Here is a 115,343-nt window from a genome sequence, read left to right as displayed (position 1 = left end):
CGGCGGCTGGGTGGCGCTGCCCGTCGAAGGGGTCGCGGAGTACGGATTCGTCATCGGGCACGGCTACGGCGGCCGCGAGGCGCCGGGCCCCGATGTGCCGCTGCCGCTGCCCCGGGCCGCGGCGATCCTGCCGTGCGTACGGGGGATGGGGACGCGCGGCCTGCACCCGGGCATCCCGGACGTGTCCGGTGCCCATGTGCTGCACGGCATCGAATCGCGCGACACGTATGTCATCGGCGACTGTGTGGCGGACCTGTGGTGCGCGGCCTCGGCGCTGCACGAGCTGGTGCCCGAGCTGGCAGCGGGGGAGGGCGGCCCCGGGCTGGGCTACCTCGGGGAGAGCTTCGGCGGCGGGCTGGGCGCGCTGGCGCTGCCCTGGGACGACCGTTTCGGGGCCGCGCAGCTCACGGTGCCGACCTTCGGCAACCATCCCCTGCGGCTCACCCTGCAGTGCATCGGCAGCGGCGAGTCGGTGCGGGCCCACCACCGGGACCACCCCGAGGTCACCGAGGTGCTGCCGTACTTCGACGCCGCCACGGCCGCGACGCGGCTGGAGACGCCCACGCTGGTGGCCGCGGCGCTCTTCGACCCCTCGGTGCCGCCGCCGGGGCAGTTCGCCGTGCACAACGCGCTGGCCGGCGAGCACGAGCTGCACGTGCTGGACGCGGGACACTTCGAGTACGAGGGCACGGCGGCCGAGGTGGCGGAGCTCCGGGCGGCCCGGCAGCGGTTCTTCGGGGAGCGGCTGGGGCGGTGACGGTTCCTCGGGGAGGGCTGGGGCGGTGACGGCTCTTCGGGGAGCGGCTGGGGCGGGCCCGGCGGTCGGTACGGGGCCGGGCCCGGGCGGGCCGGTTCCCGTCAGCCGCAGCCGCAGCTGGCGCGGCGGATCAGGGACACCGGGAGCAGCAGCGACACCGGCTCGCTGCTGCTGTCGCCCAGCCGCTTGACCAGCAACTCCACCGCCTGCTCGCCGAGTTGACGGATCGGCTGGCGTACGGTCGTCAGCGGCGGCCGGACGATCCGGCTCAGTGGAATGCCGTCGAAGCCGGTCACCGCGATGTCCTCGGGCACCCGCACCCCGCGCCGCTCCAACGCGCGCAGCGCGCCCACCGCCATCTGGTCGTTGGCGAAGAGCACCCCCTGCGGCCGTTCGCCGTCCCGGTCGAGCAGTGCCTCCGCGGCCCGCGCGCCCTCGGCCTGCGTCATCATCTCGGCCCGCAGATCGGGCGCGTCCGGCACCGGGAGCCCGGCGTCGCCGCACGCCTGCTGGAAACCGAGGAACCGCGCCTCGGCGTCCGGCGACTCCGCCTCGCCGCCGACGAAGGCGAGCCTGCGCAGCCCGTGGTCCTCGATCAGGTGGCGGGCCAGTTCGCGCTCGCCGTCGGCGTTCGCGACGACGATGTGGTCGAGGTGGTCGATCTCGCGGGGGCCGGCGATCATCACCACCGGAAGCCGGCGCGATATCACTTCGAGGTCCTCGGTCGGCACGGTCTGCGCCAGCACGGCGAAACCGTCGACCCGTCCCGCGACCTTCGCGACGAGGCTCTCCGGGCCGCCCTCCAGCGAGGCGGCGATCAGCAGCGCGTAACCGTGCCGCCGCGCCGCCCGCTCCATGCCGCGGATGATCTGGTCGGAGTAGAGCATCACCGCGTCGTCGGCGTCGCTGTCCGCCTCCGCGTCGGCCTCGGCGTCGGGGTCGGCGTAGTCGGGGAAGCAGAGGCCCAGCACCCCGGTGGTCCGGCTGGCCAGACCGCGGGCGTTCCCGCTGGGTACGTAACCGAGCTGGCGGGCGGCTTCGAGGACCCGCTCACGGGTCTGGGCGCGCACCGAATCGGGGGTGCGGTAGACCCGCGAGACCGTGGCAATGGAGACGCCCGACCGCTCGGCGACGTCGTACACCGTGGGGGCGCTCACTCGACCGACCGTCCGCTTCTTGTTCCGTACCGAAGCACCTGCTGTTGCATGTACCGACCCTCTTCTGAAAGCGCATTCACCCTAGATCGCGGGCCGCGTGACGGGCAAGACCACCCAAAACAAAGACAGGCAACCTTGCAAGGTGCTCTGTACACCTTTTACCTTGGGGGCATGCCGGAACCCACTGGAACCACCCCCTCGGGCCGTCGCGCCGCGTCGTCCGCCGAGCCGACCGCCGAGGAGCTGGCGATCCAGCTCACGGCCGTGGTCGGCCGGCTGCTGCGGCGGCTGCGCAGTACGTCGTCGGGCGGCCTGCTCACACCGACGCAGCGTTCGGTGCTGGCCCGGCTGGACCGCGAGGGACCGGCCACCACGGCCGCGCTGGCCCGCGCGGAGTACGTACGCCCGCAGTCCATGCGGCTGACCCTCGGCGCGCTGGAGGGCCAGGGGCTCGTCGAGCGCGCGCCGGATCCGGCCGACGGCCGCAAGGCGGTGATGTCGCTGACGGCGGCCGGGACCGCCGCGCTCGCCGAGGTCCGGGCAGCGAAGCACGACTGGCTGGCCGAGGCCATCGCGGCCGGGCTCGACGGGGCCGAGCGACGCACCGTGGCCGAGGCCACCGAGCTGATCGACCGGCTGACCGGGAAGTGACGTCCCAGGCCCAGGCCCCGGCCCCGACTTCGGCCCAGGCCCCGGCCCCGACTTCGGCCCAGGCCCCGGCCCCGACTTCGGCCCAGGCCCCGGCCCCGACTTCGGCCCAGGCCCCGGCGCAGGCCCGGACTTCTGCCCCGGGCGTACCGGGCTGCCGCCCGCGCCGACCCCGTGCCTGAATCGTCACCGGGCTGCCGCCCGCGCCGACCCGTACGTGAGCCCCCGCCGGGCTGCCGCCCGCGCCCGTGGCCCGCAGCGCCGCCCCGTACCTGAATCCCCACCCTTCACCCACCGCACAGGAGCCTCACCATGACCGCCACCGCCCTGGACCCGAGGACCGCCCTGGTCGTCATCGACCTCCAGAGGGGCATCGTCGGCCGGGAGACCGCCCACCCCGCCGCCGGTATCGTCGCCAACTCCGTCGCCCTCGCCGACGCCTTCCGCGCCAAGGGCCTCCCGGTCGTCCTGGTCCATGTCGTCGACGGCGCCCCCGGCCGCAACGAGACCCCGATGGGGGGCGGCCGGCCGCCCGCCGACTGGGCGGACATCGTGCCCGAGCTCGGCCCGCGCGACGGCGACATCGTGGTCACCAAGCGCACCTGGGGCGCCTTCCACGGCACCGACCTGGACCTCCGGCTGCGCCGCGGCGGGGTCACCCAGATCGTCCTGGCCGGCATCGCGACCAGCATCGGCGTCGAGTCCACCGCACGCGCGGCGCACGAGCACGGCTACAACGTCACGATCGCCACGGACGCGGTCACCGACATGGACGCCGACGCGCACCGCAACAGCGTCGAGAAGATCTTCCCGCGCCTGGGCGAGACGGACACGACGGAGGCGATCGTCGCGCTGCTCGGCTGATCACCGCGGCAGCCGGGGCGCTCCGCCGCACGGGTGAGCTTCGGCGCCGTCGCGCCGTGTCTGCGCCCCCGCCCGCGCGGGGGCGCCTTCAGTGGACGGAAGGAATCAGTGTGATCAACTGCATATGCCACCAGAAACGCACAATTCGGCACACCCGTGGACGGGTGGGTCGGGCCGTCCCCGGAGGTATCAGCCATGTCCCACGTCGGCGTCCCGCGCGGGACGGCCCGAAAGCGCCGCTCCCTCGCGCTCCTCACGACGGGCGTGCTGACGCTCCCCGTGCTGGCCGGCTGCAGCTCCGACGACGGCGCGACCGGTGCGACGGCCCCCCAGGACGTCGCGGTCGCCGGCCGTAATCTGGTCGCCGAGGGCGGCACGGTCAACTGGGCCGTCGATGCCCTGCCCACCACCCTCAACGCCTTCCAGGCGGATGCCGACGCCACGACCACCCGGATCACCGGAGCCCTGCTCCCGACGCTCTTCCCGCTGGACGCCAAGGGCCGGCCGCAGCTCAACCCGGACTATCTGGAGTCCGCGAAGGTGGTCGAGAGCGAGCCCCGGCAGGTGGTGCTCTACCGGCTCAACCAGCAGGCGGTGTGGAGCGACGGCCGGGAGATGGGGGCGTCCGACTTCGTCGCCCAGTGGCGGGCGCTGAGTGGCAATGACTCGGCGTTCTGGACCGCCCGCAACGCCGGCTACGAGCGCATCGAGAAGATCGAGCGCGGCGCCGACGACCTTGAGGTACGGGTCACCTTCGCCAAGCCGTACGCGGACTGGCGCTCGCTGTTCTCGCCGCTCTACCCGAAGGACGTGACCGGCTCCCCGGACGCCTTCAACGACGGGGCCCGGACCACCCTGAAGGCCACCTCGGGACCGTTCCGGCTGCGCGGTGTGGACAAGGCGAAGGGCGAGGTCACACTGGTCCGCAACCCGCGCTGGTGGGGGAACCCGGCCAAACTCGACTCGCTGGTCTTCCGGGCCGTCGCCACCGAGGACCGGACCGGGGCCCTGGCCGCGGGCCGGATCGACGTGGCCGACGTGGACGCCGCCTCGGCCCACCGGATCGCGCAGGCGGCCGGCGGCGAGGGCGCCGACGGGCAGCCGCTCGCCCAGGGACCCGGCGCGGGGGAGGGCCCGGCCGCGGCCCTGCGCTCCTGGGCGGTGGCGCACGGCTCGAACGCCAAGAAGGCGGGAGCCGCGCGGGCCGCCAGGGAGAAGACCCGGGCCGCCGCCGACGCGTACGCCGCCGAGCAGGCCGGTCTGCGCGCCTATGTGGTGCGCAAGTCGCTGGAGCCCGCCTACACCCAGCTCGCGCTGAACGGCGAGTCCGGTCCGCTCGCCGACGACCGGGTGCGCCGGGCGGTCGCCCGCGCCCTGAACCGCCAGGAGCTCGTCGACACCGTGCTGCGGCCGCTCGGGCTGCCCGCGCGGCCGCTCGGCAGCCATCTGGCGCTGGCCGGGCAGCCCGCGTACAAGGACAGCAGCGACGCGCTCGGCGGCCAGGACACCGAAGTGGCGCAGGCGCTGCTGGCCGACGCGGGCTGGACGCCGGAGGGCGCGGTCGAGAAGCCGGACGGCACCAAGGCGGGCAGTGAGGCCGGCAAGAAGGACGCGGAGAAGGAGGCCGGTAAGGACTCGAAGAAGGACGCGGCGGAGAAGGACGCGAAGAAGGACGCGGCGGAGAAGGACGCGGAGAAGAAGGGGACGGGCCCGGCCGTCGGGAAGGCGGGCAGCGCCGACGGCAAGACCGGCGACGGCGCGGACCGGCGCGAGCCCGCCCCCGACGACGGCCTGTACATCGTCGGCGACGACAAGCCCGGCGACGGCGACCCGGTGGGCGGCGCCACCCACGTACTGGCCCCCGCCTCCGCCGCCGCGTTCCACAGCTCCGTGCTGCTGCGCCAGGCCGGGTACCTCTCCGAGTCCGGCATCTCGGAGGACGTCCCCTCCAGGGTCACCGCCCAGGACAAGCGGCCGGGCGGCGCCGCCGGCGCGTACGCCCCCGCGGGCACCGCGGCCCCCGCACAGGCGGCCGACGGGCGCCGCGGTCCGCTCGGCAAGGACGGCAAGCCGCTGACCCTGCGCTTCGTCCTGCCGTCCGGTCCCGGTTCGGAGCCGCTGCGCAGCGTCGCGGACAAGATCTCGGCGATGCTCGAATCGGTCGGTATCCGTACGGAGATCACCAAGGTCTCCGACGAGAGCTACTTCCAGGACCACATCGCCTCCGGCGACTACGACCTGGCCCTGTACTCCTGGCCCGCGACCGCCTACCCGGCCACCGACGACCGTCCGATCTTCGCCAAGCCGGTGCCCGCCACCGACGGCTCGCTGCTGGTCGAGCAGAACTACACCCGGGTCGGCACCGACCACATCGACCAGCTCTTCGACCAGGCGGTCTCGGAGCTGGACGAGGACGCCGCCCGGGACCTGATGAAGCAGGCCGACGCCCGGATCTGGGCCGCCGCCGGTTCGATTCCGCTCTACCAGCGCCCGCAGCTCGTGGCGGCGAACAGGAAACTGGCGAACGTCGGCGCCTTCGGCTTCGGGGCACCCCACTACCAGGACATCGGTTTCAAGAAGCCGCAGGCCGCCGGAGCCCCGGCGAACAAGAAGAAGTAGCAGGTCAGAAGAGGGCCGGAAGCTCAGAACTGGCTCAAATCCCTTGCCCGCCGGCTTGCCCGGCGGGCAAGGTCGTCGCTACCCGTTGACCCGGGTGGCCGCTCGATCCCCCCACCTCTGAGACCCCCACTCCGGAGCCCCGGCTCCGGCCTCTCGGAGATTCCGCTTCGGAGCCCCACCTCCGAAGCCGTGCAAGTCCCGTGTCCGCCTCCGCCGTCCCCGTCCCCGCCTCCTCCTTCTCCGTCCGCGGGGCCGCGGTCGTGACGACCGGTGAAATCCTCCGGAAGAACCGGCCGCGGAGGCGGAAACAGGAGGCGGACACGGGCTTTCACCTCCCGTGCGGCACTCGTCCGCACGCTGCGCGTCCGGTCGTCCGCGCAGGCCCGGCGGACCGCCCGGAGAACCGTCCGGAGGCCCGTCCGGAGGCCGGCAGGACTTGCCCGGGAAGCCGCGGCGGCGCCAGCCCCGTACCATTGGACGAGCCGTGGCGTGTCCGCCCGGCGGGCGTACGAGGACTTGAGACCGACTTAGACGCCTGATCCCACGATCCGAGAGAAGCGCAAGCCACCCATGCCCACGCGCCACGACATCCGTAACGTAGCCATCGTCGCCCACGTCGACCACGGCAAGACCACGCTGGTCGACGCCATGCTCAGGCAGGCCGGCGCCTTCGCCGCGCACGCCGCCGAGAACCTCGACGAACGCATGATGGACTCGAACGACCTGGAGCGTGAGAAGGGCATCACGATCCTCGCCAAGAACACGGCGGTGAAGTATCACCCCAAGGACGGCGGGGACCCGATCACGATCAACATCATCGACACCCCCGGCCACGCCGACTTCGGTGGTGAGGTCGAGCGCGGCCTGTCGATGGTGGACGCGGTCGTGCTGCTGGTCGACGCCTCCGAGGGCCCGCTCCCGCAGACCCGCTTCGTGCTGCGCAAGGCGCTCTCCGCGAAGATGCCGGTCATCCTCTGCATCAACAAGACCGACCGCCCCGACTCCCGGATCGCCGAGGTCGTCGACGAGACGTACGACCTGTTCCTGGACCTGGACGCGGACGAGGAGCAGATCGAGTTCCCGATCGTCTACGCCTGCGCCCGTGACGGCGTCGCCTCGCTGACCAAGCCGGAGGACGGCACCGTCCCGGCCGACAGCGACAACCTGGAGCCGTTCTTCTCCACGATCCTGGCGCACGTCCCGGCCCCCGAGTACGACGAGGCCGCCCCGCTCCAGGCCCACGTCACCAACCTGGACGCCGACAACTTCCTCGGCCGTATCGCGCTCTGCCGCGTCGAGCAGGGCGAGCTGCGCAAGGGCCAGACCGTCGCCTGGATCAAGCGCGACGGCACGATGTCCAACGTCCGCATCACCGAGCTGATGATGACCGAGGCGCTCACCCGCAAGGCCGCCGAGAAGGCGGGCCCGGGCGACATCTGCGCCATCGCCGGTATCCCGGACATCATGATCGGCGAGACCCTGGCCGACCCCGAGAACCCGATCGCGCTGCCGCTGATCACGGTCGACGAGCCGGCCATCTCGATGACCATCGGCACCAACACCTCGCCGCTGGTCGGCAAGGGCGGCAAGGGCCACAAGGTCACCGCCCGCCAGGTGAAGGACCGCCTGGACCGCGAGCTGATCGGTAACGTCTCGCTCCGCGTCCTGGACACCGAGCGCCCCGACGCCTGGGAGGTCCAGGGCCGCGGTGAGCTCGCGCTGGCCATCCTCGTCGAGCAGATGCGCCGTGAGGGCTTCGAGCTCACGGTCGGCAAGCCGGAGGTCGTCACCAAGCAGGTCGACGGCAAGACCCACGAGCCGATCGAGCGCATGACGATCGACTCCCCCGAGGAGCACCTCGGCGCGATCACCCAGCTGATGGCGACCCGCAAGGGCCGCATGGAGACGATGACGAACCACGGTTCGGGCTGGGTCCGCATGGAGTGGATCGTCCCGTCCCGCGGCCTCATCGGCTTCCGTACGGAGTTCCTGACGCAGACCCGCGGCACGGGCATCGCGCACTCCATCTTCGAGGGCCACGAGCCGTGGTTCGGCGAGCTGCGCACCCGTCACAACGGCTCGCTGGTCGCCGACCGCTCGGGCTCCGTGACGCCGTTCGCCATGGTCAACCTCCAGGAGCGCGGTGTCATCTTCACCGAGGCCGGCACCGAGGTCTACGAGGGCATGATCGTCGGCGAGAACTCCCGCGCCGACGACATGGACGTGAACATCACCAAGGAGAAGAAGCTCACCAACATGCGTGCGGCTTCCGCCGACACCACGGAGAACGTGGTGCCTGCCCGCAAGCTCTCGCTGGAGCAGTCCCTGGAGTTCTGCCGCGAGGACGAGTGCATCGAGGTGACCCCGGAGACGGTCCGTATCCGCAAGGTCGTCCTCGACCAGAAGGAGCGCGGCCGCGCCGCGTCGCGCGCCAAGCGCTGATCCGACAACGGGCGTTCGGCGCCCACGCGTATCAACGGGGCCCGGCCTTCCGTCAGTTGACGGGGGGCCGGGCCCCGCTGTGCGTCGGGCCGGGGGCTCGTCGGAGCGCATCGGTGTGCATCAGCAACGGGATGGACGCGGAGGAGCGCCGTCCGGCAGGCTCATCACGCCGTTGTCCAGTGGTTTTCTCCGGCCATCCGTCCGCATATCGATCGTCGCTCTCCGAAAGCTGCGTTAACGGTCCGTTTCGAGCGTGTCTGTCTGGGATCACTTTGTCCGGATTTTGGGCAATCGCGATTCCTTGATGTTGTCAAAACGAGACCCCTTAAGTGTGGTTTACGGCCCGGTCGTACTTAATAGTTGGCTCCATTGAGCTCGGGTCAATGGGTCACGCACTGTGGGGAGTGCCGACTCACGAGCACACTAGGGGCACTGAAACGATCACCGTCAGGGGTGTCGGTGTATCGACTCCAGTGCCCTTCTTGTAGTCAAAAGTGGACTCATGAGGAGGAAACCCATGCGTGGTGCCAAGAGCGCCAAGTGGGTCGCGGGAGCGGCCATCATCGCCCTGGCCGCGACTGCCTGTGGTGGGAACGACAAGGACAGCGACAGCGGCATGAACTCCGGGAAGGCGGACCCGAACGGGATCCTGACCGCCCAGCTCGGAGAGCCGCAGAACCCGCTGCAGCCGGCGAACGCCAAGGAGAGCCAGGGCAGCCGTGTCCTGCGCACCATCTTCGCCGGCCTGGTCGACTACGAGCCCGGCACCGGCAAGCTCACGTACGTCAACGCCGAGTCCGTGACGCCCAACGCCGACTCGTCCGTGTGGACGGTCAAGCTCAAGCCGGGCTGGAAGTTCCACGACGGCACCACGGTCACCTCCAAGTCCTTCGTGGACTCCTGGAACTGGTCGGCCAACGTCAAGAACAACCAGACCAACTCCAGCTGGTTCCAGGACATCAAGGGCTACACGGACGTCCACCCGGAGAAGGGTGCGCCGAAGGCCGACAAGATGTCCGGTCTGAAGATCGTCGACGAGAACACCTTCACGATCAGCCTGACCGGCTCGGTCTCGTACTTCGCGTACAAGCTGGGTTACGACGTCTGGGCGCCGCTGCCCGAGTCCTTCTTCAAGGACCCGGCCGCCGCCGGCCAGAAGCCGATCGGCAACGGCCCCTACAAGTTCGACTCGTGGCAGCACAAGAAGCTGATCAAGGTTCGCAAGTTCGACGGTTACCAGGGCCCGAACAAGGCCAAGAACGGTGGCATCGACTTCAAGAACTACACCACCGCCGACGCCGCCTACTCGGACCTGCGGTCGAACAACCTCGACTGGATCGAGCAGATCCCGACGACGTCGCTCACCAGCTACAAGCAGGACCTCGGCGACCGCGCCATCGACGCCGAGTACTCCGCGGTGCAGTCGATCGTCCCGGCGTTCTACACCAAGCAGTTCAAGGGCATCGACCCCAAGGTCATCCAGGGTCTGTCCATGGCGATCGACCGTGACACGATCACCAAGACCGTGCTGCACGGCACCCGTACCCCGGCCGACTCGTACGTCGCCCGCGGTGTGCTCGGCTACAAGCCCGGCGCGCTCGGCGACATCGTGAAGTACAACCCGGCCGAGGCGAAGAAGCTCATCAAGGACGGTGGCGGCGTCCCGGGCAACAAGATCTCGATCCAGTTCAACGCCGACCAGTCCCACAAGCCGTGGGTCGACGCGGTCTGCAACAGCATCCGCAAGGCGACTGGCGTCGAGTGCGTGGGCGACTCCAAGCCGGACTTCCAGGCCGACCTGAACGCCCGTGACAACAAGCAGGTCAAGTCCATGTACCGCGGTGGCTGGGTGCTCGACTACCCGGTCAACTCGAACTTCATGCGCGACCTGTACGGCACCACCGCCGCGGGCAACACCTCGGGCTACTCCAACAAGGAGTTCGACGCCCTCGCCGCGAAGGCCGACAAGGCGAAGACGCTCGACGAGACCGTCAAGATGTACCAGGACGCCGAGCAGCTCCTGAAGAACGACATGCCGGCCATCCCGCTGTGGTTCTACAAGAACAACTCGGGCCAGTCCGAGAACGTGTTCGGCAAGATCGTGTACGGCCAGGACGGCGACCCGATCTTCACCGACGTCCAGGTCAAGGCCAAGAAGTAAGCATCGGGACCCGAAGGCCGGTTTCGCCGCTCCTCTTCAGGGGCGGCGGAACCGGCCCGTAGGCGATGCCCCGGGGCTCTCCCCCCACACCCCGCGGCGGAGACAACTCTGAGAAGGCCATCGCCGACCCCTCACGGCATGGAGGCATGATGGGGCGTTACGTCGCAAGGCGACTGCTCCAGATGATCCCGGTATTCATCGGGACCACTCTGATTATTTTCCTCATGGTCCACATCCTTCCCGGTGACCCAATCCGGGCGATGTGGGGAGACAAGGCGGCAGACCCCGCACAGGTCGCGTCGCTCCGCCATGAGTTCGGGCTCGACCAGCCCCTGTGGAAGCAGTACATCGACTACATGGGCAATCTCTTCCAGGGTGACTTCGGCAAGACCTTCGGTGGTCGAGAAGTCATCGACGAGATGTCCGAGTCCTTCCCGGTGACGCTGCGACTGACCGCGGTGGCGATGCTCATCGAGATCATCGTCGGCATCGGGCTCGGCGCCTGGGCGGGCCTGCGGGCCGGCAAGGCCGCCGACACCGGCGTACTGATCTTCACCCTGATCGTCATCTCGATCCCGGTGTTCGTGCTCGGCTTCCTCGCCCGCTTCGTCCTCGCGGACCAGCTCGGCTGGGTGGCACCGAACGTCCAGGACTCGACGGACTACGCACAGTTGTTCCTGCCGGGCTTCGTGCTCGCCATGCTCTCCATGGCGTACGTGGCACGGCTGACCCGCACCACCTTCGCGGAGAACCTGCGCGCCGACTACATGCGTACCGCGATGGCCAAGGGCCTGCCGCGGCGCCGCATCATCGGCGTGCACCTGCTGCGCAACTCGCTGATCCCGGTGGTCACCTTCCTGGGTACGGACGTCGGCGGCTTCATCGGCGGCGCGGTCGTCACCGAGGGCATCTTCAATGTCCAGGGTGTCGGAAACCTGCTCTTCAAGGCGCTGCAGCAGCGTGAAGGTTCGACGATCGTCGGCGTCGTCACGGTCTTCGTCCTCGTCATCCTTGTGATCAACCTGCTCGTCGACCTGCTGTACGCGGTCCTGGACCCGAGGATCCGGTATGCCTGACGTCACCGAGACCAAGACCGAAGCGGCGGTGGACGCCACTGCCGCACCGTCGGCCGCCGACGGCCACAAGGAGCAGGGCAAGCCGCGCAGCCTCTGGGGTGACGCCTGGTTCGACCTGCGTCACCGCCCGATGTTCTGGATCTCCTCGATCCTCCTGCTGGTCCTGCTGGTCATAGCCGCCTTCCCGGGGCTGTTCACCGGCGCCGACCCGCGCGACGGCGACCTGACCAACCACTTCCTGACCAAGCCGGACCTGGGGCACTTCTTCCAGGCCGACTGGTTCGGCTACGACGGCCAGGGACGTTCGATCTACGCGCGTGTCATCTACGGCACCCGCGCCTCGATCATGGTCGGCGTCGGCGTCACCGCCGCGGTCACCCTGGTCGGCGGCCTGCTGGGCATGCTCGCCGGATACTTCGGCGGCTGGCTCGACTCCGTCATCTCCCGGGTCACCGACATCTTCTTCGGCATCCCCTTCCTGCTCGGTGCGATGGTCGTCCTGAACGCCTTCACCGACCGCAAGGTGTACGTGGTGATCCTGGCCCTGGCCTTCCTGGGCTGGACCTCGATCTGCCGTGTCATGCGTGCCTCGGTGATTACCGCGAAGCAGGCGGACTACGTGACGGCGGCCCGCGCGCTCGGCGCCAGCACCCCGCGGATCCTCTTCCGGCACGTCCTTCCCAACGCGCTCGCCCCGACCATCGTCGTGGCCACCATCGCGCTCGGCGGGTACATCTCGGCCGAGGCGACGCTCTCGTTCCTCGGGCTCGGGCTCGCGGACCCGACGATCTCGTGGGGCATCGACATCGCCGAGGGCAGCCAGGCCATCCGCGACAACCCGCATGCGCTGCTGTTCCCGGCAGGAATGCTCAGCCTCACGGTCTTCGCGTTCATCATGCTGGGCGACGCGGTGCGCGACGCCCTCGACCCGAAGCTGCGCTGAGGAGGGCGTAAGACGTGACCATCATGGACAAGACAGCAGACATCCCGGCGCCCCGCTCCGGGGGGCCGGACGACGCCCGACTCCTCGAAGTGCGCGACCTGCACGTGGAGTTCCACACCCGGGACGGGGTCGCCAAGGCCGTCAACGGTGTGAACTACAGCGTGGACTCGGGCGAGACCCTGGCCGTGCTCGGTGAGTCCGGTTCCGGCAAGTCCGTGACCGCCCAGGCGATCATGGGCATTCTCGACATGCCGCCCGGCAAGATCCCGCAGGGCCAGATCCTGTACCGCGGTCAGGACATGCTCACCATGAGCAACGAGGAACGGCGGAAGATCCGCGGCCAGAAGATCGCGATGATCTTCCAGGACGCGCTCTCCTCGCTCAACCCCGTGCTCTCGGTCGGCTACCAGCTCGGCGAGATGTTCCGGGTCCACCAGGGACTCTCCCGCAAGCAGGCCAAGCTCAAGGCCGTCGAGCTGATGGAGCGGGTCAAGATCCCCGCCGCCAAGCAGCGGGTCGGCGACTATCCCCACCAGTTCTCCGGCGGTATGCGCCAGCGCATCATGATCGCCATGGCACTGGCGCTGGAGCCGGACCTGATCATCGCGGACGAGCCGACCACGGCGCTCGACGTGACGGTCCAGGCCCAGGTCATGGACCTGCTCAAGGAGCTCCAGACCGAGTTCAACATGGGTCTGATCCTGATCACCCACGACCTCGGCGTCGTCGCCGACGTCGCGGACAAGATCGCGGTCATGTACGCGGGCCGGATCGTCGAGACGGCACCGGTGCACGAGCTGTACAAGCGGCCGGCGCACCCGTACACCCGCGGTCTGCTCGACTCGATCCCGCGGCTCGACCAGAAGGGCCAGGAGCTCTACGCGATCAAGGGGCTGCCGCCCAACCTGCTCAAGATCCCGTCCGGCTGCGCCTTCAACCCGCGCTGCCCCAAGGCGGAGGACATCTGCCGCACGGACATTCCGGCTCTGGTCCCGGTGTCCGAGCAGGACGGCGGCGAGCTGCCCGGCCGCGGCAGCGCCTGCCACTTCTGGAAGGAGACGATCCATGGCTGAGCTCGACAAGACGGACGGTTCCATGGACGCCACCCCGAACGTCACCGACGTCGTGGCGGTCGCCGCCGCCACCGAGACGGCGGCGGTCGCGGCCATCGAAGCCCCGGTGGAGCGCGGTGAGCCGATCCTCCAGGTGCGCAATCTGGTCAAGCACTTCCCGCTGAGCCAGGGCATCCTGTTCAAGCGCCAGGTCGGTGCGGTCAAGGCCGTGGACGGGGTCTCCTTCGACCTCTACCAGGGCGAGACGCTCGGCATCGTCGGCGAGTCGGGCTGTGGCAAGTCCACGGTCGCCCGGCTGCTGATGGCGCTGGATACGGCCACGTCCGGCGAGGTCTTCTACAAGGGCCAGGACATCACCCGGCTGTCCGGCCGCGCGCTGAAGGCGGTCCGCCGGAACATCCAGATGGTGTTCCAGGACCCGTACACCTCGCTGAACCCGCGTATGACGGTCGGCGACATCATCGGCGAGCCCTTCGACATCCACCCCGAGGTGGCCCCCAAGGGCGACCGGCGGGCCAGGGTCCAGGAGCTGCTGGACGTCGTCGGTCTCAACCCGGAGTACATCAACCGCTATCCGCACCAGTTCTCCGGCGGTCAGCGCCAGCGCATCGGCATCGCCCGCGGCCTCGCGCTCAACCCGGAGATCATCATCTGCGACGAGCCGGTCTCCGCGCTCGACGTGTCGGTGCAGGCCCAGGTCATCAACCTGATGGAGAAGCTCCAGGACGAGTTCAACCTCTCCTACGTCTTCATCGCGCACGACCTGTCGATCGTCCGGCACATCTCCGACCGGGTCGGTGTGATGTACCTCGGCAAGATGGCCGAGATCGGTACGGACGCGGAGATCTACGACCACCCGACGCACCCCTACACCCAGGCGCTGCTGTCGGCGGTCCCGGTCCCGGACCCCGAGGCCCGTGAGCGCGGCGAGCGGATCATCCTCACCGGTGACGTCCCGTCGCCGGCGAACCCGCCGTCGGGCTGCCGCTTCCGCACCCGGTGCTGGAAGGCCCAGGACAAGTGCTCCACGGAACTGCCGCTGCTGGCCGTCCCCGAGCGCTTCAAGGGCTCGGACAGCCCCGCGGCGCACGAGTCGGCCTGCCACTTCGCCGAGGAGAAGGACGTCGTCGGCGCGGCCTCGTAGGCAGCAGTACGTCGCGCGTGACACGTCATGCATGACGCGTCCCGTATGACACGTCACGCATGACACATCACGCATGACGCGGAAGCGCCCGGAACCGATCGGTTCCGGGCGCTTCTTCCTTTTCCCGGAACCGGGCGCGCAGGTGGCTCGGGTCAATGGGCTCACGTGCTCGGTTCCGCGGGACCGGGGAGCCCCACGTGCCGGGACCGGTCGGGTCCCTGTCCGCGGGGTTCCCCGGGGGCCGGGGCAGGGGTGTCAGGCCCCGGCCTTGGGGTCTTCGGTGGTCTTCTGCTTGCCGGGCTTCGGCGCGGACGAGGCGTCACGGGCCTTGGGGACGGCCCCGACGGACCGGGCGTCCTCCGGGTAGTGGCAGGCCGTCAGATGGCCTTCCCGGCTGCCCTCGACCCGCACCAGTGGCGGGGCCTCGCTCGCGCACTTGTCCGTCGCCTTCCAGCAACGGGTACGGAAGCGGCAGCCCGACGGCGGGTTGACCGGGGAGGGGACGTCACCGGTGAGGAGGATGCGCTCACGGGCCGGCGTCTCGTCGGCGGTCGCCTCGGGCACCGCCGAGAGCAGCGCCCGGGTGTACGGGTGGCGCGGGTTGCCGTACAGGTCCTCGCGGTCGGCGATCTCCACGATCCGGCCGAGGTACATGACCGCGACGCGCTGCGAGAAGTGGCGCACGACGGCCAGGTCGTGGGCGATGAACAGGAACGCGATGCCGAGTTCCTGCTGCAGCTTCTGCAGCAGGTTCACCACCTGGGCCTGGATCGATACGTCCAGCGCCGAGACCGGCTCGTCGGCCACGATCAGCTTCGGCTCCAGGGCGAGCGCGCGGGCCACCCCGATGCGCTGGCGCTGGCCGCCGGAGAACTCGTGCGGGAAGCGGTTGTAGTGCTCCGGGTTGAGCCCGACGGTCTCCAGCAGCTCCCGCACGCGCGCCTCGCGGCCGCCCGCCGGGTCGATGCCGTTGATCTCCATCGGCGCGGTGATGATCTTGCCGACGGTCTGCCGCGGGTTCAGCGAGGCGTACGGGTCCTGGAAGATCATCTGGATCTCGGAGCGGACCGGGGCCAGCTCCTTGCGCGAGGCGTGGGTGATGTCCTGCCCGCGGTAGGAGATCCGGCCGGCCGTCGGCTCCAGGAGCCGGGTGATCAGCCGGCCCGTGGTCGACTTGCCGCAGCCGGACTCGCCGACCAGGCCCAGGCTCTCGCCCTGGGCCACGGAGAAGTCCAGCCCGTCCACGGCCTGCACCGCGCCGATCGTCCGCCGGATCGGGAAGCCGCCCTTGATCGGGAAGTGCTTGGTGAGTCCGGAGACGTCCAGGAGGGGATCTGTGCTGCTCATGGTGGGGAAGTCCCGTCTCTTGTACGTCAGTTGGGCCGGGTGCCGGCGAAGTCTGCGAAGAACTCGGCGCGCTGCTCCACGGTGAGGTGGCAGGCGGCGCCGCGCCCGGCGGTGATCTCCAGCGGCGGCTGCTCGCTCGCGCAACGCCCGCCGCCCACCTGCTCGGTGAAGGTGCACCGGGGGTGGAAACGGCAGCCGCTCGGCGGGTTGAGGAGGCTCGGCGGCGAACCGGGGATCGGCGACAGCGGTACGTCGACCGGCCCTTCGAGGCTCGGCATGGACCCCAGCAGGCCCCAGGTGTACGGGTGCTGGGGCGCCCGCAGTACTTCCTTCTTCGTACCGCGCTCGACACAGCGACCGCCGTACATCACCAGCACGTCGTCCGCGATGTCGGCGATGACCCCGAGGTCGTGGGTGATGAAGACGATCGAGGTGCCGGTCTCCTGCTGGAGGTCCTTGAGCAGGTCCATGATCTGGGCCTGCACGGTGACGTCCAGCGCGGTGGTCGGCTCGTCCGCGATCAGCAGCTCCGGGTCGCAGACCAGGGCCATGGCGATCATCGCGCGCTGGCGCATACCGCCGGAGAACTGGTGCGGGTAGTCGTCCACCCGCAGATCGGGCTGCGGGATGCCCACCTTGGTGAGCATCTCGACGGCCCGCGCCCGGGCCTCCTTCTTGGAGGCGCCGGTGTGCTTGCGGTACGTCTCGCTGATCTGCTTGCCGATGGTGTGGTACGGCGACAGCGAGGCCAGGGCGTCCTGGAAGATCATCGCCATCTTGTTGCCGCGCAGCCGCTCCAGCTCCCGCTCCGACGCGGTCAGCAGGTCCCGTCCGTCGAGGAGGATCTCGCCCTCGATCTCGGTGTGGTCGGGGTGGTGCAGACCGAGGATGGTCAGGTTGGTGACGGACTTGCCGGAGCCGGACTCGCCGACGATGCCGAGTGTCCTGCCCTTCTCGACGTCGAAGGACAGCCCGTCGACGGCCTTGACCATGCCGTCTTCGGTGGAGAAGTGCACGCGCAGATCGCGTACGGAGAGGAAGGGGGTGCTCACTGGATCTCTCCCTAGGCGAGGCGGACGCGCGGGTCGATGAGGGCGTAGACCGCGTCGACGATGATGTTGAAGATGACGATCGCCGCCGCCGCGACCAGGACCACACCGAGGATCAGCGGCAGGTCGTTGTCGCCGACGGCCTTGACCGAGAGGGCGCCGATGCCGTGCAGACCGAAGGTCTTCTCGGTGATGATCGCACCGCCCAGGAGGAGGCCGATGTCGAGGCCGAAGATGGTGACGATCGGGCCCATGGCACCGCGCCAGGCGAACCGGAAGAACACCGTCCGTCGGGACAGGCCCTTGGCGCGCGCGGTGCGCACATAGTCCTCGTTCAGCGTCTCGACGAGCTGGGAGCGGGCCATGCGGGTGTAGTTGGCGGTGAAGATCAGCGCCAGCACCAGCCAGGGCAGCAGCAGCCCGGAGAACCAGCCGGACACGCTCTCGGTGAAGGGGACGTCCTTGGGACGGCTCAGGATGTGCCACTGGTCCGCGAGGTAGTACATGGCGACTACGCCGACGATGTAGATCTGCATCGAGGACCCGATCAGCGACGCCGAGGACGCCACCTTGTCCAGCGCCTTGCCCTGCTTGACCGCGGCGAGCATGCCGGTGCCGACACCGAAGACCACGAAGACGACCGCGCTGCCGATCGAGAGGGAGAGCGTCGTGGGGAGGCGGTCCAGGATGGTGCCGAGGACCGGCTCACGGTTGTGGAACGAGTAACCCAGGCACGGGGCGGGGCAGTGCCCGAAGGAGCTGTAGTCCCGGCCGACGAACACGGCCTGGAGCCAGTGCCAGTACTGCACGGGCAGCGGGTCGGCTATGCCGAGGTTGCGTTTGACCAGCGCCAGCGTCTCGGGTGTGCACACCTTGCCGCAGGCCACACGCGCTGGGTCGCGGGGCGCGACGTAGAAGAGGACGAAAGTGATGGCACTGATGATCAGCAGGATGACCAGTGCGCCGATTGCCCGGCGGATGAGGAAGCGGAACATGGCGATGGATTTCCCTGGCAGACGCCGACGAGGGGGAGTGGAGCGGGCGGGGCGCCGCACGGGCGCCCCGCCTCAGGAGTGTCGGCGTCAGGCCTTCACGAACAGCTTGTAGAAGATGGCCGAGGAGAACTGCGGGTGGAACATCGCCCCGCCGACCTTCTTGCCGTAGAGGTAGAAGCGGCGCTGGAACGTCTCGGGGATGATCGGCGCCTCCTCCGTCATGATCCGCTTGTCCAGCGCGGCCCAGGCCTTGCCGGCCTCCGTGGGGTCGGCGATGAGGTTGTTCTTCTTGATTCCTTCGTTGACCCAGTCGACGTTCAGCTGCGAGATGTTGTTCGCGCCGTTGGCGATCGTGCTGCCGTCGAAGAGCGGCTGGATCAGGGTGTAGCCGGTCGGCCAGTCCGGGGACCAGCCGAACCACATCACGTCGAACTTGTTGTCGATCTGCTGGATCTGGTCGTAGTAGCTGGTGGAGTCCAGCTGCTTGATGACCGGGTCGAAGCCGGCCGCCTTGAGGGCGTTCTCGATGACGACCTTGGTCTTGTCGTAGGTGTTGCTCTGCGGGAAGGCGTAGACGACCTTCTGGCCTTCCTTGCCGGCCTCCTTCAGCAGCTTCTTCGCCGCCTCCGGGTCGCCCTGCGGCTTCTTCAGCTTGCCGTAGACGTCGTCCTTGGCGTAGCCCAGGATGTCGGGGCTCAGGATGGAGGTCGCGTAGTCACCGGCCGACGGGCCACCGTAGATCTTGCGGATCTGCTCCAGCGGCCAGGCGTGGATGAGGGCCTGACGCACCTTCAGGTCCGTGATCCGCTTGGTGTTGATCCCGTAGTAGTAGATGCCGGTCAGCAGGCCGTTGAAGGTCCGCTTCTTCAGCTCGGGGTCGGTGAGGACCTTCTGGATGCGCTCGGCCGGGACGCCGCTGTACGCCATGACCGCGTACTGGTCGTCGCCGTCGTCGGCGATCATCCGGTCGGTGGACTGGAGGGACTCGGGGCCGAACTCGTAGACGAAGCTGTCCGGGTAGGCGTTGCGGATCGCGTCCGTGTTGGGGTCCCAGTGCGGGTTGCGCACCAGCGTCATCGACTTGTCGATGGCGTGGGCCTTGATGCGGTACGGACCGCAGCTCATCGGGTCCTTGTCGTACTTCTCCTTGGTGTCGCCCTTGACCGGGACGGCCGCGTAGGAGTTCATCGCCAGGGTGAAGTTGAGGTCCAGGCGGGGCTCGGCCAGCTTGAAGGTGATCGTCTTCGCCTTGGCGTCGGTGACGACCGCGTCGAGGTGCTTGCCGCCGTACGGACCCTTGTACTTCGAGCGGAAGTCGCCCGGACCGACCAGCGCGTTCTGGACGTAGCCCGCACCCTCGGTGGTGAAGCTGGCGAAGCCGCGCTCGATGCCGTGGCGGACGTCCTCGATGGTGAGTTCCTTGCCGTCCTCCCACTTCAGACCGTCCTTCAGGGTGAAGGTCCAGGTCTTGCCGTTGTCGGACATGGTGCCCGCGTCGGTGGCGAGGTCGCCGACCAGCTTCATCGAGCCGTCAGCCGCGATCTTGTAGCCGGTCAGGCCACGGATGAAGAGGTCGCCGACCGCGGAGTTCCACGAGAAGTAGATGCGCTGCGGGTCCAGGTGCGAGAAGTCGTCCGGGGCGATCCCGCGGATCGTGCCGCCCTTCTTCGCGCCCGGTATCTCGGCGGCCGGACCGGTGGAGTCGGCCTTCGTGCCGACCACGACCGCGCCGGTGTACTTGTCGGCACCGCCGTGTCCGGCGCTGCCGCCCTTCTTGGTCGTGCTGCCGCTGCTGCACGCGGAGAGGACCATCGAACCGCCGGCCGCGACCGACGTGGCGATGACGAAGTTTCTGCGGGAAAGGGACATGGTTTCCTGCTCTGGTCGATGGAGAGAAACGATCTTTCCGGTGGGCCCCGTCGCCCGGCCGGAGGAAGTGCGGTTCAGCGCTTGGTCTTCGGGTCCAGTGCGTCACGCACCGAGTCGCCCAGCAGGTTGAAGGCGATGACGAAGATCACCATCGAGACGCCGGGGAAGAGCATGAACGTGATGTCGCTCTGGTAGACGTCCGATCCGCGCTGGATCATCACGCCCCAGTCGGGGGTCGGGGAAGTGAGCCCGACGCCGAGGAAGGCGAGGCCCGCCTCCGCGGTGACGTACGCGGGCAGCGCGAGCGTGGCCTGGATCAGGATCGGCGTCCAGAGGTTGGGCAGCAGTTCCTTGAAGATGATCCTCGCCGGGGAGGCGCCGGTCACCCTGGCGGCCTCGACGAACTCGCGCTCGCGCAGGGCGAGTACCTCGCCGCGCAGCAGACGCGCGATGGAGGCCCAGCCGAAGGCCGTCATGACCGAGATGAGGCTGACGACGGTCAGCCAGACCGGGGTGTTCTCCTCCGGGGAGACCAGGATCGAGATCAGCACCGGCCAGAAGGCGATGAAGAAGAGCGTGGAGGGGAAGGCCAGCAGGATGTCGATGACCCGGCCCACGAGGTAGTCGGTCTTCCCGCCCAGATAGCCCGCCGTGATGCCGATGGCGATGCCGATCACCGTCACCAGCAGGGTGGTTACCGCGGCGATGAGCAGGGAGTTGCGGATGCCGTAGAGCAGGAAGGTGAAGACGTCCCGGCCGAGGCCCGGCTCGATGCCGAACCAGAAGTCGCCGCTGATCCCGCCGTTGGGCAGTACCGGCGAACCGAAGTCGTCCAGCAGGCTCGTGTCGTTCTGCCCGTACGTCGTGTACGGGTCCTTGCCGTACAGCTTCGCGATCAGCGGTGCGCAGATGGCGATCACGAAGAAGAAAATGACCACATAGGCCGAAATCACGCCGGTCCGGTCGCGCTTGAAGCGCAGCCAGGCCATCCTGCCCGGTGAGCGGCCGTCACCGCCCTTGGTCGCGGACGGTCCCGCTGTCGACTGCGGCTTCGCGTCCTCCACCTCAAGGGGGGTGGTGGCTTGCGGGGTTGGAATCGTCATGGTGCTCCTGGCCCGGAGGGTCGAAGGACTCCGCAGGGCAACACCTACGGGCTACCCGGACTTTTTCAACGCAATTCATGCAGGGTCAATGAATGTCCGACGCCCTTGGCATGCTCTTTGGAAATTTGACCAATCCATGACCTTTTAAAGGGCGTGGCTTTGCTTCCGTTTGGCTTTTTCGAAGGAGTGTTCGCGACTTAACGGGTGAAGTCCGGCAATGAGTCCGATATGCGGGCGGGGTTGTCTCGGAATTCGTACGGTCGGTCGGCTGGACTCGCGGTCGATGCGCATTCGATGCGCGGCCGTTACCGCTCCGGTGTCTGCCGGAGGCCGCGCCCACGGCTCCTCCGGCCGCGAAGTGCCACTCGGGCGGACTCCGACGCGCCCGAATGGGTGGAGTAAATGTGCGTGATGTCCGTGATGCGGTGATATTTGACCGTACGTAAGACGGAGCACTACGAGGAGGCACTCCATGCGCGGAGCCACACAGGCCAGGTGGGCCGCATGTGCGGTGGTCGTCGCCCTGGCGGCGACGGCATGTGGCGGCGGGGGCGGCAGCGGTGGCGGCGGTGGGGCGAACGGCATCGTGAGCTCTTCGTGGGGCGACCCGCAGAACCCGCTCGAACCCGCGAACACCAACGAGGTGCAGGGCGGCAAGGTCCTCGACATGATCTTCCGGGGGCTCAAGCGGTACGACCCGAAGACCGGCGCGGCCACCGACATGCTCGCCGAGAAGATCGAGACCAAGGACAACCAGAACTTCACGGTCACCGTGAAGGACGGCTGGACCTTCAGCAACGGCGAGAAGATCACCGCCAAGTCCTTCGTGGACGCCTGGAACTACGGCGCCCAGCTGAAGAACAATCAGAAGAACGCCTACTTCTTCGGTTACATCGACGGATACAGCAAGGTCCACCCCGACTCCGGCACCGCCTCGGCCGCCACGCTCTCCGGCCTCAAGGTGGTCAACGACAAGACGTTCACCGTCAAGCTGTCGCAGAAGTTCTCCCTGTGGCCCGACACCCTCGGCTATCCGGCATTCGCCCCGCTGCCCAAGGCGTTCTTCACCGACCACGCCGCCTGGGTGGCCAAGCCGATCGGCAACGGGCCGTACACCGTCGACAAGTACACCAAGGGCTCGTCGATGAACCTGCGCAAGTGGGACAAGTACCCCGGCGAGGACAAGGCGCAGAACGGCGGCATCGACCTCAAGGTCTACACCGACAACAACACCGCCTACACGGACCTGACGGCCGGCAACCTCGACCTCGTCGACGACGTGCCCGCCTCGCAGCTGAAGAACGTCAAGGCGGACCTCGGCGACCGCTACATCAACACCCCGGCCGGCATCATCCAGACCCTCGCCTTCCCCTTCTACGACAAGAAGTGGGACACCCCCGGCGGCACCAAGGTCCGCCAGGGCCTGTCGATGGCGATCAACCGGCAGCAGATCACCGATCAGATCTTCCAGAAGACCCGCACCCCCGCCTCCGACTGGACCTCCCCGGTCCTCGGCGAGGAGGGCGGCTTCAAGAAGGGGCTGTGCGGCGCGCCCTGCGAGTACAACGCGGCGAACGCCAAGAAGCTGATCCAGGAGGGCGGCGGCATTCCCGGCGGCCAGCTCAAGGTCTCGTACAACGGTGACACCGGCTCCCACAAGGAGTGGGTCGACGCCGTCTGCAACAGCATCAACAAGGTGATGGGCAACAACAAGGCGTGCGTCGGCGCCCCCGTCGGCACCTTCGCCGACTTCCGCAGCCAGGTCTCCCAGCAGAAGCTGACCGGTGCCTGGCGGGCCGGCTGGCAGATGGACTACCCGCTCATCCAGAACTTCCTCCAGCCCGTGTACTACACCGACGCCTCGTCCAACGACGGCAAGTGGAGCAACAAGGAGTTCGACGGGCTCGTCGACAAGGCCAACGCCGAGTCCGACAAGGCCAAGGCCGTCTCGACCTTCCAGGACGCGGAGAAGGTCCTGGTCGCCCAGATGCCCGTCATCCCGCTCTGGTACCAGAACGGCAGCGCCGGCTACTCGGAGAACATCACCGACGTGTCGCTGAACCAGTTCAGCGTCCCGGTCTACGAGCAGATCAAGGTCAAGTGACCGGATGAGGGCCTCTCGTTCGGATCCGGCCCGATCCGAACGAGAGGCCCTGCGGCCGGGTGGCCGGTGCCAGGAACGCTCCGGCCACCCGGCCTCCCCGTCCCCCGGACGCGTCACTCCCCAGCCCCGAGCCCCTGACCACCGCGACCCCCGGAGCCCTTCATGGGACGTTATGTGATCCGGCGGCTGCTGCAGATGATCCCGGTCTTCTTCGGCACCACGCTGTTGATCTTCCTCATGGTGAACGTGATGGGCGACCCCATCGCGGGCCTCTGCGGCGACCGCCAGTGCGACCCCGCGACCGCGGCCCAGCTCCGCTCGGAGTTCGGCCTCGACAAGCCCGTCTGGCAGCAATACCTCACCTACATGGGCAATGTCTTCACCGGCGACTTCGGCACCGCGTTCAACGGTCAGAAGGTCACCGAGCTGATGGCCACCGCCTTCCCCATCACCATCCGGCTCACCATCGTGGCGATCGTCTTCGAGATCGTCATCGGCATCAGCCTCGGAGTCGTCACCGGCCTGCGCCGCGGCCGCCCCGTCGACACCACCGTGCTCATCCTGACCCTGGTCGTCATCTCCATCCCGACCTTCGTCACCGGCCTGCTGCTCCAGCTCCTGCTGGGAGTCGAGTGGGGCATCATCAAACCCTCCGTCTCCTCGGAGGCACCCTTCAACGAGCTTCTCGTACCGGGCCTCGTCCTCGCCTCGGTCTCCCTGGCATATGTCACCCGGCTCACCCGGACCTCCATCGCGGAGAACGCCCGCGCCGACTACGTCCGCACCGCCGTCGCCAAGGGCCTGCCCGGGCGCCGCGTCGTCATCCGGCACCTGCTGCGCAACTCACTGATCCCGGTCGTCACCTTCATCGGCACCGACGTGGGCGCCCTGATGGGCGGCGCGATCGTCACGGAGCGGATCTTCAACATCCACGGCGTCGGCTTCCAGCTCTACCAGGGCATCCTGCGCCAGAACTCCCAGACCGTCGTCGGCTTCGTCACCATCCTCGTCCTCGTCTTCCTGGCGGCGAACCTGCTCGTCGACCTGCTGTACGCCGTACTCGACCCGAGGATCCGCTATGCCTGAGCAGTCACCGGACGAGGCGATCTCGTCCGCCGGAGCGGGAGGCGTGATGGATCTCGCCCTGGAGGAGGGCACGACCCTCGAAAGGACACCCGGCGGCCCCGAGGGCACCGGCCCCGCCGAGAAGCCGCGCAGTCTGTGGTCCGACGCCTGGCGGGACCTGCGCCGCAACCCGGTCTTCATCATCTCCTCGCTGATCATCGTCTTCCTGGTGATCATCTCGATCTGGCCGGCACTGATCGCCGACCAGGACCCCCTCAACTGCGACCTGGCCAAGGCCCAGCAGGGCTCCCAGCCCGGACACCCCTTCGGCTTCGACGGACAGGGCTGCGACGTCTACACCCGTACCGTCTACGGGGCCAGGAACTCGGTGACCGTCGGCGTCTGCTCCACCCTCGGCGTCACCCTGCTCGGCGGCATCCTCGGCGGCCTGGCCGGTTTCTTCGGCGGACTGTCGGACTCGGTCCTCTCCCGCGTCACCGACGTCTTCTTCGGCATCCCGGTGGTCCTCGGCGGCCTGGTCTTCCTCTCCGTGGTCACCAGCTCCACCGTCTGGCCGGTGATCGGCTTCATCGTGCTGCTGGGCTGGCCGCAGATCGCCCGCATCGCCCGCGGCTCCGTGATCACCGCCAAACAGAACGACTACGTACAGGCGGCACGGGCGCTCGGCGCCTCCAACACCCGCATGATGCTGCGCCACATCACCCCGAACGCCATCGCGCCGGTCATCGTCGTCGCGACCATCGCGCTCGGTACGTACATCTCGCTGGAGGCGACCCTCTCGTTCCTCGGCGTCGGACTGAAACCGCCGGCCGTCTCCTGGGGCATCGACATCTCCGCCGCGTCCCAGTACATCCGCAACGCCCCGCACATGCTGCTCTGGCCCGCCGGAGCCCTGGCGGTCACCGTGCTCGCCTTCATCATGCTCGGCGACGCGGTGCGCGACGCCCTCGACCCCAAGCTGCGCTGAGGAGCCCGCTGCCATGTTGCTCGAAGTGCGCGATCTGCACGTGGAGTTCCACACCCGCGACGGCGTCGCCAAGGCCGTCAACGGGGTCGACTACTCGGTGGCCGAGGGCGAGACGCTCGCCGTCCTCGGCGAGTCCGGCTCCGGCAAGTCGGTCACCGCGCAGGCCATCATGGGCATCCTCGACATGCCCCCCGGAAAGATCAGCGGCGGCGAGATCCTCTTCAAGGACCGCGATCTGCTGAAGATGAAGAAGGACGAGCGCCGGAAGATCCGCGGCCAGGAGATGGCCATGATCTTCCAGGACGCGCTCTCCTCCCTCAACCCCGTGCTCAGCGTGGGGGAACAGCTCGGCGAGATGTTCGTCGTGCACCGGGGGATGTCCCGCAAGGACGCGAAGCTGAAGGCCGTCGAGCTGATGGACCGGGTCCGCATCCCGGCGGCCAAGGAACGCGTCGGGAACTTCCCGCACCAGTTCTCCGGCGGAATGCGCCAGCGCATCATGATCGCCATGGCGATGGCGCTGGAACCGTCGCTGATCATCGCGGACGAACCCACCACCGCCCTCGACGTGACCGTCCAGGCCCAGGTGATGGACCTGCTCGCCGAGCTCCAGCGCGAGCTGAACATGGGCCTGATCCTGATCACCCACGACCTGGGCGTGGTCGCGGACGTCGCCGACAAGATCGCCGTGATGTACGCGGGCCGGATCGTCGAGTCCGCCCCGGTCCACGAGATCTACCGGGCACCCGCCCACCCGTACACCAAGGGCCTGCTCCGGTCGATCCCGCGCCTGGACCAGAAGGGCCGGGAGCTGTACGCCATCAAGGGCCTGCCGCCCAACCTGCTGCACATCCCGCCCGGCTGCGCCTTCAACCCGCGCTGCCCGATGGCCCAGGAGATCTGCCGGGGCGAGGTGCCGCCGCTGTTCGAGGTGGCCGAGCACCGTGAGAGCGCCTGCTACTTCTGGAAGGAGACGCTCGATGCACGCTGACCACTCGGGGCGCAGGGAAGCGCGCGAGGAGGGCGAGAAGGCCCGGGCGCTGCTCGCCAAGTCACGGGCCGGGTCCGCCGCGGCGGGCGGCGAACCGATCCTGGAGGTCCGCGACCTGGTCAAGCACTACCCGCTGACCCAGGGCATCCTGATCAAGAAGCAGATCGGCGCCGTCAAGGCGGTCGACGGGGTCTCCTTCGACCTCGCGGCGGGCGAGACGCTCGGCATCGTGGGGGAGTCCGGCTGCGGCAAGTCCACCGTGGCCAAGATGCTGGTCCATCTGGAACAGCCGACGGCCGGCGCGATCAGGTACAAGGGCGAGGACGTCACCAAGCTGTCCGGGCGCGCGCTGAAGGCCGTGCGCCGCAACATCCAGATGGTGTTCCAGGACCCCTACACCTCCCTGAACCCGCGGATGACGGTCGGCGACATCATCGGGGAGCCGTACGAGATCCACCCCGAGGTGGCCCCGAAGGGCGAGCGGCGCCGGAAGGTCCAGGACCTGCTGGACGTCGTCGGCCTCAACCCGGAGTACATCAACCGCTATCCGCACCAGTTCTCCGGCGGCCAGCGCCAGCGCATCGGTATCGCCCGGGGCCTGGCCCTGAACCCCGAGATCATCGTTGCCGACGAACCCGTCTCCGCCCTCGACGTCTCCGTACAGGCGCAGGTCGTCAACCTGCTGGACCGGCTCCAGGCGGAGTTCGGACTGAGTTACGTCTTCATCGCGCACGACCTGTCGATCGTCCGGCACATCTCCGACCGGGTCGGTGTGATGTATCTGGGACGGATCGTCGAGATCGGCTCGGACGAGCAGATCTACGACCACCCCACGCATCCGTACACCCAGGCGCTGCTGTCCGCGGTCCCGGTGCCGGACCCGACGGCCAGGGAGCACCGGGAGCGGATCATCCTGCACGGCGACGTCCCGTCGCCCGCCAACCCGCCCTCCGGCTGCCGCTTCCGCACCCGGTGCTGGAAGGCGCGGGAGCGGTGCGAACTGGAGGTGCCGCTGCTGGCCGTCCCGGCGGTCTTCCGGCTGGCGGACACCCCGGCCGGGCACGACTCGGCCTGCCACTTCGCGGAGGAGAAGCAGGTCGTACCGCCGGAAGGGCTGCTGGAGGCGCCGGGGGAGACGGCCGCCGGCGACGGACCTTCGGACGGCGCGGAGGAGGACGGCGATCCGTCGGACGGGGAGGGCGGGGCCGCCCCGTCCGGGAGCACACGGGCCGGCTGACCCCGGGCCCGTTAACGCGTGGGCAATCCGTCCGTCTCGCGGCCGAGACACGGACCGGCCAGCATGGTCGGCGTACGGCCGTGCGGGTGCCGTGTACCGGCCGGGAGGGCCCAAGTCCTCCCGGCCGGTTGCCCGTCGGCGCACCACGCCGGTGAACCCCTTGTCCGGCGGACGGGGACGGTGGAGTATCGCTCGGGTGATACTCACTCGGGGGGCAAGGGTCACCGGAGCCGTTCTCTGCGCCGCGCTCGCGCTGATCGTCGCGGGCTGGGTCGTACGGGACGTCGGGGCGGCCGACGGCATCGAGCACTTGTGGCACTACTGGGCCGGCTACGGCGACGCCCGGATGTCGCCGGCACCGACCACCTCGCCGTACGACGTGGTGCTGTTCGTGGTGTATCTCGCGGTGGCCGTCGCGGCCCTGCGGTCCTCGGTGGCCGGCGCCGCGCTGGTCGCCGCCGGAGTGCTCACGCTCGTGGTGCGGCTGCCCGGACTCTGGAACATCGGCCAGCCCCGGATGGACCCCCGGTTCGTCGACGACCTGCGCACCCGTGCCCTGCTCTGCGTCTTCGCGTCGCTCGCGGCGGGCATCGCGCTGATCATCACCGCGGCGGCCGGCCGCCGGGCCCCGCACGACTCCTCCGAAAGCGTCCCGTCCCGGCCGGGGCAGGGTGCGGGGGTGATCGCCTTTCTCTGCCTCGGCGCGGCGGGAGCGGTCACGATCGCCTGGGAGATCCGCCAGGCGGTGCGGATCCCCTACATCTACCCCGACTGGTTCTTCGGCGGGGACCGGATCTTCCAGGGGCTCACCGACCCGCCGCCCGGCTGGTTCACGGCCGTCCTGGCGCTGCTCTGCCTGTTCGCGGCGGCGAGCGCGCTGTTCCGCGCCGTGCACGCCCGGCCGTTCGGCCTGATCGCCGCCGCTCTGCTGCTGGGCGGCGGCGGGGTGAGAGTGGCCTGGTCGGCGCACGAGAAGCTGCTGGAGCACTTCGCCGACCTGCCGGTCGAGGCCCAGCTCACCGTGGCGACCGGGTTCTTCGAGGTGCTCGCCGGAGCGGCGGTGCTGCTGGCGCTGGCCCTGCGGGGCCGGGCCGCACCCCCGCCGCTGCCCGGCCAGGGCTACGGACAGGGGTACGGCTATCCGCGCCCCGGCGTCTTCGGGCCGCCGCCCCCGTCCCAGCCGCCGCCCGGCTGGTGACGGGGAGGGCCACCCGACAGCCTCTCAGCCGAGCAGCCCCAGCGACCGCTTCAGGAAGTCGACCTGGAGCAGCAGCAGATTCTCCGCCACCTGCTCCTGCGGGGTCATGTGCGTCACCCCGCTGAGCGGCAGCACCTCGTGCGGGCGCCCGGCCGAGAGCAGCGCCGACGAGAGCTTGAGCGAGTGCGCGACCACCACGTTGTCGTCCGCGAGACCGTGCACGATCATCATGGGCCGCACCTGCTCGGCGGCCTCCGAGAGCCCCTCGTCGGTGATCACCGAGTTGTGCGCGTACACCTCGGGCTGCTTCGCCGGGTCGCCGAGATAGCGCTCGGTGTAGTGGGTGTCGTACAGCCGCTGGTCGGTCACCGGGGCGCCGACCACCGCCGCGTGGAAGATCTCGGGCCGGCGCGTCACGGCCAGCGCCGCCAGGTATCCGCCGAACGACCAGCCGCGGATCGCGACCTTGCCGAGGTCCAGCGGGAACCGGTCCGCGAGAGCGTGCAAGGCCTCGACCTGGTCGTCCACGGAGAGCACCAGGTTGTTCTTGACCGCCTTCTCCCAGCCCGGTGAACGCCCCTGCATGCCCCGGCCGTCCGCGACCACGACCGCGAAGCCCTGGTTCGCGAACCACTGCGACGTCAGATGCGGATTGAGGGCGGCGACCACCCGGCGGCCGTGCGGACCGCCGTACGGATCCATCAGCACCGGAAGCGGCCCGTCCGACTTCTCGTACCCCTCGGGGAGCAGCACGGCGCACGGAATTCGCCGTGCGCCCCCCTCGGTGAGATGCACCCGGGCGGAGAGGACCGGTTCCTCGGCGTGGCTCGCCACGGTCGCGATCCGCTTGCCGTCCCGGACCACCTCGACCCGGGCCCCGGACCGGTCGAGGGAGTGGCTGACCAGCACCGTGACCCCGCCCGCGCGGACCGCGGAGTGCACCCCGACCCCTTCGGAAACTCGTTCTACACCCAGTTCGTTGACCCGGTAGACATGGGTCTCGCCGACCTCCGGTTCGGCCGCCTCCTCACCGGCCGAGGCCGACACCAGGATGTCCGATTCCCCGATGTCCAGGACCGCCTTGAGCTGCAACTGCGCCCCGGTCAGCAGCCGGTCGCCGACCGCGAGCACCCGGGCCCCGCCCTCGTCCGCGATCCGCACCAGCCGGCCGTCCGGCGCCCAGGCGGGCACCCCGGGGAAGATTTCCAGCCATACCGGGTCCTCGTCGGCGTGCACCGTGCGCGTAGTACCGGTCTCCGGATCCACCGCGAGGAAGAGATGGCTCTGCTGGTCGCGGGACTGGACCAGCAGCAGCGGCGCCCCGTCCGACGACCAGTGCACCTGCGCCAGATAGGGGTGGCGTGCCCGGTCCCAGACCACTTCGGTACGGGTACCGTCCAGGCCCAGCACGAAGAGCCGCACATCGGCGTTGGGCGTCCCCGCCGCCGGGTAGGCCACCTCGGCGGGCCTGCGGTCCGGGTGCGCGGGGTCCGAGATCCACCACCGCTGCACGGGGCCGTTGTCGACCCGGGCGACCAGCAGCCGGTCCGACTCCGGCGACCACCAGAAGCCCCGCGAACGCTGCATCTCCTCGGCCGCGATGAACTCCGCGAGACCGTACGAGACATCGTCCCCGTCCGGCTCGGCGAGCGCCCGGTCGCCGTCGCCCTCGGCGCCCACGACGCGCAACGCACCCTTGGACACATATGCGATGTGTCGTCCGTCCGGTGACGGTCGCGGGTCGATCACCGGGCCCGGAACGGGCAGCGCACGGGCCGTGCCCGCCCGCAGTCCGGCGACGTACACCTTCCCGGAGAGCGCGAAAGCGGCCAACTCGGCGGCCGCGTCCACCGCGTAGCCGACGACCCCCGAGGAGCCCTCGCGGCTGCGCTCGCGCCGGGCCCGCTCCTGCGCCGACAGCCGCTCCGCCGAACCGCCCAGCAGGGCCTCGGGATCGGCGACCACGCGCTCCCGCGGGGCGCCGTCCTTGGGCAGATCCAGTACCAGCAACCGCCCCGACCGGTCCGTACCGGAGGCCGAGCGCAGGAAGATCACCCGCTCACCGTCGGGCGAAACGGTGAACGACCTCGGGGCGCCGAGGGTGAATCGCATGGTCCTGGCGTGCTGACGGGGGAACGAGATCGGCTGCGAAGTCATATGCCGAACCTAGTCCTTTTCGTTCGGATCGGGCCGGGCCCGACCGGCCCGATCCGGACGGGCCGCACCGGTCCCCGGCCGCTCGGTCGTGCGCCCCTCGTGCTGCTGTGCCCCGATCAATGCGTTACGACGGATAGTTATGATCCGTAGCGCTCGGTGGGTATGAACCTGCTGGCTCCATGTGTGCTGCCCGTCCCGACCGTACTGATGGAGGTGAACCGCCGTGGCACTCTCGATTTCGGCGGTGGTGCTGCTGGCGATCGTCGTCTTCCTGCTGATCCGGAAATCCGGACTGAAGGGCGGACATGCGGTGGTCTGCGCGCTGCTCGGTTTCTATCTCGCCAGCTCGTCGATCGCGCCGAGCATCGCGAACCTGACCACGAATGTGGCGGGCATGATCGGAAGCCTCAAGTTCTGAGGCCCGGCCGTCGACGGTCGGTGCGCGGTGGTGACGCGGGCGGTGATCGGCGCGCCCGGCTCGTAGGGTGGTCCCATGACGGACCATCCCGCCCGGCGCCTCCTCCTGGTGCACGCGCACCCCGACGACGAGTCGATCAACAACGGCGCCACCATGGCCAAGTACGCGGCCGAGGGTGCCCAGGTCACCCTGGTGACCTGCACACTCGGTGAGGAGGGCGAGGTCATCCCGCCCTCCCTCGCCCGTCTCGCGGCCGACCGGGACGACACCCTGGGCCCGTACCGCCGGGGTGAGCTCGACGCGGCGATGAAGGAGCTGGGGGTCACCGACCACCGGCTCCTCGGCGGCCCCGGACGCTTCCGCGACTCCGGAATGATGGGCGCCGAACAGAACCACCGCCCCGGCGCCTTCTGGGCCGCCGACGTGGACGAGGCCGCCGGGCACCTGGTGGAGGTGATCCGCTCGGTGCGCCCGCAGGTCCTCGTCACCTACGACCCCGACGGCGGCTACGGACACCCCGACCACATCCAGGCGCACCGCGTCGCGATGCGTGCCGCGGAACTCGCTGCCGACCCCGGACACCGCACCGGGTCCGGCGCCCCGCACACCGTCGCCAAGATCTACTGGAACCGGGTGCCCCGCTCGGTCGCCGAGGAGGGCTTCGCCCGCCTCCGGGAGACGGCGCCGGACGCCTTCCCGGGCATCGCCGCCATCGACGACGTACCGGGCGTGGTCGACGACTCCAGGATCACCGCGCAGGTCGACGGCTCGGCCCACGCCGTCGCCAAGAGCGCCGCGATGCGGGCGCACGCCACCCAGATCGCCGTGGACGGCCCCTTCTTCGCCCTCTCCAACGACCTCGGCCAGCCCGTCTTCACCACCGAGTACTACGAGTTGGTGCGCGGCGACTCCGGAGCCCCCCGAGGGGCCCGGGAGGACGACCTGTTCGCGGGCGTCGCGGGAGCGGAACGAGTCGCCGGAGCGGAACGAGCCGGGAAAGCGGAACGAATCGCGGGAGCGGAACGATGAGCGGCGGCAAGCAGCGCGCCCCGCGCCCCTCGACCCCCTCCGGCACTGCCGCCCCCACCGGCCTCGCCGCCCCCCTCAACCCCGGCCGGATCGCCGCCTACGTGGGCCTCGCCGTGCTGGGCGCGCTCGTCGGCATTGCCGGGGCGCTCGTCCAAGCCGCCTGGTTCCCCGCCGGATTGCTGCTCGCGCTGCTGGCCGCCGCCGGGCTCTTCCACGGTGGGCGCCTGCTCTTCGGCACCCAGCTCGGAGCCCTGGCCCCCGCCGCGGGATGGCTGATTTCGATCGTCGTTCTGCTGGGCGGACGCCCGGAGGGCGACTATGTATTCGGCGACGAACTCGGCCTCACTCTCTACATGCTGGGCGGGATGGCCGTCGCTGTGATCTGTGCCACCATGTCGCGGTCGCCCCGACAGGGCGCCGACAGCGGCCGACCTGGCAGGTAATGGGCCACGTCCGTTCCCGTGACACCCCCGGTCCGTCCGGCGTCCGCGCAGCCGTTTCCCCCGGTCGCGGGGTGTCCGTCGGCGGCGGCCAGTATGGTGGTTCGCGCGCCTAGGAAGGCGCTGAAGATCTTGACCGGGTTCGCGGCACCTGGCACGCACATCGGTGGCGTTACCGAAACGCCCCGATGGCTCCGCCATGAGGACGCTCCGGCGCCTTGCAGCTGCACGCACCGGGCGTCGCTCCCTGATCCGGCCAAGATCTCCGGCATCCTCCTGGCCGTCCCCAGGCCTGCGCATGGGGGAAGTACGGGCGGCGGAGCCAATCGGGAGAACCTGCTTTGAGTCGTGAAACTGACAGTTCGTCCTCCGGGCCCCAGGGGCGCGGAGGAGCCGCGTACCCCTCGGGGACCCCGCCGTACGGATCCCGCCAGTATCCGTCGCTGCACCCTTCGCAGGATGCCCCGGAGGAGGCCCCGGAGCCTGCGGACCCGTCCCGGTCCGAGGAGCCGAGAACCGAGACGACACTGACGACGCGCATCCGGATCAACATCCCGGGCTCGCGTCCGATCCCGCCCGTCGTCATGCGTACGCCCGTGGGCGACGCCGACAGCTCCGACGCCGAGCGCACCGGCAGCATTCCGCGCCCCGGTTCGCCCGCGGCGGACGGTGCGCCGGCCGCTTCCGACGCCGCGCCGGACGCCGAGGCCCGGACCGATTCCGCGAGCGCGGAACCGGCCGCCGGGAAGCCGGCCAGGGAGAAGAGCGGCAGCGACTGGTTCGCCCCGCGCAAGACCCCCACGAACACCTCGGTCGCGGGCGGTACGTCCGGCGGCGGTACGGCCGGTGGCGCCGAAGGCATCAGGGCTGCCGCGCCCACGCCGCCCGCCCCGCCCCGCGCCGATCTGCCGTACTTCTCGGACGGCCCGCAGCGCACCGGCGACCAGGGCGCGCCCGGCCCCGACGACTTCGGGACCGGTGGGCCCGCGTCCGGCGGCCCGCGCCCGACGCCGAACCTCGGCGTACGCACCCCCGGCCCCGCCGGACCCACCACGGGCCCGGTCACCGGAACGTCGTCCCTCACACCGAACCTGGGCGGACCTGGCGCCGGACCTGGCGGCCAGGGCCCCATGGGCTCCGGCCCCGGCCCGGCCGGGCCGGGTCCGATGGGCTCCGGTCCGATGGGCCCCGGCCCGGTGGGTCCGGGCGTCCCCGGTGGCCCGCCGCGGATGTCCGACGACACCGCGGTGCTCACCCCGCAGTTCGCGGCCCCGGCCCCCTCCGGCCCCGGCGGCAACGTCTCCGGTGACACGCTCACCAGCGGCATCCCCGTCGTTCCGCCGGAGCGCCGGGCACCGTCCCTGTTCCCGGGCACGCCCGGTCCCGGCGGCCCCGACGCGCCGCCCCGTGGCCCGGACGACCCGATGGGCACCGGACCGGCCGGCCCCGGCGGTCCCGCCGCCGCGTCGCCCGCCCCCGCCCCGCGTCCCGGACCGGCGTCCGCGCCCGCGAAGAAGCAGGGCCGCTCCAAGCTGGTCCTCCTCGGCGTCGGCGTCGTCGCGCTGCTCGGTGTCGCGTACGGCGCCGGGCTGCTGATGAACCACTCCGACGTACCCAAGGGCACCACCGTCCTCGGCGTCGACATCGGCGGCGGCACGAAGGAAGAGGGCGTCACCAAGCTGGACGCGGCCCTCGGCAAGCGCGCCGTGGCCCCCCTCCAGCTGTCGGTGGACGGCAGGAAGACCCAGCTCGTACCGGACAAGGCCGGACTCGCCCTGGACAGCCAGGAGACCGTGCGCTCGGCGGCCGGCAGCGACTACAACCCGGTCTCCGTCATCGGCTCGCTGTTCGGCGGCAAGCGCGTCGTCAACCCGGTGATCCCGGTCGACAAGGAGAAGCTCGGTGTCGCGCTGACGGACCTGGCGGGCGTCTCCGGCTCGGCCAACGACGGCACGATCAAGTTCGAGCCGGGCAAGGCCGTCGCCGTACCCGGGAAGTCGGGCAAGACGCTGGACGTCAACCAGTCGATGACCTCGGTGCAGGACGCGTACCGCGCCCAGGTGCAGACCGGCCGGACGAAGGTCGTCCAACTGCCCGTCACCACCAGCGAGCCCACCATCGCCCAGGCCGAACTGGACCGGGCGATGAAGGAGTTCGCGAAGCCCGCGATGTCCGGCCTGATCACCATCAAGGCGGGCCCGAAGCAGATCCAGTTCGGCCCGGCCAAGTCGCTGCCGCAGATCCTCTCGATGGTGCCGATCAAGGGACGGCTGATCGAGCACTACGACAAGAAGGCCATCGACACCCTCTGCGACGGCGTCTTCGACGGCATCATGATCACCAAGGGCGACGGCAAGAAGCACCAGCTCGGCGCGGACGACGTGGCACACGCCATGCAGACCGCACTGCTCGGCAAGACCCCCGCCGAGCGGACCGTCGTCATCAACCTCGACGGCAACGGCTGATCCGCCACCCCCGGCGAACGCACCGCACGCCCGCCCCCGACCGGACCCCCGGCCGGGGGCGGCGCCGTGTCCGGAGCATCCGGCGCCGGACGTGACGACACCGGCGTCACGGACAGGGCATGACATCTGTCATCCCGTTTCCACGACCGGCGGCCCTGCCGCGGCCACCCCCTCCTCCGCCACGCTTGACGCATGACAACGACAACCGCCGAGGCCACCGGGGCAACGACCGCCGCGGTCCGCTTCGAACAGGTCAGCAAGGCGTACGGAGCCGTACGCGCCGTCGACGGGCTCACCCTCGACCTGCACCCCGGCGAGACCATCGCGCTCCTCGGCCCCAACGGCGCCGGGAAGTCCTCCACCCTGGATCTGCTGCTGGGCCTGCGCACCGCCGACTCCGGCACGGTCCAGGTGTTCGGCACGACCCCGCAGAACGCCATCGCCGCGGGCCGGGTCGGCGCGATGCTCCAGAGCGGCGGCCTGATGGAGGACGTCACGGTCAAGGAACTGGTCGGCCTCGCCTGCGATCTGCACCCCCGGCCCTTCCCGGCGGCGGAGGTGCTCTCCCGCGCCGGTATCACGCAGATCGCCGACCGGATGGTCAACAAGCTCTCCGGCGGCCAGGAACAGCGCGTCCGCTTCGCGCTGGCCACCGCCGGCGCCAACGACCTGATCGTCCTCGACGAGCCGACCACCGGCATGGACGTCACCGCCCGGCAGGCCTTCTGGGCCACCATGCGCGAGCAGGCCGATCAGGGCCGTACCGTCCTGTTCGCCACCCACTACCTCGAAGAGGCCGACGCGATCGCCGACCGCGTCCTCGTCCTGCACAAGGGCCGGCTGCTCGCCGACGGCACCGCCGCCGAGATCAAGGCGAAGGCCGGGGCCCGCCGGATCTCCTTCGAGCTGGAGGGCCCGGCCGACGAAACGGCCCTGCGCGGGCTGCCGTTCCTCGCCGCGCTCGACATCACCGGCAACCGGGTCCGGATCCAGTCGCACGACGCCGACGCGACCGTCCACGCCGTGTACGCACTCGGCCTCTACCCACGCGAACTCGAAGTCGCCGGACTCGGCCTGGAACAGGCCTTCGTCGCCATCACCGAGGCCGAGGAGGCCAGGACCGCATGAACACGTTGATCAGGCTCGAAGTCACCCGCACCCTGCGGAACAAGAAGTTCATGTTCTTCTCGGTCATCTACCCCTCGGTGATCTACCTCATCATCTCCAACACCCAGAACACCACCGACCGGATCCCGCACACCGACCTCACCTTCCAGGCCTTCTTCATGGTCTCGATGGCCTCCTTCGGAGCGCTGACCGCCGTCCTCATGGGCAATAGCGAACGCATCGCCAAGGAGCGGGAGAAGGGCTGGGTCCGCCAGCTGCGGCTCACCGCACTGCCCAGCCGCGGCTACATCCTGGCGAAGATCGCCAGCGCGGCGACGGTCACCCTGCCCTGCATCGTGGTGGTCTTCCTGGTCGCCGCCGCCGTCAAGCACGTACGGGTGGAGACCTGGCAGTGGTTCGCGCTGGCCGGGGTCATCTGGGCCGGATCGCTGGTCTTCGCCGCGCTCGGCGTCGCCATCGGCTACCTCGCCAGCGGGGACGCGGTCCGCCCGCTCACCATGATCATCTACTTCGGGCTCTCCATCCTCGGCGGCCTGTGGATGCCCAGCGCGACCTTCCCGCAGTGGCTCCAGAACATCTCCGAGTGGCTGCCGACGCACGCGTACGCTTCTCTCGGCCAGGCGATCGAGATGGGCGGATCGCCGCACGCCAAGGACGTCGCCATCCTCTGCGCCTACTTCCTGATCTTCGCGGGCGGCGCGGCCTGGCTCTACCGGAAGGACACCCTGAAGGCGTGAACGACGACGAGACGTCCGTGGGCCTCGGGCGCCCGCCCACCAGCCGCAAGCAGTTCTCGATCAAGCTGCTCTGGATCGGCATCTGGCTCGCGTTCATGAGCGCCCCGGTCAAGGACCTGGCCGACGGCAACCACACCTCCTGGGCGACGGCGCTCGGCACGCTCGGCCTGGTGACCTTCGTCGGGGCCTACCTGCTCCTGGTCTTCCGCCACACGTCCAAGCCCCTGGACCGTCGTCTCGTCCACTCCACGATCGCCTTCCTCGGTGCCCTCGCCCTCCTCCTCACCCTGACGCTCGGCACCGCGTGGCTGGTCCTCTTCGTGTACGTGTCGGTCTCCGTCGGCGCCACCCTGCCGCTGCGGACGGCCCGTTGGCTCATCCCCGCCGTCACGGCCGTCCTGGTCGCCGTCGGCCTGACCGGCGACCACCCCCGCGAGATCATCACCGCCCTGATCTTCCCCGCGCTGCTCGGCGGGTTCTCGATGACCGGCGTACGGCAGCTGATCCGTACGACGATCGAGCTGCGCGAGGCCCGCGCCACCGTCGCCCAGCTCGCCGCCAACGAGGAACGGCTCAGGCTCGCCCGCGATCTGCACGACCTGCTGGGCCACTCGCTCTCCCTGATCACGCTCAAGAGCGAGCTGGCCGGCCGGATGCTCCCGGACCACCCGGAGCAGGCGGCGGCCCAGGTCGCGGACATCGAACAGGTCAGCCGCCAGGCCCTGATCGACGTACGCGGCGCGGTCACCGGCTACCGCCGGCCGACCCTCCCCGGCGAACTCGCGGGCGCCCGCACCGCACTCGCCGCCGCGGGCATCACCGCCGACGTCCCGGCCGAGGCCCCCGACGACCTCCCCGAGAAACCGGAGGAGGTGCTCGCCTGGGCACTGCGGGAGGCGGTCACCAACGTTGTACGGCACAGCGGGGCCCGCCGCTGCACGGTCACCCTCGCCCCGCGCCAGACCCTGGACGGCAGGCTCCTCGAACTCACCGTCTCCGACGACGGCGTCGGCCCCTCCGGCACGAAGCCGGGCAACGGCCTCACCGGCATCGGCGAACGCCTCGCCACGGTCGACGGCACGCTGCGCACCTCGGCCGGCCATTCCGGTTCCGGTAAAGGCTTCACCCTGACCTTGAGTGTTCCGCTGGATTCCGGCCTAGGATCCACGGAATGAGCATGATCAGACTTCTCCTGGCCGAGGACCAGTCCATGGTGCGCGAGGCCCTCGCCGCGCTCCTCGGCCTGGAACCCGACATCGAGGTGGTGGCCCAGGTCGCCCGCGGGGACGAGGTGCTGGCCGCCGCCCGTGAGCACGAGATCGACGTGGCGCTCCTGGACATCGAGATGCCGGGCATGACCGGCATCGACGCGGCGGCCGTCCTGCACCGCGAACTCCCGGCCGTGAAGGTCGTCGTCGTCACCACCTTCGGCCGCCCCGGCTATCTGCGCCGGGCGATGGAGTCGGGCGCCGACGCCTTCCTGGTGAAGGACGCCCCCGCCTCCCAGCTGGCCGAGGCGGTACGCAAGGTGCTCGCCGGAGAACGTGTCATCGACCCCACGCTCGCGGCGGCGGCACTGGCCGACGGGGCGAGCCCGCTCACCGACCGGGAGCGCGATGTGCTGCGCACGGCGGCGGACGGCTCCACCAACGCGGAGATCGCGGCCGCCCTCCACCTCTCGCAGGGGACGGTCCGCAACTACCTCTCCATGGCGATCCAGAAGCTGGCCGCCCGCAACCGCGCCGAGGCGGTCCGCATCGCCCGCGAAAAGGGCTGGCTCTAGCCGCCGGGACGGTTGCGGGCGAGGGGGGCGGCCGGGCCGGTCGCGCCGGGTGCGGTCAGTCCTCGTCCATGTATCGCCAGTTGATCGAAGCCGTGGCAGCGGGCGCGACTGCGTGGACGCGTTCCTGGAACGCGCCTTCGAAGTGCGGGCGCCACGCGTGGAAACGGCTGATGCCGATCGGGTAGTCGGTCTCGCCGGTGATCCAGTGCCGTCCGTCCTGGAGGCTCCAGCCCAGCCCGACCTCGTGGTCCCGCAGGCCCTCCTCGGCGATCAGTTCGGCGAGCGCGCTCAGCACGGACTTGGTCTGTGCCTCGTCGGCCAGCCCAGCCACCTCGAAGTTGAACATGATGTTGACGCCCATGAGTTGATGCTAGTCGGGCCATGTGCGGCAACGGCACACTCGCTACGGTGGACCCGCCGACCCGCCTTGGTGCAGATGGCGGGACCCAACCTCGGCGTGGGACACGACGAACCATGAGGAGTGGGTGGATGAGGGGCCGGATTCTGCTGATCGCCTGCATATCGCTGATGACCGTGGGCGGAGCGCTCACCGCATGTTCGTCCGAACCGGCGGAGCCTGCGCGGCGCCCCTCCGGCATCGCGCAGATCAAGCCGTGCGACTTCTTCACGCAGGACGAACTCGACGAGTACGAGCTCCACGACGCCGCGCCGCTCACCGCTTCGGGCGACTGCATGTGGCAGGGCACGAAGTTCTTCGAGGACGCGAGCACCGCCCTGGTCCTGACACTCCGGGACTCGTCCGCCGACAAGGTGCTGGCGGCCCTCGGCACCTCCGCCGGGGAGAAGTTCTCCGAGCGGCCCACCGTCGACGGCCGCCGGGTCTGGCGGAACACAACACCCGGCAAGGACGTCAGCTGCGCACTCCTCTTCGAGATCGACGGCTCCTCATCCGCCGAGCTGAAGCTCTCGGAGTTCCTGGGTGTGTCCGATGTCGAACCCACCCAGCAGGACCTCTGCAAGGGCCTGGACGAACTCGCCCCACGGGTCGAAGGGAAGCTGCCCGCCGTCCGCAACTGACGGAGGTCCCCTGTACGGGCAACCGGGCCAAGTCCCGTACGCCCAACGGGACATGAGGGACGCCGGACAAACTCGCCGGGGCCCGGCGCCCGAGGGGCTTCGTTCGTAAGCTGGCCGCATGGCGACTGATGGTGCGGTGAGGCGGGTCATCGACGGCCGGTTCGAGCTGCTGGAGCGGCTCGGGGGCGGCGGGATGGGGCTCGTGTGGCGTGCGCGCGACACGGAGCTGCATCGTGAGGTGGCGCTCAAGGAGGTGCGTCCGCTCGATCCGAGGATCGTGGAGAGCGCGCCGAAAGAGGCGGCGGTGCTGCGGGAGAGGGTGCTGCGCGAGGCCCGCGCCCTGGCCCGGCTGCGGCATCCGCATGTGGTGACCATTTTCCACATCGTCACCGGCCGCGAGACCGAATTCCCTTGGCTGGTCATGGAGTTGGTGCCGGGCGGGACCTTGGAGGACCGGCTGGCGCGTGGGCTGTTGTCGCCGAGGGAGGCGGCCCGGCTGGGGCGGGGTCTGCTGGCGGGGCTGGGTGCGGCGCATGCGGCGGGCATCCTGCACCGGGACGTGAAACCGGCCAATGTGCTGATGCGGGAGGACGGCAGTCCGGTCCTCACCGACTTCGGGATCGCCGCGCTGGGTGAGCTGAGCACCTTGACCACCACCGGTGCCCTGATCGGTTCGCCCGAGTACATCGCCCCCGAGCGGCTTCGGAACCAGGAGGGCAATCCGGCGTCCGATCTCTGGTCGCTCGGGATGTTGTTGTATGTCGCGGTGGAGGGTGCGCACCCGTTGCGCAGGGGCACGGTCCTGGCCACCCTGACCGCCGTCCTGGAGGAGTCCGTCCCGGCCCCCGCCCGCGCGGGCGCCCTGGCTCCGGTCCTGACCGCTCTGCTCGACCGCGACCCGGACGCCCGCCCCGACGCCGCACTGCTGGACCGGCTGCTCGCGGGAGCGGAAGCGGAGGCAGAGGCGGAGGTGGAGGCGGAAGCGGCGGCAGAGGCCGGGACGGCGGAGGACACGGCACCGCAGGGCCCCGGAACAACGATGGACGTCGGACCCGAACGATCCCGCCCGCAAAGGGAGTCGACGCCCAGCCCCGGCCCCGCACCGGCCGCCCCCGGCTACGCCGACCTGACGACCCGCTCGTCCCCTGCCCCCGTTTCCGGCGGGCAGCCGCACACCGACGCGGACGAACCCTCGGACGCCGTACCGAAACCAGCCGACACCGACACCGGCTCCAGTACCAGCACCAGTACCGGCAGCGACGACACGGACAGCGACACCGACACCGGAGCCCCCTCCCCGCGCCGACGCCGCCCCGCACGAGCCCTGGTCGGAGTGGCCGTCGCTCTGGCGCTGATCGGCGTCGGGCTGACCTACCTGCCCGACCTGGTGGACAAGATCAAGGACCAGGGCGCCTCGGCCATCGGCGCAGGGCCGCAGAGGCAGGAGCCGGACGAGCACCTCTTCACGCCGAAGGGCATGCGCGAGGCGATAGCGGCGCTGAAGCCGGTGATCGGGGGCACCACCGTTTCCAGCATGAGTTCGCACGGAAGCAATGTGTCGATCGCTGCCCCGCGCAAGGACAGACCGGAGGTGCTGCACTGGTACAGCTACCGGGACGGCAAGGTGGAGGACGAGGGGCCGGCCGGTGTCACCAAGCAGCCGCCCACGCTCGACCTGAGCAAGTTCGACTGGGACCTGCTGCCCGGCATGTGGCGCGAGGCCCGGACCGGCCTGGGCATCAAGAACGCCGAACGCAGTCACATGATTCTGCACCGCGACCCGGACACCGGGCTCTTCATGACGCTGTATGTCCGCGACGACTACGGCAACGCGTACATGGACGCGGACAACAAGGGCAAGGTCACCGAGCGCCACCCCCGGGAGACGGCGAAACCGGGTCACTGACGGGCGGGCCGTCCGGCCATCCGCGCACGCACGGCTGCCGCACCGTGCGCCGTGGCCGCCGCCGCCGCTTCCCGGCGAGGCGCTGCGGCCAGGCATACGGAGCACAGCTCCTCGTCCCCGTCCGGGGTGAAGAGCATCGGCTGTACGTGGGGCCCGGCGCACTCGCGCATCGCGGTCACGCGGGGCGGCGGTGCGGGGGCGGCCGGGGGCGCCACGGGCCCCGGCTCGCGGAGCAGGTACCGCAGGAGGCCGCCCGGACGGTGGATGGCCTGACCACGCCCCGGCAGTCCGCGCCGGACCTCGCCGCGTACGTCATCGGCGGTGTGCCCGAGGTCCAGCCACTCGGCGGCGAGCGCGACGAGCTGCGGGACCATGCCGCGCGGGACGGTCAGCCGGGGGTCCAGTGACGTGATGCTCTCGACCAGCTCCCGTGCCTCGCGGCCCGGCTCGGGGGCCTGAGCCGCAGGCGGGGGAGGGGTGGAGGTGTTCCCTTCGGGGGTCTTTTCCGGATGACGACCGGCGACCCGAACCCTCGGCTCACCGGCGGCCGGACAGACGGCCGCCGGACGCCCGTCGCGCACGGCGAGGGCCTCCTCGGCGGTCAGCGGTACGGAGGACACGAGCTGTGTGGTGGCCCAGAGGCCGCGCAGCCCCTGCCGCCGCCACTCGTGTACGTAACCCTCCTCCTTCAGCTGCGCCTTGGCCCGGTTGAAGGCGCCCTTCTTGATCCCGGCACGGGCGGCGGTGCGGGAAAGGGACTCGTCGGCGTCCTGGGGGAGGGACAGCTGCCACGTGAGGATGCGGACCGCGTCGGACGACAGCCGGGGGTGCCGCAGGATCTCGTTGGAGACCTGGGAGAAGTGGCGAACGGGCGCGATAACATGCCGAAGCATCGTTCGTGTTCCTGTCTTTGCGTGGTTAGGAACTGGCGGTGAAGGCCCTTGTCGCTGGTTGCACCCGGCGATGGGGGCCGCTCAATTGGTCACCGTACAGCAACGCCCGGGCACGCAACGTCACTTCGCTCTGGTCACCACTCCCCGCCGTAGAGCTCCTGCTTCCGCTTGAGCCATGCCCGGATCACGTGGGTCTCCTCGGGCGACGCGTCGCGCAGATCGCCCGCGTCGATGGTCGCCACGAAGTGCACGAACCGCACCCGCCGAAGGGCGCCGTCCACCCCGATGACCTTGCCGGGGCCGTAGACGTCGGTACCGGTGTGGGCGACGAAGGCGTCCTGCCCGAAGTGTGTTGTCATGGCACTTCCTCTCACTCTGTGTTGGTGATTCATGTCACAGGGTGAGCCGCTTGCGGTTACGCTCGCCAGAGGGTTCAGAGTGACTATGCGCTTCGCACGTAGGGGAGTTGCCGGTGGCCATCGAGGACAATCCCGAATCCCGTGTCTCGTACGGCAAGGAATTACGCAGCCGTAGAGAAGCGGCCGGGTTCACGCAGGAGCAGTTGAGCCAACGTGCGATCTTGTCCCGCACACACATCGCCCACATGGAGGCGGGACGGCGCACGCCGTCGGAGGAGGACGCCCAGCGGCTGGACGAGGTGCTGGGAACCGGCGGGTTCTTCGTGCGGTTCCTGCCGACGCTGGGCGACGCGCGCAATGTCGCCGAACACTTCGAGGTGGCTGCGGAGTTCGAGAAGCAGGCGACGGTGATTCGTCAGTATGCACCGAAGCTGATTCCGGGGCTGTTGCAAACGGAGGCCTACGCGCGCGAGGTGCTGAGCTCCGGCTTTCCGCCCAAGGGCGACGAGGAGCGTGACGAGCTCCTTGTCACGCGGCTGGACCGTGCCCGCATCCTGGACAACTTTGAGTCGCCCGTGCTGTGGGTGCTACTTGATGAGGCGGTGCTGCGGCGGCCCATCGGCGGCCCCGCCGTGATGGCCGAACAGCTGCGCCACGTCGTGGGGTTCGGGGAGCGTCGGCGCGTCCGGGTGCACGTCCACCCGTACACGGCGGGCTACCACGCGCTGTTGGAGGGGCTGGTCTCCCTGATGTGGTTCGAGGACCTGCCGCCCATCGCCTACACCGAGGGGCTCAAGTCGGGGCGGGTCTGGGAGATTCCGTCGGTAGTGCGTGGATGTCAGGTGGCCTACGATCACGCACTGGGGGATGCGCTCTCACACAGGGAGTCCCTGGACCTCATCCGGTCGGTTGCGGAGGAATACGAGCATGAAGCGCAGTGAGCCCATTGTCCCGGACGCCTCGGTCCTGCCCGCGTGGCGCAAGTCCAGCTACAGCGGCGGCAGCAGCGGTGACTGCCTGGAGGTCAGCGAGGCGTACGCGTCCTGGCGCAAGTCCTCGTACAGCGGCGGCGAGAGCGGTGACTGTCTCGAAGTGAACGACTCCTGCACCGCGTGTGTCCCCGTCCGTGACAGCAAGGACCCGCACGGTCCGGCCGTCGTCTTCGGGGCCTCGGCCTGGACGCCGTTCGTGACGGCGGTCAAGGGCGACCGCCTGGTGTGACGGCGTACGTGCGGGGGCCGAGCCGCCCCCGCACGCTTCCACTCCGTCAGTCCGTCAGCGTCTCGCTGAAATGGGACCGGCCGGTCGGGGCGCCGATCGTGGCCGCGCCGAACGAGACGGAACCCTCGGCGACGATGCCGGTGGCATCCGTACCGAAGATCCACAGGGCGCCCCGGCTGCCGTTCTCCGTCGGGTCGCCGACCACCATTTCCGTGCGGCCCTTGCCGTCGTAGTCGCCCAGCGCGACGGCCTCGCCGAACTGGTCGCCCATCTCGGCGACCCCCGGAACCCCGGCCGTGTACTGGCCGAACTCCTTGGAGCCCGCACCGCTCACGCCCGTCGGGCTGCCCTTGAACACCAGGACCCGGCCGGCCTCGCGGACGCCGTTGATCCCCTCGCCCGGCAGGCCCGTGGCGATGTCGGGGTAGCCGTCGCCGTTGGTGTCGCCCAGCGCCAGGCTGTAGCCCATCCGGTCGTGGGCCTCGGCCGTGCCCGAGACGCCTTCGGTGTCCTGGTTGATCCAGACGGGCTTGCGGGTGGTGCTCTGCCCCTTCGGGCCGCCGTACGAGATGAAGAGTGCGCCGCCCTTCTTCACAGGGGTGTCCGACTGCGACGATTCGTTGCCACGCCCGATGACGATGTCCCCGTGGCCGTCCTTGTCCAGGTCCGCGATGCCCACGGAGGTGCCGCCGACGCCCGCACCATCCGCGTCCTTGATCTCGACCGGGGCGGCGAAACCGGTGCGGCTGCCCTTCAGCAGGTACGTGTGCTGCTGCCACGGGTCGTTCGGGCCGAAGCCGAGGATCGCCAGATCGCCCACTCCGTCGCCGGTCACGTCGCCGACGGCGATCTCCGAGATGTCGAGCAGGTCGGTGCCCTCGACCGAGAACGAACTCAGCCTGCTCCACTTGCCGGTGCGGTCGATCGGGCCGTGCAGGATGTGGCCACTGAGTCGTCCGTCGTCCACCGCGATGTCGGTGTGGCCGTCACCGTCGACGTCGCCCACGCTCAGATCGCCGAAGCCGTAGGCCTGGTCACCTGGGATGGGCTTCAGCAGCATGGCGTTCTTCGAAAGGCCGGACGGGCCACCCCAGTTGACGACCAGCACCGCGCCCTTCACGCCGTTGGCCCGGTACGCCCAGGGGCGGCTGACGAGATCGGCGTAACCGTCGCCGTCCAGGTCGGCGCTGCGCAGTACCGTGCCGTAGCGGGCGTCCCCGGGGTGGCTGATATCCGGGCGGTCCGGCCAGGTCAGCACTTGCTTGTGGGCGGAGGACAGGCCGCCGGGGCCGCCGAAGAGGACGCTCACGGCGCCCGCGCCGCCCTCCGGGTCACCGAGGACGGCCATGGGGGCGCCCACGGCGACATCGGAGTAGCCGTCGCCGTTGAAGTCGTCGTGCAGCCGCTTCGGGCTGGGGGTGCTCGCCGCAGGGGCGGAGGACTTCGTGGCGGCGTGGCCCACGGGGGCCGCGAGAGCTCCGGCGACCAGGACGATGCCGGTCGCTACGGCCAGGCGGCGGCGGTGGGAGAGAACAGGCATGTCGGTCAACTCCGGTGCTCGGAACGTGAGTCGGGGCAGTACGGAATGAGCTTCCGTACTGCCCCGTACGACCCGTCGGCCCGGCGGATGGTTGTACCGCACCACCGGCGGCCGTCGTCGGTCAGCCCTTGTTGAAGGTGTCGAGGTGGGCGAAGGCCACCACGTTGTCCTCGTAGTCCTTCGTGGTCTTGTTGTACGCGCCGCCGCAGGTGATGAGGCGAAGCTGGGCGGAGTTGGTGTCGGCGTAGACGCGGTCGTCGGGGAACTTCGCCTTGCTGAACTTCTCGACGGAGTCGACCTTGAACGTGGCGACCGAGCCGTCCGCGCGAGTGATGTCGAACTTGGCCCCGGGCTGGAGGTACTGAAGCTGGAGGAAGACGGCGGGGCCGGTCTTCGTGTCGACATGACCGGCCACGATCGCGGAACCGCGCTCGCCGGGGGTGGCGCCGTCCTTGAACCAGCCGACCAGGTTGTTGTCGTCGGGGGGCGGCGCATCCAGCTGACCGGTGGCGCCGATGGAGAGATCGGTGAACGGTGCGTCCACGCCGATGCTCGCGATCCGCAGACGCTTCGGTACGGAGCGGTCCATCGCCGGGCCGACGGTGGCCTTGGACGAGGTGGCGGGGTCGGGCGCGGCGTGGGAGCCGAGGACCTCGGGGGCGGCGGACGAGACGGCGGCGGGCGAGGCCGGCGGCTTGTCGTCGACCGAGGTGCCGAAGGAGTTGTAGATCAGGATCATGCCGAGCCCGGCTGTCACGGCGGGCCACATCAGGGCGCGGCCCAGTGTGGTTCGGGGGGCAGTCCGGGTGGGGGTGGAGCCGGTCGACTGCGGGGCGGCCATGGGAACGTGCCTTTCGGTTGTGCGGTGTCGAGGGGGAGGGCGGGGGAGGGGAAGCGGAGGGGAAGCAGGGGGAGCGGCGGGGGCCCGGTGGGGTCCGGGCTTATCCGGGGCTTATCAGGGGGGAAACGCAGCCGCCGCGACCGCCGCCCCGAAGGGCAGCGGCCGCGACAACGAAACGACTGGCCGGTGGTTCGACCGGTCAGGCCATCGCGCCACCCGTCGACTGGCGGCGGCGCAGCTTGTACGCACCGACGCCGACACCGCCGAGCAGCAGCGCCGAACCGGCGGCCAGACCGCCACCGGTCATCGCCATGCCGCCACCACCGGCGTGCACGCCACCACGGGGCCGGTCGCCGCCACGGTCGCCGCCGTAGCCGCCACGGTCGCCGCCGTAGCCACCGCGGTCTCCACCACGGTCGCCACCGCGGTCGCCGCCGCGGCCACCCTCGTCGCCGCCACGGTCGCCGCCACGGCCACCCTCGTCGCCGCCACGGCCGCCACCGCGACCGCCCTCGTCGTCACTGGTGATCACGGAGGCCATGAAGCCACCGCCGGCGTGGACGCCGCCGTAGGGGCGGTCGCCGCCGCGGCCACCCTTGTCGCCACGGTCGCCGCCACGGCCACCCTCGTCGCCGCCGCGGCCACCCTCGTCGCCGCCACGGTCGCCGCCGCGGCCACCCTCGTCGCCGCCGCGGCCACCCTCGTCGCCGCCGCGGCCACCCTCGTCGCCGCCGCGGCCACCCTCGTCGCCGCCACGGTCGCCGCCGCGACCGCCTTCGTCGTCGCTGGTGATCACAGTGGCCATGAAGCCGCCGCCGGTGTGGACACCACCACGGGGCCGGTCGCCGCCACGGTCGCCGCCGTAGCCACCACGGTCGCCGCCGTAGCCACCACGGTCTCCACCACGGTCTCCACCACGGTCGCCGCCGCGGTCGCCGCCGCCGTCGTCCTTGCCGCCGCGGTCTCCACCGCGACCGCCTTCGTCGTCACTGGTGATCACGGAGGCCATGAAGCCGCCGCCGGCGTGGACGCCGCCGTAGGGGCGGTCGCCGCCGCGGCCACCCTTGTCGCCGCCGTAGCCGCCGCCGTAGCCGCCGCGGTCGCCGCCGCGGTCGCCGCCGCGGTCGCCGCCGCGGTCGCCGCCGCGGTCTCCGCCGCGGTCTCCGCCGCGGTCTCCACCGCGGTCTCCACCGCGGTCCTCACCGCGGTCGGACTTTCCGTAGTCGTCGCCGCCGTTCGAGGACGAGTAACCGTTGTCGTTGCCCGAGTCGCCCGACGTGACCATGGCGTAGGCGGACGGGCCGGTGATGGCGAGGACCGCTGTGACAGCGGCCGTAGCGAACAGTGTGCGGGCAGAGCGCATCTGAACACATTCCTTCCGCCGCAACTGCGAAGAGTGACGGGTTGTCGACTCAATGTGGCGCAGTGGCGACGTGATCCACCGTCAGTCGGAATGCGAATCCGCGCCATCGGAAAGCGCAGCATTGGAGCTACGCCGTGGGCTCTTCGGGTGGAGTGGGGCCGATAATCACCCGTTGGACTGCATGCGGCGACGTGCGAGGTTTGGGCGACGGAGCCCCACCCGTTTGCCGACCTCGCCACGCCCCCGGCGCGCCCGCCTCCCGTCGCCGCCGGCCCTCGATCGTCCGTCAACAACGGCACAATTCAGGGGAGTTGGCGTGGTCTGGGCAATGTGACGGTCCAGCGGGCCGAGCCCCGTGACCTGCCGGATCCCACGCGGAAGACCCCGGATCCGCGTCGGCGGCGCCCCGGAACGCGCGACGCGCCGCCGCCGACCTGCTTGCCTTCGAGCGGTAAATCGGTTGTCTGCGGTCCGGGCCCCTGCTGTACTCGCCCGCAGATATCGATCGACGAAGGAGCGGGTCGTGCGGGGAACTCACATGTTCATTCAGGCGGGAATTGTCACCGATCTTGAGGACATGGAGTTTCGTGCACACGCTGAATCTGGGAATTCTGGCGCATGTCGACGCCGGTAAGACGAGCCTGACCGAGCGGCTGCTCCACACCGCCGGTGTCATCGACGAGATCGGGAGCGTCGACAAGGGCAGCACCCGGACCGATTCCCTGGCGCTCGAACGACAGCGCGGCATCACGATCAAGTCCGCCGTCGTCTCGTTCGCCGTCGACGACACCACGGTCAATCTGATCGACACCCCCGGCCACCCGGACTTCATCGCCGAGGTGGAACGGGTACTGAGCGTGCTCGACGGCGCCGTGCTGGTCGTCTCCGCGGTGGAGGGCGTACAGGCGCAGACCCGCGTGCTGATGCGGACACTGCGGCGCCTGCGCATTCCCACGCTCATCTTCGTGAACAAGGTCGACCGGGGCGGTGCGCGGTGCGGCTCCGTCCTGCGGGACATCGCCGAGAAGCTGACCCCGGCCGTGGTCGCCATGGGATCGGTCGACACTCCGGGCGGCCGCGACGCCCGCTGTGCCCCGTACCACCGCACCGACGCCCGCTTCACCGACCGGCTGACCGAGCTGCTCGCCGACCACGACGACGCGCTGCTGGCCGCATACGTCGAGAACGGCACGGCGCTCCCGTACGACAGGCTCCGCGAGGAGCTTGCGACACAGACCGGGCGGTCGCTGGTGCATCCCGTGTACTTCGGCTCGGCGATCACCGGGGCCGGGGTGGACGCCCTGATCGCCGGGGTCAGGGAGCTGCTGCCGGCGAGCCGGGGCGATGCCGACGGACCGGTCTCGGGCACGGTCTTCAAGGTGGAGCGCGGACCGGGCGGCGAGAAGACGGCGTACGTCCGGATGTTTTCGGGCACGGTACGGATCCGCGACCGGCTGCCGTTCGGGCGGGGCGACGGGCGCGCCGAGGGCAGGGTGACCGGGATCAGCGTCTTCGAGCAGGGCTCGGCCGCACGCGCGGCCGAGGTCGGAGCGGGCCGGATCGCGAAGCTCCGGGGGCTCGACGGCATCCGGATCGGCGACCCGGTCGGCGAACCGGACGCGGCCCCACCGGGCCGCTGGTTCGCCCCGCCGACGCTGGAATCGGTGGTGGTCCCCAGCCCTCCGGCGAGCCGGGGCGAACTGCTCTTCGCGCTCGCGCAGCTCGCCGAACAGGACCCGCTGATCAATCTTCGGCAGGACGACATCCGCGAAGAGGTGTCAGTCTCGCTCTACGGCGAAGTACAGAAAGAAGTGATCCAGGCGACGCTGGCCGACGAATACGGAATCGGCGTCACCTTCCGCGAGACCACGACCATTTGCCTGGAGCGGCCGCACGGCAGCGGAGCGGCGTACGAGATCATCGACCAGAACGGGAATCCCTTTCTGGCGACCGTCGGTCTCCGGGTCGACCCCGCCCCGGTCGGCAGCGGGATCGAGTACCGGCTCGGGGTGGAGCTCGGGTCGATGCCGTTCTCCCTGATGAGGGCGGTGGAGGAGACCGTGGGGGAGACCCTGCGGCAGGGAATTCACGGCTGGCAGGTCACCGACTGCGTCGTCACCATGACGCATTCCGGTTACTGGCCCCGCCAGAGTCATGCCCATGGGACTTTCGACAAGAGCATGTCGAGCACCGCGGGGGACTTCCGGAATCTGACCCCGCTGGTCCTGATGAGCGCGCTGAAGCGGGCCGGCACCACGGTGCACGAGCCGGTCCACCGGTTCCGTCTGGAGCTCCCGGCGGACCTGCTCGGCCCGGTCCTGCCCGTGCTCGCCCAGCTGCGCGCCGTCCCGGAGACACCGGCGGTGCACGGTTCGCGGTGTGTGCTGGAGGGTGAGATCCCGGCGGCCCGCGTCCATGAACTCCAGCAGCAGCTGCCGTCCCTGACGCGCGGCGAAGGGGTCCTGGAATCCGACTTCGACCGCTACCGGGCGGTCGAAGGCGCGGCCCAGGACCGGCCGCGCACCGACCACAACCCGCTCAACCGCAAGGAGTACCTGCTGCGCACGGTGCGCAGGGTCGTCTGAGGACCGTCCTGCCGGGGGCCACGGGGGCCACGGGGGCCGCCCCGTGGTCCCCGTGGGCAGCCCTCAGTTCAGCAACGACCGGGCGGCCCGCGCCCGCCGGCGGATCGCCTCCGCGGCCGCGGGCTCCACCCCGTCGACCACGTCCGCGTACTCCTCCATCTCGGCCGCCCCGCGCAGGAACTGCCCGCTCTGTACGAGCAGCTGGGCGCGCTCGTAGCGCAGCCGGGCGGGATGCGAGGGGAGCAGCAGCGACAGGTCCACCGCCCACAGCGCCACGTCCGTGCGCTCCGGGCGGGCCGCCGCCCAGGCCCTGATGTTGTTCAGGATCCGCAGCACGATCTCCAGCGGCCGGGCGGGCACCAGCATCGACTCCTCCAGCGGCTCCCCGGTGACCCCGGCCACCAGCAGCTCCGCGTCCTGCCCGGTCATCGGACGTCCCCCGTCGAACGGATCGGCCAATACCCGCTCGGCCGGATCGCCGAAGCCGACGACGAAATGACCGGGCAGCGCCACCCCGTACACCGGGGCGCCCGCCCTCCGCGCCACCTCGATCCACACCACGGACAGCAGGATCGGCAGCCCGCGACGCCTGCGCAGCACCTCGTGCAGCAGCGACGACTCCAGCCGCTGGTAGTCCGCCGACGAGCCCGCGAAGCCGCACCGCTCACCGAGCAGCTCGGCCAGTGCCGAGGCCCAGGCCCGGCCGCCCCGCGCCCCGTACGGAAGCCGGCCCGCCAGCTCGTCCAGCTCGATCTGCGCCGCGTCGATCCCGTTCACGTCCAGCGCGGGATCGGCCACCGCGCCCAGCAGCAGGCAGAGCAGCGCGAGGTCCGGCCGCTCGGCGCGCGCCTCCTCGGCGAACTGCCGGCGCAGCTCGTCCGGGTCCGGGCGGCCGGGCCGGCCGGCGGGTTCAGGATTCATCGCAGCCGTCCGTCCCCGTCACGCCGACCGGAAGTGGTGGTACAGGTGGTGCACCGCGAAGCCCATGTCCTCGTACAGCGCCCGCGCCCCCACGTTGTCCGCCTCCACCTGGAGCCACGCGGCCGACGCGCCCTCCTCCAGCGCCCGGCGGGCGAGCGCCGTCATCACCGCGGTGGCGATGCCCCTGCGGCGGTACGCCGGATCGACCTCGACGGCCATGAAGCCGGCCCAGCGGCCGTCCACCACGCACCGCCCGATCGCGGCGGGCGCCGCGTCCTCGCCGTCACCGGGCACCGAGGCGAACCAGACCGAGGGGCCGCCGCGCAGCACCGCCAGGACGTGCGGGCCCGGGGTGTCGAAGCGCTGGTAGCGGGAGAGCCACGTCTCGTCGAGGTCCCGGCTCAGCCGCACCCGCGACACGTCCGCGTCCAGATCACCGATCGGCGCGAGCCCGGCGACGCGTACCTCAGCCGTCACCTCGCGGCGCCACCCGCGCTCCTCCAGCTCCGCGCAGAGCAGCTCCTGGGTGCCCTCGGCGCCGGTCGCGGTCTGGATGTACGCGGGCAGGCCCCGTTCCCCGTACCACCGCACCACGCGCCCGAGCGCCTCGTCGAGCGGGACGCCCGGATCACCGAGCGGCAGCACGGAGTTGGCGCGCCGGGTGAACCCCTGCGCGGCGCGCAGCCGCCAGTCGCCGAGCGGTTCGCTCTCCGTCGGCTGCCAGGCCCGCGCGAGGACGGGCGCGAGCTCCTCGAAGGAGGCCGCCGGGCCACGCCGCCGGGCCGGAGCGGCCGGCACGACCTTGCCCGCCACCAGCGCCGACTCCGCGATCCGGACGGATTCACCGCTCTTCGGTGTGATCGAGAGCACACCGTCGTCCCACGATGTGAGAACTCCTACCGTGTCGGCGAACTTCGCTCCTTGCGGGCCGGTCTCGCACACACGCCGGACTGATACCCGTTTGCCCACGTCAGCCGGTGTGATTCGGACCTTGAGCTGTCCGCCGATGGTGAATTCCACAGCTCTGTATGCCCCTCCTGTTCGGTTCGTGCCCCGGAACGGAGATACTAGGGGCGGGCATCGACGACGCCGCGCTCCCGCGCGAGAGCCAACGCCCTACCGAGGAGGAACGACAGCGTGACCTACGTCATCGCGCAGCCTTGTGTCGACGTAAAGGACAAGGCCTGCATCGAAGAGTGCCCCGTCGACTGCATCTACGAGGGCCAGCGGTCCTTGTACATCCACCCGGACGAATGCGTCGACTGTGGAGCCTGTGAGCCGGTGTGCCCGGTCGAGGCCATCTTCTACGAGGACGACACCCCGGAGGAGTGGAAGGACTACTACAAGGCGAACGTCGAGTTCTTCGACGACCTCGGGTCGCCCGGTGGTGCCTCCAAGCTGGGCCTGATCGAGCGCGACCACGCGTTCATCGCCGCGCTGCCGCCGCAGAACCAGTAGTCAGCGGCCGGCACGTGCGCCGCCCCGGTCCCGTACGGCTCGTCACCGTGCGGGACCGAGGCGTTTCCGCGCCCGGGTGACGAGCGGCCGGAGTGTCGCCCGTGACCCCGTGCGTGTCCCGTGTGACCCCGTACGAGAAAGCAGAGTCCCGTGTCCGCAGTCTCCTCCCGCCTCCCGGTCTTCCCCTGGGACAAGCTCACGCCCTACAAGTCGACGGCCGGGGCCCACCCCGACGGCATCGTGGACCTGTCCGTCGGCACGCCCGTCGACCCGGTGCCCGAGCTGGTCCAGCGGGCGCTCGTCGCCGCCGCGGACAGCCCCGGCTATCCGACGGTGTGGGGGACCGCCGAGCTGCGTGACGCGATCACCGGGTGGGTGGAGCGGCGGCTCGGCGCGGTCGGGGTGACGCACCACAACGTCCTGCCGGTCGTCGGCTCCAAGGAGCTGGTGGCCTGGCTGCCGACCCAGCTCGGCCTCGGCGCCGGGGACAGGGTGGCCTACCCGCGCCTCGCCTACCCGACGTACGAGGTGGGTGCCCGGCTCTGCGGCGCCGAGCCCGTGGTCTACGACGACCCGACGGAGCTGGACCCGGCCGGGCTCAAGCTGCTCTGGCTCAACTCGCCGTCCAACCCGACCGGCCGCGTCCTGTCCAAGGACGAGCTGATCCGGATCGTCGCCTGGGCCCGCGAGCACGACGTGCTGGTCTTCAGCGACGAGTGCTACCTGGAGCTGGGCTGGGAGGCCGAACCGGTCTCCGTGCTGCACCCGGACGTCTGCGGCGGTACGTACGAGGGCATCGTCGCCGTCCACTCGCTCTCCAAGCGCTCCAACCTGGCCGGCTACCGCGCGGCCTTCGTCGCGGGCGACGCGGCGGTGCTCGGTGAGCTGCTGCTGATCCGCAAGCACGGCGGCATGATGACCCCGGCCCCGGTCCAGGCGGCGACGGTCGCGGCGCTCGGCGACGACGAGCACGTGGCCGAGCAGCGGACCCGGTACGCGCAGCGGCGCGCGGCCCTGCGCACCGCGCTGGAGGCGCACGGCTTCCGGATCGAGCACAGCGAGGCGAGCCTCTACCTGTGGGCGACGCGCGGCGAGCCGTGCTGGGAGACCGTGGCGTACCTGGCGGAGCTCGGCATCCTGGTGGCGCCCGGAGACTTCTACGGACCGGCCGGCGACCACTTCGTACGGGTGGCGTTCACGGCGACGGACGAGCGGGTCGCGGCCGCCGTCAAGCGACTGGGCTGAGAGGCTGCCGGTACACGCGAGCCGGCGGCACACGCGCGGGGCCTCGGGAGTGCGCACTCCCGAGGCCCCGCGCGTATGTGATGGGCCGGCCTGCGGCCGGTGCGGGTCAGCCGCCGATCGGCAGACCCTGGGTGGGCAGGCCGCCCCCGGTCACGGAACCGGCGGTCTCGCCGATGACCTGGCCCGCGCTGCCCGCGGCGCCGCCCGCGGCCTTCTGCACGGCGGGGGTGGTCTCGGCGCCGGTCTTGCCGACGGTCCCGCTCGCGGCCGGCAGGGTGGTCCCGACGATCTTGCCGCCGGTGTCGCCCGCCACCTTGGTGCCCTGCTGGGACGCGCCGTCGACCGTCTTGCCGAGACCGGCGCCGTCGACGGTGGTCAGACCGCCGAGCTCCGGGGCCTGCGGGAGCTCCGCGGCACCCGCGACTCCGGCCGCACCGACCACGGGGGCGGCACCCGCGGCGATCAGCAGCGCGGCACGGGCGATCCGGCGGGTCAGGGGGAGGGACATGATGCTCCTTCGACAGGATGAGGAATACGTCTGTCCGTTGATCGGACGCAATGACAACCGTCGAAAGGGCGGGGGAGGTTGCGGTGGGCCGAGGTAAAGAGTCGGCAATGTGTCACATGATCGGCACGGGGGGAACCCTGGCGGACATGGCATTCCCGGGAGTATTGATGAATCGTCACTTCCCTTTTGCCGCAAGGGAATTGAGAAGGCGACAGGGGATTTTGGGAGGTGCGGTCCCGGGGGTTGTCCGGCAGGGGATCGGACGACACCTCCGGGCGATCGTCCGAACTAGCGCGCGAGCCTGATTCGTACGTCGGTGGTGCCCGATTCCTTGCGCTCCGTCCGCCAGCCCGTCCCGGCCTCCCACACCCGGCCCGCGTACGAGACCTCGTCCAGGCGGAGCGCCTCGGACTGCGCGACCGCCCAGTGCGCCAGCTCCCAGCCGCGCCGGGCCGAGCCGTCGTCCTCGGACGCCCGGGCCGCGGACACCGGCACCGAGACCGTGCTCGTCGCCGCCGCACCGGCCGCCGGCCCGCCGTCCTTCGGTGCCGTCCCCGCCGCGGGCAGCACCTCCTTGCCGAAGGCGCGCACCAGCTCCGCCCGCACCTTCGCCGCGTCGGGGCTCGCCGCCGTCGCCCGCGGCGGCGCGCAGTTCAGCGCGGCGGGCGTACGGCCGGTCAGCGCGGCCGCCAGCAGGGCCGCGTCCGGCTCGTGCTTCGCGTACGCCTGCGGGAAGCCGCTGCGCTGGACCCGCTGGGCCGCGACCGTCAGCGGCAGCCGCGAGTAGCCGGGGACCTCGGCCAGGTGCCGGTAGAACTCCCCGGCGGAGTAGACGGGGTCCAGGATCTGCTTCTCGGTGCCCCAGCCCTGCGAGGGGCGCTGCTGGAACAGCCCCAGCGAGTCCCGGTCGCCGTGCTCGATGTTCCGCAGCCCGGACTCCTGGAGCGCGGTCGCCAGCGCGATCGTCACGGCGCGCTCCGGCATCCCGCGCGAGGTGCCGACCGCGGAGATCGTCGCGGCGTTGACGGCCTGTTCCGGGCTCATCCGGTACGTACGGGCCTCGCCGTCCGAACCGTCCGCGGAGCGCACGGTGCATCCCTCGATGACCTGGCTGCCGGTTATGTACTGAACGGTCAGATAGCCGCCGAGCGCGGCGAGCACGACAAGGGCGGCCGCGATACGCAAGGGGCGGCTGCGGCCGGTGTGTCGGCGGGCGGGGGAGACGGTCCGGGGCACGCGCCCACCGTACTGGAGTGCCCGACCGGGGCCGAGGGCCCAGTCCTTTAGGGTCGGTCCCATGCCCGAAACCACACTTGACCTCACCCTCGACGGCCCGGAGCTGACCGCCCGGCTCGTCGACTTCCCGTCGGTCAGCGGCCAGGAGAAGGAGCTCGCGGACGCGATCGAGTCGGCGCTGCGCACCCTCCCGCACCTGACCGTCGACCGGTACGGCAATAACGTCGTGGCCAGGACGGACCTGGGCCGCGCCGAGCGGGTGGTGCTCGCCGGGCACATCGACACCGTGCCGATCGCCGACAACGTGCCGTCCCGGCTCGACGAGGACGGGGTGCTGTGGGGCTGCGGCACCTCCGACATGAAGTCGGGTGTCGCCGTCCAGCTGCGGATCGCCGCGACCGTGCCCGAGCCCAACCGCGACCTGACCTTCGTCTTCTACGACAACGAGGAGGTCGCCGCGCACCTCAACGGACTCGGCCACATCGCCGACGCCCACCCCGACTGGCTGACGGGCGACTTCGCGATCCTGCTGGAGGGCACCGACGCCGAGGTCGAGGGCGGCTGCCAGGGCACCCTGCGGGTCTTCCTCCGTACGGAGGGGGAGCGGGCCCACTCCGCACGCGGCTGGATGGGGTCCAACGCCATCCACTCCGCCGCCCCGGTCCTGGCCCGCCTTGCCGCGTACGAACCGCGCCGCCCGGTCATCGAGGGCCTCGAATACCGCGAGGGCCTGAACGCGGTACGGATCGAGGGGGGCGTCGCCAACAACGTCATCCCGGACGCCTGCACCGTCGTGGTCAATTTCCGGTACGCGCCCGACCGGACCGCCGAGGAGGCGCTGGCCCACGTCCACGAGGTCTTCGCGGACTGCGGCGTCGCCGAATTCGTCGTCGACGACCACTCGGGCGCGGCCATGCCCGGCCTCTCGCACCCGGCGGCCAAGGCGTTCATGGCGGCGGTGGGCGGCACCGCCCGGCCCAAGTTCGGCTGGACGGACGTCTCACGCTTCGGCTCCCTCGGCGTCCCCGCGGTGAACTACGGACCGGGCGACCCGCTCTTCGCCCACAAGCGCGACGAGCACGTGGTGGTCGAGCGGATCACCCAGTGCGAGGAGCGGCTACGCTCCTGGCTCACCTCCTGACCCACGGCATTCCCCTGTCCGTAACCTCCGTCGATCTACCCTGACCTGACAACGGACGGCCATCGCGGATGGCCGTCGATCGTCGTCGGAGGGAGCAGGTCATGGGCAACCCCGAGGGAGCACGTGTCCCCGAGGAGCAGCGGCTCGGACCGGTACTGCGCCGCAGGGAACAGGTACAGCCCGGCACCACCGACCAGCGGCTGCTGGACACCGAGGGCGACTCCGAGTGGGTGCACACCGACCCCTGGCGGGTGATGCGCATCCAGTCGGAGTTCGTCGAGGGATTCGGCGCGCTGGCCGAACTGCCGAGCGCGATCAGCGTCTTCGGCTCCGCCCGTACCCCGGCCGACGGACCCGAATACGAGGCGGGCGTACGGATCGGCAAGGCCCTGGTGGAGGCCGGCTTCGCGGTCATCACCGGAGGCGGGCCGGGAGCGATGGAGGCGGCGAACAAGGGGGCGCGGGAGGCGAAGGGGGTCTCGGTCGGTCTCGGCATCGAGCTGCCCTTCGAGTCCGGCCTCAACCCGCACGTCGACATCGGCGTCAACTTCCGCTACTTCTTCGTCCGCAAGACGATGTTCGTGAAGTACGCGCAGGGCTTCGTCGTACTGCCCGGCGGGCTCGGCACCCTGGACGAACTCTTCGAGGCCCTCACCCTCGTCCAGACGGGCAAGGTCACCCGCTTCCCGATCGTGCTGTTCGGCACCGCCTACTGGAGCGGTCTCGTGGACTGGCTGCGGGACACGGTGGTGGCACAGGGCAAGGCGTCCGAGCACGACCTGCTGCTGTTCCACGTCACCGACGACGTGGACGAGGCGGTCAACCTCGTGACGAAGGAGGTCGGCCGGTAGGAGCCGTCCGGAGCGGGGCCGGGGCGTCGCCGACGGCCGGGGCCGGGTCCGGCGCGTGCGTGCCGTCCGGGGGCGCGCCCCGGCCCCGCCCGGGTCAGGCCAGTCCGCGCCGTGCCACGGCCGGCTCCCGGTGCCCCGCGATGGACGCCACCATGTCCAGCACCTGCCGGGTCTCCGCCACCTCGTGCACCCGGTACACCTGCGCCCCCAGCCACGCCGAGACGGCCGTGGTCGCCAGCGTCCCGATCACCCGCTCCTTCACCGGCCGGTCGAGCGTCTCGCCGACGAAGTCCTTGTTGGACAGCGAGACGAGCACCGGCCAGCCGGTCTCCGCCATCTCGCCGAGCCGGCGGGTCGCCTCCAGGGAGTGCCGGGTGTTCTTCCCGAAGTCATGACCGGGATCGATCATGATCCCGTCGGGCCGCACCCCGAGCTCCACCGCCCGCTCGGCCAGTCCCACCGTCACCCGCAGGATGTCCGCCATGACGTCCTCGTACGCGATCCGGTGCGGCCGGGTCCGCGGCTCGGCGCCGCCCGCGTGCGTGCAGACCAGACCCGCGCCGTACCGCGCGGCGACCTCCGCGAGCTTCGGGTCCACGCCGCCCCACGCGTCGTTCAGCACGTCCGCGCCGGCCTCGCAGACCGCCTCGCCCACGTCGTGGCGCCAGGTGTCGACGCTGATCACCACGTCCGGGTGGCGGCGGCGCACCTCCGCGACGAACCCCACCGTGCGGCGCGCCTCCTCCTCGGCGGTCACCTCCTCGCCCGGCCCCGCCTTCACGCCGCCGATGTCGACGATCGCCGCACCGTCCGCGATCGCCTGCTCGACCCGGGCGAGCGCCGGTTCGTCCCGGAAGGTCGCACCCTGGTCGTAGAAGGAATCCGGAGTACGGTTCACGATCGCCATGATCACCGGCTCGTGCGCACCGAATTCGCGCCGCCCCAGCCTGAGCGCACCGCTTCGCATCCCGCGTTTCTCCTTCTGGTAGACCGCCCCGTGAGCCCCGATGGATCGCCCCGTGAGCCGCCTGCGACCCTAGTGCCTCGCCCGGCGGGCACCGGCTGTCGGTGCCGCATGGCACGATCGGAGCCGGACAGGTTTCCGCTCCCGGGGAGATGCGTGTGTTCTGGTTCTTGCTGGTGACGATGGTCGTGGTCGTGGCCGCGGTCACCCTGGCGGTGGTCGGTGGGGGGAAGAGCGCCGTCCTCCAGGACGTGGCGCCCGAGCAGCTGACCGACCCGCTGCCCGTCACGAGACCGGTCGGCCGCGCGGACGTCGACGCGCTGCGCCTGCCGGTGGCCGTACGCGGCTACCGCATGACGGACGTCGACGAGGCGCTCGACCGGCTCGGCGCCGAACTCGCCGAGCGGGACGCGCGGATCGCGGAGCTGGAATCGGCGCTGGCCGGCGCCCAGGCGACCGCGGTCGGCGGCCCCCATCTGATCGAGCCGCCGCAGGAGCGTCCGCAGCACGACCGGGAGCTGCCCGGGGACCGCCCGAGAGCGCCGTGGGAGGCGCCGGAGCAGGACCCGCGGCGCACCGGGAACACGGGAGAGGAGCCCCTGCGATGAGCGGAGCCGAAGCGGCCCCGGACGGCGGCCTGCGCTGCCCGTGGGGACTCTCCACCGAGGACTACCTCGCCTACCACGACACCGAGTGGGGCCGGCCCGTCCACGGCGACGACGCCCTCTTCGAGCGGCTCTGCCTGGAGGCCTTCCAGTCGGGCCTGTCCTGGCTGACGATCCTGCGCCGCCGGGAGGGCTTCCGCTCCGCCTTCGCCGGGTTCAAGATCCCTGCGGTCGCGGAGTTCACCGACGCCGACAAGGAGCGCCTCCTCGCCGACGCCGGCATCATCCGCAACCGCGCGAAGATCGAGGCGACCCTCGCCAACGCCAAGGTGCTGGCCGGCTGGGCGGCCGGCGAGCTGGACGAGGTGATCTGGTCCCACGCCCCCGACCCGGCCGCCCGCCCGGTCCCGCGCACCACCGGAGACATCCCCGCGGTCACCCCCGAGTCCACCGCACTGGCCAAGGACCTCAAGAAGCGCGGGCTGCGCTTCGTCGGACCCACCACGGCCTACGCGCTGATGCAGGCGTGCGGCCTGGTCGACGACCACCTGGCCGACTGCGTGGCACGCGGATCCGGCACGTAGAGGCCGCGAGGGACGGCCGCGAGGGCCGCGAGGGCCGTGAGGGCCGTTCCGGGGGCTACCGGCCGAGGTACTTCGGCTTCTCCTTGTTCAGGAACGCCTGCACCGCGATCGTGTGGTCCTCGGACCTTCCCGCCCGGGTCTGGAGCTCGTCCTCCTTCTCCAGCGCCTCGCTCAGCGTGCGACCGGCACCGTGGGCCAGGGACTCCTTGAGCGCGGCGTAGGCCACGGTGGGGCCGGCCGCCAGGGTGCGGGCCACGGCGAGGGCCTCGGCGGCCAGGTCGGCGGCGGGCACCAGCTTGTTCACGATGCCCAGCTCATGGGCGTCCTGCGCGGAGATCGAGCGCGGGAAGAACAGCAGATCGGCGGCGCGGCTCTGCCCGATCAGACGGGGCAGCGTCCAGGAGACGCCCGAGTCGGCGGTGAGGGCCACGCCGGCGAAGGAGGTGTTGAACGAGGCGGTGTCGGCGGCCACCCGGTAGTCGCAGGCGAGCGCGAAGCCGAAACCGGCACCGGCGGCGACCCCGTTGACCCCGGCGACGACCGGCTTCGGCATCTCGGTGATGGCCCGCACGATCGGGTTGTAGTGCTCCTGCACGGTGCTCAGCGCGTTCCCGCTGCCCGACTCGCGGGTGCTCTCCAGCTTGGCCACGTGCTCCTTCAGGTCCTGGCCGACGCAGAACGCCCGCCCGGTCGCGGTGAGCAGCACGGCCCGTACGGCGGTGTCGGCCGCCGCGGACCGCAGCGCGTCCCGGAGGGCTTCCTTGGCCGCGGTGTTCATGGCGTTCATCGCGTCGGGACGGTTGATCGTGATCGTCGCGAGTCCGTCGCTCACTTCGTAGAGCACGCTGTCCGCCATGTGGTCGGCCATTTCGTTGTCCCCTTCGCACCTCGGGCAATGCCTGTCCAGGCAAGCATGGCCGACTCCGGCGGGCGCCGACATGTGACCTGCGTCTAACAATTACGCCCCGATGCGGGGGTGCAGGCGGCGGAGTATCGCAGGCCGATCGCCGAATTGGGTGGTTTTGAGAGAGCGCGTTGCGCAAGCGATGCCGACCGATGTTGGTCATCGGGGTCTGTGATGCGGGATAATGGCTTTGAAGCAACGTGTTCGATGCCGGTGACACAGCGCCTGTCATGGGGCCGCCGGTTGCGATGAGCTGGTTTCAGGAAGGGGAACGAGCATGGCGGCCATGAAGCCGCGGACGGGCGACGGCCCGCTCGAGGTGACAAAGGAGGGGCGGGGCATTGTCATGCGCGTTCCGCTCGAAGGCGGCGGTCGGCTTGTCGTGGAGCTGACCCCGGACGAGGCCGATGCACTCGGCGATGCCCTCAAGAAGGTCGTCGGCTGAGCAGAGGCGCCCACACTTCAGTACTGCCCCGGCACGGACTCCGTGCCGGGGCAGTACTGCGTTATCGAGCCAGCACCAGATTCAAAGCCGATCCCGCCGCCGGGGGCACCAGAATCAAGCCCGCCCGGCTGCCGGGGGCGCCAAATCCAGTCCGCCCGGCCGCCGGTCGCCTGAATCCAGCCTGCCCGGCTGCCGAGTGCGCCAGAACCCAGCCCGTCCCGCCGCCCGGGGCACGAAATTCAGGCTGATCCCGCTGCATGGGGCGCCTGAATCAAGCCCGTCCGGCGATTGAGGACACCCTCAGACGGCCCGCAGGCGGGACAAATGCACGGGTCACGGGGCAGGCTCCCCCCCGCTCCGGGGCGAGCAAGCTCCCCCCGCTCCGGGGCGTCAGCCCCTCCGCACCGCGCACAGCAGCCCGTCGCCCACCGGCAGCAGCGTCGACAGCAGCTCCTGGCTCTCCCGCACCGCACGCAGCAGCTCCCGCAGCCGCAGCACCTCCGCGGGCTGCGCGGCGGAATCGACCGTACGGCCGTCCGCGAAGACGCCCTCGAAGCAGACCAGGCCGCCGGGGCGCAGCAGGCGCAACGATTCAGCGAGGCAGTCCAGGCTCTCCAGCCGGTCGCCGTCGCAGAACACGAGGTCGTATCCGCCGTCCGCGAGCCGGGGCAGTACGTCCAGGGCGCGGCCGGGGATGAAGCGGGCCCGGTTGGCGGCGAACCCCGCGGCCCGGAACGCCTCGCGGGCGAACTGCTGTCGCTCGGGCTCCGGGTCGACCGTGGTCAGCACGCCGTCGGGCCGCATTCCGTGCAGCAGATAGAGGCCGGACACGCCGGTCCCGGTGCCGATTTCGGCCACCGCTTTGGCGTCCGTCGTGGCAGCGAGCAAGCGCAGCGCGGCGCCGGTACCTGGCGACACCGAGCGGAGCCCCGCATCGCGGGCCCGGTCCCGGGCCCAGTGCAGTGCTTCGTCCTCGGCGACAAAGGCGTCGGCGAACGCCCAGCTCGTCTGCCGGTTGGCGGTAATGACCCTCTCCTGTCCCCGTAGTTGGCGCAACGGTGACTGTATCCGCTGCGACCGGGAACCCGCAGATGGGACCGGGCGTTATGGGGAGGCAGGGGAGAGCACGTGGAATCGGCCCGCAGATCGGGTCCGGGAGCCACGGGCCGGCGGTTCCCGGGGTGATCCCCGGCCCCAGCAGGAAAAAGGCTTATCCGGAGCTAACGGGCGAGGTGGCTATGGTAGGGGCTCCACTGGACACCACCAGAGCCGATAGGGGAGGTGCGGCTGCGCCTGTGGATCGGAGAGGAGCGCTGCGGCGCTTCCTCGGGTCGGCGGGTGAGCCGAAATCCGTGACCAACATTGCTGACCGTTCTTCCAACGACTCCGCAACGACCGCGACCTTCGCCTCAGATGCGGACTCCCAGGCGTGGACGCCGCCCTCATGGGAAGAGATCGTCAGCACGCACAGCGGCCGGGTCTACCGCCTCGCCTACCGGCTGACGGGCAACCAGCACGATGCCGAGGACCTCACCCAGGAGGTCTTCGTCCGCGTGTTCCGGTCGCTGTCGACCTACACGCCGGGCACCTTCGAGGGCTGGCTGCACCGCATCACGACCAACCTGTTCCTGGACATGGTCCGTCGTAAGCAGCGGATCCGCTTCGACTCCCTCGGCGACGACGCCGCCGAGCGGCTGCCGAGCCGTGAGCCGTCCCCGCAGCAGGTCTTCAACGACACCCACTTCGACGCGGACGTGCAGCAGGCGCTGGACACCCTCGCGCCCGAGTTCCGTGCCGCCGTCGTGCTCTGCGACATCGAGGGCCTCTCGTACGAGGAGATCGCCGCGACGCTGGGCGTGAAGCTCGGCACCGTGCGCAGCCGTATCCACCGCGGCCGCTCGCACCTGCGCAAGGCGTTGCAGCACCGTTCGCCCGAGGCCCGGGCCGAGCAGCGCTCGCTGGCGGGCGCGATCCTGGCAGGGGAGGGCGGAACGGCGTGAGTGGCACAGATCCGACCCCCGCGGAACAACACCTGGGGGACCGCCTCGCCGCGCTCGTCGACGGCGAGCTGAAACACGACGCCCGTGAACGGGTGCTCGCCCACCTCGCGACCTGCGCCAAGTGCAAGGCCGAGGCCGCGGCGCAGCGACGCCTGAAGAGCGTCTTCGCCCAGTCCGCCCCACCGTCGCCGTCCGAGGGGTTCCTCGCCCGGCTACAGGGCCTTCCAGGGGGGCCGGGGGGTGACGACGACGGCCCGGACAGACCATTCGGCGGCTCCGGGCGCTTCGCCGACGGGCTCTTCCCCGTGATCCAGCCGTCCGGCAGCCGCCCGGACTCGCCGGGGAGCCGGCCGCTCGGCGGCTTCGGCTTCCTCCCCACCCCGCACGGCTCGACCGCCGTGCTACCGGGCGGGCCCTCCCGTTCCGGCTTCCGGATCCATGAGGTGGGCCGGGAGGGCGAGCGGTCGCCCTGGCGCGGCCGGAGATTCGCCTTCGCGGCGGCGAGCGCCGTCTCGCTGGCGGCCATCGCCCTCGGCGGTGCCCTGCCCACGGGTGCGGGCCCCACCTCCGCGGCCCGCGCCACCGGCCCTGGAAACGCGGTGACCCCGCTCGACGCGCCCTCGCGCGGCGAGAGCGGCAGCCCGACCGGCCGTCGCGGCGGCGGCAGCCACGGCACGCTCGCCACGAGGGGATCGGGCGAGCGCTCGATCGCCACCGCCCCGTCGACGGCGCCGAGCGTCGCACCGACGGCGTCCTCGGCCACTCCCGCGGTGCTCTCCACCGCGACCCTCGCGGAGAGCCCCTTCACCGCGCACGTCCTGACCAATGTGTCCGCGCCACCGCTGATACGACCGACCGGCATCACCCCGCTCTTCGCCCACGCCTTCGGGCGGCTCGCCACCCAGTCCCCGGCGCCCTCCACGCCACCGTCCGGGACGCAGTCGTCACCACCGCCCTGGGCACGGTCGTCGGCCTCGGCGCTCCCCAACCCCACCGATCTCGGTCTGCCGCTTTCCTCCCGGCGCTGACCGACGGGGTCTGCGCAAGTATTCGCAAACCTGGTTGAATTCCGGGAGCAGTTCCGGGAGGGACGCCCCTGTCGGGGCGTGCAGAGGCCAGTTGCGGCAGTTGCGGGGAGAGCATGGAAGACGGGAAGTCCATCGGGCCGAAGGCCAAGTGGTGGAGCCGGCCCACACCGGGACGCACCACCCGCACGGCATCGGACGGGCCGACCCCCGTAGCGGACACGGCCGCACCCGCGGCCGACCCGATGGACGCGCCGACGGACGCGGTCCCGTCGCCGGACGCGGCTGCGGCGACGGAAGCGACGATCGAGAGCGGTGCCGGGAGCAGCATGACGGAGCCGGAGCAGGAGCAGGCGACGCCCACGGCCGACGCGCCGCCGGCCCCGCCGGCACCCGGGCCGGTGCCCGACGTGCCGGCCGCTCGGCTCACGAAGCCGCTGCACGAGCCCGACGAGTACAGCACCCCGCCCTACGGCGGACCGGGCCCCTGGGCGCCCGCACCCCCCGTGCAGCGACCGGTCCCGACCCCGGCGCACGGCACCCCCGTACCCCCGCAGTACGCGGGGACGAATGGCGCGGGCATCCCCACGCAGCCCGCCCCCACGCAGCCCGCCCCCACGCCGCCCGCTCCCGCCCCCACCGGCTTCACCCCGCCCCCGCCCCACACACCTCAGCAGCCCCAGCCGCAGCAGCCCCACCAGCAGCCCCAGCCGCAGCAGCCCAACGGGGCGTCCACGCAGTGGCTCCAGTACGACCCCTGGGGCGCGCCCAGGCAGCCGCTCACCAACCCGGGCCCGTCGCTCGGGGCCGACACCGGCCGCAAGAAGGACCGGCGCGGCTCGCTCCTGGTCGGCGCGGTACTGCTCGCGCTGGTGGCGGGCGGCATCGGTGGCGGCATCGGGGCCTACATAGAGCGCAACGGCGGCCTCACCCAGGTCGAACTCCCGCAGGCCGGCCGCAGCAGCGGCGGCCGCGCCCCGGACAGCGTCGCCGGCATCGCCGCCAGCGCCCTGCCCAGCGTGGTCACCCTCCACGTCAGCGGCTCCACCGAGTCCGGCACCGGCACCGGCTTCGTTCTCGACGGCTCCGGCCACATCCTCACCAACAACCACGTCGTCGCCCCGGCCGGCCAGGCCGGCGAGATCACCGTCACGTTCAGCGGCGGCGAGACCGCGCGCGGCGAGGTCGTCGGCAAGGACAGCGGCTACGACCTGGCCGTGGTCAAGGTCACCGGAGTCTCCGGCCTCAAGCCGCTGCCGCTGGGCAACTCGGACAATGTGCAGGTCGGCGACCCCGTGGTGGCCATCGGCGCCCCCTTCGACCTCTCCAACACCGTGACCTCCGGCATCATCAGCGCCAAGGACCGGCCGATCACCGCCGGCGGCGAGAAGGGCGACGGCAGCGACATCAGCTACGTCGACGCGCTTCAGACCGACGCGCCGATCAACCCCGGCAACTCCGGCGGTCCGCTCGTCGACGCCGACGCCCATGTCATAGGCATCAACAGCGCCATCCGGGCCGCCGACAGCGGCGCGTCCGAGGAGGGCGGGCAGGCGGGCTCCATCGGCCTCGGCTTCGCCATCCCGATCAACCAGGGCAAGCGGGTCGCCGAGGAACTGATCAACACCGGCCGGGCCACCCACCCCGTGATCGGTGTCACGCTCGACATGAAGTACACCGGGGACGGTGCCAGGGTCGGGTCGAAGGGCGCCGAGGGCAAGCCCGCGGTGACGCCGGGCGGGCCCGGTGCCAAGGCCGGGATCAGGCCCGGGGACGTCATCACCGAGGTCGACGGACAGCGCGTCCACAGTGGTGAGGAACTGATCGTGAAGATCCGCGCGCACCGCCCGGGCGACCGTCTGGACCTCGCGCTGACCCGCGGTGGTAAAGACCTGTCCATCTCTTTGACGCTCGGCTCCGCAAGCGGCACGTGACAGGCCCGGGACGCTACCGCGCGGACAGTTCCGACGGGTACCGTGGGCCGGGTCCGGACCTCGACCGACATGGTCTCGGAGAACACGAAGGGCAACAGGGTGTTCAATGACATAGGCGCACTCGAGCTGGTGACGCTCGCGGTTCTGGGCGTGCTGATCTTCGGCCCGGACAAGCTGCCGAAGGTTATCCAGGACGCCTCGCGCTTCATCCGGAAGATCCGCGAGTTCTCGGAGAGCGCCAAGGAAGACATCCGTACGGAGCTCGGTCCGGAGTTCAAGGACTTCGAGTTCGAGGACCTCAACCCCAAGACGTTCGTCCGCAAGCAGCTCATGGACGGCAACGACGACCTGGGGCTGAAGGACATCCGCGAGAGCTTCGACCTCCGCAAGGACCTGGCCGAGGTGACTGACGCGGTGAACGGCCGCGAGAGCAAGGAAGTGGAGTCCGAGGACTCCCGGGCGGGCGTGTCGAGCGGCACCGCGATCACTGCCGCCAATGGCTCCGCCGGTGCTCCGGACCTGCTGAAGAAGCGTGACCAGCCCGCCAAGGACGACCGGCCGCCGTTCGACGCCGACGCCACCTGACCCCCCGCCAATCCCGGCTCGTCCGGAGGGTATGGCTATTCTCCATCTGTCCGGTTGTGAGTACGCCCGTTGGGGGGCGGGCCGCTCCGGACCCAACGGATCGAGGAGGCGGCCGGGCAGATGGAGACGACAAGTCGGGTGGGCGCGGAAGATGCGCCGAGCACAGTCACGGCAGAGGGGATGCCGGCGGCCCGGCGCACCGTCGACGGCTATCTGGCGGCCACGTTCCCCTGGTACGGACTGGACGGGGCCTTCACCGGGCCGCGCCGGCTGATGCAGGTCGGCACCGCGGCGGACGGCACGGTGCAGCACGGTTCCATCGGTCACGGTGACGAACCGTCGGTCCGGGCCGACGCGGGCGCCGAGAAGCAACGGTTCGCCGTCGTCGTGTCGATGGCCAGCAGCCCGGTGCGGCGCAGCGGCGACGGCACGGGAGTGCTGGACGCGACCACGGTGTCCTCCGCGGCCTGGCTGGCCGGGTCCGGCCTGCTCGCCTGCACCTGGCCGCCGCAGATGGACCATGCGCTGCGCGACGACTGGCTGGACCAGCAGACGGAGACGGCGTTCGAACTCGCCGACGACCTGGACGGCCCCGCGTGGTCGGTGCTCTCACTGCCGGTGGACGGCGTTCCCGTGCCTTTCCATTACCGCGAGTCCGAATACGGCTGGGTGCTGGCCGGATCGGCGCTCGGCGGGGTGTACATCGGCGCCTACGGGCGCGGGATGAGCGCGTACGGCCTGGGCTTCTCGGTGATCGGCGACATCACGACGTACGCCTAGGGTCCGTCCGGCGGACGTACCCCGCGGCACCGAAGCGGTGACCGGCCCCGGGCCGGTCACCGCCCGCCGTTTCAGAACTTGTTGCGCGGGGTGATGCCCAGCGACATGCCCGACAGACCGCGCTGACGGCCGCCCAGCTTGTCCGCGATGGTGCGCAGCGCCTTGCCGGCCGGGGAGTCCGGGTCGGACAGGACGACCGGCTTGCCCTCGTCGCCGCCCTCGCGCAGCCGCACGTCGATCGGGATGGAGCCGAGCACCGGTACCTCGGCGCCGACCGTCTTCGTCAGCCCCTCGGCCACCCGCGCGCCACCGCCGGTACCGAACACATCGACCATCTCGTCGCAGTGCGGGCACGGCATGCCCGACATGTTCTCGACGACACCGACGATCTTCTGGTGGGTCTGCACGGCGATCGAACCGGCCCGCTCGGCGACCTCGGCCGCCGCCTGCTGCGGGGTCGTGACGACCAGGATCTCGGCGTTCGGCACCAGCTGCGCCACCGAGATCGCGATGTCGCCGGTGCCCGGCGGCAGATCGAGCAGGAGGACGTCGAGGTCGCCCCAGTACACATCGGCGAGGAACTGCTGGAGCGCGCGGTGCAGCATCGGCCCGCGCCAGACCACCGGGGCGTTGCCCGGGGTGAACATGCCGATGGAGATGACCTTCACGCCGTGCGCCGACGGCGGCATGATCATGTTCTCGACCTGGGTCGGCTTGCCGTCCGCGCCGAGCATCCGCGGCACGCTGTGCCCGTAGATGTCCGCGTCCACGACGCCGACCTTGAGGCCGTCGGCGGCCATCGCCGCAGCCAGGTTCACCGTCACCGACGACTTGCCGACGCCGCCCTTGCCGGACGCGACCGCGTAGACCCGGGTCAGCGAGCCGGGCCTGGCGAACGGCACCTCGCGCTCCGCCGTGCCGCCGCGCAGCGAGGAAGCGAGCTCCTTGCGCTGCTCGTCGCTCATCACGTCGAGGGTCACGTCGACCCGCGAGACGCCCTCGACGCGGGCGACCGCGTCCGTCACGTTCTTGGTGATCGTCTCGCGCATCGGGCAGCCTGAGACCGTGAGATAGACCGTGACAGCGACCGCACCGTCAGCATCGATCTCGACCGATTTCACCATGCCGAGTTCGGTGATCGGGCGGTGGATCTCCGGGTCGTTCACTGTCGCCAGTGCTTCAAGCACCGCGTCTTCCGTAGCCATATGGACGATGTTACGGCGCTTGCTGCTACGCGCGAGTAGCCCCCGTCAGCGGTCTTCGTCACTCTCGGCCGCGAACAGGGCCCGGCGGTCGTCCAGGTCCTTCGCGAGGTCCTCCAGCTCGGAGCGGATCCAGTCGCGGGTGGCGACCTCGCCGAGCCCCATCCGCAGCGAGGCGATCTCCCGGGTGAGGTACTCGGTGTCGGCGATGGAGCGCTCGTTCTGCTTGCGGTCCTGCTCGTGGGTGACCCGGTCGCGGTCGTCCTGCCGGTTCTGCGCGAGCAGGATCAGCGGCGCCGCGTACGAGGCCTGGAGCGACAGCATCAGCGTCAGGAAGATGAACGGGTACTGGTCGAACCGCCACTGCTCGGGCGCGAAGACGTTCCACAGCACCCAGACGATGATGACCAGCGTCATCCATACGATGAACCGCCCGGTGCCCAGGAAGCGGGCGATCCGCTCGGAGAACCGGCCGAACGCCTCGGGGTCGTAGTCGGGCAGCATCCGCCGGCGCGGGTCCTTCGGCTGGTCGAGCCGGGAGCGGGGCGGGCGCGCGATGCCCGAGGCACCCACCGGCGCCGTCCTGGTGCGTTCCTCAGCGGCCACCGGCCACCCCCTCCTCGCTGTGGAAATCCGTCTCCCGCCAGTCGTCGGGCAGCAGGTGGTCGAGCACGTCGTCGACCGTCACCGCACCGAGCAGCGAGCCGCTCTCGTCCACGACGGGCGCCGAGACCAGGTTGTACGCGGCCAGATAGCTCGTCACGGCCGACAGCGGGGTGTCCGGGGCCAGGGGGACGAGATCGCTGTCCACGATCGAGCTGACCAGGGCGTACGGCGGATCCCGCAGCAGCCGCTGGAAGTGCACGGTGCCCAGGTATTTGCCGGTCGGCGTCTCGTCGGGCGACCGGCACACGTACACCTGCGCGGCGAGCGCCGGGGACAGGTCCGCCTGCCGGACCCGGGCCAGCGCGTCGGCGACCGTCGCGTCCGGCCGCAGGATGATCGGCTCGGTGGTCATCAGCCCGCCCGCGGTCCGCTCCTCGTACGACATCAGACGCCGCACATCGGCCGCGTCGTCCGGCCGCATCAGCGTCAGCAGCCGCTCCTTGTCCTCCTCGGGCAGCTCGGACAGCAGGTCGGCCGCGTCGTCCGGGTCCATCGCCTCCAGGACGTCGGCGGCGCGCTCCTCCTGGAGCTTGCCGATGATCTCCACCTGGTCGTCCTCGGGCAGCTCCTCCAGGACGTCGGCGAGCCGGTCGTCGTCGAGCGCGGCCGCGACCTCGGCCCGCCGCTTCGGCGACAGGTGGTGCAGCGCGTTGGCCACGTCCGTCGGGCGGAGCCGTTCGAACGTGGCGACCAGGGACTCGGCGCCCTGTCCGTCCTCCTGCAACGAGAACCCGCTGACCGCCGACCACTCGACCGTCAGCGTCTCGCCCTTGCGCCGCAGCGCCCCGCCCTTGCCCTTGCGTACGAAGTACTTGTCGATCTCCCAGTCGCGGCGGGCCGGGAGCTGCTGGACGGAGACATCGAGGACGGTGACCTCCTCGCCGGTCTCCACCAGGCGGACCCGCCGGTCGAGGAACTCGCCGAGCACCAGACGTTCGGTGGGCCGCTGTTCGAAGCGCCGCATGTTGACCACGCCGGTGGTGATGACCTGGCCGGACTCGATCCCGGTCACCCGGGTCATCGGGAGGAAGATCCGGCGGCGGCTGAGCACCTCGACGACGAGCCCGAGCAGCCTCGGCGGCCGGCCGCCGACCCGGAGCATCGCGACCAGATCGCGGACCCGGCCCACCTGGTCGCCGTTGGGGTCGAAGACCGGGACACCGGCGAGGTGCGAGACGAACACCCGGGGGGCGCCTGCCGCCATGGTGCGCCTCCTTCTTCCGTGTACGACTTCACCGGCTGGTCCGTTTGGCAGTCAATCAACCGTTATGACGGGATCAGGCTAGCCCGTACCGCTCCGGGTTGCCCCGGTGGAGCCGTCCGTACGGCTCCCTGCCGGAAGGTGTGCACGGCACAGGTACGCTGCCGTCTGCCACCCCCGCGATGCAGATGAGAGGCAGTGCGCCCGTGACCTCTTCCGTTCCGCCCGTCCGGGCCCGACGCCGGACCGCTCTCGCCGCCCTGCTCTGTGCGGGGCTGGCCGTGACCCTCACGGCGTGCGGCGGCGAGGATCCGGACCAGGGGACCAACGGCGTCGGCAAGCTGGAGGCCGGCCAGATCGAGAAGAAGGCCCAGGGCGCGGCGGACGCCGCCGACGCGGTGCGCCTCGCCGGGACGCTGGTGGTCGGCAAGGGCGGCACGTACAAGCTGGACATGCAGCTCAAGGAGGACGGTGGCACCGGCTCCGTGTCTTCGAAAGACAGCACCTTCGAGCTGCTGCGGATCGGTGACGAGCTCTATCTGAAGGCGGGCTCCGGGTTCTGGAGCCACGAGGAGAAGTCCGGCGGCGACAGCGCGGCGGGCGGCGCGGCCGCGGACAAGCTGGACGACAAGTACGTGAAGGTGCCCCAGGACGACCCCACGTACAAGCAGCTGCGCGGCTTCACGGACAAGGAGACCCTGCTCGACGGCCTGCTCACGCTGCACGGCACCCTCAACAAGGGCGACCGGGAGAAGGTCGGCGCGGCCCGGACCGTCCAGATCATGGGCGGCAAGGGCGAGGGAGGCACGCTCGACGTCTCGCTGGAGGGCACGGCGTATCCGCTGCGGTTCGCGCGCGGCGGTGGCGGGGGGACCGTCATCCTGTCGGACTGGGGCAAGGACTTCGCGCTGGAGGCGCCGGCGCAGGGGGACACGGTCGACTACGGGAAGCAGCTGCCCAAGACCTCGTCCTGACGGGGCGGAACCGCTCCGGCCCGGTCAGTCCTTGTCCTTGCGTCCCCGCTTCAGCAGTCGCGGCAGCCCCGCGGGAACCGGCCGTCGCGTGGTCGCGGGCGTCGGCAGCGGCGCCGCGGCCAGCGAGCCGTCCGGCAGCTCCGTGCGGAACTCGCCGGGCGTCAGCCGCAGTACCCGGCACTCGCGCGCCCACCGCTCGGTCAGCTGCTCGGCGTCCGGTGCGTTCAGCCGCTTGCCCTTGAGCTCGGCGACCGCGGCCTCCCACTCCTCGGAGTGCGGGGCGAGCTGCGTCACGGCGGCCGTCCAGACGATCAGCCGGCCGCCCTTGTCCTTGCTGCGCACGGTCACCTCGGCGGCGGACCCGTCGGTGAGCCCGGCCGGCAGCGGCTGCTCGCCGGGGCCGTCCCCGACCAGATGCGCCGCGCCCTCGTGCCATACGTGCCACAGCGCCCGGGCGGGCCCGGTGCCCCGTACCCAGATCAGGCCCGACTTCTTGGTGGCCTCCTCGACGAGGGCCCGGCCCAGTGGCACGTCAGCGGCAGCAGCAGTCATGCCCGAACTCTATGGGAGGCGCACCGGGGCCGGGTTCAGAGCCAGCCGTTGCGCTTGAGCATGCGGTGGATGGAGAAACAGACCACCCCGATGACGCCCAGCACCATCGGGTAGCCGTACCGCCACTCCAACTCCGGCATGTGGTCGAAGTTCATGCCGTAGACGCCGCAGATCATCGTCGGAACGGCGACGATGGCCGCCCAGGACGTGATCTTGCGCATGTCCTCGTTCTGCGCGACGGTCGCCTGCGCCAGGTTGGCCTGGAGGATCGAGTTCAGCAGTTCGTCGAAGCCGATGACCTCCTCGTGCACCCGCGCCAGGTGGTCGGCGACGTCACGGAAGTACTTCTGGATGTCCGGGTCGATCAGCCGCATGGGCCGCTCGCTCAGCAGCTGCATCGGCCGCAGCAGCGGCGACACGGCCCGCTTGAACTCCAGGACCTCACGCTTGAGCTGGTAGATCCGGCCGGCGTCGGAACCGCGCGGGCTGCCCTTCGCCGGGGTGGAGAAGACCTCGATCTCCACCTCGTCGATGTCGTCCTGCACGGCCCCGGCCACCGCGATGTAGCCGTCGACGACATGGTCGGCGATGGAGTGCAGCACCGCGGACGGGCCCTTGGCGAGCAGCTCCGGGTCGTCCTGCAACCGGTGGCGCAGCGCGCGCAGCGAGCCGTGGCCGCCGTGCCGCACGGTGATGACGAAGTCCCGCCCGGTGAAGCACATCACCTCGCCGGTCTCCACCACCTCGCTGGAGGCGGTGAGTTCGGCGTGCTCGACGTAGTGGATGGTCTTGAAGACGGTGAAGAGCGTGTCGTCGTACCGCTCCAGCTTCGGCCGCTGGTGGGCGTGGACGGCGTCCTCGACGGCCAGCGGGTGCAGCCCGAACTCCCGGGCGATACCGGCGAATTCCTCCTCGGTCGGCTCGTGCAGTCCGATCCAGGCGAAACCGCCCTCCTCCCGCACCTGGAGCATCGCCTCGTGCGGCGTGCGGCAGTTGCCGCTCTCCAGGCGCCGCCCGTCGCGGTAGACCGCGCAGTCGACGACCGCGCTGGAGGCGGACGGGTCACGGGTGGTGTCGTAGGCGTTGTGCAGGGCGTTGCTCTTGCGCAGGGACGGGCGCACGGCGGCGCGCAGGTCGCGGATCATCGACATGGCTGGCTCCTTCACGGAGGGCCGTGGTCGGGCACGTGGAACAGCCCGGAATGGGGACGTGTGCTCACGTCCGCAAAGCGGGCGGCACCGCAGCGGCACGACGACGGCGTTCGCTACAGACAGGCAAAAAAGGAGTGCTCTTCCGTCGTGCGCAAAGCCATGGGCCTCGACCGGGAGGCTCGGGAGGCTTCAGATCACCAGGAGAGATGGAGGGCGGAAGAGCGGTTGGTACTGCACGATCGACTTCGATCCATTGCAGCCCCACCTCCTCCAGCCGGTCCCCCTTGGGGGATGACGTGTCGTCGGGGCTGAGAGCGACGCTTCTGCGTGCTGCCCCGACCAGCGGCCAAGACTATCAGCCGACTGACGGCCAATCCCTTACTTTGCCCGTTCCATACGCGTCCTATGCTCGCGGGATGGGAGAAATTCTTGCTCTGGTCGAGGCCCGGCTGCTGACGGCCCTCGGTGAACCGGACGCGCGCGCGGCGGTGACGTTCCTCGGTACGGACCGGATCGAGGTGCTCCGCTTCGTCGACGGCGATGTGGTGCGCTACGCCACGCTCGGCATGTCGGCGCAGCCGATGGCCGACCCGACCGCGGCCCTCGCCGACCCGGTGAAGGGGCCGCGCGCCGAACTGGTCATCTCCGTACGTGCCGGACTCGCCGACACCGACAAGGTGCTCCGCCCGCTCGCCGTACTGGCGGCCTCCCCGCAGGTCGAGGGGGTGATCGTGGCACCGGGCGCCTCGCTGGAGGTCGGTGAGCCGCTGTGGCCCGGGGCGCCGTTCAGTTCCGTGCTGGTCGCCGAGCCGGGCGGTCTGGTGGAGGACCTGGAGCTGGACGCGCCCATGGAGCCGGTGCGGTTCCTGCCGCTGCTGCCGATGACGAACAACGAGGCCGCGTGGAAGCGGGTCAGGGGTGCGCAGGAGCTCCAGGAACGGTGGCTCTCGCACGGTACGGATCTGCGTGATCCGCTGCGTGGCTCCGTATCGCTGGACTGATCCGCCGCGTGGCTCCGTACCCCCGGGCCGATCCGCGCCGCCGGAGGCACGGGAGAGCCCCGCCGCGCGGCCAGGAGGGGAGCCACGGGCGGGGCTGGTGCGGGGGCGGGGAAGGTCAGTCGGCGAAGACCGTGACGCTGTCCTCGGTCGCGTGCTTCGGCTCCAGCTCCGCCGCCTCGTGAGTCAGCGCCGAACGCCGGATCCAGACGACGATCGCACCGGCCACGGCCGTGACCGCGGCGACCACGAACGGGATGTGGATGTTGCTCCACTCCTCGATCTTCGGTGCCAGATACGGGGCGGCGGCCGCGGCGAACCAGCGGACGAAGTTGTAGCCGGCGCTCGCCACCGGGCGCGGTGCGTCGGACACACCGAGCGCCAGTTCCGTGTAGACGGTGTTGTTCATGCCGATGAAGGCGCCGGAGACGACCGTGCAGACGATGGCGGTGGTGTGGTCGCCGTAGCCCAGGACCAGGAGGTCGACGGCGAGCAGCACCAGCGAGGCGCCGAGCACCTTCAGCGAGCCGAAGCGCTCCTGGAGCCGCGGGGCGACCAGCACCGAGAAGACCGCGAGCAGCAGGCCCCAGGCGAAGAACACCGCGCCCGACTTGTACGGCGTCATGTTCAGCACGAACGGGGTGAACGCCAGGATCGTGAAGAACGAGTAGTTGTAGAAGAACGCCGAGGTCGCCACCGAGGCCAGCCCGCCGTGGCCGAGCGCCTTGATCGGGTCGAGCAGCGAGGTCTTCCTGGCCGGCCTGGGCTGTTCCTTCAGGAACGCCGTGATGCAGATGAAGCCGATGGCCATCAGCGCGGCCGTACCGAAGAACGGGTAGCGCCAGCTGGCGTCACCGAGCAGCGCGCCGACCAGCGGCCCGCAGGCCATGCCGAGGCCGAGCGCCGACTCGTAGAGCAGGATCGCCGCCGAGCTGCCGCCGGCCGCCGCGCCGACGATCACGGCCAGCGCGGTCGACACGAAGAGCGCGTTGCCCAGTCCCCAGCCGGCCCGGAAGCCGACGAGTTCGCCGACCGAGGACGAGGTGCCGGAGAGCGCGGCGAAGACGACGACGAGCGCGAGGCCGGCCAGCAGCGTCTTGCGGCCGCCGATCCGGCTGGAAACGAAGCCGGTGACCAGCATCGCCACGGCGGTGATCAGGAAGTACGAGGTGAAGAGCAGGGACACCTGGCTCGGCGTCGCCTCCAGGCCCTTGGCGATGGACGGCAGAATCGGGTCCACCAGGCCGATTCCCATGAACGCGACGACAGAGGCGCCCGCCGTGGCCCAGACGGCCTTCGGCTGACGCAGGATGCTGCCCGCGCCCTGATCGAACGGATCCTCTCCCTGCATGGGTCTTCTCGCTCTCCACTAGATAGTTGCGATATGCATAGAATAAGTTAGAGAACCTAATGAATGCAAGTCACATCTATTTCCGCAGGTGGAGCCGCACTGCGGACGGGTGATCTTCCTTGACGCGGCGACGGTCCTGGAGGACCGTTGGGCGCTATGAGGGGCGAACCCAGTTGCCCGAAGTGCGGAGGCCGGGTCAGGGCGCCCGGTCTGTTCGCCGACACCTGGCAGTGCGCCGTGCACGGCAGCGTGCAGCCGCTCCAGCCGGTCGTCCCGCCCAGCGTCGAAGCGCTGGGGGTGGTGGTGCGCCGGGCCCGGGTCCCGGTCTGGATGCCCTGGCCGCTGCCGGTGGGATGGCTGTTCACCGGGGTGGCGAGCGCGGGTGACGACCGCAGCGGTGGCCGGGCCACCGCCGTCGCCTGCTCCGGCCCCGGGCCCGTCGGCGGCATCGGCGAACTGCTGCTCGTCACCGAGGAGCTCGGTATCGGGCTCGGCGCGCGCTACGCCGGGATCGACGGCCCCGACCCCGGCCCGAGCCTGGACGTCGAGGGCCCGCCGGACGTCAAGATGCTCGCCGCCGGACGACCCACCCCGCTGTGGAACGTCAAGGGCGCCCCCGCGGACCGGGCGGTCTTCGCGGGCGAGGCGCGCGGAATCTGGCTCTGGGCGATCGTCTGGCCCGAGCAGTCCGGACTCCTGATGTACGACGAACTGGTGCTCGCCGATCTGTGCGAGGCCGGGGACGAGATGGAGCTCGTACCCTGCGGGGCGCTCACTCCCCGGCTGCTCGGCTGAGAGGCTGTCGGGTGACCTCTGATCGGGCAGCCACGCCCTGGCACGCACGCTTCCGGCGTTGCCGAAATGCCCTAGTAGCCCCTTCCCCAAGCTCTCAACTCCGTTCGAGCAGGGGAGGCCCCACCCGAGGACATCCCGGCGCCTTGGAATCGCACGCACCAGGCCGCGTCCGCTTTCCGGTCGAAGGCCAACCGACAGCCTCTGAGGGCCGCGGGAGGGGGTCCGGCGCCCTGCCGCGCGCCGGTTATCCTGGAACGTCCCCTTGACCCGCCCCGAGCACTGGAGTAAGCGTCGTGCGCATCGACCTGCACACCCACTCCACCGCCTCGGACGGCACGGACACCCCCGCGCAGCTGGTGGCGAACGCCGCCGCCGCGGGCCTGGACGTCGTCGCGCTCACCGACCACGACACCGTGCGCGGTCACGCCGAGGCGGCCGCCGCCCTCCCCGAGGGGCTCACCCTCGTCACCGGCGCCGAGCTCTCCTGCCGGATCGACGGCGTGGGCCTGCACATGCTGGCGTACCTCTTCGACCCCGACGAGCCCGAGCTGGCCCGCGAACGCGAACTCGTACGCGACGACCGGGTGCCGCGCGCCCGCACCATGGTGCGCAAGCTCCAGGAGCTCGGCGTGCCAGTCGAGTGGGAGCAGGTCGCCAGGATCGCCGGGGACGGATCGGTCGGCCGGCCGCACGTCGCCACCGCGCTCGTCGAGCTCGGCGTCGTCGAGACCGTCTCCGACGCCTTCACGCCCCAATGGCTCGCGGACGGCGGACGCGCCTACGCCGAGAAGCACGAGCTCGACCCCTTCGGCGCGATCCGGCTGGTCAAGGCCGCCGGCGGCGTCACCGTCTTCGCGCACCCGGCCGCCGTCAAGCGCGGCGAGGTGGTGCCCGAGTCGTCGATGGCGCGGCTCGCTGCCGCCGGGCTCGACGGCATCGAGGTCGACCACATGGACCACGACGAGCCGACCCGGGCCAGGCTGCGCGGGCTCGCCCGCGATCTGGGGCTGCTGACGACCGGGTCCAGCGACTACCACGGCAGCCGCAAGACCATCGGGCTCGGCGAATACACCACCGACCCCGAGATCTACGGCGAGATCACCCGGCGCGCCACGGGAGCCTTCCCGGTGCCGGGCGCCGGCGGGCGCGGCCCCGCGTAACGACGCACGCGTCGGGGCCGGAGCACGGACCCGTACACGTACCGCCGTCCCTCCACCTTCACGTTCCACTTCCACGCATCCGGCCGCCGTCATGGCTTCGGGGTGCGTTCCTTCAGGCCGTTTCTCTCTTCTCGCAAGGCTCACTGTGTTCGACGTCGCCGTCTTCGGATCCCTTTTTCTCACGCTTTTTGTGATTATGGATCCCCCTGGGATCACCCCGATCTTCCTCGCACTCACCGCGGGCCGACCCGCCAAGATGCAGCGCAAAATGGCGTTGCAGGCGGTCGCCGTCGCCTTCGGCGTGATCGCCGTCTTCGGTGTGCTCGGCCAGCAGATCCTCGACTATCTGCATGTCTCCGTCCCCGCCCTGATGATCGCGGGCGGACTGCTCCTGCTGCTGATCGCGCTCGATCTGCTCACCGGCAAGACCGACGAGCCGACGCAGACCAAGGACGTCAATGTGGCGCTCGTACCGCTGGGCATGCCGCTGCTCGCCGGGCCCGGCGCGATCGTGTCGGTGATCCTGGCGGTGCAGCACGCGGACAGCGTGGGCAGCCAGATCTCGGTCTGGTCGGCGATCGTCGCCATGCACATCGTGCTCTGGCTGACCATGCGCTACTCGCTGCTGATCATCCGGGTCATCAAGGACGGCGGCGTCGTGCTGGTGACCAGGCTGGCTGGAATGATGCTCTCCGCCATCGCCGTACAGCAGATCATCAACGGCGTCACCCAGGTCGTCCAGAACGCCTGACGGACCTCCCGGACGCCACAGCGCCCCCGTACGGACCTTCCGTATGGGGGCGCTTCGTCTTTGAGCGTCGTCGTGCGTTACGAAGCCGAGTTTTCGGCCGGGCGGATATAGATGCGGCGGCCCACGGCTGCGGCCTGCTGCACGATCCGGTTGACGGAGGCGGCGTCCACGACGGTGCTGTCCACGGCGGTACCGTCGACATCGTCGAGTCGCATGATCTCGAAGCGCATAGGGCTTCCCTTCGTCTGATCCTCCTGCTGGAGAACTACTGGGAGGACGGGTGACCCGTCCGCAAGGATGAGAGCCCAGGACATCCCTGTCCTGCGCTCCACGATGTGTACAACGGCTTGCTTCCTGCAAACATTCCCTACGCTAAGGAAATTTTTTGGATGTCTAAGTATCAGCAGGTCACCGAGCATGCGCGGGCGACAAGGTCCACGACGAGGCCCGAATGAACGAGGCAGAGATCCGCGAGCGCCTGGACCGCACCAACGAGCTGCTCCAGCGCATGCTCGCCGAGGTATCGAAGACCCCCTCGACCCACGCGATCTTCGTGGACGCGGGCTATGTGTACGCCGCGGCCGGACTGCTCGTCACCGGCACCGAGGACCGCCGCTCCTTCGACCTCGACGCGGAAGGGCTGATCGAGGCCTTCATCGACAAGGCCCGGACGATCTTCGCGGACAGCAGACTGCTCCGTGTGTACTGGTACGACGGAGCCAGGCGGCGCATCCACACCGTCGAGCAGCAGTCCATCGCCGAACTCCCCGACGTCAAGGTCAGACTCGGCAACCTCAACGCCAACAACCAGCAGAAGGGCGTCGACTCACTCATCCGCACCGACCTCGAATCGCTCGCCCGGCACCGCGCCATCAGCGACGCGGCACTGGTCGGCGGCGACGAGGACCTGGTCTCCGCGGTGGAGGCGGCGCAGGGCTACGGGGCCCGGGTGCACCTGTGGGGCATCGAAGCGGGGGAAGGGCGCAATCAGGCCGAACCGCTGCTCTGGGAGGTCGACAGCCAGCGCACCTTCGACCTGGACTTCTGCCGCCCCTATGTCACCAGACGCCCCGTCACCACCTACGAGGACGACACCCCCGCGCCCGCGCGCGAGGACGTCCGCTTCGTCGGCGCACAGATCGCCGCGGCCTGGCTGGCCGCCCGGGGCCGCGAGTCGCTCGCCGACCTGCTGCCCGGCCACCCGTACCTGCCGGGCTCCGTCGACCAGGACCTGCTGGTCGAGGCCGAACGGCTGCTCCAGCACTCGCTGCGCGGCCACGCGCACCTGCGGCGGGCCCTGCGCGACGGCTTCTGGCAGCACCTCCAGTCGCAGTACTGAGCCCGCGCGGCGCAGGGCCTACAGGCTGTCCCAGAAAGCGGCGATCGCGACCGCCGTCTCCTGCGGGCGGTCCGTGTTGGGGGAGTGCTCGGCGCCCGCGATCCGGCTGCGGTGCGCGCCGAGCCGCCGCGCCATGTCGTCGAGCAGCGGCACCGGCCAGGTGTCGTCGCGCTCGCCGGAGAGCACATGGACCGGGAGCGGTACGGCGGCGAGTTCGGCCACCCGGTCCGGCTCGGTCGCCAGCCCGCGTCCGGTGGCGATCAGCTGGGCCGGCCGGTGGCGCAGCCAGCGCCGGCGCAGCGCCTCGCCGTCCGCCGACGCCACCTCCTCCGGCGGGTCGAGGGCGCGCATCGCCTCCCAGACCTGGGCCATGCTCAGCGTCGCGAGCGCGTCGCCGAGGACCTTCACCTTGAGCCGCTGGGCCTCGACGACCTCGGCGGGCCCCGACGACATGAGCGTCAGCGAACGGAACGGCGAGGCGTCGAGCAGCACGGCGGCGCGGGCGATCTGCCCGCCGAGCGAGTGCCCCAGCAGATGCACGGTGCCCGCGCCGTCGAGCGCGGTGGCCTGCGCGAGTACGTCGCGGGCCAACTCGCCCTGTGCGTAGTCCTCCTGACGGTCCGTCCCGTCCGTCTCGTACTGTCCGCGGCCGTCCACGGCGACGGTCCGGTACCCGGCGGCCGAGAGCGGTTCGAGGAGCGCCACGAAGTCCTCCTTGCTGCCCATGTAGCCGGGCAGCAGGAGAGCGGTGCCGCGGACGGCACCGGGCGGCGAGGCGTCCAGCACGGCGAAGTCACCGCGCGAGGTGCGCAGCTGGTGGGCGTGGGCGCAGGGGGGCGGGGTGAAGGTGTGCGGCCGGCTCATGGGACGAGGTTAGACCGACCGGCGATTGGGGGGTGGGAGAAGGAGCGGGGTTGGGTGCGTGCGGCTGCAAGGCGGAGGATTGAGGCAGATGGGGTCTCCCCTGCTCGAGCGCAGTCGAGAGCTCGGGGAAGGAGCCATGGTGATTGACGACAACGCCGCAGGCGCGCGTGCCCAGCCCCGCGACGTCGCCCCCCAATCGCCGGTCGGTCTTATGGCCGTGGCACGTACCACGGGCAGCGGGGGAGGTGCCACGAACGCCGGACGGGCCCGAGGAGATCCTCGGGCCCGTCCGGCGTTGTCGGCTGCTGCTCAGCCTTCGGTCTTGGCGGCGGCCGCACGCGGCGCCCGGCGCCGGCGCGGCTTCGTCCCGGCCTCCTCGGCGGCCGAGGCCTCGGCCACGGTCTCCGTCTTCGGCTTGGCGGCCGCACGGGTGCGGCGACGCGGCTTGGTCTCGGAGACCGGCTCCGAGATCGGGGCGATCTGGAAGTCGACCTCGTCCTCGGCCGGCCTGACGACACGGGGACGGCGACGCGGCTTGGTCACCGTCTTCGTCTCGGCGACCGGCTCGAAGACCGGGGCGATCTGGAAGTCGACCTCGGTCTCGGCCGGCTTGACCACACGGGCCCGGCGGCGGCGCGGCTTGGTCTCGGCCACTGGCTCGGCCTCGGCCTCGGCCGGCGCGGCCTTGGCCGCCTTCGGCTCCACCACGACCTCGACCACGGCCTCCACCGTGCTCACCACGGCCTCGGCGGCGGCCTCCGCTCCACCGACCCGGGTGCGGCGACGGCGACGCGGCGTACGCGGCTCCGCCGTGGCGTCGCCGGCCTCGGTGGCCGGGGCCGGCACCGCGGCGGCGGACGCCGCGTCGGAGACGGTGGAGCCGCCCCGGGTGCGACGGCGCTGACGCGGCGTGCGCGGCGCGCGCTCCTCGCGGACGGCGGGCGCCGAAGCCGCGGCGGACTTGCGGCCGCGGCCGCCCGTCTCGCCGAGGTCCTCGATCTCCTCGGCCCGTAGACCCGCCCGGGTCCGCTCGGCGCGCGGCAGGACACCCTTGGTGCCGGCCGGGATGTCGAGCTCCTCGAAGAGGTGCGGCGAGGTGGAGTAGGTCTCGACCGGGTCGTTGAACTTCAGGTCGAGCGCCTTGTTGATCAGCTGCCAGCGCGGGATGTCGTCCCAGTCGACCAGCGTGACCGCGATGCCCTTGGCGCCCGCGCGACCGGTCCGGCCGACGCGGTGGAGGTACGTCTTCTCGTCCTCCGGCGACTGGTAGTTGATGACGTGGGTCACACCTTCGACATCGATACCGCGCGCCGCGACATCGGTGCAGACGAGCACGTCCACCTTGCCGTTGCGGAAGGCGCGCAGCGCCTGCTCACGGGCGCCCTGGCCGAGGTCGCCGTGGACCGCGCCGGACGCGAAGCCGCGCTTCTCCAGCTGCTCGGCGATGTCGGCCGCCGTGCGCTTGGTACGGCAGAAGATCATCGCGAGCCCGCGGCCGTTGGCCTGCAGGATGCGGGAGACCATCTCCGGCTTGTCCATCGAGTGGGCCCGGAAGACGTGCTGCGAGATGTTCGCGACGGTCGCGCCCTCGTCGTCGGGCGAGGTGGCGCGGATGTGCGTCGGCTGCGACATGTAGCGGCGCGCGAGGCCGATGACGGCGCCCGGCATCGTCGCCGAGAACAGCATCGTCTGGCGCGTCGCCGGAAGCATCGTGATGATCTTCTCGACGTCGGGCAGGAAGCCCAGGTCGAGCATCTCGTCGGCCTCGTCGAGCACCAGCGAACGGACGTGCGAGAGGTCGAGCTTGCGCTGTCCGGCCAGGTCGAGCAGCCGGCCCGGGGTGCCGACGATCACGTCGACGCCCTTCTTCAGGGCCTCGACCTGCGGCTCGTACGCACGACCGCCGTAGATCGCGAGAACGCGGACGTTGCGCACCTTGCCGGCGGTCAGCAGGTCGTTGGTGACCTGCTGGCAGAGCTCACGGGTGGGGACGACGACCAGCGCCTGCGGCGCCTCGGTCAGCTCCTCGGGCTTCGCCCGGCCGGCCTCGACGTCGGCGGGGACGGTGACGCGCTCCAGCAGCGGCAGACCGAAACCGAGGGTCTTGCCGGTGCCGGTCTTGGCCTGGCCGATGACATCGGAGCCGGAGAGCGCGACGGGGAGCGTCATCTCCTGGATGGGGAACGGGGACACAATGCCGACGGCCTCAAGGGCCTCGGCCGTCTCGGGAAGAATCCCGAGTTCACGAAACGTAGTCAGGGTGCTGCCTCTTCTGTGAGACGCGGCCCGAGGCGAACGCTGGGGGTCGTACCGTGCCGGGGTTGGTCATCCGGCCGTGGATGGGCCGGGTGGCGCGGGACCACTGCCGTCGCTCGAGCGCTCGTGCCGCTGAGGGGGCCCCTCATCTGCGGTCGTACGTGTCGTACGCCCCGCGTGGAGGGCTGTCGGGTCGGAGCCGATCGGGCCACCGACCGGGCATCCTCATTCGTTTTCACCATTTTCACGCCACCGGTACATCCAAAATACTCAGTAGGCGCAATACCACTGTACCCCGGATTCGCGCATGTGTGTTGGGCGAATTCATCGGAACGGTGTGATGTCACCGGCCGGCCAGGCCCTTCCGTCCCCCGCCGGGCGGGCTATTCTGCGCTTCATGGAGACGCCTGACAACGCCACTGAAACCTCCGAACCCACCGGAATCGCCGCCCAGGACTGGGCCACCGCTTCCGCGGAGCCGCAGTACCGGGCAGCGGTCGTGGACCTGCTGGGAGCACTCGCGTACGGGGAGCTGGCGGCCTTCGAGCGGCTCGCCGAGGACGCCAAACTCGCGCCGACGCTGGCCGACAAGGCGGAGCTGGCGAAGATGGCCTCCGCCGAATTCCACCACTTCGAGCGGCTGACCGACCGGCTGACCGCGATCGACGTGGAGCCGACCGGCGCCATGGAGCCCTTCGCCAAGGCGCTCGACGACTTCCACCGCCAGACCGCGCCGTCGGACTGGCTGGAGGGCCTGGTCAAGGCATACGTCGGCGACTCGATCGCCAGTGACTTCTACCGGGAGGTCGCGGTCCGGCTCGACTCGGACACCCGCTCCCTCGTGCTGGCCGTGCTCGACGACACCGGACACGGCGAGTTCGCCGTCGAGAAGGTGCGCGCCGCGATCGAGGCGGACCCGCGAGTCGGCGGCCGGCTGGCACTCTGGGCGCGCCGGCTGATGGGCGAGGCGCTCTCCCAGGCCCAGCGGGTGGTCGCCGACCGCGACGCGCTGTCGACGATGCTCGTCGGCGGCGTGGCGGACGGCTTCGACCTGGCCGAGGTCGGACGGATGTTCTCGCGGATCACCGAGGCGCACACCAAGCGGATGGCCGCGCTGGGACTGGCCGCGTAGCCGGATCATCGGGGCCGGCCCGCCGGGCCGGCCTCAGGCCGCCGCTGATCGGCTCAGCGGGCGGCTGCGGGGGCGGATCAGCAGCGAGAGCGTCACGGCCCCGACCAGCGCAGAGCCGACCAGCGTGGCCACGACATGGCCCGGACCCAGCACCGAGTACATGAGATACGCGCCGAACAAACCTCCCAGGGCGCCGGTGGTGAAGACGGCACGGCGGGACGGGAGCCGGTCCGGCAGCGAGCGGAGCGCCAGCCAGGCGAGGGCGAGTCCGAGCAGTACGGAGCCGAGCGGTTCCAGGATCACAGATGATCACCTCGCGAGTTGCGGGGCGGCTAGGGCCTCTCCGGCAGGTCAGGCCCTAAATCGGTCGTTAGCGGTCCTACCCGGGGGTTGCGGAACGCAACCCTCCTGGGCACAGGCTTCACACAGGGATCGTCGGCGCCGGCCGGAACGAGGAGCGGCCCGGTGGGTAATCCCACCGGGCCGCTGCCTCGGTCACTGCTTGAGAGCGTGCTGCACTACAGCGCGCCGAACCCCACCCGACGGGTGCTGGGCTCGCCGATCTCCACGTAAGCGATCCGGTCGGCCGGCACCAGGACCTTGCGGCCCTTCTCGTCCGTGAGGCTGAGCAGCTGCGCCTTACCGGTGAGAGCCTCGGTGACCGCGCTCTCGACCTCTTCGGCGGAAAGCCCGCTCTCCAGAACGATCTCCCGGGGCGTGTGCTGCACCCCGATCTTGACCTCCACGGCTATGTCCCTCCGACGGTCAGTCCCTGCGCGGTGAGCCGCGCCGTACGCAGCACACATTAGCCCGCTGAGGGGGACCGCCTGTGGCCGGTGGGCAACGCCCGCAGCGAACACGGGCGCGGCCGCGCCGGGCGGCCCGCGTCAGTGCTGATCGATGCCATGCAGCGGGAAGCCCGCGATGCCCCGCCAGGCCAGCGACGTGAGCAGCTGGACCGCGGTGTCGCGCGGAATGGCCGAACGGCTGGAGAGCCAGTAGCGGGCGACCACCTGGGAGACACCGCCCAGGCCGACCGCGAGCAGCATCGACTCGTCCTTGGACAGCCCCGTGTCACCGGCGATGACGTCGGAGATCGCCTCGGCGCACTGCAGCGAGACCCGGTCGACGCGCTCGCGCACCGCCGGCTCGTTGGTCAGGTCGGACTCGAAGACCAGCCGGAAGGCGCCGCCCTCGTCCTCCACGTATGCGAAGTACGCGTCCATGGTCGCCGCGACCCGCAGCTTGTTGTCGGTGGTCGACGCCAGGGCCGTACGGACCGCCTGCAGAAGCGATTCGCAGTGCTGGTCGAGAAGGGCCAGATAGAGCTCCAGCTTGCCCGGGAAGTGCTGGTAGAGCACCGGCTTGCTGACCCCGGCCCGCTCGGCGATGTCGTCCATCGCGGCGGAGTGGTAGCCCTGCGCCACAAAGACTTCCTGCGCGGCGCCCAGCAGCTGATTGCGTCGGGCGCGGCGAGGCAGGCGAGTGCCTCGCGGGCGCGCCGCCTCGGTCTGCTCGATGGCTGTCACGCCGCCTCCCAAATTTGTGATCGGACACAGCTTTTCCGTGCACGCTGCGCCGTACAGCCATCGTACTTTTGGGTAACCCGGGTATGCGCGGCGCGGACGCAGAATTTCATGGACCGGACGGCTGCGGTAGCCACAGATTCCTCGGCCGCCGGAACAAATCAGGTTGTATCAGCGGTATTCGTCCTCATCCTGTGCGACGACTCGGGCCTGCTCCGCCGCATCCGCCTCGTCGGCACCGTTCCGGTCGATCTCGGTGAGCGGTTCGTCGCTCCGCTGCTGGAGATCGGCCCGCTGCTCGGCGGCGTCCGCCCGGGGCGTCTCCTGGTCGGGTTCGTCGGGCTGGATGTCCTCGAAGGTCTCCGGGTCGCTGGGGTCGACCGTCATGGTGACTCCCTTCCTTGCTTCGAGCCTAGGAGCTGCGCCCGCGGGCCGCTACGCGGTCTGTGACCGCGAACACATGAATCAGGGTGTGATCGTCTCGTAACATTGCCGCATGTCTTCGACCGAGCTGCCGGGAGTCCGTGCCGTCGCCGCCGCGGTGTCCCCCGCGGTGGGCACCGTCGGGGTCGCGGAGGGGGAGGAGCTGCGCGCCGTCGCGTTGCCCGGGCTGACGCTGACCGTCCGGTCCCGGCCGCCGGAGCGGACCGGACTGCCGCCCGCGCTCTATGTGCACGGGCTCGGCGGCTCCTCGCAGAACTGGTCGGCGCTGATGCCGCTGCTCCAGGACGCGGTGGACGGCGAGGCCGTCGACCTGCCGGGCTTCGGCGACTCCCCGCCCCCGGACGACGGGAACTACTCGGTCACCGGGCATGCCCGTGCCGTGATCCGGTTCCTCGACGCGGGCGGGCGGGGCCCGGTACATCTGTTCGGCAATTCGCTCGGCGGTGCCGTGGCCACCCGGGTCGCCGCGGTCCGTCCCGACCTGGTGCGCACCCTCACCCTCGTCTCGCCCGCGCTCCCGGAGCTGCGGGTGCAGCGCTCCGCCGTGCCGACCGGGCTGCTCGCGGTGCCCGGGGTGGCCGGCCTGTTCGCCCGCCTGACCAGGGACTGGTCGGCGGAGGACCGCACCCGCGGGGTGACCGCGCTCTGTTACGGCGATCCGGGCCGCGTCTCCGAACCGGGCTTCCGCGCCGCGGTGGCCGAAATGGAGCGCCGGATGGAGCTGCCGTACTTCTGGGACGCGATGGCGCGCTCGGCACGTGGCATTGTCGACGCGTACACGCTCGGCGGTCAGCACGGACTGTGGCGCCAGGCCGAGCGGGTGCTCGCACCGACCCAGCTCGTGTACGGCGGACGGGACCAGCTCGTCTCGTACCGGATGGCACGCAAGGCGGCCGCGGCCTTCCGGGATTCACGGCTGCTGACGCTGCCCGACGCGGGGCATGTGGCGATGATGGAGTACCCGGAGGTGGTCGCCCAGGCCTTCCGGGAACTGCTCGACGAACGCGGCGGGAGCTGATCCGGGGCGTGGGACGACATAGTCGAAAGGGCCCCAAACCCTCGGGGCCCGACATCGAGGCCGCCGCCGCGAGCGCGGGTGGCGACCGCGAGGGCACCCGGCAGCCGGGCCCCGGCAACGGCCGGCGCCGGAGGGCGGTGGACGCGCCGGGAAGCCCCGACGGGCACGCCCCGTTCCAGCAGGCCGGACACGTCCGCGGCGGCCACCCCGAGCAGCATGAACCCGGCGGCGGCTGGGGGACCGGGCCGCAGCCCCGGTTCCGGGCCGAGGACCACCGGACCGCTGGGCGGCCGGCCTCGGCCCAGCCGCAGGGGGTGCCCCGGCAGCAGTCGGGGACCGGCACCCGGCCGCTGATACCGGGACCGCGGCGCGAGTTCGTCGAGGCGTTCGACTCGGCGCCCGCACCGCCGGCCCCGCCCGCACCGCGTGGGCCCTCCGTCCCGCCGGCCCGCCCCGCCGATCCGTACGCCCCGGCAGCCGAGGGGGACGGCCGGCCGCCCGGCGGCACCGGTGACCCGGCACCCGCCAGGGACGGCAGCGACGGCAACGACGGCAAGGGCGCCAGGGACGGCCACGACGGCAAGGGTGCCAAGGACGGCAAGGGCGCCAAGGGGCGCACCTTCACCGGGATCGCGGCCGCCGCGGTGACCACGGTGCTCGCGGTGGTGGTGGCCGGGCAGGTCGCCCAGGACAACGGCGGCGGGACCACCGCCGCGCAGCCCGCGGGCGTCGACCGGGAAGGCCCCGACGGCACCTCCCGCTCGGACGACCGGGAGACCCCGAAGGCGGTGCGGGTCAAGCCGCTCTCGTACGAGCAGAAGATGGCCAAGGCCTATCCGCTCGCGCCGAAGCTGAAGGCTTCGGGGAAGTTCGAGGCGGTTCCGGGTACGGCGAAGGCCCCGGGCAGGGGACACAGGTACAAGTACCGGATCGACGTGGAGAAGGGCCTCGGTCTCGACGCCGCGCTGTTCGCCAGGGCCGTCCAGGAGACGCTCAATGACGACCGCAGCTGGGCGCACGACGGGGCGATGACCTTCGAGCGGATCTCCTCCGGCGACCCCGACTTCGTGATCACCCTGGCCAGCCCCGGGACCACCGGCGAGTGGTGCGAGAAGTCGGGTCTGGACACGACGGTGGACAACGTCAGCTGCGACTCCGCCGCGACCGAGCGCGTGATGATCAACGCCTACCGCTGGGCACAGGGGTCCTCGACCTTCGGTCCGGACAAACTCTTCGCCTACCGCCAGATGCTGATCAACCATGAGGTCGGTCACCGGCTGGGGCACAACCATGTGAGCTGCGGCACGCCCGGCGCCCTCGCCCCGGTGATGCAGCAGCAGACCAAGTCGCTGAACATCGACGGAATCAAGTGCCGTCCCAACGCCTGGGTGCATCCGCCCAGTTGATCCGGGAAGAGGCGGCCCCGCAGGTGTGACGGGCCGCCTCCCGGGCCCGCCGGGCCCCGTGGCCGTACGTGGAACCGGCACACGCATGCCCACAGGCTGTCCGAATGGCGAGACCACTGTCTCAATTCGCGTTGACATCCCCTGGGCGGTGAACCATATTTCTCGGCATGTCACACAGCCCCGTCCTCCCCGATCGCGCAGTCATAGAGCTGGCGCTCATCGGTGTGACCGGGCACAGTGTCGCCGACATCGACTGTTGCTGACGCCTGCCCGAGCGCGCGTCCGCCCGCGGCCCGAGCCCTGAACGGGCCGGGCCGCCACGCATGACCGCCGCGCCGGGCGCATTCCGTCCGCAGGCGCGGCAGTTCGCTGTTTCCGGTCACCTTCTCCACCCATCGACCGGCTGTGTGCACTCGCTCTCGTCGCTGCCTGCACGGAACCATTCCGTCCCGTTTTCTCCAGGCAGTACACCCGAGAGGTCATCTTCCGATGCGTCAACCGTCCGTCATATCGCGCCGCGTGGCCGCGGCCACCGCAGTACTCGTCGTGGCGGCGGGTGCCGCGGCCTGCGGACCCGAGGACAACAAGGGCGGCGACGGCAGCTCCGGCGCGGCGGGCAAGCCGCAGAAGGGCGGCACGCTCACCGTCCTCAACAGCAAGCCGCAGGAGGACTTCGACCCCGCGCGGCTCTACACCTCCGGCGGCGGCAACGTCCCGTCCCTGGTCTTCCGCACGCTTACCACCCGCAACCGGGAGGACGGCGCCGCCGGCGCGAAGGTCGTCCCCGACCTCGCGACCGACCTGGGCACGCCCAGCAAGAACGCCACCGTGTGGACGTACACCCTCAAGGACGGCCTGAAGTACGAGGACGGCACCGCGATCACCAGTGCCGACATCAAGTACGGCATCGAGCGCTCCTTCGCCGCCGAGCTCTCCGGCGGTGCGCCCTACCTGCGCGACTGGCTGATCGGCGGCGCCGACTACCAGGGCCCGTACAAGGACAAGAAGGGCCTCGACTCGATCGAGACGCCCGACGCGAAGACGATCGTCTTCCACCTCAACAAGCCGGAGGGCGAATTCCCCTTCCTGGCCACCCAGACCCAGACCACCCCGGTGCCCAAGGCCAAGGACAACGGCACCAAGTACGAGGAGCACCCGATCTCCTCGGGCCCGTACAAGGTCGTCAAGAACGAGGGTGACGGCGAGCGTCTGGTCCTGGAGCGCAACCCGCACTGGTCGGCGTCGACCGACGAGGAGCGCAAGGCGTACCCCGACCGGATCGACGTGCGCTCCGGGCTCGACTCCGCCGTCATCAACCAGCGGCTGTCCGCCTCGCAGGGCGCGGACGCCGCCGCCGTCACCACCGACACCAACCTGGGCCCGGCCGAGCTGGCCAAGGTCACCGGCGACAAGAAGCTCGCTTCCCGCGTCGGCACCGGCCACTTCGGCTACACCAACTACATCGCCTTCAACCCGAAGGTGAAGCCCTTCGACAACCCGAAGGTGCGCCAGGCGATCTCGTACGCTGTCGACCGCTCCTCCGTGGTCAACGCGGCCGGCGGCTCCTCGCTCGCCGAGCCCGCCACCACCTTCCTGCCCGACCAGGCGGCCTTCGGCTACACGCCGTACGACCACTTCCCGGCCGGCAAGAACGGCGACCCGGCCAAGGCCAAGGAGCTGCTGAAGGAGGCCGGCTACCCCAAGGGGCTGACCGTCACCCTCACCCACTCCAACGACAAGGACTTCGCCACCAGCCCGGAGATCGCCACCGCGCTCCAGGAGGCGCTGAAGAAGGCCGGCATCACCGTCAAGCTCCAGGGACTGGAGAGCAACGACTACTCCGACACGGTCTACAACCTGAAGAGCGAGCCCGGCTTCTTCCTCGGCGGCTGGGGCGCCGACTGGCCGTCCGGCGGCCCGTTCTTCGCGCCGATCTTCGACGGGCGCCAGATCGTCAAGTCCGGCTACAACTTCAACTCCGGTCAGCTGAACGACCCCGCGGTCAACAAGGAGATCGACGAGATCAACAAGCTGACCGACCTGGACGCCGCCGCGAAGCGCTGGGGCGCGCTCGACAAGAAGGTCGGTGAGCAGGCACTGACCGTGCCGCTGTTCCACCCGGTCTACAAGCGTCTGTACGGCGAGTCCGTCAAGAACGTCGTGATCAGCGACTGGACCGGCGTGCTCGACATCTCGCAGGTCGCGGTCAAGTAGTCATGGCAGAAGCACTTCCGGTCGAGGAGGCGGGGGCCGTGAAGGTCCCCGCCTCCGGGGCCCATCCGTTCTGGCGGCGGCTGCGCGCCCGGCGCTCGGCCCTCGTGGCGGCCGCGATCGTCGCCCTGCTGGTCCTGGCCGCGCTCGCCGCCCCGCTGCTCGCGGGCATCGAGGGCCAGGACCCCACCACGTACCACCCGGATCTCGTCGACTCCGCCTCCGGCGGGGTGCCCATCGGCTCCTTCGGCGGGATCAGCGCCGAGCACTGGCTCGGCGTCGAACCGCTCACCGGACGCGACCTGTTCGCCCGCATCGTGTACGGCGCCCGGGTCTCGCTCGGCGTCGCGCTCGGCGCCACCCTGCTCCAGGTGATCATCGGCGTCGGCATCGGGCTCGCGGCCGGGCTCGGCAACCGCTTCGTCGACCAGGCGCTCAGCCGGGTCACCGACGTCGTGGTCGCGCTGCCCGTCATGGTGACCGCGCTCGGCGCGCTCGCCGTCGTACCCACCAGCTTCCCCCGCCCGGTCCTGATCGCGGTGATCATCGGCCTGGTCGGCTGGTCCGGAACATCGAAGATCGTGCGCGCCCAGACGCTCTCGCTGAAATCCCGCGACCACGTCGCCGCAGCCCGGCTCAGCGGCTGGGGCTCCTGGCAGATCGCCAGGCGCGAACTGCTGCCCGCCCTCGCCGCCCCCATCATCACCTACGCGGTGCTGCTCTTCCCGTCCAACATCGTCGTCGAGGCGGCCCTGTCCTTCCTCGGCGTCGGCATCAAGCCGCCCACGCCGTCCTGGGGACAGATGCTCAGCGACGCCGACACCTGGTACCAGGCGGCACCCACCTATCTGCTGATCCCCGCCCTGCTGCTCTTCGTCACCGTGCTGGCGCTGACCGTCCTCGGCGAGGGCGTACGCACCGCACTCGACCCGCGCGCCGAGTCCCGGCTGCGGATCGGCACCGGACGGAAGAAGGAGGCCGACGCGTGAAGTGGTTCCTGCTCAGACGCCTCGGCGGGGCACTCTTCGTGCTGCTCGCCCTCAGCGTCGTCGTCTACGCCGCCTTCTACGTGGCCCCCGGCAATGTCGCGCAGATCGCCTGCGGTCCGCGCTGCTCGCCCGCACAGGTGGCGCAGGTCAGTGAACAACTGCACCTGGGCGACCCGCTGTACATGCAGTACTGGCACTTCCTCCAGGGGCTCTTCGCCGGTCACGACTACTCGACCGGCACCGGGGTGCTGCACTGCCAGGCCCCCTGCCTGGGGCTCTCGTACCAGAGCGACCAGCAGGTCACCGAGCTGATCCTGGCCAAGCTCCCGGCCACCGCCTCGCTCGCCGTCGGCGCCTTCGTGCTGTGGATGCTGCTCGGCGTCGGCACCGGACTGCTCTCGGTGTGGCGGCGCGGCCGGCCGACCGAGCGCATCCTCACCTGGATCACCCTGGCGGGCATGGCGACCCCGGTGTTCGTCATCGGACTGCTGCTGATCATCGTCCTGGTGACGGCGCTCCAGATCCTGCCGTTCCCGGACTACGTACCGCTCACCGAGGACCCCGAGCAGTGGGCCTGGAACCTGCTGCTGCCCTGGATCTCACTGGCCCTGGTGTCCGCGGCCCCGTACGCCCGGATGACCCGGGCCTCCATGATGGAGACCCTGGCCGAGGACCATGTGCGCACCTTCAGGGCGTACGGGGTCAGTGAGCGGGCGCTCGTCGGGCGGCACGCGCTGCGCGGTGCGCTGGCGCCGGTGATCGCGCTCGGCGCACTCGACATCGGCTCGATGTTCGGCGGCGCCGTCCTCACCGAGTCGCTCTTCGGGATTCCGGGCGTCGGCCGTGAACTCGTCGACGCCGTGAAGCACGTGGACCTCCCGGTGGTCGTCGGACTGGTGCTGGTCACCGGATTCTTCGTGGTCCTCGCCAATGCCGTCGCGGACATTCTCCAGGCGATGGCCGACCGACGGGTGGTACTGGCATGAGCCTGGTCGAAGTCTCCGATCTCTCGATCTCGTTCGGCGACGTACGGGCCGTGGACGGGCTGTCGTTCTCGCTGGAGGCGGGCGGCGCCCTCGGCGTGGTCGGCGAGTCCGGCTCCGGCAAGAGCGCCTCGGCGTACGCCCTGCTCGGACTGCACCGGGGGACCGGCGCGAAGGTCGGCGGCTCCATCCGGGTCGCCGGGGTGGACGTGAGCGCCGCGGACGACGCGGAACTGCGGGCGCTGCGCGGCGCCAGGGCCGCGATGGTCTTCCAGGACCCGCTGTCCTCGCTGGACCCGTACTACGCGGTCGGCGACCAGATCGCCGAGGTGTACCGGGTGCACAACCGGGCCTCCCGCCGGGCGGCGCGGGCGCGGGCGGTGGAGGTGCTGGACCGGGTCGGGATTCCCGACGCGGCACGGCGCTCCCGGTCGAGGCCGCACGAGTTCTCCGGCGGAATGCGCCAGCGGGCACTGATCGCCATGGCGCTGGCCTGCGAGCCCCAGCTGCTCATCGCCGACGAGCCGACGACCGCCCTGGACGTCACCGTCCAGGCGCAGATCCTGGACCTGCTCCACGATCTGCGCCGCGAGACGGGCATGGGGCTGCTGCTGGTCACCCACGACGTGGGCGTGGCGGCGGAGTCGGTCGACGAGGTGCTGGTCATGCAGTCGGGCCGGGCGGTGGAGCGGGGGCCGGTGCGCGAGGTGCTGGTGGCACCGCGCGAGCCCTACACGAAGGCGCTGCTGTCCGCGGTGCCCCGGGTGACGGAGCCGCGCGTCCCGTCCGATACGGCGGCGGACGACGGCGAGGTGCTCGTCGAGGCCGTCGACGTCCGGCAGGTGTTCGGCAGGGGGAAGTCCGCCCTCGCCGCCGTCGACGGGGTCTCCCTCGCCGTCCGGCGCGGCGAGACCCTCGGCGTCGTCGGGGAGAGCGGCAGCGGCAAGACCACCCTCGGGCGGATGCTCGTCGGACTGCTGGAGCCCACCTCGGGGCGGCTCACCCGCGACGCCCGGGTGCAGATGGTCTTCCAGGACCCCGTCTCCTCCCTGAACCCCCGCCGCTCCATCGGTGAGTCGGTCGCGGACCCGCTGCGCGCCTCCGGGCAGCGCGACGGGGCCGCGATCAGGGCGCGGGTGCGGGACCTGCTGACCCGGGTCGGGCTCGACCCGGACAGCTACGACCGCTACCCGCACGAGTTCAGCGGCGGACAGCGCCAGCGCGTCGGAATCGCGCGGGCACTGGCCGCCGAGCCGGAGCTGATCGTCTGCGACGAGGCGGTCTCCGCGCTCGACGTGACGACCCAGGCCCAGGTGACCGCCCTGCTCGCGGAACTCCAGCGGGAGCTGGGCCTCGCCCTGGTCTTCATCGCGCACGACCTCGCCGTCGTACGGCAGGTCAGCGACCGGGTCGCCGTCATGCGGCAGGGCCGGATCGTGGAGGAGGGCGAGGTGGACCAGGTGTACGGCGACCCGCGGGACCCGTACACCAAGCAACTGCTGGCGGCCGTTCCCGCGCTCGATCCGGCGCTCGCGGCGGTGCGCCGCGCGGCCCGCAAGGAGCTGGCCGCTGCCTGACCCTGAGTGACCGTTCACTCCCATAGCGCGACAGAACGCCATCGGGGTGGGAAAGTTACGACGGTTCACCCCTTTCGGTGGCGCGACGGACAACCGTCCGTCGCGCCACCGGCGTATCCGCTTACGGTCGTCCCGCTGTGAGCCGCCATTCCAACGGCGGCCGCCCACAAGGGAGATCGGGGGTGTACTCGTGCGGATCGGACTGCTCACCGACGGTGGATACCCGTATGCGAACGGTGAGTCCGGGCTCTGGTGCGACCGCCTGGTGCGCGGGCTCGCCCAGCACGAGTTCGATCTCTTCGCGCTGAGCCGCTCCGCCGAACAGGAGGAGCGGGGCTGGGTGCCGCTCCCGATCCAGGTCGGCCGGGTGCGGACGGCGCCGCTCTGGACGGCCGACGAGGACGTGCCGGGCACCCGGGCCCCCAGAAGGCTGCTCGCCCGGATGGTGACCGGCGGCCACGCCCGCCCGTACGGACGGCGCGAACGGCAGCGCTTCACGGCCCACTTCACGGCTCTCGCGGCCTCGGTCTGCGCGGCGGGCGCGGCGGGCGGCGAGGACGACGCCGCGGGCGGGGAAGCGGGCGCCGGCGGGTCGGGCGGCGATGGGCGTACGTCCGTGGCCGCGGACGCGCGGTTCACCCAGGGCCTGTACGGTCTCGCCGAACTCGCCCGTGAACGCGGCGGGCTCACCGCCGCCCTCCGCTCCGAGACCGCTGTGCGGGTGCTCGAAGCGGCCTGCCGCGCCCCCGGCACCGGGCGCACCGTCCAGACCGCCACCGTCCCCGACCTCCTCGCCTTCGCCCGGGAGCTGGACCGGGTGCTCCGCCCGCTCTCGTTCGACTGGTACGACGAGGAGGGCCTCGGCGCGGTCGACCTCTGTCACGCGACGTCCGGTGGCGCCGCTCTGCCGGGTCTGCTGGCCAAACGCTTCTTCGGGGTGCCGCTGCTGGTCACCGAGCACGGCGTGCACCTGCGGGCGCACTACCTCGCGGCGACCGGCGCCGAGCTGAACGCGCCGGTGCGCGCCCTGCTCGCCGGCTTCCACGGGCGGCTCGCCACCGAGGTGTACCGGCAGGCCGCCGTCGTCACACCGGGCAACACCCACGTCCGCCGCTGGCAGGAGAGGTGCGGCGCCGAGCGGGAGAAGCTGCGCACCGTCCACCCCGGCATGGAGTCCGAGCGCTTCGCGGCGCTGGGGGAGAGCGGCGACAGCGGCCCCGACGACACCCTGGTCTGGGTCGGCCGGGTCGAGCCCGCCAAGGACCTGATCGCGCTGCTGCACGCCTTCGCGGAGGTACGGAAGGACGAGCCGGACACCCGGCTGAGGATCATCGGCGCCCCGGCACCGGGCCCGGCAGGCGCCACCTACCTCGCGCACTGCCGGGCGCTCGCCGCCCAGCTCTTCCCCGACGAGGCCACGGACGCGCACGCCGTCGGCGACAACCCGGTCTCCTTCGAGGACATCGGCGGGGCCGAGGTGCCCGAACTCCCGGACGCCTACGCGGCGGGCGGGGTCGTCGTTCTCTCCAGCGTGATGGAGGGCTTTCCGACCGGTCTCGTCGAGGCGATGTTCTGTGGCCGGGCCACCGTGTCCACGGACGTCGGAGCGGTCGTCGAGGTCATCGGCGGCACCGGACTCGTGGTGCCCCCGCGCAACCCCCGGGCGCTGGCCGACGCCTGTCTCGCGCTGCTGCGGGACCCCGAGCGCCGTGCACGGCTCGGGGCGGCGGCGCGCGCCCGCGCACTCGAACTCTTCACCGTCGAACAGAACCTCGCGGCATTTCGCGGCATTTACCTGGAGCTGATCTCGCACGCCCCGGTGCGCAGGGAGGCCGAAGCGGTGGACACCGACGGCGGACCGCGTCCGTTCGCCACCCCGCCCGAGGCGCACGTCCTGGGCCCGTGGCCGGCCCCGGGCGCCGCCCCGGCCGGCCACACGCCCAGCTGGGCCGCCGCCGGCCCCCGGACCGTCTGCGCGGGAGCGCGGGGAGCGGGTGGCGGCGATGCGTGAACAGGGGCAGGGACAGGAGCCGGGGCAGGGACAGGAGCCGGCCGGGCCGGGACGCGGCGGACCGGAGCGGTCCGAAGCGGCCGACGACGATCACGGAGGAACCACCATGGGCCGCCCGACCGAGGTGTCCGACGCACCCGCCGCACCGAGCACCGGCGGAAGCTGGGACCTCCGCTCCCGGGCCCTGGTCTCCGGACCGCCCGCCGCCGGGGAGCCGGAGCCGGAGCCGGAACCGGAACTGCGGCAGGATCCGGTACCGCAGCGGGGACCGGAGCCGCAGCCGAAACCGGAGCCGCGGCAGGATCCGGAGCTGCGGCAGGATGCGGAGCCGCGGCGGGACCCGGTGGACCCGGCGGACCCGGCGGACCCGGCGGGCGCCGCCGGTCCTTCCGGGGCGCCCGCCCGCGCCCCCGAGATCGCCCGCACCGCATCCGCGCGCCGGCCCGGTGCCTCGCGCCGTGGCCCCGCCGACCCGGTGAAGTCACTGATGCACCGGCACCGCGAGCTGTGCGAGCGGGCCGTCGATCCGCTGGAGGTCGCCGCCGGGCTCGAAGCCCATGGCGTCACCGACCGCACCGCCGCCCGCTACCGGCACCGCGACGTCTTCTCGCTCGCCGAGGAACTGTTCGCACGGGTACCCGGCGTGGCCAAGGACCCCGCGCCCGGCCCCGAAGCGCCGGAGCGCGACATCGCGACCCGCGCCGCCTGGTCGCTCCGCGCGCTGCTGCCGGGCGCCGCCTGCGTCGCGACCGCCGGCGCACTCAGGCTCACCGAGGGAACGCTCGACGGCCGGACCCGGCTCACCATCGCCCTGGCCGGGGCGCTCCTCGCCGTCGTCGGGCTCGCGCTCGCGCTGCGCAGCGGCCCCCTGCACGCCGGGGGCCGCTCCTCGGGCGCCGCCCGGGTGTACGTCTGCTGGCTCCTCGGCTACGTCCTGTACGGCGAACCGCTGCTCGGCCAGGTGCTCAGCGGCGGCCCCGACGGCCCCTGGCACATCACTCCCGCACCGCTGCTGGGCCTGGCCCTCGCGCTCGCCCCGGCCACCTGGTGCGCCCACCTCTTCTCCGTACACGCGCAGCGCAGACTCATCGGCAGCCGCGCGCTGGAGGAGTTCGCCGCGGGCGTGCGCCCCCTGCTGTTCGGGGCGGTCGCGCTACATCTTTGCGCCCTCGCCGGTCTGCTGTACCTCGCGCACCTGGGGTACGGGGGCGGCGGAGCGTTCGCCGGGGCGGCCGCGCTCGGGGTGCTGCTCCTGCTGGCCCGGCTGCTGACCGTGCACGGGTTCCCCGAGCTCGCGGTCGGCGGACTCGCCTTCGCCTGTGCGGCCGAGGCGCTGGCCCCCGCGCTGGTCCTGGCCGGGCGGCTGCCCGGTCTGCACTTCCTCGCCCGCCCCCTCGACCTTCTCGTCATGACGTCCGGCACCGGATCCGTACCCGCCATCGCGTGCGGAGGAGCCGCGCTCGGGCTGCTTGTCGCAGCCACCGTCGTCCTCTCCCGGGCGTCCGCCCACACCACCGCCCGGCCGGTCTACGAAGGCCCGGCCGTCGCGTAACCACAGCCGTACCACTGCCATCGCACGCCCCGCGGAGCCGACGCCGCGGGTCATTGCCCAACCGCACCTCACTTCTCAAGGAGACACCGGACATGACCCCCCAATCCCCTTCACCGGCAGCTCGCCGTCGGCGCCGAGGGGGCGCGCGATGAGGGTGCTGCTGCTCGGAGCCAACGGATTCCTCGGCCGGTTCGTGGCCGACCGCCTGCTCGCCGACCCCGCCGTGCACCTCACGGCGCTCGGCCGCGGCGACGACGCCGACGTACGGTTCGACCTCGCCAGCGGCAGCCCCGGAGCGCTGACCCGCTTCCTGGACGCCGTCCACCCCGGAGTGGTCGTCAACTGCGCGGGCGCCACCCGCGGCGGGGCCCGCGACCTCACCCGCCACAACACCGTCGCCGTCGCCACGGTCTGCGAGGCGATGCGGCGCAGCGGCTGCACGGCCCGGCTCGTCCAGGTCGGCTGCTCCTCGGAGTACGGGCCCTCGCAGCCCGGCTCGTCCACCGCCGAGGACGCCGTCCCGCGCCCCGGCGGCCCGTACGGCGTCAGCAAGCTCGCCGCCACCGAACTCGTCCTCGGCTCCGGCCTCGACGCGGTCGTGCTGCGGGTCTTCTCCCCGGTCGGTCCGGGCACCCCGGCCGGATCCCCGCTCGGCAGGCTCGCCGAGGCGATGCGCCGGGCCATGCAGTCCGGCGACGGCGAGCTGAAGCTCAGCGGCCTCGGCGTGCAGCGCGACTTCGTGGACGTACGCGATGTCGCCCGCGCCGTGCACGCCGCCTCGCTCTCCGCCGCCCAGGGCGTCGTCAACATCGGCACCGGCCGCGCCGTGCGCCTGCGGGACGCGGCCGCCGTACTCGCCAGGGTCGCCGGATACGCCGGCGCGCTCCATGAGCTCGACGCGCCCCCGCCCCGGCTGCCCATCGGCGCCCCGCGCACCTCGACCGAGTCGGTCATCGAGCACCTCTCGGCGACCCCGTCCCCCTATCCGGACGGCTGCGGCGCCTGGCAGCAGGCCGACGTCCGCACCGCCAGGGACCGGCTCGGCTGGCGCCCCCGGATCAATCTGGAGGAGTCCCTCGCCGACATCTGGATGGAGGCGGCGTGCCGTATCTGACCAGCACCGGAACGGCCCGCCGGACCGGCGGCGCCGAACAGCTCGGCTTCGGCGTGCCCGGCTACGCGCATCCGCTGCTCGCCCCGACCGAATGGGCCGAGCTGGCCCGCCCCGGAACCCCGCTGCACTGGGCCGTCCTCAACATCGACAATGGCCCCGGGGCCCGCCCCGATCCGCACTGCCTGGAGGCCGCGGGCCGGCTCCGCAACGCGCGGGAGCGGGCCGTGCACGGCGAGGACCCGCGGGACTCGGCCCGCGCGACGGGCGGCCGGCTGCTCGGCCATCTCGATCTGGCCTTCGGCAGCCGCTCCTTCGGGGAACTGATCGCCGACGCGCAGTCGTTCCTCGACTGGTACCGCGTCGACGGCTTCTATCTCGGCCGCTGCCCGGCCGGGCGCCCCGAGCTCCCGGCGGTGCGCCGTCTCACCGCCACGCTCGCCACGCTCCTGGAGCACGGCGAGCCGCCGTACGGGGAGGGGAGCGGGCAGTTGGTGCTCGGTCTCGGCACCCACCCGCACCCCGGCTACGCCGAGGCCGCCGACCAGCTGGTCACCTTCTGCGGACCGTGGACGGACTACCGCTGGTCGCAGGTGGCGGAGTGGACCGCCTCGTATCCGCCGGAGCGGTTCGCGCACTTCGTCCACGGCGTTCCGCGCACCCACCTCGACGAGGCCATGCGCATCGCCCGCTGGCAGGGAGCGGGCACGATCTTCTTCACGGATCGAGACGATCAGCAGGGACAAACCGATCCATTCGCGGCGCTGCCCAGGTACTGGGACGAAATTGTCTCGCGGATCGGACCTGGTATCTCGGAATGAGAAGGGGCGTGGCAGTGTTACCGGAAGAACAACCGTACGTAGTCGAAGTACGTAGAAACCGACCACCTGCATTGTTGAGGTTCCTGTGTCGCTGCCACCCCTGGTCGAGCCAGCTGCTGAGCTCACCGTCGACGAGGTCCGCAGGTACTCCCGCCACCTGATCATCCCGGATGTCGGGATGGACGGACAGAAGCGGCTGAAGAACGCGAAGGTGCTCTGTGTGGGCGCCGGCGGTCTCGGGTCGCCGGCCCTGATGTACCTGGCCGCGGCCGGTGTCGGCACGCTCGGCATCGTGGAGTTCGACGAGGTCGACGAGTCGAACCTGCAGCGCCAGATCATCCACAGTCAGTCCGACATCGGGCGCTCCAAGGCCGAGTCCGCCAAGGACTCGGTGCTGGGCATCAACCCGTACGTGAACGTGATCCTTCACGAGGAGCGGCTCGAAGCCGACAACGTGATGGACATCTTCGCCCAGTACGACCTGATCGTGGACGGCACGGACAACTTCGCCACCCGCTATCTGGTCAACGACGCGGCCGTACTGCTGAACAAGCCGTACATCTGGGGCTCGATCTACCGGTTCGACGGCCAGGCATCCGTCTTCTGGTCCGAGCACGGCCCCTGCTACCGCTGCCTCTACCCGGAGCCGCCCCCGCCGGGCATGGTTCCGTCCTGCGCCGAGGGCGGCGTGCTGGGCGTGCTCTGCGCGTCCGTCGGCTCCATCCAGGTCACCGAGGCCATCAAGCTGCTCGCCGGCATCGGCGACCCGCTGGTCGGCCGGCTGATGATCTACGACGCCCTGGAGATGCAGTACCGCCAGGTCAAGGTCCGCAAGGACCCCGACTGCGCGGTCTGCGGCGAGAACCCCACCGTCACCGAGCTCATCGACTACGAGGCCTTCTGCGGCGTCGTGTCCGAGGAGGCCCAGGAGGCGGCGCTCGGCTCCACGATCACTCCCAAGCAGCTCAAGGAGTGGATCGACGCGGACGAGAAGATCGAGATCATCGACGTCCGTGAGCCGAACGAGTACGAGATCGTCTCGATCCCGGGCGCGAAGCTGATCCCGAAGAACGAGTTCCTGATGGGCAGCGCCCTCCAGGACCTCCCGCAGGACAAGCGCATCGTCCTGCACTGCAAGACGGGCGTCCGCAGCGCCGAGGTCCTCGCGGTCCTCAAGTCGGCGGGCTTCGCCGACGCGGTGCACGTGGGCGGCGGCGTGATCGGCTGGGTCAACCAGATCGAGCCCGAGAAGCCGGTCTACTAGGAGCACGAACGCTTCGAAAGGGCCGGTCCGCAACCGCGGACCGGCCCCTTCGTCGTTCGAGCCCCCGGACCGGGGTTACGAGCAGGTCTTACCGTCCTCCGGGACCATCCCGTCCAGGAAGTACGCGTCCACGGCCGAGGTCACGCAGGAGTTCCCGCCGTACGCGCCGTGCCCCTCGCCCTTGTTGGTGAGCAGGACGCCCACGCCCTTGCCCAGCTCGTCCGCCATCTTCCGGGCACCCTCGTACGGCGTCGCGGGGTCACCGGTCGTCCCGACGGCCAGGACCGGACCGGCGCCCGGAGCGCTCGTCTCGGGGGTGTCGTGCTCACCCTCCACCGGCCACTGCGCGCACCAGCCGGCCGTGTCCCACGCCAGGAACGGGCCGAACACCGGCGACAGCTTCCGGAACTCCGGCAGCAGTGCCCTGGCCTCGTCCGCCGTCGGCCGGAGCTTGCTGTCCGCGCAGGAGATGGCGCGCTGCGAATGGTTCTGGGTGTCGTAGTGCCCCTTCTCGTCCCGCCCGTTGTACGAGTCGGCCAGTTCGAGCAGCATGTTCCCGGTGCCGCGCGTTTCCGCCTCGTCCAGCGCCCGGGTCAGATACGGCCAGTTGCTCTTGGAGTAGAGCGGCATGACGATGCCGGTGACGGCCAGCGACTCGTTGAGCTCGCGGCCCGAGGTGGTCGGCAGCGGCTTCTTGTCGATCCGCTCCAGCAGCCGGGTGATTCGTCGGGTGCCCGCCTTCGGGTCCTGGCCGCGGTCCTTGAGGTAGTTCTCCAGCGCCCGCTGGAAGCCGGTCGCCTGGTTGCGGGCGTGCCCGATGGTGTCCGCGGTCGGGTCGACGACGGCGTCCAGCACGGTGCGTCCGACGTTCGCGGGGAAGAGGTGCGCGTAGGTGCCGCCGAGCTCGGTGCCGTACGACATCCCGAAGTACGTGAGCTTCTTGTCGCCGAGCACCGCGCGGATCAGGTCCATGTCCCGGGCGGCGTTCGTCGTGCCGACGTAGGGCAGGACCTTCCCGGAGCGGCGCTCGCAACCGGCGCCGAAGTCCGCGCCGTCCTTCATGAACGCCGTCTCCTCGGCCGCCGTGTCCGGGGTCATGTCGACCTTCCGGTAGGCGGTCTCCTGCTCCTTGTCGGTGCGGCAGCTCACCCCTTCGCTGCCGGCGACCCCGCGCGGGTCGAAGCCCACCAGGTCGTAGCGGGAGTTGAGGTTGTCGTACGACCGGGCGGCGCGCGGCAGTATCGATACGCCCGAGCCGCCGGGGCCGCCGAAGTTGAACAGCATCGAGCCGAGGCGCCGGCCCGTGTTCCCGGCCTTCTTGCGGATCAGCGCGATCCCGATCGTCTCGCCGTCGGGCTTCGCGTAGTCCAGCGGCACCCGGGCCGTCGAGCAGCGCCACTCGGAACCGGGTGCGCTCTCGCCCGCGCGGGCCTCGCAGCGCTTCCAGTCCAGCCGCTGGGAGGTGAGGGAGGCGGGCAGCCGGGGAGTGCCCGGCTGCCCGCTCGGCTCGGTGGACGGACGGCCGGCCGAGGACGCGGGATCGCGGTCCGTTCCCCCGGCCGGCTTGTCGTCCGTGCTCCCGCCGCAGCCGGCGAGCAGCCCCGTCAGCAGAAGTGCGGCGCCGGCCAGAGCCCCGGCGCGTGCGTGTGCGACCACGTGTGCGTCCTCCCCGATGTGCCTGTACTCACGACGTACAGATGTGCCCGTACCTGCGACGTACAGAAAGTCCGCTCATGTTAGGGGTTCCGCCCGGCGCGCAGAGCTACTTGCAGACGGTTCCGTCCTGGCGCACAGCGCTACTTGCAGACGGTTCCGGCCGCCGGGACCTTGCCGTCCAGCAGGTAGCCGCCCACTTCCTTCTGCACACAGGCGTTGCCGCTGTTGTACGCGCCGTGGCCCTGACCCTTGTACGTCATCTTCACGCCGACACCCTCGCCCAGCGCGTCGGCCATCGCCTTGGCACCTTTGTACGGCGTCGCCGGGTCGCCGGTGTTGCCGATGACGAGGATGGGGGCCGCGCCCGGGGCGCTGACGTCGGGGGTCTCCCAGGCGCCCTTCACCGGCCAGCCGGTGCAGGCCATCAGGGACCAGCCCAGGTAGTCGCCGAAGATGTTCGAGGCGGAGCGGAACTCGGGGAGCTTGGCCTCGGTCTGGTCCGCGGTGAACCGCTGCTTGGAGTCGGCGCAGTTGATCGCGGTGTTGGCGGCCATCGAGTTGTCGTACTGACCGTTGTCGGAACGGCCGTTCAGCGAGTCGGCGAGGGCGAGGAGCAGCGCCCCGTTGCCGCCGTCGGCCTCGTCCAGCCCCTGCTCCAGCAGCGACCAGGTCTGCTTGGAGTAGAGGGCGGCGGCGATGCCGGTGGTCGCGAGCGTCTGGGTCAGCTGACGCGAACCGAGCCCCTGGATCGGCTTCTTCTCCAGTTTCGCGAGCAGGTCGGCGATCCCCTGCTCGACCTCCTTCGAGGAGGAACCGGGAAGTTTGCACTCGTCACCGCGGTCGGCGCAGTCCTGGGTGAAGTTGTCCAGCGCGAGCTGGAAGCCCTTGGCCTGGCCGAGCGAGGACTGCTCGTTGTTCTGCGTCGGGTCGACCACCGCGTCCAGCACCGACCTGCCGACGTTCTTCGGGAACAAGTGGGCGTAGACACCGCCCAGTTCGGTGCCGTACGAGATGCCGAAGTAGTACAGCTTCTTGTCGCCGAGCACCTGGCGCATCAGATCCATGTCGCGGGCGGCGTCGGTGGTGCCGACGTAGGGGAGCTGCTTGCCGGAGTTCTTCTCGCAGGCCTGCGCGAACGTCTTGGTGTCCTTGACGAAGGCGTCCACCTCGGCGCTGGTGTCCGGGGTGCCGTCGGTCTCGAAACGGGCGTCGAGCTGCTTGTCGCTCTCGCACTCCACGCCGTCGCTGCGGCCCACGCCGCGCGGGTCGAAGCTGACCAGGTCGTAGCCGGCGCGGAGCTTGTCGTAGTCGCTGCCGAAGGCGGGCAGGGTGGCGACGCCGGAGGCGCCGGGGCCGCCGAAGTTGAAGATGAGGGAACCGATCCGCTTGTCCTGGCTCTTGGCCCTGGCCCGGATCAGGGCCAGCTCGATCGTCCCGCCCCCGGGCTTCGCGTAGTCGAGCGGGGCCCTCATGAACGAGCACTCCCAGGGGGTGTCGCCGGGCAGCGGGGTCGGCGCCTTTCCGCCGCCCTGTGCCGCGGAGGGGGCGGGACAAGGCTTCCACGTCAGCTTCTGGGAAGCGAGGCCGCCGGAGCTGCTCGCCTCGGCGGCATTCGCCGCGAGCGGCCCGTCCGGGCCTTCCTTGTCGCCGCTCTGCGAGCAGGCGGTGATGGGCAGGAGCACGGTGACGGCGGCGGCCAGTGCGGCGGCACGCAGGGCGGGGGAGGTCCTCATGGCCCCATGGTGCGGTGGGAACCCGGTCGCTGCACGGGGCACCGGTCCAAGCGGGTGGCGGACCCCCCGGCCGTCCCCCGACTGGCCTTGCGGGCCGCCCCGTATGGCGGCTGAGGGGGAGTCAGTACCGGTATCGGCGGGTCGTCGGGGCTTGCTCCGGTGGTCTGTCAGGGCTCGCCCTTGCCCGTCGGCCGGAGCACGTTCCGGCGGTCTGTCGGCGCTCGCCTCGGCGGTCCGTCGGGGCTCGCCCCGGCCGTCAGTCAGCGTTTGCCCCGGCCGTCCGTCAGAGCTCGCCCCGGCGGGTCAGACGGGTGAAGCAGAGCCAGCCGGGAAGCACCGGCAGCCAGAGCGTCAGCAGGCGGTACAGCACCACGGCGGGCGCCGCGACCTCCTTCGGCAGGCCGACCGCGATCAGACCCAGCGTCAGCGCGCCCTCGACCGCGCCCATTCCGCCCGGGGTGGGCGCCGCCGATCCCAGCGCGTTGCCGGCGAGGAAGACCACCGCGATGCTGGCGTAGCTGAGATGCGGCACGTCGGGACCGCTGAACGCCCGTACCGAAGCGTCCAGACACATCACGAACAGGCCGGTCAGCAGCAGCATTCCGCCGATGCCGGTCAGCAGCTTCTGCGGCCGCTGCACCACGTCGAGCATGCGCGGCACGACTCCGGCGAACAGCGACCGCACCCGGGTCACCACGAACTTCCGCAGGAACGGGACCGCCGTCACCACCAGCACCAGCACGGCGACGGTCAGCAGTCCGGCGATCACCGTCCTGGACGGGGTGAGCGAGGACGGGGTCTTCTCCGTACCGGTCAGATAGCCGAAGGCCGCCAGCAGCAGGATGTGGCAGCCGAGGCCGAACAGCTGCGAGGCGCCGACACTCGCCACGGCGAGCCCCGGACGTACCCCGGCCCGCTGGAGGAAGCGGGTGTTCAGCGCCACGCCGCCGACCGCGGCAGGGGCGACGATCTTCACGAAGGAGCCGGCGACCTGGGCCAGCACCGTCCTGCCGAACGACACCCGCTCGGGCACGAAGCCCAGCAGGCTCATCGCCGCCGCCACGTAAGTGAGGGCGGAGAAGCCGACCGCGGCCGCCACCCAGCCCCATTCCGCCTGCTCGACGACGGTTCCGAAGTCGGCCTGGGTGACCTGGGAGATGAGGAAGTACGCGGCGATCGCACCGGCGATGCAGCTGAGCAGGGTGCGGGCCTTGATGCGTTCCAGCCGCACCGGTTCGACCGGGGCCTGGGGGCGGATCAGCAGCACCTGCTGCCGCATCTGGGAGAGCAGGTCCTCCTCGCGGGCCCCTTCCAGGGCGTCGTCCAGGGCGCGCTTCTCGGCCTGCTTCTGGTTGCGGAGCGTCTTGCGGTCGGCCTTGCGCTCGGTCTTCTGGCCGGCCCCCTGATCGGTTCTGAGGTCGGCCCTGTGATCTGTCCTGGCATCGGTCTCGCGGCCGGTCCCGTGGTCGGTGATCGCGTCGGTTGCGGTCGTTCCGGCCGGTGTCCCGGACGCCGTCGTGTGTTCGTGCGTCCTGGCCCGCTTGGCCGCGTCCGAAGCCTCCAGCACCGCTTCGCGCTCCCGCTGCGAGCGCTCCCGGGCGAGCCGGCGCAGCGTCGCGCGGGTGGAGCGGCTCAGCGCGATCGGCTGGAGCAGTGGCAGGCAGTCAGCGACGGCATCGGGTCCGAGCACCGCCAGCGCACCGGCGACGGCCCGCTCGGCACCCACCCGCAGACCGGTCGTGGTCAGCAGCTGGGCGACGTCCATCCGCAGCACCAGATCACCGGCCGCGATCTCGCCGCCGCGCAGATCGGTGACGAACACCTTGCCGGAACGATCCACCAGGATGGCGTCGCCGGTGAGCCTGCGGTGCGCGATCCGCCGCGACTGGAGCGCCTTCACCTGACGCCAGGCACCGTGCAGCAGCTCGTCGGTGATCTCCGCGTCCTCCAGCGCGTCCAGCGAACGGCCGCCGATGTGCTCGTACACCAGCATCACGGCGTCGGGGCCGAGCTCGGACGTGGCGATCAGCTTGGGCGCGTTGGCCCCGGCGGCGATCGCCGCGTAGGCGAGCAGCGCCTCCTGCTCCAGGGCCTGGCGCAGCGACTGGATGGAGCGGCGCTGGGTGATGCCGCGCAGAGTGAGCCTGCGCCACACCCGGTAGAAGAAGCCGTGGGCCTGCTGCTCACGGTCGACGACCGTGACATCGAGCGGTGGCCCGTCCTCCAGGGAGACCAGATAGCGGCGTCCCCGGTCGCTCTGGTCGCCCGAGTCCGGGGCGTCGTCGGCGCGCATCGCGCTGACCGGGCGGAAGCCGACATGGCGCAGACCGGCCATCAGATGCTGACCGGTCGGCCGCACGTTCGGCGAGCCGACCGCGTACAGCGTGCCGTACGCGACGGTCCAGCCGATCAGCACGGTGAGGACGATCGAGAACGGGGTCGTGTAGCCGCCGACCAGCATCGCGAACGCGTCGAGCAGCAGCACCACCCACAGCACGACCCGCCAGCGCGGCCGTCTCGCCATGCCGACCGCCGTCATGTACGCGATCACCGGCGCGAGATAGCCGTGTACCGGGTCGGTGAGCGCGTCACCCGGCTGCGGCTGGGTCAGGGCGTCCTGGATGGTGCCGGGGGCGGACTTGGCGACCCAGAGGTCTGCGGCGAGCGTGACGCCGTGTGCCAGTACGGCGGCGAGCACCCCGTCGGCGATCCGCAGCCCGTCGCGTTTGATCAGCCGCTCGATGGCGAAGGCGACCGGGACCAGCAGCACGGCGATGCTGGAGACCAGGCCCGCCATCTTGATCAGGACGTCGGGCGCCTGACCGGTGCCTTTGTTGATGTCCTGTTCGAGACCGGTCGTCGTGCCGTGGGCGAACGCGGCGATCGAGAACAGGACGACGATCGCCAGGACTCCGATGAGGAGCCGCATGAGATCGGAGGGGCGGTGCACCCGGGCGGGGAGCAGCGGTTCGTCGCCCGAGACGCGCTCGGCCTGCTCCTCCGCGGCGGTCGAGAGCGTCGAGCCGGTCAGTCGACCGGGGGTTTCCCCGGTCTCCTCCCGGCCGGCACCGGACTTCTTGGCGGGTGCGGGGGGCTCGTCCGGGTGGGGCTCGGCGTCAGGGGCGTCCGCCGCCTTCGGTGGCTGCACGCCCTGCTCCTTCGTCGCCTCTGATTGGTCTTCGTGTTCTCGTATCACCGGTCACCGCCCGCACGATGGTGGCACGGCCCGGCGACGGAGGGAGGCATCAGGGTGCACTGCACGGATACGCGAAGCGCAAGATACGCTCCTTTGCTCCCGCGCGCACGCCCTGTGATCAGGCGCACACGGACCGGGCCGGGGTGTCGGTGGCGTACGGCAGGATGGGGCGGATGAGCCAACACCGGACGAGCGGCGACGGGGCGGGCGGCGATCCGATGAGCCACGCACTGCCGGAGTACGCGGAGCGGGTCCTCGACGTCGCCGACCTGATCCCGCCCGGCCGCGTCATGACGTACGGCGACGTCGCCGAGTGGCTGGGCGAGGGCGGGCCGCGCCAGGTCGGCCGGGTCATGTCGCTGTACGGGGCCGCGGTGCCGTGGTGGCGCGTGGTGCGCGCCGACGGGGCGCTGCTCCCCGGCCACGAACTGCGGGCGCTGGACCAGTACCGCGCGGAGGGCACCCCGCTGCGCGAGGCGTCGCGCGTCGTGGAGGGCCATCTGCCGCGCCTCGACATGAAGCGGGCGCGGTGGGACGGCGTCACCGCGGGCGGCGGCGCGGACCGGGACAAGGGCGGAGGTGCTCACACCTGACAGCTTCGGCCATCCGGCGGCACAGCGGGCGGCGCCGGGGCCGTACGGAGTGCGGGAAGTGGCCCTTTCCGGGGGCCGTGGCGTACGGCATGACGGGACCCGGCAGGCGAATCGCGCGGCGGAACACCGTGACGCGGAACACTGCGGCGCGGAGGAGCTCGGCGGAGTGGAACACAGCGGGGCGAGGGAGCCCGGCGGCGCGGAGGAGCTCGGCAGCACCCGCCACGCGGCACGGGACCGGGCCCGTGACGGTGTCCGTACTCCGGAGCCGACCCACGACCACATCCGTACTCCGGACCCGACCCACGACCACATCCGCGCCCCGGAGCCGCCCCGCGAAGGCATTCGCGCCCCGGACCCGACCCATGACCACATCCGCGCCCCGGAGCCGCCCCGCGAAGGCATTCGCGCCCCGGAACGTGACGAGGCACGCAGCGCTCCCGTCCCGGATCGCGCCCGCGCTGGCGTAGCTTCGTAAGTTCGCGGCACGCACCGCACCCTCGGCATCAGCACACCCACCAGGACCGGCGAACCACGTGAGCTCCTCCTCCTTCACCCGGCACAGTCCGCGCCGCCAGACACGGCAGCGGGCCGCGGGCGCGTACCGGCTGGTGCGTACTCCGCCGGGCTCCGTGGACCCTCCTCTCCTGGACGCAGCACAACGCGCCGTGGTTGATCACTCCGGCGGACCGCTCCTGGTCCTCGCCGGCCCCGGCACCGGCAAGACGACCACGCTCGTCGAGGCGGTCGCCGCACGCATCGCACGGGGCGGCGACCCGGCCCGCGTCCTGGTCCTCACCTTCAGCCGCAAGGCCGCAGTGGAGCTGCGCGACCGGATGGCCGCCCGGCTGGGCGCCGCCCGCGGACCGCAGGCCACCACGTTCCACTCCTTCTGTTACGCGCTGGTCCGCGCCCACCAGGACGCCGACCTCTTCGCCGAACCGATGCGGCTGCTCTCCGGTCCGGAGCAGGACGTCACCGTCCGCGACCTGCTCGCCGGCCAGCTCGAACTGGAGCGGGACGGCTTCGCGCACATCCGCTGGCCCGACGAGCTGCGGGCCTGCCTGACCACGCGCGGCTTCGCCGACGAGGTACGAGCGGTGCTGGCCCGCAGCCGCGAGCTGGGCCTGGGCCCGGACGCGCTGGCCGCCTTCGCCCGCCGCACCGGCCGGCCCGACTGGGGCGCCGCCGCCGAGTTCCTGGCCGAGTACCTCGACGTGCTGGACGCGCAGGGGGTGCTGGACTACGCGGAACTGGTGCACCGGGCCGTGCTGCTCGCGGAGCGCCCGGAGGTGTCGGCGCTGCTCGCGGGGCAGTACGACGCGGTGTTCGTCGACGAGTACCAGGACACGGACCCGGCGCAGGTACGGCTGCTGCACGCGCTGGCCGGCAATCGGGGGAGTGCCCCGGGCGCGGGGGGCGGCCGGGACCTGATCGCCTTCGGTGACCCGGACCAGTCGATCTACGCGTTCCGGGGCGCCGATGTGAACGGCATCCTCGACTTCCCGGAGACGTTCCGGCGGGCGGACGGCGCCCCGGCCCCGGTCGGCGTGCTCACCACCTCGCGGCGTTCCGGCGGACAGCTGCTGGCCGCCACCCGGCTGCTCACCCGCCGGATGCCGCTGACCCGGCTGCCCGCGGCCAAGGTCCGTGCCCACCGCGAACTGGCCTCGGTCCGCGAGGGCGGCAGCGTGGAGGCGTACACCTACCCGACCGCGTCCACCGAGCTGGAGAACATCGCCGATCTGCTGCGCCGGGCGCATCTGGAGGACGGCGTCCCGTGGAACGAGATGGCGGTGCTCGTACGGGCCGGCGGCCGCACACTCCCCTCGCTGCGCCGTGCCCTGACGTCGGCGGGCGTGCCCCTGGAGGTCGACGGCGACGACCTTCCCCTGCGCCATGAACCGGCCGTGGCCCCGCTCCTGACCGCCCTGCGCACGGTCGCGACCGCGGCCCTGCGCCCGGGTGCGCCGGGCGCGGAGGAGGCTCCGGCGTCGCGGGACGCGGACGAGGCTCCGGCAGCGGAGTGCGCGGAGAGCGTGGCGGGGGCGGAGGACACGGCGGGCTCGGAGAACGCGCGGGACGCGGAGGCGGAAGCCACCGCAGCAGAGAGCACCGCGGCAACCGACGCAGAGGACACCGCGGCAGAGGACACGGACATTGCGCCGGACCCGGAGGCGTCCTCCTGGCTGGACACCGAGACCGCCCTGGCCCTGCTCGCCTCCCCCCTCGGCTCCATGGACGCAGCCGACCTGCGCCGCCTCGGCCGGGCCCTGCGCGACGAGGAGCGGGCCGCCGGGAACCGAGTGCCGGCGCCCTCCGGCGACCTGCTGGCGCGGGCGCTCGCCGAGCCCGAACGGCTCGTCGCGCACGATCCGGCGTACGCCCGCGGCGCCCAGCGCCTCGGCGCGCTGCTGCGCAAGGCGCGCGAACTCCTCGAAGGCGGCGGTACCGCGGAGGAGGCCCTGTGGGCACTGTGGTCCGGCACCCCGTGGCCGGGCCGGCTGGAGCGCGCCGCGCTGCGCGGCGGCGCGGGCGGCCGCAACGCCGACCGCGATCTCGACGCCGTCTGCGCGCTCTTCGACACCGCGGCCCGCGCCGAGGAACGCACCGGCGGGCGAGGGGCGCTCAACTTCCTGGAGGAGGTCGACGCCCAGGACATCGCCGCCGACACCCTCTCCCGGCGCACGGTGCGCCCCGACGCCGTACGGCTGATGACCGCGCACCGTTCCAAGGGCCTTCAGTGGCGTCTTGTCGTCGTCGCGGGCGTGCAGGAGGGGCTCTGGCCGGACCTGCGCCGCCGCGGTTCGCTGCTGGAGGCGGACCGGATCGGCCGCGACGGCCTGGCCGAACCGCTCACCCCCGGCGCCCTCCTCGCCGAGGAACGCCGGCTCTTCTACGTCGCGGCGACCCGCGCCCGCGAACGCCTCGTCGTCACCGCGGTCAAGGCACCCGCCGACGACGGCGACCAGCCGTCCCGCTTCCTCACCGAGCTGGGCGCCGAGCCGCGCGACGTCACCGGCCGGCCCCGCCGCCCGCTCGCCGTCGCCGCGCTGGTCGCCGAACTCCGAGCCACCACCGTCGACCCCGAAGCCTCCGACGCCCTGCGCGAGGAGGCCGCCCGCCGCCTCGCCCGGCTCGCCGCGCTCACCGACGACGAGGGCCAGCCGCTCGTACCCGCCGCCCATCCCTACCGCTGGTGGGGCCTGTACGAACCGACCCGCTCCGCCGTCCCGCTCCGCGACCGGGACCAGCCGGTGGCGCTCTCCGGCAGTGCGCTCGACCAGCTCGCCAACACCTGCGCGCTCCAGTGGTTCCTGGGCCGCGAGGTGAAGGCGGACGCCCCGGCGACGGCCGCGCAGGGCTTCGGCAACGTGGTCCACGTACTCGCCGACGAAGTGGCCTCCGGACGCACCCCGGCGGATCTCGCCGTCCTGATGGAGCGGCTGGACTCGGTCTGGGACGGGCTCGTCTTCGACGCCCCCTGGAAGTCCCGGCAGGAGAAGGAACAGGCCCGCGCCGCCCTCGAACGCTTCCTGCGCTGGCACGTCATGGACCGCACCGCCCGCACCCCCGCCGCGAGCGAGCACGACTTCGACGTGACGCTGGGGGCGGGGGAGTACCAGGTGCGCATCCGGGGCTCCATGGACCGCGTCGAACAGGACACCGAGGGCCGGGCCTACGTCGTCGACTTCAAGACCGGCAAACAGTCCCCGACCAAGGACGAGGTCGCCCGCCACCCCCAGCTCGCCGTGTACCAGATGGCCGTCCGGGAAGGCGCGGTCGACGACGTCTTCGACGGCAGGCGCCCCGAGCCCGGCGGCGCCGAACTCGTACAACTGCGCCAGCCCGCCCCCAAGAAGGAGGGCGGAGACGCCCTGCCCAAGGTGCAGGCGCAGGAACCGCTCGCCGGTGAATGGGTCTCCGACCTGCTGGCCACCGCCGCCGGCCGGGTCCTGGACGAACGCTTCACCCCCACCACCGGTCAGCACTGCACGCACTGCGCCTTCCGGGCCTCGTGCAGCGCCCAGCCGGAGGGCCGTCACGTCCTGGAGTGAGCGGGTGATCGGGAGAGCGGGTGAACGGGGGCGGAGGCTCTTCGGCACCGCCGGTTGTCGGTGCGTCCGGTTAGCCTTTCTGGGGTGTCCTCACCTATCACCGATCCCGAGCAGCTCAAGGAGCTCCTCGGGATCCCGTTCACCCCGGAGCAGACGGCCTGCATCACCGCGCCGCCCGCCCCGCAGGTGATCGTGGCCGGAGCCGGGTCGGGGAAGACCACGGTGATGGCGGCCCGCGTGGTGTGGCTGGTGGGCACCGGCCAGGTCGCCCCGGAGCAGGTCCTCGGGCTGACGTTCACCAACAAGGCCGCCGGTGAGCTCGCCGAGCGCGTCCGCAGGGCCCTCATCGCGGCCGGGGTCACCGATCCCGACGCCATCGACCCGGACAACCCCCCGGGCGAGCCCAGCATCTCCACGTACCACGCGTTCGCCGGCCGACTCCTGACCGAGCACGGGCTGCGCATCGGACTCGAACCCACCACCCGCCTCCTCGCGGACGCCACCCGCTACCAGCTCGCCGCCCGCGTGCTGCGCGAGGCCCCCGGCCCGTACCCGGCCCTGACCAGGTCGTTCCCCACTCTCGTCAGCGACCTGCTGGCGCTCGATGCCGAGCTCGCCGAGCACCTCGTACGCCCCGAGCAGCTCGCCGAGTACGACACCGGCCTCCTGGCCGCGCTCGAATCGGCCCGGCTCAGCAACGCCGAGCTGCGCCGGATCCCCGAGACCGCCGAGGCCCGCCGCGAACTGCTCCAGCTGACCCGGCGCTACCGCGAGGCCAAGAAGAGCCGCGACCTCCTCGACTTCGGCGACCAGATCGCGCTCTCCGCCGAGCTGGCGCTCACCCGCCCCGAGGTCGGCGCGATCCTGCGCGACGAATTCCGGGTGGTGCTGCTCGACGAGTACCAGGACACCTCCGTCGCCCAGCGGCTGCTGCTCTCCGCCCTCTTCGGCAGCGGCCCCGGGGGCCGGACCGGGCACGCCGTCACCGCCGTCGGCGACCCCTGCCAGGCGATCTACGGATGGCGCGGAGCCTCCGTGGCCAACCTCGACGACTTCCCGCTGCACTTCCCGCACACCGACGGCACCCCCGCCACCCGCTACTCCCTCAGTGAGAACCGCCGCAGCGGCGGCCGGCTCCTGCACCTGGCCAACGGCCTCGCCGAACCCCTGCGCGCCATGCACGAGGGCGTCGAGGCGCTGCGCCCCGCCCCCGGCGCCGAGCGCGACGGCATCGTCCGCTGCGCGCTGCTCCGCACCCATACCGAGGAGATCGACTGGCTCGCCGACTCGATCGCCCACCTGGTGCGGACCGGCAAGGCACCCGGCGAGATCGCCGTCCTGTGCCGCACCGCGGGCGATTTCCCCCAGATCCAGGCCGCGCTGGTGGCCCGCGACATCCCGGTGGAGGTCGTCGGCCTGTCCGGGCTGCTGCACCTGCCCGAGGTCGCCGACCTGGTCGCGGTCTGCGAGGTGCTCCAGGACCCCGGCGCCAACGCCTCCCTGGTCCGGCTGCTCACCGGCCCCCGCTGGCGGATCGGACCCCGTGACCTGGCCCTGCTCGGCCGCCGGGCCCGGCTCCTCGTCCACCGTGCGGCCCACGGCGACGACGAGGACTTCGACCCCGACCGCCGGCTCGCCGAGGCCGTCGAGGGCATCGACCCGGCCGAAGTGATCTCGCTCGCCGACGCGCTGGACACCTTCCTCGAATCGGGCGGCGAGGAGGACGACGGGCTTCCGTTCTCGGCCGAGGCCCGCATCCGCTTCGCCCGCCTCGCCGCCGAACTGCGCGACCTGCGCCGCGCGCTGGCCGACCCGCTGATGGACGTGCTGCACCGGGTCCTGGCCACCACCGGTCTTGAGGTCGAGCTCTCCGCGTCGCCGCAGGCCCTGGCCGCCCGCCGCCGCGAGACCCTCGCCAACTTCCTTGACGTCGCGGCCCGTTTCGCCTCCGTCGACGGCGATGCCACCCTCCTCGCCTTCCTCGGCTTCCTGCGCACCGCCGTCCAGTACGAGAAGGGCCTGGACAACGCCCTGCCCGGCGGTGAGAACACCGTCAAGGTCCTCACCGCCCACAAGTCCAAGGGCCTGGAGTGGGACGTCGTCGCCGTGCCCGGCCTGGTCGCCGGCCAGTTCCCCAGCGGCCAGTCCCGTGACGCCTGGACCGCCCAGTCGAAGGTCCTCCCGCACGCCCTGCGCGGGGACCGGGCGACCCTCCCCGACGTTCATTCCTGGGACGCCAAGGGACTCAAGGCGTTCAAGGAGGAGATGAAGGAGCACCAGCACACCGAGGAGCTCCGCCTGGGATACGTCACCTTCACCAGACCCCGCACCCTGCTGCTCGGCTCCGGCCACTGGTGGGGCCCGTCCCAGAAGAAGCCGCGCGGCCCGTCCGGCTTCCTGCACGCGCTGTACGAGCACTGCGCGGCCGGACACGGCGAGATCGAGGTCTGGGCCGACGAGCCGGCGGAGGACGAGGAGAACCCGGCGCTCGACGACGGGCAGTCCGCCGACCGGGCGTGGCCGCTCCCTCTCGACGACACCGCGCTGACCCGCCGCCGAGCCGCCGCGGACACGGTGCTGGCACACCTGGAGGCCCTGGCCACGGCGGGGGGCGTGCCGGACGCGTACGAGGCGATGCCCGATGCCCCGGAGCCGTACGACGAGCCGTACGTCGAGCCCTTCGACGACGGGCACGACGCCCCGTTCCCCGACGAGGCCGGCGTCGGGGCCGCGGACTGGGACACGCTGTCGACGAAGCCCCCCACGCTCCCAGCGCTCCCCGCTCCCGCGCTCCCCGCTCCCGCGCTCCCCGCTCCCGCGCTCCCCGCTCCCGCGCTCCCCGCTCCCGCGCTCCCCGCTCCCGCGCTCCCCGCTCCCGCGCTC

99 protein-coding genes (1 of these 99 running past the window's edge) are annotated in these 115,343 nt (G+C 71.2%); 64 read left to right on the top strand and 35 right to left on the bottom strand.

The genetic code is table 11. The annotated features are described in order from the left end of the window. Positions 1-757 carry the 3' portion of an acetylxylan esterase gene (locus tag ABZ622_RS09680; protein WP_360541815.1) on the top strand. Its footprint begins 233 nt before the window's first position, so 757 of the gene's 990 nt are visible here — the last part of the coding sequence; its start codon lies off the left edge, out of view; it ends in the stop codon at positions 755-757. A 101-nt stretch (positions 758-858) separates the two neighbouring features. On the opposite strand, the gene ABZ622_RS09675 is transcribed toward ABZ622_RS09680, so the two are convergent. Then, entirely contained in the window at positions 859-1,914 is a 1,056-nt protein-coding gene (locus ABZ622_RS09675) for a LacI family DNA-binding transcriptional regulator (RefSeq protein ID WP_360541814.1), read from the bottom strand. 171 nt (positions 1,915-2,085) lie between these two features. Here ABZ622_RS09675 and ABZ622_RS09670 point away from each other — a divergent pair, with 171 nt between their 5' ends. The 9 genes from ABZ622_RS09670 to ABZ622_RS09630 all read left to right on the top strand — a co-directional run bounded on the left by ABZ622_RS09670 (position 2,086) and on the right by ABZ622_RS09630 (position 14,884). After that, positions 2,086-2,565 carry a MarR family transcriptional regulator gene (locus ABZ622_RS09670; protein ID WP_360541813.1) on the top strand — a complete coding sequence of 160 codons (480 nt, stop codon included), beginning with the start codon at positions 2,086-2,088 and terminating at the stop codon, positions 2,563-2,565. 309 nt (positions 2,566-2,874) lie between these two features. After that, positions 2,875-3,426 carry an isochorismatase family protein gene (locus ABZ622_RS09665; RefSeq protein WP_360541812.1) on the top strand — a complete coding sequence of 184 codons (552 nt, stop codon included), beginning with the start codon at positions 2,875-2,877 and terminating at the stop codon, positions 3,424-3,426. 195 nt (positions 3,427-3,621) lie between these two features. Continuing rightward, the gene (locus ABZ622_RS09660) at positions 3,622-6,045 is read left to right on the top strand and encodes an ABC transporter substrate-binding protein (RefSeq protein WP_360541811.1); all 2,424 of its coding nucleotides are present in this window, start codon (positions 3,622-3,624) and stop codon (positions 6,043-6,045) included. 570 nt (positions 6,046-6,615) lie between these two features. Continuing rightward, positions 6,616-8,487: a translational GTPase TypA gene (typA, locus tag ABZ622_RS09655; RefSeq protein WP_360541810.1), complete on the top strand. Its 1,872-nt coding sequence runs from the start codon at positions 6,616-6,618 to the stop codon at positions 8,485-8,487. Between the two features lie 517 nt (positions 8,488-9,004). Further along, positions 9,005-10,648 carry an ABC transporter substrate-binding protein gene (locus ABZ622_RS09650; RefSeq protein ID WP_360541809.1) on the top strand — a complete coding sequence of 548 codons (1,644 nt, stop codon included), beginning with the start codon at positions 9,005-9,007 and terminating at the stop codon, positions 10,646-10,648. A 149-nt stretch (positions 10,649-10,797) separates the two neighbouring features. Further along, positions 10,798-11,724 (top strand): ABC transporter permease, encoded by a 927-nt coding sequence (locus ABZ622_RS09645; protein ID WP_266414763.1) that lies wholly within the window; start codon positions 10,798-10,800, stop codon positions 11,722-11,724. Further along, positions 11,717-12,667 carry an ABC transporter permease gene (locus ABZ622_RS09640; RefSeq protein ID WP_360541808.1) on the top strand — a complete coding sequence of 317 codons (951 nt, stop codon included), beginning with the start codon at positions 11,717-11,719 and terminating at the stop codon, positions 12,665-12,667. Before ABZ622_RS09645 ends, ABZ622_RS09640 begins: the two co-directional genes overlap by 8 nt. A gap of 14 nt (positions 12,668-12,681) precedes the next feature. Next, positions 12,682-13,740: an ABC transporter ATP-binding protein gene (locus ABZ622_RS09635; protein ID WP_360541807.1), complete on the top strand. Its 1,059-nt coding sequence runs from the start codon at positions 12,682-12,684 to the stop codon at positions 13,738-13,740. After that, positions 13,733-14,884, top strand: coding sequence for a dipeptide ABC transporter ATP-binding protein (locus ABZ622_RS09630; protein ID WP_360541806.1), 1,152 nt, complete (start codon positions 13,733-13,735; stop codon positions 14,882-14,884). Before ABZ622_RS09635 ends, ABZ622_RS09630 begins: the two co-directional genes overlap by 8 nt. 255 nt (positions 14,885-15,139) lie before the next feature. Here the strand turns inward: ABZ622_RS09630 and ABZ622_RS09625 are convergent, their stop codons facing one another. The 5 genes from ABZ622_RS09625 to ABZ622_RS09605 form a co-directional block, all read right to left on the bottom strand. Further along, complete coding sequence (locus ABZ622_RS09625) at positions 15,140-16,231, bottom strand: dipeptide ABC transporter ATP-binding protein (RefSeq protein ID WP_360541805.1); 1,092 nt, start codon at positions 16,229-16,231, stop codon at positions 15,140-15,142. Positions 16,232-16,257: 26 nt separating this feature from the next. Further along, positions 16,258-17,223 carry an ABC transporter ATP-binding protein gene (locus ABZ622_RS09620; protein WP_360541917.1) on the bottom strand — a complete coding sequence of 322 codons (966 nt, stop codon included), beginning with the start codon at positions 17,221-17,223 and terminating at the stop codon, positions 16,258-16,260. Positions 17,224-17,294: 71 nt separating this feature from the next. Next, entirely contained in the window at positions 17,295-18,275 is a 981-nt protein-coding gene (locus ABZ622_RS09615; RefSeq protein WP_342285645.1) for an ABC transporter permease subunit, read from the bottom strand. 87 nt (positions 18,276-18,362) lie between these two features. Further along, positions 18,363-20,144: an ABC transporter substrate-binding protein gene (locus ABZ622_RS09610; protein ID WP_360541804.1), complete on the bottom strand. Its 1,782-nt coding sequence runs from the start codon at positions 20,142-20,144 to the stop codon at positions 18,363-18,365. 74 nt (positions 20,145-20,218) lie between these two features. Then, the gene (locus ABZ622_RS09605) at positions 20,219-21,247 is read right to left on the bottom strand and encodes an ABC transporter permease (RefSeq protein ID WP_360541803.1); all 1,029 of its coding nucleotides are present in this window, start codon (positions 21,245-21,247) and stop codon (positions 20,219-20,221) included. A gap of 472 nt (positions 21,248-21,719) precedes the next feature. Between ABZ622_RS09605 and ABZ622_RS09600 the strand changes: the two genes are divergently transcribed. The 6 genes from ABZ622_RS09600 to ABZ622_RS09575 all read left to right on the top strand — a co-directional run bounded on the left by ABZ622_RS09600 (position 21,720) and on the right by ABZ622_RS09575 (position 28,830). Continuing rightward, on the top strand, positions 21,720-23,351 hold the full coding sequence (locus tag ABZ622_RS09600; protein WP_360541802.1) for an ABC transporter substrate-binding protein: 1,632 nt from the start codon (positions 21,720-21,722) through the stop codon (positions 23,349-23,351). 162 nt (positions 23,352-23,513) lie between these two features. Beyond that, on the top strand, positions 23,514-24,437 hold the full coding sequence (locus tag ABZ622_RS09595; RefSeq protein ID WP_360541801.1) for an ABC transporter permease: 924 nt from the start codon (positions 23,514-23,516) through the stop codon (positions 24,435-24,437). Further along, positions 24,430-25,404: an ABC transporter permease gene (locus tag ABZ622_RS09590; protein WP_360541800.1), complete on the top strand. Its 975-nt coding sequence runs from the start codon at positions 24,430-24,432 to the stop codon at positions 25,402-25,404. Before ABZ622_RS09595 ends, ABZ622_RS09590 begins: the two co-directional genes overlap by 8 nt. Positions 25,405-25,417: 13 nt before the next feature. After that, on the top strand, positions 25,418-26,395 hold the full coding sequence (locus ABZ622_RS09585) for an ABC transporter ATP-binding protein (protein WP_360541799.1): 978 nt from the start codon (positions 25,418-25,420) through the stop codon (positions 26,393-26,395). Beyond that, positions 26,385-27,632, top strand: a complete 1,248-nt coding sequence (locus tag ABZ622_RS09580) for a dipeptide ABC transporter ATP-binding protein (protein ID WP_360541798.1) — start codon at positions 26,385-26,387, stop codon at positions 27,630-27,632. The genes ABZ622_RS09585 and ABZ622_RS09580 overlap by 11 nt, the downstream gene beginning before the upstream one ends. Positions 27,633-27,828: 196 nt before the next feature. After that, positions 27,829-28,830, top strand: a complete 1,002-nt coding sequence (locus ABZ622_RS09575; protein ID WP_360541797.1) for a hypothetical protein — start codon at positions 27,829-27,831, stop codon at positions 28,828-28,830. Between the two features lie 24 nt (positions 28,831-28,854). Here ABZ622_RS09575 and ABZ622_RS09570 read toward each other — a convergent pair whose 3' ends face one another. Next, positions 28,855-30,987: an alpha/beta fold hydrolase gene (locus ABZ622_RS09570; protein WP_360541796.1), complete on the bottom strand. Its 2,133-nt coding sequence runs from the start codon at positions 30,985-30,987 to the stop codon at positions 28,855-28,857. A 223-nt stretch (positions 30,988-31,210) separates the two neighbouring features. Between ABZ622_RS09570 and ABZ622_RS09565 the strand changes: the two genes are divergently transcribed. The 8 genes from ABZ622_RS09565 (at position 31,211) to ABZ622_RS09530 (ending at position 38,987) form a co-directional block, all read left to right on the top strand. Further along, positions 31,211-31,405 (top strand): hypothetical protein, encoded by a 195-nt coding sequence (locus tag ABZ622_RS09565; RefSeq protein WP_360541795.1) that lies wholly within the window; start codon positions 31,211-31,213, stop codon positions 31,403-31,405. A gap of 75 nt (positions 31,406-31,480) precedes the next feature. After that, entirely contained in the window at positions 31,481-32,434 is a 954-nt protein-coding gene (gene mshB / locus ABZ622_RS09560; protein WP_360541794.1) for an N-acetyl-1-D-myo-inositol-2-amino-2-deoxy-alpha-D-glucopyranoside deacetylase, read from the top strand. Next, positions 32,431-32,877, top strand: coding sequence for a DUF6113 family protein (locus ABZ622_RS09555; RefSeq protein ID WP_360541793.1), 447 nt, complete (start codon positions 32,431-32,433; stop codon positions 32,875-32,877). The genes mshB and ABZ622_RS09555 overlap by 4 nt, the downstream gene beginning before the upstream one ends. Before the next feature lie 338 nt (positions 32,878-33,215). Further along, entirely contained in the window at positions 33,216-35,339 is a 2,124-nt protein-coding gene (locus ABZ622_RS09550; RefSeq protein WP_360541792.1) for a hypothetical protein, read from the top strand. Between the two features lie 192 nt (positions 35,340-35,531). Continuing rightward, on the top strand, positions 35,532-36,467 hold the full coding sequence (locus ABZ622_RS09545; RefSeq protein ID WP_360541791.1) for an ABC transporter ATP-binding protein: 936 nt from the start codon (positions 35,532-35,534) through the stop codon (positions 36,465-36,467). Then, positions 36,464-37,204 (top strand): ABC transporter permease, encoded by a 741-nt coding sequence (locus ABZ622_RS09540; RefSeq protein WP_360541790.1) that lies wholly within the window; start codon positions 36,464-36,466, stop codon positions 37,202-37,204. The genes ABZ622_RS09545 and ABZ622_RS09540 overlap by 4 nt, the downstream gene beginning before the upstream one ends. Further along, on the top strand, positions 37,201-38,379 hold the full coding sequence (locus tag ABZ622_RS09535; protein WP_360541789.1) for a sensor histidine kinase: 1,179 nt from the start codon (positions 37,201-37,203) through the stop codon (positions 38,377-38,379). Before ABZ622_RS09540 ends, ABZ622_RS09535 begins: the two co-directional genes overlap by 4 nt. Next, positions 38,376-38,987 carry a response regulator transcription factor gene (locus tag ABZ622_RS09530; protein WP_360541788.1) on the top strand — a complete coding sequence of 204 codons (612 nt, stop codon included), beginning with the start codon at positions 38,376-38,378 and terminating at the stop codon, positions 38,985-38,987. The genes ABZ622_RS09535 and ABZ622_RS09530 overlap by 4 nt, the downstream gene beginning before the upstream one ends. 55 nt (positions 38,988-39,042) lie before the next feature. Here the strand turns inward: ABZ622_RS09530 and ABZ622_RS09525 are convergent, their stop codons facing one another. Further along, positions 39,043-39,348, bottom strand: coding sequence for a hypothetical protein (locus tag ABZ622_RS09525; RefSeq protein WP_360541787.1), 306 nt, complete (start codon positions 39,346-39,348; stop codon positions 39,043-39,045). 128 nt (positions 39,349-39,476) lie between these two features. Between ABZ622_RS09525 and ABZ622_RS09520 the strand changes: the two genes are divergently transcribed. Together ABZ622_RS09520 and ABZ622_RS09515 are read left to right on the top strand one after the other, a co-directional pair. Then, positions 39,477-40,025, top strand: a complete 549-nt coding sequence (locus ABZ622_RS09520; RefSeq protein ID WP_360541786.1) for a DUF3558 family protein — start codon at positions 39,477-39,479, stop codon at positions 40,023-40,025. A gap of 118 nt (positions 40,026-40,143) precedes the next feature. Continuing rightward, positions 40,144-41,931 (top strand): serine/threonine-protein kinase, encoded by a 1,788-nt coding sequence (locus ABZ622_RS09515; protein ID WP_360541785.1) that lies wholly within the window; start codon positions 40,144-40,146, stop codon positions 41,929-41,931. Here ABZ622_RS09515 and ABZ622_RS09510 read toward each other — a convergent pair. Continuing rightward, a complete protein-coding gene (locus tag ABZ622_RS09510) occupies positions 41,925-42,824 on the bottom strand; it encodes a hypothetical protein (RefSeq protein ID WP_360541784.1) in 900 nt (299 codons plus the stop codon). The genes ABZ622_RS09515 and ABZ622_RS09510 overlap by 7 nt on opposite strands. Before the next feature lie 134 nt (positions 42,825-42,958). Beyond that, positions 42,959-43,183, bottom strand: coding sequence for a hypothetical protein (locus tag ABZ622_RS09505; protein WP_360541783.1), 225 nt, complete (start codon positions 43,181-43,183; stop codon positions 42,959-42,961). Between the two features lie 113 nt (positions 43,184-43,296). Between ABZ622_RS09505 and ABZ622_RS09500 the strand changes: the two genes are divergently transcribed. Both ABZ622_RS09500 and ABZ622_RS09495 read left to right on the top strand, forming a co-directional pair. Then, positions 43,297-44,124, top strand: a complete 828-nt coding sequence (locus ABZ622_RS09500) for a helix-turn-helix transcriptional regulator (RefSeq protein ID WP_360541782.1) — start codon at positions 43,297-43,299, stop codon at positions 44,122-44,124. Then, positions 44,111-44,404 carry a DUF397 domain-containing protein gene (locus ABZ622_RS09495; protein WP_360541781.1) on the top strand — a complete coding sequence of 98 codons (294 nt, stop codon included), beginning with the start codon at positions 44,111-44,113 and terminating at the stop codon, positions 44,402-44,404. The genes ABZ622_RS09500 and ABZ622_RS09495 overlap by 14 nt, the downstream gene beginning before the upstream one ends. A gap of 46 nt (positions 44,405-44,450) precedes the next feature. On the opposite strand, the gene ABZ622_RS09490 is transcribed toward ABZ622_RS09495, so the two are convergent. Both ABZ622_RS09490 and ABZ622_RS09485 read right to left on the bottom strand, forming a co-directional pair. Next, positions 44,451-45,944 (bottom strand): VCBS repeat-containing protein, encoded by a 1,494-nt coding sequence (locus ABZ622_RS09490; protein ID WP_360541780.1) that lies wholly within the window; start codon positions 45,942-45,944, stop codon positions 44,451-44,453. Positions 45,945-46,065: 121 nt separating this feature from the next. Then, positions 46,066-46,785, bottom strand: a complete 720-nt coding sequence (locus ABZ622_RS09485; protein WP_360541779.1) for a class F sortase — start codon at positions 46,783-46,785, stop codon at positions 46,066-46,068. Between the two features lie 328 nt (positions 46,786-47,113). Here ABZ622_RS09485 and ABZ622_RS09480 point away from each other — a divergent pair, with 328 nt between their 5' ends. Both ABZ622_RS09480 and ABZ622_RS09475 read left to right on the top strand, forming a co-directional pair. After that, positions 47,114-48,313 carry a hypothetical protein gene (locus ABZ622_RS09480; protein ID WP_360541778.1) on the top strand — a complete coding sequence of 400 codons (1,200 nt, stop codon included), beginning with the start codon at positions 47,114-47,116 and terminating at the stop codon, positions 48,311-48,313. Between the two features lie 422 nt (positions 48,314-48,735). After that, positions 48,736-50,733, top strand: a complete 1,998-nt coding sequence (locus ABZ622_RS09475) for a translation factor GTPase family protein (RefSeq protein WP_360541777.1) — start codon at positions 48,736-48,738, stop codon at positions 50,731-50,733. Positions 50,734-50,796: 63 nt separating this feature from the next. Here ABZ622_RS09475 and ABZ622_RS09470 read toward each other — a convergent pair whose 3' ends face one another. Next, positions 50,797-51,654 (bottom strand): transglutaminase-like domain-containing protein, encoded by an 858-nt coding sequence (locus ABZ622_RS09470; RefSeq protein ID WP_360541776.1) that lies wholly within the window; start codon positions 51,652-51,654, stop codon positions 50,797-50,799. Between the two features lie 18 nt (positions 51,655-51,672). Beyond that, complete coding sequence (locus ABZ622_RS09465) at positions 51,673-52,674, bottom strand: GNAT family N-acetyltransferase (protein WP_360541775.1); 1,002 nt, start codon at positions 52,672-52,674, stop codon at positions 51,673-51,675. Positions 52,675-52,791: 117 nt separating this feature from the next. Between ABZ622_RS09465 and fdxA the strand changes: the two genes are divergently transcribed. Continuing rightward, complete coding sequence (fdxA, locus tag ABZ622_RS09460; RefSeq protein WP_018956287.1) at positions 52,792-53,112, top strand: ferredoxin; 321 nt, start codon at positions 52,792-52,794, stop codon at positions 53,110-53,112. Between the two features lie 150 nt (positions 53,113-53,262). Next, on the top strand, positions 53,263-54,357 hold the full coding sequence (locus ABZ622_RS09455) for a bifunctional succinyldiaminopimelate transaminase/glutamate-prephenate aminotransferase (RefSeq protein ID WP_360541774.1): 1,095 nt from the start codon (positions 53,263-53,265) through the stop codon (positions 54,355-54,357). A 106-nt stretch (positions 54,358-54,463) separates the two neighbouring features. Here the strand turns inward: ABZ622_RS09455 and ABZ622_RS09450 are convergent, their stop codons facing one another. Together ABZ622_RS09450 and ABZ622_RS09445 are read right to left on the bottom strand one after the other, a co-directional pair. Beyond that, positions 54,464-54,865, bottom strand: coding sequence for an ATP-binding protein (locus ABZ622_RS09450; RefSeq protein ID WP_360541773.1), 402 nt, complete (start codon positions 54,863-54,865; stop codon positions 54,464-54,466). A gap of 288 nt (positions 54,866-55,153) precedes the next feature. Continuing rightward, positions 55,154-56,101, bottom strand: coding sequence for a hypothetical protein (locus ABZ622_RS09445; RefSeq protein WP_360541772.1), 948 nt, complete (start codon positions 56,099-56,101; stop codon positions 55,154-55,156). Positions 56,102-56,162: 61 nt separating this feature from the next. On the opposite strand from ABZ622_RS09445, the gene dapE reads away from it, so the two are divergent. Together dapE and ABZ622_RS09435 are read left to right on the top strand one after the other, a co-directional pair. Continuing rightward, positions 56,163-57,242 (top strand): succinyl-diaminopimelate desuccinylase, encoded by a 1,080-nt coding sequence (dapE, locus tag ABZ622_RS09440; protein WP_360541771.1) that lies wholly within the window; start codon positions 56,163-56,165, stop codon positions 57,240-57,242. A 101-nt stretch (positions 57,243-57,343) separates the two neighbouring features. Then, positions 57,344-58,093 carry a TIGR00730 family Rossman fold protein gene (locus ABZ622_RS09435; protein ID WP_266912532.1) on the top strand — a complete coding sequence of 250 codons (750 nt, stop codon included), beginning with the start codon at positions 57,344-57,346 and terminating at the stop codon, positions 58,091-58,093. 94 nt (positions 58,094-58,187) lie between these two features. Here ABZ622_RS09435 and folP read toward each other — a convergent pair whose 3' ends face one another. After that, positions 58,188-59,060: a dihydropteroate synthase gene (gene folP / locus ABZ622_RS09430; RefSeq protein ID WP_266688795.1), complete on the bottom strand. Its 873-nt coding sequence runs from the start codon at positions 59,058-59,060 to the stop codon at positions 58,188-58,190. Between the two features lie 155 nt (positions 59,061-59,215). Between folP and ABZ622_RS09425 the strand changes: the two genes are divergently transcribed. Then, positions 59,216-59,665: a DivIVA domain-containing protein gene (locus ABZ622_RS09425; RefSeq protein ID WP_360541770.1), complete on the top strand. Its 450-nt coding sequence runs from the start codon at positions 59,216-59,218 to the stop codon at positions 59,663-59,665. After that, a complete protein-coding gene (locus tag ABZ622_RS09420) occupies positions 59,662-60,246 on the top strand; it encodes a DNA-3-methyladenine glycosylase I (protein ID WP_266769396.1) in 585 nt (194 codons plus the stop codon). Before ABZ622_RS09425 ends, ABZ622_RS09420 begins: the two co-directional genes overlap by 4 nt. Positions 60,247-60,301: 55 nt before the next feature. Here ABZ622_RS09420 and ABZ622_RS09415 read toward each other — a convergent pair whose 3' ends face one another. After that, positions 60,302-61,114, bottom strand: a complete 813-nt coding sequence (locus tag ABZ622_RS09415) for an enoyl-CoA hydratase-related protein (RefSeq protein WP_360541769.1) — start codon at positions 61,112-61,114, stop codon at positions 60,302-60,304. 313 nt (positions 61,115-61,427) lie between these two features. Between ABZ622_RS09415 and ABZ622_RS09410 the strand changes: the two genes are divergently transcribed. After that, positions 61,428-61,595 (top strand): DUF3117 domain-containing protein, encoded by a 168-nt coding sequence (locus ABZ622_RS09410; RefSeq protein ID WP_003966491.1) that lies wholly within the window; start codon positions 61,428-61,430, stop codon positions 61,593-61,595. A gap of 390 nt (positions 61,596-61,985) precedes the next feature. On the opposite strand, the gene ABZ622_RS09405 is transcribed toward ABZ622_RS09410, so the two are convergent. Beyond that, complete coding sequence (locus tag ABZ622_RS09405; RefSeq protein WP_360541768.1) at positions 61,986-62,651, bottom strand: O-methyltransferase; 666 nt, start codon at positions 62,649-62,651, stop codon at positions 61,986-61,988. Positions 62,652-62,833: 182 nt separating this feature from the next. Here ABZ622_RS09405 and sigE point away from each other — a divergent pair, with 182 nt between their 5' ends. The 5 genes from sigE (at position 62,834) to ABZ622_RS09380 (ending at position 67,919) form a co-directional block, all read left to right on the top strand. Next, positions 62,834-63,595, top strand: a complete 762-nt coding sequence (gene sigE, locus ABZ622_RS09400) for an RNA polymerase sigma factor SigE (protein WP_360541767.1) — start codon at positions 62,834-62,836, stop codon at positions 63,593-63,595. Further along, entirely contained in the window at positions 63,592-64,623 is a 1,032-nt protein-coding gene (locus ABZ622_RS09395) for a zf-HC2 domain-containing protein (RefSeq protein WP_360541766.1), read from the top strand. Before sigE ends, ABZ622_RS09395 begins: the two co-directional genes overlap by 4 nt. 113 nt (positions 64,624-64,736) lie before the next feature. Next, entirely contained in the window at positions 64,737-66,554 is a 1,818-nt protein-coding gene (locus ABZ622_RS09390; RefSeq protein WP_360541765.1) for a trypsin-like peptidase domain-containing protein, read from the top strand. 99 nt (positions 66,555-66,653) lie between these two features. Continuing rightward, positions 66,654-67,139, top strand: a complete 486-nt coding sequence (locus ABZ622_RS09385; protein WP_360541916.1) for a sec-independent translocase — start codon at positions 66,654-66,656, stop codon at positions 67,137-67,139. Positions 67,140-67,259: 120 nt separating this feature from the next. Next, entirely contained in the window at positions 67,260-67,919 is a 660-nt protein-coding gene (locus ABZ622_RS09380; protein WP_360541764.1) for a hypothetical protein, read from the top strand. A 71-nt stretch (positions 67,920-67,990) separates the two neighbouring features. On the opposite strand, the gene ABZ622_RS09375 is transcribed toward ABZ622_RS09380, so the two are convergent. From ABZ622_RS09375 to ABZ622_RS09365, 3 genes are read right to left on the bottom strand one after another with little or no spacing between them, the layout of a single operon-like run. Then, a complete protein-coding gene (locus ABZ622_RS09375; RefSeq protein WP_360541763.1) occupies positions 67,991-69,124 on the bottom strand; it encodes an Mrp/NBP35 family ATP-binding protein in 1,134 nt (377 codons plus the stop codon). A gap of 45 nt (positions 69,125-69,169) precedes the next feature. Then, on the bottom strand, positions 69,170-69,727 hold the full coding sequence (locus ABZ622_RS09370; RefSeq protein WP_360541762.1) for a DUF1003 domain-containing protein: 558 nt from the start codon (positions 69,725-69,727) through the stop codon (positions 69,170-69,172). Further along, positions 69,717-70,991 (bottom strand): CBS domain-containing protein, encoded by a 1,275-nt coding sequence (locus ABZ622_RS09365; protein WP_360541761.1) that lies wholly within the window; start codon positions 70,989-70,991, stop codon positions 69,717-69,719. Before ABZ622_RS09365 ends, ABZ622_RS09370 begins: the two co-directional genes overlap by 11 nt. A 203-nt stretch (positions 70,992-71,194) precedes the next feature. On the opposite strand from ABZ622_RS09365, the gene ABZ622_RS09360 reads away from it, so the two are divergent. Further along, positions 71,195-71,962 carry a hypothetical protein gene (locus ABZ622_RS09360; RefSeq protein ID WP_360541760.1) on the top strand — a complete coding sequence of 256 codons (768 nt, stop codon included), beginning with the start codon at positions 71,195-71,197 and terminating at the stop codon, positions 71,960-71,962. A 24-nt stretch (positions 71,963-71,986) separates the two neighbouring features. Here ABZ622_RS09360 and ABZ622_RS09355 read toward each other — a convergent pair whose 3' ends face one another. Then, positions 71,987-72,514: a hypothetical protein gene (locus ABZ622_RS09355; protein ID WP_360541759.1), complete on the bottom strand. Its 528-nt coding sequence runs from the start codon at positions 72,512-72,514 to the stop codon at positions 71,987-71,989. A 35-nt stretch (positions 72,515-72,549) separates the two neighbouring features. Next, a complete protein-coding gene (locus ABZ622_RS09350; RefSeq protein WP_360541758.1) occupies positions 72,550-73,665 on the bottom strand; it encodes a magnesium and cobalt transport protein CorA in 1,116 nt (371 codons plus the stop codon). A gap of 416 nt (positions 73,666-74,081) precedes the next feature. Between ABZ622_RS09350 and ABZ622_RS09345 the strand changes: the two genes are divergently transcribed. Further along, a complete protein-coding gene (locus tag ABZ622_RS09345) occupies positions 74,082-74,666 on the top strand; it encodes a suppressor of fused domain protein (RefSeq protein WP_360541757.1) in 585 nt (194 codons plus the stop codon). 115 nt (positions 74,667-74,781) lie between these two features. Here ABZ622_RS09345 and ABZ622_RS09340 read toward each other — a convergent pair whose 3' ends face one another. After that, positions 74,782-76,014 carry an MFS transporter gene (locus tag ABZ622_RS09340; protein WP_360541756.1) on the bottom strand — a complete coding sequence of 411 codons (1,233 nt, stop codon included), beginning with the start codon at positions 76,012-76,014 and terminating at the stop codon, positions 74,782-74,784. A 156-nt stretch (positions 76,015-76,170) separates the two neighbouring features. Between ABZ622_RS09340 and ABZ622_RS09335 the strand changes: the two genes are divergently transcribed. From ABZ622_RS09335 to ABZ622_RS09325, 3 genes are all read left to right on the top strand, one after another. Beyond that, the gene (locus ABZ622_RS09335; protein ID WP_360541755.1) at positions 76,171-76,809 is read left to right on the top strand and encodes a DUF6758 family protein; all 639 of its coding nucleotides are present in this window, start codon (positions 76,171-76,173) and stop codon (positions 76,807-76,809) included. Between the two features lie 293 nt (positions 76,810-77,102). Next, positions 77,103-77,969: a PHP domain-containing protein gene (locus tag ABZ622_RS09330; RefSeq protein WP_360541754.1), complete on the top strand. Its 867-nt coding sequence runs from the start codon at positions 77,103-77,105 to the stop codon at positions 77,967-77,969. Between the two features lie 145 nt (positions 77,970-78,114). Further along, a complete protein-coding gene (locus ABZ622_RS09325; protein ID WP_266912492.1) occupies positions 78,115-78,720 on the top strand; it encodes a MarC family protein in 606 nt (201 codons plus the stop codon). Between the two features lie 77 nt (positions 78,721-78,797). Here the strand turns inward: ABZ622_RS09325 and ABZ622_RS09320 are convergent, their stop codons facing one another. Then, positions 78,798-78,950, bottom strand: coding sequence for a hypothetical protein (locus ABZ622_RS09320; protein ID WP_266912490.1), 153 nt, complete (start codon positions 78,948-78,950; stop codon positions 78,798-78,800). Between the two features lie 221 nt (positions 78,951-79,171). On the opposite strand from ABZ622_RS09320, the gene ABZ622_RS09315 reads away from it, so the two are divergent. After that, positions 79,172-80,059, top strand: coding sequence for an NYN domain-containing protein (locus ABZ622_RS09315; protein ID WP_124716541.1), 888 nt, complete (start codon positions 79,172-79,174; stop codon positions 80,057-80,059). Positions 80,060-80,077: 18 nt separating this feature from the next. Here the strand turns inward: ABZ622_RS09315 and ABZ622_RS09310 are convergent, their stop codons facing one another. Both ABZ622_RS09310 and ABZ622_RS09305 read right to left on the bottom strand, forming a co-directional pair. Next, on the bottom strand, positions 80,078-80,923 hold the full coding sequence (locus ABZ622_RS09310; protein ID WP_360541753.1) for an alpha/beta hydrolase: 846 nt from the start codon (positions 80,921-80,923) through the stop codon (positions 80,078-80,080). A 309-nt stretch (positions 80,924-81,232) separates the two neighbouring features. Next, on the bottom strand, positions 81,233-83,092 hold the full coding sequence (locus ABZ622_RS09305) for a DEAD/DEAH box helicase (RefSeq protein WP_360541752.1): 1,860 nt from the start codon (positions 83,090-83,092) through the stop codon (positions 81,233-81,235). Positions 83,093-83,576: 484 nt separating this feature from the next. Between ABZ622_RS09305 and ABZ622_RS09300 the strand changes: the two genes are divergently transcribed. Continuing rightward, complete coding sequence (locus ABZ622_RS09300; protein ID WP_360541751.1) at positions 83,577-84,311, top strand: ferritin-like fold-containing protein; 735 nt, start codon at positions 83,577-83,579, stop codon at positions 84,309-84,311. A 33-nt stretch (positions 84,312-84,344) separates the two neighbouring features. Here ABZ622_RS09300 and ABZ622_RS09295 read toward each other — a convergent pair whose 3' ends face one another. The 4 genes from ABZ622_RS09295 to ABZ622_RS09280 all read right to left on the bottom strand — a co-directional run bounded on the left by ABZ622_RS09295 (position 84,345) and on the right by ABZ622_RS09280 (position 86,224). Then, complete coding sequence (locus ABZ622_RS09295) at positions 84,345-84,614, bottom strand: hypothetical protein (protein ID WP_360541750.1); 270 nt, start codon at positions 84,612-84,614, stop codon at positions 84,345-84,347. A 215-nt stretch (positions 84,615-84,829) separates the two neighbouring features. Then, complete coding sequence (locus ABZ622_RS09290; RefSeq protein WP_360541749.1) at positions 84,830-85,057, bottom strand: DUF3107 domain-containing protein; 228 nt, start codon at positions 85,055-85,057, stop codon at positions 84,830-84,832. Positions 85,058-85,198: 141 nt separating this feature from the next. Continuing rightward, complete coding sequence (locus ABZ622_RS09285) at positions 85,199-85,840, bottom strand: TetR/AcrR family transcriptional regulator (RefSeq protein ID WP_018105511.1); 642 nt, start codon at positions 85,838-85,840, stop codon at positions 85,199-85,201. A 168-nt stretch (positions 85,841-86,008) separates the two neighbouring features. Then, positions 86,009-86,224: a hypothetical protein gene (locus tag ABZ622_RS09280; RefSeq protein ID WP_360541748.1), complete on the bottom strand. Its 216-nt coding sequence runs from the start codon at positions 86,222-86,224 to the stop codon at positions 86,009-86,011. 109 nt (positions 86,225-86,333) lie between these two features. On the opposite strand from ABZ622_RS09280, the gene ABZ622_RS09275 reads away from it, so the two are divergent. From ABZ622_RS09275 to moeZ, 12 genes are all read left to right on the top strand, one after another. Next, entirely contained in the window at positions 86,334-87,299 is a 966-nt protein-coding gene (locus tag ABZ622_RS09275; RefSeq protein ID WP_360541747.1) for an alpha/beta hydrolase, read from the top strand. Between the two features lie 8 nt (positions 87,300-87,307). Then, positions 87,308-88,705, top strand: a complete 1,398-nt coding sequence (locus ABZ622_RS09270) for a DUF3152 domain-containing protein (RefSeq protein ID WP_360541746.1) — start codon at positions 87,308-87,310, stop codon at positions 88,703-88,705. 167 nt (positions 88,706-88,872) lie between these two features. Further along, positions 88,873-88,968 carry an Ms4533A family Cys-rich leader peptide gene (locus ABZ622_RS09265; protein ID WP_323180016.1) on the top strand — a complete coding sequence of 32 codons (96 nt, stop codon included), beginning with the start codon at positions 88,873-88,875 and terminating at the stop codon, positions 88,966-88,968. Between the two features lie 226 nt (positions 88,969-89,194). Beyond that, positions 89,195-90,919: an ABC transporter substrate-binding protein gene (locus tag ABZ622_RS09260; RefSeq protein WP_360541745.1), complete on the top strand. Its 1,725-nt coding sequence runs from the start codon at positions 89,195-89,197 to the stop codon at positions 90,917-90,919. Between the two features lie 2 nt (positions 90,920-90,921). Then, entirely contained in the window at positions 90,922-91,905 is a 984-nt protein-coding gene (locus ABZ622_RS09255) for an ABC transporter permease (RefSeq protein ID WP_360541744.1), read from the top strand. Then, the gene (locus ABZ622_RS09250; protein ID WP_360541743.1) at positions 91,902-92,891 is read left to right on the top strand and encodes an ABC transporter permease; all 990 of its coding nucleotides are present in this window, start codon (positions 91,902-91,904) and stop codon (positions 92,889-92,891) included. The genes ABZ622_RS09255 and ABZ622_RS09250 overlap by 4 nt, the downstream gene beginning before the upstream one ends. Further along, positions 92,888-94,465 carry an ABC transporter ATP-binding protein gene (locus ABZ622_RS09245; RefSeq protein ID WP_360541742.1) on the top strand — a complete coding sequence of 526 codons (1,578 nt, stop codon included), beginning with the start codon at positions 92,888-92,890 and terminating at the stop codon, positions 94,463-94,465. The genes ABZ622_RS09250 and ABZ622_RS09245 overlap by 4 nt, the downstream gene beginning before the upstream one ends. A gap of 190 nt (positions 94,466-94,655) precedes the next feature. Continuing rightward, a complete protein-coding gene (locus ABZ622_RS09240) occupies positions 94,656-96,476 on the top strand; it encodes a glycosyltransferase (protein WP_360541741.1) in 1,821 nt (606 codons plus the stop codon). 106 nt (positions 96,477-96,582) lie between these two features. Continuing rightward, positions 96,583-98,028 carry a hypothetical protein gene (locus tag ABZ622_RS09235; RefSeq protein WP_360541740.1) on the top strand — a complete coding sequence of 482 codons (1,446 nt, stop codon included), beginning with the start codon at positions 96,583-96,585 and terminating at the stop codon, positions 98,026-98,028. A gap of 148 nt (positions 98,029-98,176) precedes the next feature. Then, positions 98,177-99,142, top strand: coding sequence for an NAD-dependent epimerase/dehydratase family protein (locus tag ABZ622_RS09230; protein ID WP_124716526.1), 966 nt, complete (start codon positions 98,177-98,179; stop codon positions 99,140-99,142). Continuing rightward, entirely contained in the window at positions 99,130-99,960 is an 831-nt protein-coding gene (locus ABZ622_RS09225; RefSeq protein WP_360541739.1) for a spherulation-specific family 4 protein, read from the top strand. The genes ABZ622_RS09230 and ABZ622_RS09225 overlap by 13 nt, the downstream gene beginning before the upstream one ends. Before the next feature lie 85 nt (positions 99,961-100,045). After that, positions 100,046-101,224, top strand: a complete 1,179-nt coding sequence (gene moeZ, locus ABZ622_RS09220) for an adenylyltransferase/sulfurtransferase MoeZ (RefSeq protein WP_259928779.1) — start codon at positions 100,046-100,048, stop codon at positions 101,222-101,224. A gap of 75 nt (positions 101,225-101,299) precedes the next feature. Here moeZ and ABZ622_RS09215 read toward each other — a convergent pair whose 3' ends face one another. From ABZ622_RS09215 to ABZ622_RS09205, 3 genes are all read right to left on the bottom strand, one after another. Then, complete coding sequence (locus ABZ622_RS09215; protein WP_360541738.1) at positions 101,300-102,880, bottom strand: alpha/beta hydrolase; 1,581 nt, start codon at positions 102,878-102,880, stop codon at positions 101,300-101,302. Positions 102,881-103,020: 140 nt separating this feature from the next. Continuing rightward, entirely contained in the window at positions 103,021-104,613 is a 1,593-nt protein-coding gene (locus ABZ622_RS09210; RefSeq protein ID WP_360541737.1) for an alpha/beta hydrolase, read from the bottom strand. 283 nt (positions 104,614-104,896) lie between these two features. Further along, on the bottom strand, positions 104,897-107,761 hold the full coding sequence (locus tag ABZ622_RS09205; RefSeq protein WP_360541736.1) for a lysylphosphatidylglycerol synthase transmembrane domain-containing protein: 2,865 nt from the start codon (positions 107,759-107,761) through the stop codon (positions 104,897-104,899). A 221-nt stretch (positions 107,762-107,982) separates the two neighbouring features. On the opposite strand from ABZ622_RS09205, the gene ABZ622_RS09200 reads away from it, so the two are divergent. From ABZ622_RS09200 to ABZ622_RS09190, 3 genes are all read left to right on the top strand, one after another. Beyond that, positions 107,983-108,402 (top strand): MGMT family protein, encoded by a 420-nt coding sequence (locus ABZ622_RS09200; protein ID WP_277426098.1) that lies wholly within the window; start codon positions 107,983-107,985, stop codon positions 108,400-108,402. Between the two features lie 536 nt (positions 108,403-108,938). Then, positions 108,939-112,460: an ATP-dependent DNA helicase gene (locus tag ABZ622_RS09195; protein WP_360541735.1), complete on the top strand. Its 3,522-nt coding sequence runs from the start codon at positions 108,939-108,941 to the stop codon at positions 112,458-112,460. Between the two features lie 84 nt (positions 112,461-112,544). Continuing rightward, positions 112,545-115,343: DEAD/DEAH box helicase (locus tag ABZ622_RS09190; protein ID WP_360541734.1), on the top strand; the 2,799-nt coding region annotated here is incomplete at its 3' end.

The organism is Streptomyces sp. NPDC007164 (assembly GCF_040634135.1).
Taxonomy (GTDB): Bacteria; Actinomycetota; Actinomycetes; order Streptomycetales; family Streptomycetaceae; genus Streptomyces; species Streptomyces sanglieri.
Note: the sequence above shows the minus strand (reverse complement) of the source record. Positions and strands in the feature narration are given on the sequence as shown.

Coding starts and splice junctions, on each gene's coding strand:
- ABZ622_RS09670 (WP_360541813.1), top strand. CDS start 2,086: ATGCCGGAACCCACTGGAACCACCCCCTCGGGCCGTCGCGCCGCGTCG.
- ABZ622_RS09665 (WP_360541812.1), top strand. CDS start 2,875: ATGACCGCCACCGCCCTGGACCCGAGGACCGCCCTGGTCGTCATCGAC.
- ABZ622_RS09660 (WP_360541811.1), top strand. CDS start 3,622: ATGTCCCACGTCGGCGTCCCGCGCGGGACGGCCCGAAAGCGCCGCTCC.
- typA (WP_360541810.1), top strand. CDS start 6,616: ATGCCCACGCGCCACGACATCCGTAACGTAGCCATCGTCGCCCACGTC.
- ABZ622_RS09650 (WP_360541809.1), top strand. CDS start 9,005: ATGCGTGGTGCCAAGAGCGCCAAGTGGGTCGCGGGAGCGGCCATCATC.
- ABZ622_RS09645 (WP_266414763.1), top strand. CDS start 10,798: ATGGGGCGTTACGTCGCAAGGCGACTGCTCCAGATGATCCCGGTATTC.
- ABZ622_RS09640 (WP_360541808.1), top strand. CDS start 11,717: ATGCCTGACGTCACCGAGACCAAGACCGAAGCGGCGGTGGACGCCACT.
- ABZ622_RS09630 (WP_360541806.1), top strand. CDS start 13,733: ATGGCTGAGCTCGACAAGACGGACGGTTCCATGGACGCCACCCCGAAC.
- ABZ622_RS09625 (WP_360541805.1), bottom strand. CDS start 16,231: ATGAGCAGCACAGATCCCCTCCTGGACGTCTCCGGACTCACCAAGCAC.
- ABZ622_RS09620 (WP_360541917.1), bottom strand. CDS start 17,223: ATGGTCAAGGCCGTCGACGGGCTGTCCTTCGACGTCGAGAAGGGCAGG.
- ABZ622_RS09615 (WP_342285645.1), bottom strand. CDS start 18,275: ATGTTCCGCTTCCTCATCCGCCGGGCAATCGGCGCACTGGTCATCCTG.
- ABZ622_RS09610 (WP_360541804.1), bottom strand. CDS start 20,144: ATGTCCCTTTCCCGCAGAAACTTCGTCATCGCCACGTCGGTCGCGGCC.
- ABZ622_RS09605 (WP_360541803.1), bottom strand. CDS start 21,247: ATGACGATTCCAACCCCGCAAGCCACCACCCCCCTTGAGGTGGAGGAC.
- ABZ622_RS09600 (WP_360541802.1), top strand. CDS start 21,720: ATGCGCGGAGCCACACAGGCCAGGTGGGCCGCATGTGCGGTGGTCGTC.
- ABZ622_RS09595 (WP_360541801.1), top strand. CDS start 23,514: ATGGGACGTTATGTGATCCGGCGGCTGCTGCAGATGATCCCGGTCTTC.
- ABZ622_RS09590 (WP_360541800.1), top strand. CDS start 24,430: ATGCCTGAGCAGTCACCGGACGAGGCGATCTCGTCCGCCGGAGCGGGA.
- ABZ622_RS09585 (WP_360541799.1), top strand. CDS start 25,418: ATGTTGCTCGAAGTGCGCGATCTGCACGTGGAGTTCCACACCCGCGAC.
- ABZ622_RS09580 (WP_360541798.1), top strand. CDS start 26,385: ATGCACGCTGACCACTCGGGGCGCAGGGAAGCGCGCGAGGAGGGCGAG.
- ABZ622_RS09570 (WP_360541796.1), bottom strand. CDS start 30,987: ATGACTTCGCAGCCGATCTCGTTCCCCCGTCAGCACGCCAGGACCATG.
- mshB (WP_360541794.1), top strand. CDS start 31,481: ATGACGGACCATCCCGCCCGGCGCCTCCTCCTGGTGCACGCGCACCCC.
- ABZ622_RS09555 (WP_360541793.1), top strand. CDS start 32,431: ATGAGCGGCGGCAAGCAGCGCGCCCCGCGCCCCTCGACCCCCTCCGGC.
- ABZ622_RS09545 (WP_360541791.1), top strand. CDS start 35,532: ATGACAACGACAACCGCCGAGGCCACCGGGGCAACGACCGCCGCGGTC.
- ABZ622_RS09540 (WP_360541790.1), top strand. CDS start 36,464: ATGAACACGTTGATCAGGCTCGAAGTCACCCGCACCCTGCGGAACAAG.
- ABZ622_RS09530 (WP_360541788.1), top strand. CDS start 38,376: ATGAGCATGATCAGACTTCTCCTGGCCGAGGACCAGTCCATGGTGCGC.
- ABZ622_RS09525 (WP_360541787.1), bottom strand. CDS start 39,348: ATGGGCGTCAACATCATGTTCAACTTCGAGGTGGCTGGGCTGGCCGAC.
- ABZ622_RS09520 (WP_360541786.1), top strand. CDS start 39,477: ATGAGGGGCCGGATTCTGCTGATCGCCTGCATATCGCTGATGACCGTG.
- ABZ622_RS09515 (WP_360541785.1), top strand. CDS start 40,144: ATGGCGACTGATGGTGCGGTGAGGCGGGTCATCGACGGCCGGTTCGAG.
- ABZ622_RS09510 (WP_360541784.1), bottom strand. CDS start 42,824: ATGCTTCGGCATGTTATCGCGCCCGTTCGCCACTTCTCCCAGGTCTCC.
- ABZ622_RS09505 (WP_360541783.1), bottom strand. CDS start 43,183: ATGACAACACACTTCGGGCAGGACGCCTTCGTCGCCCACACCGGTACC.
- ABZ622_RS09495 (WP_360541781.1), top strand. CDS start 44,111: ATGAAGCGCAGTGAGCCCATTGTCCCGGACGCCTCGGTCCTGCCCGCG.
- ABZ622_RS09490 (WP_360541780.1), bottom strand. CDS start 45,944: ATGCCTGTTCTCTCCCACCGCCGCCGCCTGGCCGTAGCGACCGGCATC.
- ABZ622_RS09485 (WP_360541779.1), bottom strand. CDS start 46,785: ATGGCCGCCCCGCAGTCGACCGGCTCCACCCCCACCCGGACTGCCCCC.
- ABZ622_RS09470 (WP_360541776.1), bottom strand. CDS start 51,654: ATGAATCCTGAACCCGCCGGCCGGCCCGGCCGCCCGGACCCGGACGAG.
- ABZ622_RS09450 (WP_360541773.1), bottom strand. CDS start 54,865: ATGTCCCTCCCCCTGACCCGCCGGATCGCCCGTGCCGCGCTGCTGATC.
- dapE (WP_360541771.1), top strand. CDS start 56,163: ATGCCCGAAACCACACTTGACCTCACCCTCGACGGCCCGGAGCTGACC.
- ABZ622_RS09435 (WP_266912532.1), top strand. CDS start 57,344: ATGGGCAACCCCGAGGGAGCACGTGTCCCCGAGGAGCAGCGGCTCGGA.
- folP (WP_266688795.1), bottom strand. CDS start 59,060: ATGCGAAGCGGTGCGCTCAGGCTGGGGCGGCGCGAATTCGGTGCGCAC.
- ABZ622_RS09420 (WP_266769396.1), top strand. CDS start 59,662: ATGAGCGGAGCCGAAGCGGCCCCGGACGGCGGCCTGCGCTGCCCGTGG.
- ABZ622_RS09415 (WP_360541769.1), bottom strand. CDS start 61,114: ATGGCCGACCACATGGCGGACAGCGTGCTCTACGAAGTGAGCGACGGA.
- ABZ622_RS09410 (WP_003966491.1), top strand. CDS start 61,428: ATGGCGGCCATGAAGCCGCGGACGGGCGACGGCCCGCTCGAGGTGACA.
- sigE (WP_360541767.1), top strand. CDS start 62,834: ATGGTAGGGGCTCCACTGGACACCACCAGAGCCGATAGGGGAGGTGCG.
- ABZ622_RS09390 (WP_360541765.1), top strand. CDS start 64,737: ATGGAAGACGGGAAGTCCATCGGGCCGAAGGCCAAGTGGTGGAGCCGG.
- ABZ622_RS09380 (WP_360541764.1), top strand. CDS start 67,260: ATGGAGACGACAAGTCGGGTGGGCGCGGAAGATGCGCCGAGCACAGTC.
- ABZ622_RS09375 (WP_360541763.1), bottom strand. CDS start 69,124: ATGGCTACGGAAGACGCGGTGCTTGAAGCACTGGCGACAGTGAACGAC.
- ABZ622_RS09365 (WP_360541761.1), bottom strand. CDS start 70,991: ATGGCGGCAGGCGCCCCCCGGGTGTTCGTCTCGCACCTCGCCGGTGTC.
- ABZ622_RS09355 (WP_360541759.1), bottom strand. CDS start 72,514: ATGACTGCTGCTGCCGCTGACGTGCCACTGGGCCGGGCCCTCGTCGAG.
- ABZ622_RS09350 (WP_360541758.1), bottom strand. CDS start 73,665: ATGTCGATGATCCGCGACCTGCGCGCCGCCGTGCGCCCGTCCCTGCGC.
- ABZ622_RS09345 (WP_360541757.1), top strand. CDS start 74,082: ATGGGAGAAATTCTTGCTCTGGTCGAGGCCCGGCTGCTGACGGCCCTC.
- ABZ622_RS09340 (WP_360541756.1), bottom strand. CDS start 76,014: ATGCAGGGAGAGGATCCGTTCGATCAGGGCGCGGGCAGCATCCTGCGT.
- ABZ622_RS09335 (WP_360541755.1), top strand. CDS start 76,171: ATGAGGGGCGAACCCAGTTGCCCGAAGTGCGGAGGCCGGGTCAGGGCG.
- ABZ622_RS09320 (WP_266912490.1), bottom strand. CDS start 78,950: ATGCGCTTCGAGATCATGCGACTCGACGATGTCGACGGTACCGCCGTG.
- ABZ622_RS09315 (WP_124716541.1), top strand. CDS start 79,172: ATGAACGAGGCAGAGATCCGCGAGCGCCTGGACCGCACCAACGAGCTG.
- ABZ622_RS09310 (WP_360541753.1), bottom strand. CDS start 80,923: ATGAGCCGGCCGCACACCTTCACCCCGCCCCCCTGCGCCCACGCCCAC.
- ABZ622_RS09305 (WP_360541752.1), bottom strand. CDS start 83,092: ATGACGCTCCCCGTCGCGCTCTCCGGCTCCGATGTCATCGGCCAGGCC.
- ABZ622_RS09300 (WP_360541751.1), top strand. CDS start 83,577: ATGGAGACGCCTGACAACGCCACTGAAACCTCCGAACCCACCGGAATC.
- ABZ622_RS09280 (WP_360541748.1), bottom strand. CDS start 86,224: ATGACGGTCGACCCCAGCGACCCGGAGACCTTCGAGGACATCCAGCCC.
- ABZ622_RS09275 (WP_360541747.1), top strand. CDS start 86,334: ATGTCTTCGACCGAGCTGCCGGGAGTCCGTGCCGTCGCCGCCGCGGTG.
- ABZ622_RS09265 (WP_323180016.1), top strand. CDS start 88,873: ATGTCACACAGCCCCGTCCTCCCCGATCGCGCAGTCATAGAGCTGGCG.
- ABZ622_RS09260 (WP_360541745.1), top strand. CDS start 89,195: ATGCGTCAACCGTCCGTCATATCGCGCCGCGTGGCCGCGGCCACCGCA.
- ABZ622_RS09255 (WP_360541744.1), top strand. CDS start 90,922: ATGGCAGAAGCACTTCCGGTCGAGGAGGCGGGGGCCGTGAAGGTCCCC.
- ABZ622_RS09245 (WP_360541742.1), top strand. CDS start 92,888: ATGAGCCTGGTCGAAGTCTCCGATCTCTCGATCTCGTTCGGCGACGTA.
- ABZ622_RS09235 (WP_360541740.1), top strand. CDS start 96,583: ATGGGCCGCCCGACCGAGGTGTCCGACGCACCCGCCGCACCGAGCACC.
- ABZ622_RS09230 (WP_124716526.1), top strand. CDS start 98,177: ATGAGGGTGCTGCTGCTCGGAGCCAACGGATTCCTCGGCCGGTTCGTG.
- ABZ622_RS09210 (WP_360541737.1), bottom strand. CDS start 104,613: ATGAGGACCTCCCCCGCCCTGCGTGCCGCCGCACTGGCCGCCGCCGTC.
- ABZ622_RS09200 (WP_277426098.1), top strand. CDS start 107,983: ATGAGCCAACACCGGACGAGCGGCGACGGGGCGGGCGGCGATCCGATG.